This window comes from Streptomyces sp. NPDC058678 (assembly GCF_042714835.1).
Classification (GTDB): Bacteria; Actinomycetota; Actinomycetes; order Streptomycetales; family Streptomycetaceae; genus Streptomyces.
The window spans coordinates 17,663-131,267 of sequence record NZ_JBHXSG010000015.1 but is presented as its reverse complement, the minus strand read 5'-3'; the positions used below and the strand labels follow the sequence as shown (position 1 = coordinate 131,267).

98 protein-coding genes and 5 pseudogenes (1 of these 103 only partly in view) are annotated in these 113,605 nt (G+C 71.5%); 46 read left to right on the top strand and 57 right to left on the bottom strand.

Features of this window, described 5'->3' with window-relative positions; translation table 11 throughout:
• From ureG to ACFWWR_RS16615, 3 genes are all read left to right on the top strand, one after another.
• Positions 1–163, top strand: partial view of an urease accessory protein UreG gene (ureG, locus tag ACFWWR_RS16625; protein ID WP_217242033.1) — the 3' end only. Its footprint begins 515 nt before the window's first position; only the last 163 of its 678 coding nucleotides appear in the window; its start codon lies off the left edge, out of view; it ends in the stop codon at positions 161–163.
• The gene (locus ACFWWR_RS16620) at positions 160–924 is read left to right on the top strand and encodes an urease accessory protein UreD (protein ID WP_383867052.1); all 765 of its coding nucleotides are present in this window, start codon (positions 160–162) and stop codon (positions 922–924) included. Before ureG ends, ACFWWR_RS16620 begins: the two co-directional genes overlap by 4 nt.
• A 140-nt stretch (positions 925–1,064) precedes the next feature.
• Positions 1,065–2,660 carry an alpha/beta hydrolase gene (locus ACFWWR_RS16615; protein ID WP_383867050.1) on the top strand — a complete coding sequence of 532 codons (1,596 nt, stop codon included), beginning with the start codon at positions 1,065–1,067 and terminating at the stop codon, positions 2,658–2,660.
• Positions 2,661–2,711: 51 nt separating this feature from the next.
• Here ACFWWR_RS16615 and ACFWWR_RS16610 read toward each other — a convergent pair whose 3' ends face one another.
• The 7 genes from ACFWWR_RS16610 to ACFWWR_RS16580 form a co-directional block, all read right to left on the bottom strand.
• Positions 2,712–3,734: an NAD-dependent epimerase/dehydratase family protein gene (locus tag ACFWWR_RS16610; protein WP_384303904.1), complete on the bottom strand. Its 1,023-nt coding sequence runs from the start codon at positions 3,732–3,734 to the stop codon at positions 2,712–2,714.
• 70 nt (positions 3,735–3,804) lie between these two features.
• Entirely contained in the window at positions 3,805–4,530 is a 726-nt protein-coding gene (locus tag ACFWWR_RS16605) for a lysophospholipid acyltransferase family protein (RefSeq protein ID WP_383867048.1), read from the bottom strand.
• Between the two features lie 227 nt (positions 4,531–4,757).
• The gene (locus tag ACFWWR_RS16600; protein WP_383867046.1) at positions 4,758–5,987 is read right to left on the bottom strand and encodes a PP2C family protein-serine/threonine phosphatase; all 1,230 of its coding nucleotides are present in this window, start codon (positions 5,985–5,987) and stop codon (positions 4,758–4,760) included.
• Positions 5,988–6,065: 78 nt separating this feature from the next.
• Positions 6,066–8,531, bottom strand: coding sequence for a SpoIIE family protein phosphatase (locus ACFWWR_RS16595; RefSeq protein ID WP_384303860.1), 2,466 nt, complete (start codon positions 8,529–8,531; stop codon positions 6,066–6,068).
• Positions 8,532–8,678: 147 nt separating this feature from the next.
• Positions 8,679–9,914, bottom strand: coding sequence for an ornithine--oxo-acid transaminase (rocD, locus tag ACFWWR_RS16590; protein ID WP_383867043.1), 1,236 nt, complete (start codon positions 9,912–9,914; stop codon positions 8,679–8,681).
• Positions 9,911–10,732, bottom strand: a complete 822-nt coding sequence (ddaH, locus tag ACFWWR_RS16585; RefSeq protein ID WP_383867041.1) for a dimethylargininase — start codon at positions 10,730–10,732, stop codon at positions 9,911–9,913. Before ddaH ends, rocD begins: the two co-directional genes overlap by 4 nt.
• A 124-nt stretch (positions 10,733–10,856) precedes the next feature.
• Complete coding sequence (locus ACFWWR_RS16580; RefSeq protein WP_383867039.1) at positions 10,857–11,372, bottom strand: Lrp/AsnC family transcriptional regulator; 516 nt, start codon at positions 11,370–11,372, stop codon at positions 10,857–10,859.
• Between the two features lie 78 nt (positions 11,373–11,450).
• On the opposite strand from ACFWWR_RS16580, the gene ACFWWR_RS16575 reads away from it, so the two are divergent.
• The 4 genes from ACFWWR_RS16575 to ACFWWR_RS16560 are packed head-to-tail and all read left to right on the top strand — an operon-like array spanning position 11,451 to position 15,490.
• A complete protein-coding gene (locus ACFWWR_RS16575; protein ID WP_383867037.1) occupies positions 11,451–12,200 on the top strand; it encodes a LytR/AlgR family response regulator transcription factor in 750 nt (249 codons plus the stop codon).
• Position 12,201: 1 nt separating this feature from the next.
• Entirely contained in the window at positions 12,202–12,561 is a 360-nt protein-coding gene (locus ACFWWR_RS16570) for a hypothetical protein (RefSeq protein WP_383867035.1), read from the top strand.
• The gene (locus ACFWWR_RS16565; RefSeq protein ID WP_383867033.1) at positions 12,558–14,282 is read left to right on the top strand and encodes a cation acetate symporter; all 1,725 of its coding nucleotides are present in this window, start codon (positions 12,558–12,560) and stop codon (positions 14,280–14,282) included. The genes ACFWWR_RS16570 and ACFWWR_RS16565 overlap by 4 nt, the downstream gene beginning before the upstream one ends.
• Positions 14,279–15,490: a sensor histidine kinase gene (locus ACFWWR_RS16560; protein ID WP_383867031.1), complete on the top strand. Its 1,212-nt coding sequence runs from the start codon at positions 14,279–14,281 to the stop codon at positions 15,488–15,490. The genes ACFWWR_RS16565 and ACFWWR_RS16560 overlap by 4 nt, the downstream gene beginning before the upstream one ends.
• Positions 15,491–15,493: 3 nt before the next feature.
• Here the strand turns inward: ACFWWR_RS16560 and ACFWWR_RS16555 are convergent, their stop codons facing one another.
• From ACFWWR_RS16555 to ACFWWR_RS16525, 7 genes are all read right to left on the bottom strand, one after another.
• Positions 15,494–15,664 (bottom strand): membrane protein, encoded by a 171-nt coding sequence (locus ACFWWR_RS16555; protein WP_030041537.1) that lies wholly within the window; start codon positions 15,662–15,664, stop codon positions 15,494–15,496.
• 13 nt (positions 15,665–15,677) lie between these two features.
• Positions 15,678–17,723 carry a protein kinase gene (locus ACFWWR_RS16550; protein WP_384303857.1) on the bottom strand — a complete coding sequence of 682 codons (2,046 nt, stop codon included), beginning with the start codon at positions 17,721–17,723 and terminating at the stop codon, positions 15,678–15,680.
• A 23-nt stretch (positions 17,724–17,746) separates the two neighbouring features.
• Positions 17,747–19,204, bottom strand: a complete 1,458-nt coding sequence (locus ACFWWR_RS16545; protein ID WP_384303901.1) for a DUF6777 domain-containing protein — start codon at positions 19,202–19,204, stop codon at positions 17,747–17,749.
• A gap of 75 nt (positions 19,205–19,279) precedes the next feature.
• Positions 19,280–20,230 carry a cytochrome c oxidase assembly protein gene (locus tag ACFWWR_RS16540; RefSeq protein WP_383867026.1) on the bottom strand — a complete coding sequence of 317 codons (951 nt, stop codon included), beginning with the start codon at positions 20,228–20,230 and terminating at the stop codon, positions 19,280–19,282.
• Between the two features lie 103 nt (positions 20,231–20,333).
• Entirely contained in the window at positions 20,334–21,359 is a 1,026-nt protein-coding gene (locus ACFWWR_RS16535) for a 6-phosphofructokinase (RefSeq protein WP_383867024.1), read from the bottom strand.
• A 221-nt stretch (positions 21,360–21,580) separates the two neighbouring features.
• A complete protein-coding gene (locus tag ACFWWR_RS16530) occupies positions 21,581–22,309 on the bottom strand; it encodes a type 1 glutamine amidotransferase (RefSeq protein ID WP_383867022.1) in 729 nt (242 codons plus the stop codon).
• Between the two features lie 23 nt (positions 22,310–22,332).
• Positions 22,333–23,571, bottom strand: coding sequence for a MurT ligase domain-containing protein (locus ACFWWR_RS16525; RefSeq protein ID WP_383867020.1), 1,239 nt, complete (start codon positions 23,569–23,571; stop codon positions 22,333–22,335).
• 146 nt (positions 23,572–23,717) lie between these two features.
• Between ACFWWR_RS16525 and def the strand changes: the two genes are divergently transcribed.
• The gene (gene def, locus ACFWWR_RS16520; RefSeq protein WP_383867018.1) at positions 23,718–24,257 is read left to right on the top strand and encodes a peptide deformylase; all 540 of its coding nucleotides are present in this window, start codon (positions 23,718–23,720) and stop codon (positions 24,255–24,257) included.
• Between the two features lie 54 nt (positions 24,258–24,311).
• On the opposite strand, the gene ACFWWR_RS16515 is transcribed toward def, so the two are convergent.
• A complete protein-coding gene (locus ACFWWR_RS16515) occupies positions 24,312–24,956 on the bottom strand; it encodes a TetR family transcriptional regulator (RefSeq protein ID WP_383867016.1) in 645 nt (214 codons plus the stop codon).
• Positions 24,957–25,128: 172 nt separating this feature from the next.
• Here ACFWWR_RS16515 and ACFWWR_RS16510 point away from each other — a divergent pair, with 172 nt between their 5' ends.
• Positions 25,129–26,355: an acyl-CoA dehydrogenase family protein gene (locus tag ACFWWR_RS16510; protein WP_384303854.1), complete on the top strand. Its 1,227-nt coding sequence runs from the start codon at positions 25,129–25,131 to the stop codon at positions 26,353–26,355.
• A 103-nt stretch (positions 26,356–26,458) separates the two neighbouring features.
• On the opposite strand, the gene ACFWWR_RS16505 is transcribed toward ACFWWR_RS16510, so the two are convergent.
• The 6 genes and pseudogenes from ACFWWR_RS16505 to ACFWWR_RS16480 all read right to left on the bottom strand — a co-directional run bounded on the left by ACFWWR_RS16505 (position 26,459) and on the right by ACFWWR_RS16480 (position 32,338).
• Entirely contained in the window at positions 26,459–27,673 is a 1,215-nt protein-coding gene (locus tag ACFWWR_RS16505) for a cytochrome P450 (RefSeq protein ID WP_384303851.1), read from the bottom strand.
• 129 nt (positions 27,674–27,802) lie between these two features.
• Entirely contained in the window at positions 27,803–28,039 is a 237-nt protein-coding gene (locus ACFWWR_RS16500; protein ID WP_053751099.1) for a DUF6213 family protein, read from the bottom strand.
• Between the two features lie 25 nt (positions 28,040–28,064).
• The gene (locus ACFWWR_RS16495; RefSeq protein ID WP_384303848.1) at positions 28,065–29,450 is read right to left on the bottom strand and encodes an NADP-dependent succinic semialdehyde dehydrogenase; all 1,386 of its coding nucleotides are present in this window, start codon (positions 29,448–29,450) and stop codon (positions 28,065–28,067) included.
• 77 nt (positions 29,451–29,527) lie between these two features.
• Positions 29,528–29,841 (bottom strand): annotated as a pseudogene (locus tag ACFWWR_RS16490) (hypothetical protein).
• Positions 29,838–31,376, bottom strand: a complete 1,539-nt coding sequence (locus tag ACFWWR_RS16485) for an ATP-dependent DNA ligase (RefSeq protein ID WP_384303845.1) — start codon at positions 31,374–31,376, stop codon at positions 29,838–29,840. The pseudogene ACFWWR_RS16490 and the gene ACFWWR_RS16485 overlap by 4 nt, the downstream one beginning before the upstream one ends.
• 29 nt (positions 31,377–31,405) lie before the next feature.
• Positions 31,406–32,338, bottom strand: a complete 933-nt coding sequence (locus ACFWWR_RS16480; protein ID WP_383867004.1) for an NAD(P)/FAD-dependent oxidoreductase — start codon at positions 32,336–32,338, stop codon at positions 31,406–31,408.
• 77 nt (positions 32,339–32,415) lie between these two features.
• On the opposite strand from ACFWWR_RS16480, the gene ACFWWR_RS16475 reads away from it, so the two are divergent.
• From ACFWWR_RS16475 to ACFWWR_RS16450, 6 genes are all read left to right on the top strand, one after another.
• The gene (locus ACFWWR_RS16475) at positions 32,416–32,997 is read left to right on the top strand and encodes a helix-turn-helix domain-containing protein (RefSeq protein WP_384303842.1); all 582 of its coding nucleotides are present in this window, start codon (positions 32,416–32,418) and stop codon (positions 32,995–32,997) included.
• A 216-nt stretch (positions 32,998–33,213) separates the two neighbouring features.
• The gene (locus ACFWWR_RS16470; protein ID WP_384303839.1) at positions 33,214–34,191 is read left to right on the top strand and encodes an NADPH:quinone oxidoreductase family protein; all 978 of its coding nucleotides are present in this window, start codon (positions 33,214–33,216) and stop codon (positions 34,189–34,191) included.
• Positions 34,188–35,369: an acyl-CoA dehydrogenase family protein gene (locus tag ACFWWR_RS16465; RefSeq protein WP_384303836.1), complete on the top strand. Its 1,182-nt coding sequence runs from the start codon at positions 34,188–34,190 to the stop codon at positions 35,367–35,369. Before ACFWWR_RS16470 ends, ACFWWR_RS16465 begins: the two co-directional genes overlap by 4 nt.
• Positions 35,366–36,448, top strand: coding sequence for an acyl-CoA dehydrogenase family protein (locus tag ACFWWR_RS16460; RefSeq protein WP_383866996.1), 1,083 nt, complete (start codon positions 35,366–35,368; stop codon positions 36,446–36,448). The genes ACFWWR_RS16465 and ACFWWR_RS16460 overlap by 4 nt, the downstream gene beginning before the upstream one ends.
• A gap of 183 nt (positions 36,449–36,631) precedes the next feature.
• Positions 36,632–37,489 carry a phosphatidylinositol-specific phospholipase C/glycerophosphodiester phosphodiesterase family protein gene (locus ACFWWR_RS16455; protein ID WP_383866994.1) on the top strand — a complete coding sequence of 286 codons (858 nt, stop codon included), beginning with the start codon at positions 36,632–36,634 and terminating at the stop codon, positions 37,487–37,489.
• Between the two features lie 109 nt (positions 37,490–37,598).
• Positions 37,599–37,793, top strand: a complete 195-nt coding sequence (locus ACFWWR_RS16450; protein ID WP_383866992.1) for a hypothetical protein — start codon at positions 37,599–37,601, stop codon at positions 37,791–37,793.
• Positions 37,794–37,812: 19 nt separating this feature from the next.
• On the opposite strand, the gene ACFWWR_RS16445 is transcribed toward ACFWWR_RS16450, so the two are convergent.
• From ACFWWR_RS16445 to ACFWWR_RS16375, 15 genes are all read right to left on the bottom strand, one after another.
• Entirely contained in the window at positions 37,813–39,051 is a 1,239-nt protein-coding gene (locus tag ACFWWR_RS16445; protein WP_384303833.1) for a phosphodiester glycosidase family protein, read from the bottom strand.
• Between the two features lie 75 nt (positions 39,052–39,126).
• Complete coding sequence (locus ACFWWR_RS16440) at positions 39,127–39,510, bottom strand: DUF779 domain-containing protein (protein WP_383866988.1); 384 nt, start codon at positions 39,508–39,510, stop codon at positions 39,127–39,129.
• A 44-nt stretch (positions 39,511–39,554) separates the two neighbouring features.
• On the bottom strand, positions 39,555–40,733 hold the full coding sequence (locus ACFWWR_RS16435) for an NUDIX domain-containing protein (protein WP_383866986.1): 1,179 nt from the start codon (positions 40,731–40,733) through the stop codon (positions 39,555–39,557).
• The gene (locus ACFWWR_RS16430; protein ID WP_384303830.1) at positions 40,730–41,548 is read right to left on the bottom strand and encodes a class I SAM-dependent methyltransferase; all 819 of its coding nucleotides are present in this window, start codon (positions 41,546–41,548) and stop codon (positions 40,730–40,732) included. The genes ACFWWR_RS16435 and ACFWWR_RS16430 overlap by 4 nt, the downstream gene beginning before the upstream one ends.
• Before the next feature lie 23 nt (positions 41,549–41,571).
• On the bottom strand, positions 41,572–46,788 hold the full coding sequence (locus tag ACFWWR_RS16425; protein ID WP_384303827.1) for a family 43 glycosylhydrolase: 5,217 nt from the start codon (positions 46,786–46,788) through the stop codon (positions 41,572–41,574).
• A 198-nt stretch (positions 46,789–46,986) separates the two neighbouring features.
• Positions 46,987–47,682, bottom strand: a complete 696-nt coding sequence (locus ACFWWR_RS16420; RefSeq protein WP_384303824.1) for a LuxR C-terminal-related transcriptional regulator — start codon at positions 47,680–47,682, stop codon at positions 46,987–46,989.
• A gap of 150 nt (positions 47,683–47,832) precedes the next feature.
• Positions 47,833–48,348 carry a DUF4396 domain-containing protein gene (locus ACFWWR_RS16415; protein ID WP_384303898.1) on the bottom strand — a complete coding sequence of 172 codons (516 nt, stop codon included), beginning with the start codon at positions 48,346–48,348 and terminating at the stop codon, positions 47,833–47,835.
• Positions 48,349–48,882: 534 nt separating this feature from the next.
• The gene (locus ACFWWR_RS16410; protein ID WP_384303821.1) at positions 48,883–49,533 is read right to left on the bottom strand and encodes a DUF305 domain-containing protein; all 651 of its coding nucleotides are present in this window, start codon (positions 49,531–49,533) and stop codon (positions 48,883–48,885) included.
• A gap of 95 nt (positions 49,534–49,628) precedes the next feature.
• Positions 49,629–50,084, bottom strand: coding sequence for a DUF6153 family protein (locus ACFWWR_RS16405; protein WP_384303818.1), 456 nt, complete (start codon positions 50,082–50,084; stop codon positions 49,629–49,631).
• Between the two features lie 123 nt (positions 50,085–50,207).
• Positions 50,208–52,010 (bottom strand): RICIN domain-containing protein, encoded by a 1,803-nt coding sequence (locus ACFWWR_RS16400; RefSeq protein ID WP_384303815.1) that lies wholly within the window; start codon positions 52,008–52,010, stop codon positions 50,208–50,210.
• 46 nt (positions 52,011–52,056) lie between these two features.
• Complete coding sequence (locus ACFWWR_RS16395) at positions 52,057–54,183, bottom strand: beta-galactosidase (protein WP_384303812.1); 2,127 nt, start codon at positions 54,181–54,183, stop codon at positions 52,057–52,059.
• A gap of 46 nt (positions 54,184–54,229) precedes the next feature.
• Complete coding sequence (locus ACFWWR_RS16390; protein ID WP_384303808.1) at positions 54,230–55,168, bottom strand: carbohydrate ABC transporter permease; 939 nt, start codon at positions 55,166–55,168, stop codon at positions 54,230–54,232.
• Positions 55,165–56,061: a carbohydrate ABC transporter permease gene (locus ACFWWR_RS16385; RefSeq protein ID WP_383876372.1), complete on the bottom strand. Its 897-nt coding sequence runs from the start codon at positions 56,059–56,061 to the stop codon at positions 55,165–55,167. Before ACFWWR_RS16385 ends, ACFWWR_RS16390 begins: the two co-directional genes overlap by 4 nt.
• A 1-nt stretch (position 56,062) precedes the next feature.
• Positions 56,063–57,448 carry an ABC transporter substrate-binding protein gene (locus ACFWWR_RS16380; RefSeq protein WP_384303804.1) on the bottom strand — a complete coding sequence of 462 codons (1,386 nt, stop codon included), beginning with the start codon at positions 57,446–57,448 and terminating at the stop codon, positions 56,063–56,065.
• A 373-nt stretch (positions 57,449–57,821) separates the two neighbouring features.
• Positions 57,822–58,970, bottom strand: coding sequence for a LacI family DNA-binding transcriptional regulator (locus ACFWWR_RS16375; RefSeq protein ID WP_383876366.1), 1,149 nt, complete (start codon positions 58,968–58,970; stop codon positions 57,822–57,824).
• Between the two features lie 287 nt (positions 58,971–59,257).
• On the opposite strand from ACFWWR_RS16375, the gene ACFWWR_RS16370 reads away from it, so the two are divergent.
• From ACFWWR_RS16370 to ACFWWR_RS16320, 11 genes and pseudogenes are all read left to right on the top strand, one after another.
• Positions 59,258–60,625: an amidohydrolase gene (locus ACFWWR_RS16370; RefSeq protein ID WP_383876365.1), complete on the top strand. Its 1,368-nt coding sequence runs from the start codon at positions 59,258–59,260 to the stop codon at positions 60,623–60,625.
• The gene (locus ACFWWR_RS16365) at positions 60,615–61,655 is read left to right on the top strand and encodes a LacI family DNA-binding transcriptional regulator (protein ID WP_383876362.1); all 1,041 of its coding nucleotides are present in this window, start codon (positions 60,615–60,617) and stop codon (positions 61,653–61,655) included. Before ACFWWR_RS16370 ends, ACFWWR_RS16365 begins: the two co-directional genes overlap by 11 nt.
• A 78-nt stretch (positions 61,656–61,733) precedes the next feature.
• Positions 61,734–62,483, top strand: coding sequence for a glutamine amidotransferase (locus ACFWWR_RS16360; RefSeq protein WP_384303801.1), 750 nt, complete (start codon positions 61,734–61,736; stop codon positions 62,481–62,483).
• Complete coding sequence (deoD, locus tag ACFWWR_RS16355; protein ID WP_383876358.1) at positions 62,480–63,232, top strand: purine-nucleoside phosphorylase; 753 nt, start codon at positions 62,480–62,482, stop codon at positions 63,230–63,232. The genes ACFWWR_RS16360 and deoD overlap by 4 nt, the downstream gene beginning before the upstream one ends.
• A gap of 112 nt (positions 63,233–63,344) precedes the next feature.
• Complete coding sequence (locus ACFWWR_RS16350) at positions 63,345–64,445, top strand: BMP family protein (protein ID WP_384303798.1); 1,101 nt, start codon at positions 63,345–63,347, stop codon at positions 64,443–64,445.
• A 13-nt stretch (positions 64,446–64,458) separates the two neighbouring features.
• Positions 64,459–66,048, top strand: a complete 1,590-nt coding sequence (locus ACFWWR_RS16345) for an ABC transporter ATP-binding protein (protein ID WP_384303795.1) — start codon at positions 64,459–64,461, stop codon at positions 66,046–66,048.
• Positions 66,045–67,166, top strand: a complete 1,122-nt coding sequence (locus ACFWWR_RS16340) for an ABC transporter permease (protein ID WP_384303792.1) — start codon at positions 66,045–66,047, stop codon at positions 67,164–67,166. The genes ACFWWR_RS16345 and ACFWWR_RS16340 overlap by 4 nt, the downstream gene beginning before the upstream one ends.
• Complete coding sequence (locus tag ACFWWR_RS16335) at positions 67,163–68,098, top strand: ABC transporter permease (protein WP_383876348.1); 936 nt, start codon at positions 67,163–67,165, stop codon at positions 68,096–68,098. The genes ACFWWR_RS16340 and ACFWWR_RS16335 overlap by 4 nt, the downstream gene beginning before the upstream one ends.
• Positions 68,099–68,215: 117 nt before the next feature.
• A complete protein-coding gene (locus ACFWWR_RS16330; protein ID WP_384303790.1) occupies positions 68,216–71,206 on the top strand; it encodes an esterase-like activity of phytase family protein in 2,991 nt (996 codons plus the stop codon).
• Positions 71,207–71,273: 67 nt separating this feature from the next.
• Positions 71,274–71,447: a hypothetical protein gene (locus ACFWWR_RS16325; protein WP_383876342.1), complete on the top strand. Its 174-nt coding sequence runs from the start codon at positions 71,274–71,276 to the stop codon at positions 71,445–71,447.
• Positions 71,448–71,616: 169 nt separating this feature from the next.
• A pseudogene (locus ACFWWR_RS16320) lies at positions 71,617–72,717 on the top strand (molybdopterin-dependent oxidoreductase); the annotation flags it as partial.
• A 213-nt stretch (positions 72,718–72,930) separates the two neighbouring features.
• Here the strand turns inward: ACFWWR_RS16320 and ACFWWR_RS16315 are convergent.
• Positions 72,931–73,080: a hypothetical protein gene (locus tag ACFWWR_RS16315; protein ID WP_383876335.1), complete on the bottom strand. Its 150-nt coding sequence runs from the start codon at positions 73,078–73,080 to the stop codon at positions 72,931–72,933.
• A complete protein-coding gene (locus ACFWWR_RS16310) occupies positions 73,077–73,634 on the bottom strand; it encodes a hypothetical protein (protein WP_384303787.1) in 558 nt (185 codons plus the stop codon). Before ACFWWR_RS16310 ends, ACFWWR_RS16315 begins: the two co-directional genes overlap by 4 nt.
• 157 nt (positions 73,635–73,791) lie before the next feature.
• Between ACFWWR_RS16310 and ACFWWR_RS16305 the strand changes: the two genes are divergently transcribed.
• Complete coding sequence (locus ACFWWR_RS16305; protein WP_384303784.1) at positions 73,792–74,016, top strand: hypothetical protein; 225 nt, start codon at positions 73,792–73,794, stop codon at positions 74,014–74,016.
• A 68-nt stretch (positions 74,017–74,084) separates the two neighbouring features.
• The gene (locus ACFWWR_RS16300; RefSeq protein WP_383876328.1) at positions 74,085–75,071 is read left to right on the top strand and encodes an SDR family oxidoreductase; all 987 of its coding nucleotides are present in this window, start codon (positions 74,085–74,087) and stop codon (positions 75,069–75,071) included.
• Positions 75,072–75,355: 284 nt separating this feature from the next.
• Here ACFWWR_RS16300 and ACFWWR_RS16295 read toward each other — a convergent pair whose 3' ends face one another.
• The 5 genes and pseudogenes from ACFWWR_RS16295 to ACFWWR_RS16275 form a co-directional block, all read right to left on the bottom strand.
• Entirely contained in the window at positions 75,356–75,601 is a 246-nt protein-coding gene (locus tag ACFWWR_RS16295; protein ID WP_384303781.1) for a hypothetical protein, read from the bottom strand.
• Positions 75,602–75,723: 122 nt separating this feature from the next.
• A pseudogene (locus ACFWWR_RS16290) lies at positions 75,724–76,047 on the bottom strand (cytochrome P450); the annotation flags it as partial.
• Positions 76,048–76,142: 95 nt separating this feature from the next.
• Positions 76,143–76,451, bottom strand: a complete 309-nt coding sequence (locus ACFWWR_RS16285) for a hypothetical protein (protein WP_384303778.1) — start codon at positions 76,449–76,451, stop codon at positions 76,143–76,145.
• Between the two features lie 58 nt (positions 76,452–76,509).
• Positions 76,510–77,163 carry a response regulator gene (locus tag ACFWWR_RS16280; protein ID WP_383875820.1) on the bottom strand — a complete coding sequence of 218 codons (654 nt, stop codon included), beginning with the start codon at positions 77,161–77,163 and terminating at the stop codon, positions 76,510–76,512.
• Complete coding sequence (locus ACFWWR_RS16275) at positions 77,151–78,338, bottom strand: histidine kinase (RefSeq protein WP_384303775.1); 1,188 nt, start codon at positions 78,336–78,338, stop codon at positions 77,151–77,153. The genes ACFWWR_RS16280 and ACFWWR_RS16275 overlap by 13 nt, the downstream gene beginning before the upstream one ends.
• A 136-nt stretch (positions 78,339–78,474) precedes the next feature.
• On the opposite strand from ACFWWR_RS16275, the gene ACFWWR_RS16270 reads away from it, so the two are divergent.
• The 3 genes from ACFWWR_RS16270 (at position 78,475) to ACFWWR_RS16260 (ending at position 82,170) form a co-directional block, all read left to right on the top strand.
• On the top strand, positions 78,475–80,022 hold the full coding sequence (locus tag ACFWWR_RS16270; RefSeq protein WP_384303772.1) for an alpha/beta hydrolase: 1,548 nt from the start codon (positions 78,475–78,477) through the stop codon (positions 80,020–80,022).
• 161 nt (positions 80,023–80,183) lie between these two features.
• Complete coding sequence (locus ACFWWR_RS16265) at positions 80,184–81,098, top strand: expansin EXLX1 family cellulose-binding protein (protein WP_384303769.1); 915 nt, start codon at positions 80,184–80,186, stop codon at positions 81,096–81,098.
• 322 nt (positions 81,099–81,420) lie between these two features.
• Positions 81,421–82,170 (top strand): SDR family oxidoreductase, encoded by a 750-nt coding sequence (locus tag ACFWWR_RS16260; protein ID WP_384303895.1) that lies wholly within the window; start codon positions 81,421–81,423, stop codon positions 82,168–82,170.
• Positions 82,171–82,394: 224 nt separating this feature from the next.
• Here ACFWWR_RS16260 and ACFWWR_RS16255 read toward each other — a convergent pair whose 3' ends face one another.
• The 3 genes and pseudogenes from ACFWWR_RS16255 to ACFWWR_RS16245 all read right to left on the bottom strand — a co-directional run bounded on the left by ACFWWR_RS16255 (position 82,395) and on the right by ACFWWR_RS16245 (position 84,772).
• On the bottom strand, positions 82,395–83,267 hold the full coding sequence (locus tag ACFWWR_RS16255; RefSeq protein WP_384303766.1) for a helix-turn-helix transcriptional regulator: 873 nt from the start codon (positions 83,265–83,267) through the stop codon (positions 82,395–82,397).
• A 76-nt stretch (positions 83,268–83,343) separates the two neighbouring features.
• A pseudogene (locus tag ACFWWR_RS16250) lies at positions 83,344–83,499 on the bottom strand (transcriptional regulator); the annotation flags it as partial.
• A 313-nt stretch (positions 83,500–83,812) separates the two neighbouring features.
• Positions 83,813–84,772 (bottom strand): helix-turn-helix domain-containing protein, encoded by a 960-nt coding sequence (locus tag ACFWWR_RS16245; RefSeq protein WP_384303763.1) that lies wholly within the window; start codon positions 84,770–84,772, stop codon positions 83,813–83,815.
• A 249-nt stretch (positions 84,773–85,021) separates the two neighbouring features.
• On the opposite strand from ACFWWR_RS16245, the gene ACFWWR_RS16240 reads away from it, so the two are divergent.
• From ACFWWR_RS16240 to ACFWWR_RS16225, 4 genes are all read left to right on the top strand, one after another.
• On the top strand, positions 85,022–85,867 hold the full coding sequence (locus ACFWWR_RS16240) for an SDR family oxidoreductase (protein WP_384303760.1): 846 nt from the start codon (positions 85,022–85,024) through the stop codon (positions 85,865–85,867).
• A 91-nt stretch (positions 85,868–85,958) separates the two neighbouring features.
• Positions 85,959–86,939, top strand: a complete 981-nt coding sequence (locus ACFWWR_RS16235) for an aldo/keto reductase (RefSeq protein WP_384303757.1) — start codon at positions 85,959–85,961, stop codon at positions 86,937–86,939.
• Between the two features lie 88 nt (positions 86,940–87,027).
• Positions 87,028–87,573 carry an NAD(P)H-dependent oxidoreductase gene (locus ACFWWR_RS16230; protein ID WP_383875803.1) on the top strand — a complete coding sequence of 182 codons (546 nt, stop codon included), beginning with the start codon at positions 87,028–87,030 and terminating at the stop codon, positions 87,571–87,573.
• A gap of 358 nt (positions 87,574–87,931) precedes the next feature.
• Entirely contained in the window at positions 87,932–88,807 is an 876-nt protein-coding gene (locus ACFWWR_RS16225) for a DUF3592 domain-containing protein (protein ID WP_384303754.1), read from the top strand.
• On the opposite strand, the pseudogene ACFWWR_RS16220 reads toward ACFWWR_RS16225, so the two are convergent.
• Both ACFWWR_RS16220 and ACFWWR_RS16215 read right to left on the bottom strand, forming a co-directional pair.
• Positions 88,800–89,734 (bottom strand): annotated as a pseudogene (locus ACFWWR_RS16220) (hypothetical protein); the annotation flags it as partial. The gene ACFWWR_RS16225 and the pseudogene ACFWWR_RS16220 sit on opposite strands and share 8 nt — an antisense overlap.
• Positions 89,735–90,532: a hypothetical protein gene (locus ACFWWR_RS16215; RefSeq protein WP_384303751.1), complete on the bottom strand. Its 798-nt coding sequence runs from the start codon at positions 90,530–90,532 to the stop codon at positions 89,735–89,737. It lies immediately after the preceding pseudogene.
• Positions 90,533–90,645: 113 nt separating this feature from the next.
• On the opposite strand from ACFWWR_RS16215, the gene ACFWWR_RS16210 reads away from it, so the two are divergent.
• The 3 genes from ACFWWR_RS16210 (at position 90,646) to ACFWWR_RS16200 (ending at position 91,828) form a co-directional block, all read left to right on the top strand.
• Positions 90,646–91,071 (top strand): hypothetical protein, encoded by a 426-nt coding sequence (locus ACFWWR_RS16210; RefSeq protein ID WP_383875799.1) that lies wholly within the window; start codon positions 90,646–90,648, stop codon positions 91,069–91,071.
• Positions 91,068–91,370, top strand: a complete 303-nt coding sequence (locus tag ACFWWR_RS16205; protein ID WP_384303748.1) for a hypothetical protein — start codon at positions 91,068–91,070, stop codon at positions 91,368–91,370. The genes ACFWWR_RS16210 and ACFWWR_RS16205 overlap by 4 nt, the downstream gene beginning before the upstream one ends.
• A gap of 80 nt (positions 91,371–91,450) precedes the next feature.
• Positions 91,451–91,828 (top strand): hypothetical protein, encoded by a 378-nt coding sequence (locus ACFWWR_RS16200; protein WP_384303745.1) that lies wholly within the window; start codon positions 91,451–91,453, stop codon positions 91,826–91,828.
• A 630-nt stretch (positions 91,829–92,458) separates the two neighbouring features.
• On the opposite strand, the gene ACFWWR_RS16195 is transcribed toward ACFWWR_RS16200, so the two are convergent.
• The 4 genes from ACFWWR_RS16195 to xylB all read right to left on the bottom strand — a co-directional run bounded on the left by ACFWWR_RS16195 (position 92,459) and on the right by xylB (position 98,407).
• The gene (locus ACFWWR_RS16195) at positions 92,459–93,982 is read right to left on the bottom strand and encodes an aldehyde dehydrogenase family protein (RefSeq protein ID WP_383875796.1); all 1,524 of its coding nucleotides are present in this window, start codon (positions 93,980–93,982) and stop codon (positions 92,459–92,461) included.
• 150 nt (positions 93,983–94,132) lie between these two features.
• On the bottom strand, positions 94,133–95,410 hold the full coding sequence (locus tag ACFWWR_RS16190; RefSeq protein ID WP_383875794.1) for a GAF domain-containing protein: 1,278 nt from the start codon (positions 95,408–95,410) through the stop codon (positions 94,133–94,135).
• Between the two features lie 246 nt (positions 95,411–95,656).
• The gene (locus tag ACFWWR_RS16185) at positions 95,657–96,865 is read right to left on the bottom strand and encodes an ROK family protein (RefSeq protein ID WP_383875793.1); all 1,209 of its coding nucleotides are present in this window, start codon (positions 96,863–96,865) and stop codon (positions 95,657–95,659) included.
• 96 nt (positions 96,866–96,961) lie between these two features.
• On the bottom strand, positions 96,962–98,407 hold the full coding sequence (xylB, locus tag ACFWWR_RS16180) for a xylulokinase (protein WP_383875791.1): 1,446 nt from the start codon (positions 98,405–98,407) through the stop codon (positions 96,962–96,964).
• A 117-nt stretch (positions 98,408–98,524) separates the two neighbouring features.
• On the opposite strand from xylB, the gene xylA reads away from it, so the two are divergent.
• Positions 98,525–99,691 (top strand): xylose isomerase, encoded by a 1,167-nt coding sequence (gene xylA, locus ACFWWR_RS16175; protein WP_383875790.1) that lies wholly within the window; start codon positions 98,525–98,527, stop codon positions 99,689–99,691.
• Positions 99,692–100,179: 488 nt separating this feature from the next.
• Positions 100,180–100,464, top strand: a complete 285-nt coding sequence (locus tag ACFWWR_RS16170) for a hypothetical protein (protein WP_383875788.1) — start codon at positions 100,180–100,182, stop codon at positions 100,462–100,464.
• 149 nt (positions 100,465–100,613) lie between these two features.
• Here the strand turns inward: ACFWWR_RS16170 and ACFWWR_RS16165 are convergent, their stop codons facing one another.
• Positions 100,614–101,882: an SWF or SNF family helicase gene (locus ACFWWR_RS16165; RefSeq protein WP_383875786.1), complete on the bottom strand. Its 1,269-nt coding sequence runs from the start codon at positions 101,880–101,882 to the stop codon at positions 100,614–100,616.
• Positions 101,879–104,734 (bottom strand): DEAD/DEAH box helicase, encoded by a 2,856-nt coding sequence (locus tag ACFWWR_RS16160; protein ID WP_384303892.1) that lies wholly within the window; start codon positions 104,732–104,734, stop codon positions 101,879–101,881. The genes ACFWWR_RS16165 and ACFWWR_RS16160 overlap by 4 nt, the downstream gene beginning before the upstream one ends.
• Before the next feature lie 249 nt (positions 104,735–104,983).
• Between ACFWWR_RS16160 and ACFWWR_RS16155 the strand changes: the two genes are divergently transcribed.
• Both ACFWWR_RS16155 and ACFWWR_RS16150 read left to right on the top strand, forming a co-directional pair.
• Positions 104,984–106,033: a fatty acid desaturase family protein gene (locus tag ACFWWR_RS16155; protein WP_384303742.1), complete on the top strand. Its 1,050-nt coding sequence runs from the start codon at positions 104,984–104,986 to the stop codon at positions 106,031–106,033.
• Between the two features lie 116 nt (positions 106,034–106,149).
• Positions 106,150–106,332, top strand: coding sequence for a hypothetical protein (locus tag ACFWWR_RS16150; protein ID WP_383875782.1), 183 nt, complete (start codon positions 106,150–106,152; stop codon positions 106,330–106,332).
• Positions 106,333–106,486: 154 nt separating this feature from the next.
• Here ACFWWR_RS16150 and ACFWWR_RS16145 read toward each other — a convergent pair whose 3' ends face one another.
• Both ACFWWR_RS16145 and ACFWWR_RS16140 read right to left on the bottom strand, forming a co-directional pair.
• On the bottom strand, positions 106,487–107,353 hold the full coding sequence (locus tag ACFWWR_RS16145; protein WP_384303739.1) for a hypothetical protein: 867 nt from the start codon (positions 107,351–107,353) through the stop codon (positions 106,487–106,489).
• Positions 107,354–107,486: 133 nt separating this feature from the next.
• Complete coding sequence (locus ACFWWR_RS16140) at positions 107,487–107,783, bottom strand: hypothetical protein (protein ID WP_383876607.1); 297 nt, start codon at positions 107,781–107,783, stop codon at positions 107,487–107,489.
• A 99-nt stretch (positions 107,784–107,882) separates the two neighbouring features.
• Between ACFWWR_RS16140 and ACFWWR_RS16135 the strand changes: the two genes are divergently transcribed.
• Together ACFWWR_RS16135 and ACFWWR_RS16130 are read left to right on the top strand one after the other, a co-directional pair.
• On the top strand, positions 107,883–108,788 hold the full coding sequence (locus ACFWWR_RS16135; protein ID WP_384303736.1) for an oxygenase MpaB family protein: 906 nt from the start codon (positions 107,883–107,885) through the stop codon (positions 108,786–108,788).
• 129 nt (positions 108,789–108,917) lie between these two features.
• Complete coding sequence (locus ACFWWR_RS16130; protein WP_383876613.1) at positions 108,918–109,673, top strand: alpha/beta fold hydrolase; 756 nt, start codon at positions 108,918–108,920, stop codon at positions 109,671–109,673.
• A gap of 5 nt (positions 109,674–109,678) precedes the next feature.
• On the opposite strand, the gene ACFWWR_RS16125 is transcribed toward ACFWWR_RS16130, so the two are convergent.
• Entirely contained in the window at positions 109,679–110,278 is a 600-nt protein-coding gene (locus ACFWWR_RS16125; RefSeq protein ID WP_383876615.1) for a class I SAM-dependent methyltransferase, read from the bottom strand.
• A gap of 152 nt (positions 110,279–110,430) precedes the next feature.
• Between ACFWWR_RS16125 and ACFWWR_RS16120 the strand changes: the two genes are divergently transcribed.
• Positions 110,431–111,204, top strand: a complete 774-nt coding sequence (locus ACFWWR_RS16120) for an MHYT domain-containing protein (RefSeq protein WP_383876616.1) — start codon at positions 110,431–110,433, stop codon at positions 111,202–111,204.
• Positions 111,205–111,264: 60 nt separating this feature from the next.
• A partial coding sequence (locus ACFWWR_RS16115; protein WP_384303733.1) for a nitrate- and nitrite sensing domain-containing protein occupies positions 111,265–113,605 on the top strand: 2,341 nt, incomplete at its 3' end.

The window sequence follows — 113,605 nt, the reverse complement described above, 5'->3', positions numbered from 1 at the left end:
CGACCTCGCCCCCTACGTCGGCTCCGACCTTGCCCGAATGGCGGCCGACGCCAAGGCGCAGCGGGCCGAACTGCCGGTCGTCTTCCAGTCGCTCAGGACCGAGGCCGGTGTGCGGGACGTCGCCGCCTGGGTGCGGGCGCAGCTCGCCGCGTGGACGGCATGACCGCGGCCGTGACAGGGGTGCGGGCCACCGCGCGGATGCTCGCGCGGGACGACGGCCGCGGCGGTACGTCCCTGCCCGTCCTGGAGGGCGAGGGGCCGCTGGCGCTGCGGCGGACCCGGGGGATCGGCAGTCAGGCGCACGTCATGATCGTCGGTGCGATGAGCGGGCCGCTCGGCGGCGACCACTTCACGGTGGAGGCCGGGGTGGAGGCCGGGGCCCGGCTGCGCGTCGGGTCGGCCGCCGCCACCATCGCGCTGCCGGGCCAGGCCAAGGGCGAGTCCCGCTACGACGTCCGGCTCACCGTCGCCGACGGCGGCGAACTGCACTGGTTGCCCGAGCAGTTGATCTCCGCATACGGCAGCGACCTGTACGTCACGACGCGCGTCGAACTCGGTGCGACGGCCCGGCTCGTGCTGCGCGAGGAGCAGGTGCTCGGGCGGGCCGGCGAGGAACCGGGGCGGCTCGGCAGCCGTCTGGTCGTCCGGGTCGCGGGGCGTACCGTGCTGGACCAGGAGCTGTCCTGCGGGCCCGGAGCACCGGGTGGCTGGGACGGGCCCGCCGTGCTCGCGGGGCATCGCGCTGTCGGCCAAGTCGTGGTCGTACGACCGGAGTTCGCGAACGAGCCGGTGGCGGCGCAGGTGCTGGGAGAGGGTGCCGCGATCGTACCGCTCGTGGGGCCCGCTGCCCTGGTGACCGCCGTGGCGCCGGACGCGCTGAAGCTTCGGCGGATCCTGGACGAGGCGCTGACGTCCCTCGGCTGAGGACGGGTTCAGGATCCGCCGAGCGAACGTCCCAGTCCGGTTATCGGATTGGCAAAGAAGGTCAACAACCCCTGTTCTCAGGGAGCTCACAGCCGCGAGGATCCCCGTACCACTCGCAACGACGTACGGGGAGGCTCCACTTGAGCGACAAGAGAGCGACCAGGCGGGCGACGGCGTTCGGTACGGCCGGAGTGCTCGTCACGGCGACCCTGATCGCCGGGGCGGTCACGGCCCCCACCGCCGGCGCGGCCACCCGCCACGGCCAGGACCGCGAGGCCCGCGGTGCCGCGATCGCCGCCGCCAAGGCCGCGAAGGCCGGTATCGACTGGCAGGACTGCCCGGCCGACTGGGGCCTGGAGAAGCCGATCCAGTGCGGCTATGTCACCGTGCCGCTCGACTACTCCAAGCCGTACGGCAAGCAGATCAAGCTCGCCGTCGACCGCATCGGCAACACCGGCACCAAGGCGGAGCGTCAGGGCGCCCTCATCTACAACCCCGGCGGACCGGGCGGCTCCGGCCTGCGCTTCCCGCGCCGGGTCACCACCAAGGCGCCGGTGTGGGCCAACACGGCCAAGGCGTACGACTTCGTGGGCTTCGACCCGCGCGGCGTCGGCAAGTCGGCGCCCATCTCCTGCGCCGACCCGCAGGAGTTCGTGAAGGCGCCCAAGATGGACCCGGTGCCGGACTCCGAGGCGGACAAGCTCGCCCAGCGCAAGCTCGCCCGCGAGTACGCCGAGGGCTGCTACGAGCGCAGCGGCGAGATGCTGCCGCACATGACCACGCCGAACACCGCGCGCGACCTGGACGTCATCCGTGCCGCGCTCGGCGAGAAGAAGCTCAACTTCCTCGGCGTCTCCTACGGCACCTACCTCGGCGCGGTCTACGGCACCCTGTTCCCGGGCCATGTCCGGCGCATGGTCGTCGACAGCGTGGTCAACCCGTCGCGGGAGAAGATCTGGTACGAGGCCAACCTCGACCAGGACATCGCCTTCGAGGGCCGCTGGAAGGACTGGCAGGACTGGGTCGCCGCCAACGACGCAGTCTTCCACCTCGGTGCCACGCGGGCCGAAGTCCAGGCGAAGTGGCTGGAGTTGCGTGCCGCCGCGAAGAAGAGCCCGATCGGCGGAGTCGTCGGCCCGGCCGAGCTGCTCAGCTTCTTCACCAGCGCCCCCTACTACGACTCGTCGTGGATTCCGGTCGCCACCGTGTTCAGCAAGTACTTCGCCGGTGACACCCAGGCGCTCGTCGACGCGGCCGCCCCCGACCTGTCGGACACCGCGGGCAACATCGCCTCGGAGAACGGCAACGCCGTCTACACGGCCGTGGAGTGCACCGACGCCAAGTGGCCCACCAGCTGGAAGAAGTGGGACCGGGACAACACGCGGCTGCACCAGAACCACCCGTTCCTGACCTGGTCCAACGCGTGGATGAACCTGCCGTGCGCGACCTGGCCGGTCAAGCAGCAGACGCCGGTGAACGTGAAGACCGGCAAGGGGTTGCCGGGCGTGCTGATCGTGCAGGCCGAGCGTGACGCCGCCACGCCGTACGGCGGCGCACTCGAACTGCACAAGCGCTTCAAGGGCTCCCGCCTGATCACCGAGAAGGACGCGGGCTCCCATGGCGTGACCAGCCTCGTCAACCCGTGCATCAACCAGCGGGTCGACGCCTACCTGCTCACCGGCAAGCTGGACGCCGCCGACGTGACGTGCGGACCGCACGCGACGCCGAAGCCGTAACCGGTACGCAGTGAGGGGGGCGGCCGTCGCCGACGGCCGCCCCCCTTTTTTTCACGCGTCCAGCGCGGCGAGAAACCCGTCCTCCGCCGCGTAGTCGAAGAGGTCGCCGTACGTCTGGAACATCTTCGGGTACGCCTCCCGCCAGTCCCGCCCCACGAGGTGCCTCTCGATCCACGCGATCGTGTCCGGCAGCGACTCGGCGTACCGCACGACCGGGCGGTACCCCAACTCCCGTTCCGCCGCGGACATGTCGCACACCACGGGCACCGGCACCGACCACGGCGTGTCACCCACCGTGGGCGCCGGCGGCGGCCCGTCCACGAGGACGCTCTCGCTCTCGACGCCCATGACGGCGTCGATCGCCCGCGCGATCTCCGCGACCGTCGGAGCGTCCGGGTCCACGGCGTTGAGGACCCGGGCGCCCGGCCGCGCGGCGGCCAGCCGGATCAGCTCCGCGATGGTGTGGACGCTCGCCGGATGGAACCGGCTCTCGCCGCCGTAGGAGAGGACGCGCCGGGGCCGGCCGTCCAGGTTGCGCTTGACGAAGTAGAGCTCGCGGGGCGTCCGGCAGTGCGGTCCGTGGATCGCCCCGGCGCGCAGCAGCGTGGTCGGCAACCGCGCGCCTGCCGAAAGGAGTTCGCGCTCCAGGCCCGCCTTGCGGGTGCTGTACGAGGTGTCGCCCGGTCGGACCGTCCGCTGGTCCTCCGTGATCGGCACCGGGTACTCGGGGAAGCCGTCCGGCTCCTGCTGGGTGTCGAAGTTCCGGCCCTTGTCGTCCTCGTACACCGACACACTGGAGATCACCACGGCCGAGCCCACGCGATCGCCCAGCGAGATCAACTGCCGTGCGTGGTCCGGCCCGTAGGCCACCATGTCGACCAGGACGTCACAGCCGTCGCCGACCGCCGCGGCCAGGGCCGCGTCGTCCTCACAGTCCGCCCGCACCGCACGCACGTCCTCGGGCCAGACCTCGTCCCGGCCGCCGCCGCGCGAGACGGCCGTCACCTCCCAGCCGTCCCGGGCCAGCACGCCCACGGCCGCCCGCCCGATCTGTCCCGTCGCTCCGACCACCACAGCACGTCTCATGCGGCGACCGTACGACCCGGCGCGCCACGGCTGCCAGGTGCTCTGCCAAGAGCAGAGCTCAACTCAGCGGCAGCCGGGGGAACCTGCGCTCCTTCTCCGAGCGCGCCGCGGCCTCCTCCGCCTTGGCGACGGCCGCGTACTGGTCGACGTACTCCTGCTCGGACAGCGTGAGGATCGCGTACATGATCTCGTCGGTGATCGCGCGCAGGATCGCCTTCTCGTTCTCCATGCCGGCGTACCGGGAGAAGTCGAGGGGCTCGCCGAAGCGGATCACCACCGGGTGGATGTTGGGGACGAGCTTGCCGGGGGGCTGGGCCTCGAAGGTGCCGATCATCGCGCAGGGGATGACGGGCACTTGGGCCCTGAGCGCCATCACGGCGACGCCGACCTTGCCCTTGTAGAGCCGGCCGTCGTGGGAGCGGGTGCCCTCCGGGTAGATGCCGAGCAGTTCGTCCTTGGTCAGGACGCCCAGCCCTTCGCGGATCGCGGCCTGGCCCGCCTCCTTGCCGGAGCGGTCCACCGGGATCTGACCGGCGCTGCGGAAGAAGGTCGCGACCAGCCGGCCCCTGATGCCCGGACCCGTGAAGTACTCGGCCTTCGCGAGGAAGGTGATGCGCCGCTTCAGCACTGCGGGCATGAGGAAGTGGTCCGAGAAAGAAAGGTGGTTACCCGCGATGATGGCCGCACCCGATGCCGGAACGTGTTCGAGACCCTCTATTCGAGGGCGGAAGACCAGTCTCAGCAACGGCCCCAGGAACACGTATTTGAGCAGGTAGTAGAACAAGGGGGGTCGCTCCTCACTCCGGCGGTCGGCTCAACCGCCGCGTTAAAGCAGGTCAACCGGCACGTAGCGGGGGTGCCAGTGTAGGCCCAGGCCGCGGCCGCCGGAACCGCAGCGGGCGGGCGGGGGCAGGGGTTTGGCCGATCACCGCCGGGTCGGCGGCGGTCGGGCCACCCTCGCACGCCCGGCCGCACTCACCGCCGTACGCACGGCCGCACCCATAGCCGTACTCACAGCCGGACGATGATCAGGGCCGTGTCGTCCGTGGCGCCGCCGGGTGGCAGCAGCTCCAGCAGAACGGCGTCGGCGAGGGTCTCGGGGTCTGCGGCCCGGTGGCGGCGCAGGGAGTCGGCCAGGCGGCCCAGACCGGTGTCGATGTCCTCGCGGCGCCGCTCCACCAGACCGTCGGTGTACAGGGCGAGGATGGCGCCGTCCGTGAAGCTGGTGCCTGCCTGGGGTCTGGTGATCGGGTCGGGGCGGGCGTCCAGCGGGGGATCGGTGGCCCGGTCGAGGAACTCCACCCGGCCGTCGGGATGAACCAGGACGGGCGGCGGGTGGCCGGCGCTGCTGTAGGTGATCGTGTGCCGGTCGAAGTCGATGAAGGTGGTGGCCACGGTGGCCGATTCGGCGCCGTCGACCACATGGGCGTACCGCCCGAGGACGTCCAGCGCTTGAGCGGGCCCTTCGGCGACCCGGGAGGTGGCGCTGAGCGCGCTGCGCAGCTGGCCCATGACCCCCGCCGCCGCCAGTCCGTGGCCGACGACGTCGCCCACGGACACGCCGAGGCGGTGGCCGCCCACCAGGTCGACCATGTCGTACCAGTCGCCGCACACGTTCAGGGCGCCGACCGCGGGCCGGTATCGGACGGCGGCCCGGTGGTCCCCCACCTGCCGACGGGCGGGCAGCATCGCCTCCTGCAGGGCCAGGGCCACTTCGCGCTCGCGGGCGTGGGCCCGCCGCAGCCGCTCGTTGAGGTCCTGCAGCTCGCGGGCGCGCGTGTACAGCTCGGCCTCCAGCACCCGGGACCGGCCGGTGCCCCGGTCGCCGCGGGCCCGGATCAGCTCGGTGACCTCCTCCACCCGGTGCACCAGCAGCACCACCTCCCCGCCCGGGCCGAACACCGGCGCGTTGCACGGGCTCCAGTACCGCTCCTGCCAGTGCCCGGGCCGCTCGGGATCCTCGACGTCGTACCGCTGCAACGCCATCGCGTCGCGTTCGCCGGTGGCCAGCACGCGCCGCAGCGAGGCCTCCAGGTTGCGCATGCCGGTCGCATCGGGGTCGTTGGGGTTGTCCGGGAAGACCTCGAACAGATGGCGCCCCACGATCTGCTCGCGCTTGCGGCCGGTGACCCGGAGGAACTCCTCGTTGACGTCCGCGTACACCAGTCCGGGCGTGAGCGCGGCCACCATTCCGGGCAGGGACTGGAACAGCGCCGCGTAGTCGATCGCCGAATCGTTCATTGTTCCCGCTCTCACCACCGGGATCATCCCACTTTTCCACGATATGCGCCGCCTCGGTCCCTGCCGGGCGATCCGTGGTCACGCCGGAGGATCCGTGAGCGACTGCTCCGCCCAGATGACCTTTCCCTCGGGAAGAAAACGGGTGCCCCATCGCTGGGTGAACTGGGAGACCAGCAGCAGTCCGCGCCCGCCCTCGTCCATGGTGCGGGGATGGCGCAGGTGGGGTGCCGTGGCACCGCCGTCGAAGGCCTCGCAGATCAACGTCCGGTCTTTGATCAACCTGAGCAGGATGGGACCCGAGGCGTGCCGGATGGCGTTGGTGACCAGTTCGCTGACGACGAGTTCCGTGGTGAAGGCCAGCTCGTCCAGGCCCCAGTCCGTCAGCCGGCGTGAGGCCGCCTTGCGGGCGTCGGCGACGACGGCCGGGTCGGCGGGCAGCTCCCAGGACGCGACCTGATCGGCGCCGAGACGCCTGGTACGGGCCATCAGCAGCGCCACGTCGTCGAGCGGGCGGGCCGGGACAAGGTCGTTCACGACGGCTCGGCAGCGCTGGTCGAGGGAGGACGCCGACCGTTCCAGCGCCCGCCGCAGCCGCTCCCGGTCCGTTTCCAGGGCCCACTCCTCGCCGCGGGCCAGCAGACCGTCGGTGTAGAGCGCGAGCGTGCTGCCCTCCGGCAGGGTCACCTCGACCGACTCGAACGGCCGGCCGCCCGCGCCCAGCGGCGGCCCCTGCGGCAGCTCGACGAACATGACCGTCCCGTCGGGCCGGACGACCGCGGGCGCGGGATGCCCGGCGGCGGCCATCGAACACCGCCCGTCCACCGGGTCGTGCACGACGTACAGACACCCGGAGCCCACCTCCTGGGTGCCGGCGCCCGGCGTCCCGCTCTCCTCCTGCGCCGTGCGCGCCACCAGGTCGTCGAGGTGGGCCAGCACCTCGTCCGGGGGCAGGTCCAGCGCCGCGAGGGTCCGTACGGCGGTCCGCAGCCGTCCCATGGCCGCCGCCGCCTCGATGCCGTGACCGGGCACCTCGCCCACGACGAGGGCCACCCGGGCGCCGGAGAGCGGGATCACGTCGTACCAGTCGCCGCCGAGGCCCGTCAGCTCGTTCGCCGGCCGGTAGCAGGCGGCCACCTCCACGGCGTCCTGGTCGGGCAGGCGGTGCGGGAGCAGGTTGCGCTGCAGCGCCAGTGCCGCGTCCCGCTCGCGGGTGTAGCGCCGCGCGTTGTCCACGCACACCGCGGCCCGCGAGACCAGGTCCTCGGCCAGGCTCAAGTCCTCCTCCTCGAAGGGTTCCTGCCGGTGACGCCGGAAGAACGTGGTGACTCCGAGCGTGACGCCCCGCGCCCGGACGGGCACGACCATCACGCTGTGCAGCCCGGGATCCGACGTGCCGCCAGGGTCGCCGGGGCTGTCCGCACCCCACTCCCGGGGGAGCGGTTCCCTGCGCTCCTCGCGCCGGGACAGGCCGGTGGCGAGGCACCGGATCTGGGGGGAGTCGGGCGGGTAGGCGGCGGGGTCGCCGATGCCGACGGCGGTGGCGCGCGCCGCACCCTCCTCGCCGTCCGCGCCCGCTTCGGCCGACGTCCGCCCCGCCCGCCGCAGCCGTACCGGTTCCGTCCCGTCCAGCGGACCGGGCGCCGGCTCGGCTCCCCGCAGCACCGACTCCAGCAGGTCCACGACGACCAGGTCGGCGAGCGCCGGTACGGCCACGTCGGCCAGCTCCTGTGCCGTCCGCACGAGGTCCAGGCCGCGGCCGATGTACTCGCCGGCCCGGTCGAGGAGGGCCAGTCGCTGCCGGGCGCGGTGGTGCGCGGTGATGTCGACGACGGTGTAGTACACGCCCATCGGATGGCCCCGCTCGTCGTCGAGCCGGGTGAACGACATGACGTGCGCGGTCTCCCGGTGCGGCGCGGAGCGCACGCTGCCGACGTGCTCGTATCCGATGACCGGCTCCCCGGTCGTCAGCGCGTGCCGCATCTGCGCCTCGATGGCGTCGGAGTCCAGTCCCGGCTGTATGTCCACCAGTCGCAGCCCGAGCCGCCGCTCGGGCGGTCCGCCGCCGAACTGCGCCAGGGCCGTGTTCGACCACACGTACCGCAGGTCGGTGTCGACGACGGCGATGCCGATGGGTGACCTGGCGACCATCTGCTCCAGCACGGTGCGCCGCATGTCCCAGCCGGGGGCCTCGGCCATCTCCGACATCAGCATCAGCCACCGTGAGGGTCCCCGGGACTCCTCGGCGGAGGCGATCCGGACCATGACCCTGACCGGCCGCCCGTCGCCGCGGCGCACCGACAGCAGCCCCGCCCAGCCGCCGTTCGTGCGCCACTGCTCGACCAGGTGCGGCACTCGCCCGGCGTCCTCGGCGGTCAGCAGGTCGGCCAGGCTCGTGCCGACCGCCTCGGCGGCCGGGTACGCCAGCAGCCGCTGCGCGTCGGCGCTCCAGCTCGTCACCACTCCCGCCGCGTCGAGCAGCAGTGGCGCCGCGTCCGCCACGTCGAACCGCCGGCGGGACACCTCGTACTCCTCAAATGTGCCCACTGCCGACCTCTCTGTCGCTGAGAGTGGTCTACCACCTCCTGACTCAATCTTGCCCCGCTACGACAGGACCGCACCGCGCCGCGGCCAGGAGTTGGATGGGTGCGGCGGCACTCCGCCTGTGAGGGCGGCCGCACCCACCCGCCCGGCTCAGTCCCGCCCGAGCACCCGGCGCAGCGCCCCGAGCGCCGACAACAGCTCCGCCTCCGTGATCGTCAGCGGCGGGGCCAGTCGGATCGTCGAGCCGTGCGTGTCCTTGGCCAGGACGCCCTCCCGCAGGAGTCCCTGGCCGATCTCGCGGCCGGTGCCGATGGCCGGGTCGATGTCGACGCCCGCCCACAGGCCGCGGGAGCGGAAGCCAACCACACCCTGGCCGACCAGATCGGCGAGGCCGTCGCGGAGCACCTCGCCCAGCTCGGCCGCCCGGCGCTGGAATTCACCCGTCTCCAGCAACTCCACCACCGCCGTGCCGACCGCGGCGGCGAGCGGGTTGCCGCCGAACGTCGAACCGTGCTCGCCCGGCCGGAGTACTCCGAGGACGTCCCGGCGGCCCACCACCGCCGACACCGGCACGATCCCGCCACCCAGCGCCTTGCCCAGCAGGAGCAGGTCCGGGACGACCCCCTCGTGATCGAGCGCGAGGGTGCGGCCCGTGCGACCGAGCCCCGACTGGATCTCGTCGGCGACGAAGAGGCAGCCCGTGCGACGGGTCAGTTCGCGTACGCCGGTCAGGTAGCCCTCGTCGGGGATGACGACTCCCGCCTCGCCCTGGATCGGCTCGATCAGCACCGCCGCCGTGGTCTCGTCGACGGCCGCCTCCAGCGCGGCCAGGTCGTTGTACGGGACGACACGGAAACCGGGTGTGAACGGGCCGAAGCCGGCCCTCGCGGTCTCGTCCGTGGAGAACGACACGATCGTCGTCGTACGGCCGTGGAAGTTGTCCGCGGCGACCACGATCGTCGCCTGATCGGCCGGGACGCCCTTCACCTCGTACGCCCACTTGCGGGCCACCTTGATGCCGCTCTCGACCGCCTCCGCGCCCGTGTTCATCGGCAGCACCATGTCCAGCCCCGTCAACTCCGCCAGCCGTTCGGCGAATTCGGCGAGCCGGTCGTTGTGGAAGGCGCGCGAGGTGAGGGTGAGGCGGTCGAGCTGGGCGTGGGCCGCCTCGACCAGCGCCGGGTGGCGGTGACCGAAGTTGAGGGCCGAGTAGCCGGCCAGCATGTCGAGGTAGCGGCGGCCCTCGACGTCCTCCACCCAGGTGCCCTCGGCGCGGGCGACGACCACGGGCAGCGGGTGGTAGTTGTGCGCGAGGACCGGCTCCTCGGCGCTGATCAGGTCGGCGGAGGTACGCGTACGGACAGGAACACGGGTGGGAGCTGTCATGAGCGGATCTCCTGGGTGCAGCACTTGATGCCGCCGCCGGCCTTCCGGAACTCGGAGAGGTCGACGGGGACGGGGACATAGCCGTGGTCGGAGAGGCGGGAGGCGAGCGCCTCGGCCCGGGGCGCGATGAAGACGTTCCGGCCGTCGGACACGGAGTTGAGGCCGAAGGCCATCGCGTCGTCACGGGTGGCGAGCACCGCGTCCGGATAGAGGCGGGCCAGCACCTCGCGGCTGCCCCGCGAGAACGCCTCCGGGTAGTACACGATGTTTTCTTCGTGCCCGCCGCCGAGGACGAACAACGCCGTGTCGAGGTGGTAGAAGTACGGGTCCACGAGCGTCAGGCTGACCACCGGATGGCCGAAGAACTCCTGCACCTCGCGGTGCGCCTCCCTCGTCGTCCGGAAGCCGGTGCCGGCCAGCATGTACCGGCCGGTCCACACCAGGTCGCCCTCGCCCTCGCACACGGACTGCGGGCGGTGGACGTCGTAGCCCGCCGTCTTGAACCACGTGTCGTAGTGCGTGGACTCGGGACGGCGTTCGGGGGCGTGGAAGAGGGAGCCGAAGACGCGGCCGTCGACGACGACCGCCGAGTTCGCGGCGAAGACCATGTCCGGGAGCCCGGGGACGGGTTCCAGGGTGTCGACGTCGTGGCCGTGTGTGCGGTAGGCGCTGATCAGCGCCTGCCACTGCTCGTGGGCCAGATCGACGTCGACCCGGGTGTCGGGATGCATCCAGGGGTTGATCGCGTACTGCACGGCGAAGTGTCTGGGTTCGCAGACGAGGAAGCGCCGCCGGCGCGGCACACGGGAATCGGTCACAGAGGGGTTCCTCCGCTTCCTGCGGTGTCGACTGAGGGTTGACACCACGGTAGGAAGTGACCTGGACGGCCGACAAGAAACGAGAATTGCGTGTCCGCGCAGGAATGCTGCGTCTTTGGCCCGCTCAACGCTCGTCTTGTGCGCGCTCCGGCGTATGCTCCGGCGCAGGCTGGCTTGCGCCCGCCTCCGGGCTCTCCGGCAGCAGGTGAGACAGCACCATCACGCTGATCGTCTTGCGGATGAACGGCTCGACGCGGATGCGCTCCAGCACCTCCTCGAAGTGCTCCACGTCCCGTGCCCGCACGTGCAGCAACGCGTCCGCCCCGCCGGTCACCGTCATCGCCGCGGTGATCTCCGGGTGGTTGCGCATCACCTCCGCGAGCCGCCGGGGCGGGGCCGCGCCCTCGCAGTACACCTCGACGTACGCCTCCGTACGCCAGCCCAGCGCCGACGGCTTCACCGTCGCCGTGAACCCGGTGATCACGCCGGTGTCCCGCATCCGGTCCACGCGCCGCTTGACCGCCGTCGCGGACAGCCCTACAGCCGCGCCGATCTCGGCGAAGCTGGTCCTGGCGTTCGCCATCAACGCGGTGACGATCTTCCGGTCGAGCTCGTCGAACGGCGCGGGCCTGCTGTTCATGCGGGCACTGTATCCAGCGGAAAGGTCCTGACCCCTCCACGTGTGCAGGCGTACGAATAACTCCTACACTCCGGGTTCATGCTGCGCGCCCTGGCTGTCGACGACGAACGCCCCTCGCTGGAGGAACTGCTCTACCTCCTGAACGCCGATCCCCGCATCGACAGCGCGGAGGGCGCCGGCGACGCGACCGAGGCGCTGCGCCGCATCAACCGCGCCCTGGAGTCCGGACCCGACGGGCCGGAGGCCATCGACGTCGTCTTCCTCGACATCAACATGCCCGGCCTCGACGGACTGGACCTCGCCCGGCTGCTCACCGGCTTCGCCAAGCCGCCGCTCGTCGTGTTCGTCACCGCCCACGAGGACTTCGCCGTGCAGGCCTTCGACCTCAAGGCCGTCGACTACGTGCTCAAGCCCGTCCGCAAGGAACGCCTCGCGGAGGCCGTCCGCCGCGCCGCCGAACGCAGCGACCTGAGCCCCCGCATCCCCGTGCACGAACCCGATCCCGACCACATACCCGTCGAACTCGGCGGCGTGACCCGCTTCGTCTCCGTCGACGACATCACGCACGTCGAGGCGCAGGGCGACTACGCCCGGCTGCACACCGACAAGGGCAGTCACCTCGTACGGATCCCGCTGTCCACCCTGGAGGACCGCTGGCGCTCCCGCGGCTTCGTCCGCATCCACCGCCGCCACCTGGTCGCCCTGCGCCACGTCGGTGAACTGCGGCTGGACGCGGGCACGGTGAGCGTCATGGTCGGGATCGAGGAACTCCAGGTCAGCCGCCGCCACGCCCGTGAGCTGCGGGACCTGCTGATGAGGAGGCCGTGACGTGCCCCAGGACCCCGCCGACCGCAGAGTCGTCGTCACCGGCCCGCCCCGGCGCACTCGCCGGGCCTCCGGCTATTACCGCCCGCGCACCGAGATCGACGAACAGACCACCCTCGGTCACACCTACGTCCGCTCCCTGATGCGCACCCAACTGCGCGCCGGACTCGCCGTGTTCGCGTTCCTCGGTCTGCTGATCGGCCCGCTGCCCCTGCTCTTCGCGGCGATGCCGGACGCCCGCCGCCTCGAATGGGCGGTCCTCGGATTCGGCCTCTACGTCCCCCTGGTCCTCCTCGCCCGCTGGTACGTGCGGCGCGCCGAGCGCAACGAACGGGACTTCGTGCGCCTCGTAGAAGACCGATGAACTCGAGCTACGCCGTTCCCGCGGTCGCCCTCGTCGTGGTGGCGACCGTCCTCGTCGGCGCCTTCGGCCTGCGCATATCCCGTACGACCTCGGACTTCTACGTCGCCTCCCGCACCGTCGGACCCCGCCTCAACGCGGCCGCCATCAGCGGCGAGTACCTCTCCGCCGCCTCCTTCCTCGGCATTGCCGGCCTGGTCCTGGTCCAGGGCCCGGACATGCTCTGGTACCCGGTCGGCTACACCGCCGGATACCTGGTCCTGCTCCTGTTCGTCGCCGCCCCGCTGCGCCGCTCCGGCGCCTACACACTCCCCGACTTCGCCGAGGCCCGGCTCGCCTCCCAGGCGGTACGGCGGCTCGCGGGCGCCTTCGTCGTGGGCGTCGGCTGGCTGTACCTGCTGCCCCAACTCCAAGGCGCGGGACTCACGTTGACCGTGCTGACGAGCGCGCCCGAGTGGCTCGGAGGAGTGATCGTCGCGGTCGTGGTCGTCGCCACCGTCGCCGCCGGCGGCATGCGCAGCATCACCTTCGTGCAGGCCTTCCAGTACTGGCTCAAACTCACCGCCCTGCTCGTCCCCGCCCTCTTCCTGGTCCTCGCCTGGCAGGGCGACGGATCCCCCCGGCGTGCCTTCGAGGAACCGGCCACCTTCCGCGAACAGCGGGTGGTCCGCGTCGACACGAGCCTCGATCTCAAGCTGGACGCCCCCCTGACGGTCACGGTGAGCGGCACGGTCGACGGCCGCCCCCACGACGACCAGCGGCTCCACCTGCCCGTCGGCACCCACCGCATCGAACAGGGCACCCGGCTGACCTTCGCCGAGGGCGCCACCGTCCCGGCCGCCGACCGCGGCAGCAACGGCGGCATGTCGACCTCCCTGGCCGCGAGCCGCGAGGAACGCCCGCTGTACGCGACGTACGGCCTGATCCTCGCCACCTTCCTCGGCACCATGGGCCTGCCGCACGTCGTCGTCCGCTTCTACACCAGCCCGCACGGAGTCGCCGCCCGCCGCACCACGGTCGCCGTGCTCGGCCTGATCGGCGCCTTCTACCTGCTGCCGCCCGTCTACGGCGCCCTCGGCCGCCTCTACGCCCCCGAACTCACCATCACCGGAGACGCGGACGCCGCCGTCCTGCTGTTGCCCGAACGGATGATCGGCGGCCTCGGCGGTGACCTGCTCGGCGCGCTGGTGGCGGGCGGGGCCTTCGCCGCGTTCCTGTCCACCGCCTCCGGACTGACCATGGCCGTGGCGGGCGTCCTCACCCAGGACGTCCTGCCCTCGCGCGGCGTACGGCACTTCAGACTCGGCACGGTCCTCGCCATGGCCGTGCCGCTCGCGGCGAGCATGCTGGTCGGCGGACTGCCGGTCGCCGACGCGGTGGGCCTGGCCTTCGCCGTCTCGGCGTCGTCCTTCTGCCCGCTGCTCGTCCTCGGCATCTGGTGGCGGCGGCTGACCCCGCCGGGCGCGGCCGCCGGGATGCTGGTGGGGGGCGGCTCCGCGTTCCTGGCCGTGGCCGCGACCATGGCGGGCTTCCCGGGCACCGGCCCGCTGCACGCCCTGCTCGCCTGGCCCGCCCTCTGGTCGGTGCCGCTGGGCTTCCTCACCATGGTGCTGATGTCCCTGGCCACGGCCGGGCGCGTACCGGCGGGGACGGCGGCGATCCTGGCCCGCTTCCATCTGCCGGAGGAACTGCGGGAGGAAATGCGTGAGGACGTGAAGGCATGAGCGGATTCCTCGCCGGGCTGTGCGTGGCGATCCTGCCTCTCCTGGCGGCCGGCTTCTGGCTCGGCAGGCGCACCGCACGCCCGCAGAACCTCGGCGGACTCGGCACTCCCGTCGAACACGCCACCTTCCAGACCCTGCACACCGCCTCCCTCGCCGCGCCCCCGCTGCGGGCCGGCCTCACGGAGGAGACCGCGCGCAAGTCGGCCCGCCGGCTGCGCACCCTGCTCGGCACGGACGCGCTGTGTCTCACGGACCAGGAGCAGGTCCTGGTCTGGGACGGTGTCGGCGACCACCATCGCACCGAGATCATGGAGCTCCTCGCCGGCCCCCTGGACACCGGCCGCGGCGAGGCCTTCCGCCTGAAGTGCGACGTCCCCGACTGCCCGGTCCGCTGGGCGGTCGTCGCCCCCCTCACCGTCGACGACCGGGTCCACGGAGCCCTCGTCGCCTGCGCGCCCCGCGAGTCCGCCGTCCTCGTCCGCGCGGCCGGAGAGGTCGCCCGCTGGGTCTCCGTACAACTCGAACTCGCCGATCTCGACCAGTCCCGCACCCGCCTCATCGAGGCCGAGATCAAGGCGCTGCGCGCCCAGATCTCCCCGCACTTCATCTTCAACTCGCTCGCGGTGATCGCTTCGTTCGTCCGCACCGACCCCGAGCGCGCCCGCGAACTGCTTCTGGAATTCGCCGACTTCACCCGCTACTCGTTCCGCAGGCACGGCGACTTCACCACCCTCGCCGACGAACTGCACGCCATCGACCACTACTTGGCACTCGTCCGCGCACGCTTCGGCGACCGCCTCTCCGTCACCCTGCAGATCGCCCCCGAGGTGCTGCCGGTCGCCCTGCCCTTCCTCTGCCTGCAGCCGCTCGTCGAGAACGCCGTCAAGCACGGCCTGGAGGGCAAGGCGGCTGCCGGCAAGAGCCACATCAGCATCACCGCGCAGGACACCGGCGCCGAGGCCCTGGTCGTCATCGAGGACGACGGCGCGGGCATGGACCCCGGCCTGCTGCGCCGCATCCTCGCGGGCGAGGTCAGCCCGTCGGGCGGCATCGGGCTGTCCAACGTCGACGACCGCCTCCGCCAGGTCTACGGAGACGACCACGGCCTCGTCATCGAGACCGCCGTCGGCGCGGGCATGAAAATCACCGCCCGGCTGCCGAAGTACCAGCCGGGGGTGCACTCGGCGGGCCGCCTCAGCGGCGGCTAGGAATCAGGTGCTGCGAGTGGCCACCATCCCGAGGGTGATCAGCCCCAGCACGACCCAGCCGAACCACAGCCAGCCGTTGCTCCCGAGCGCCACCGTGTAGGCGGTCACCGCGACGAGGCCGCCGACGGTGAGCACCCCCATCGTTCTGGTCGAGCCGTCCGTGGAACCGGGCATCGCAACACCCTCCTCATGATTCGTCCCCCTCCATGGTGCCCCCGTTCTGCCGCCGCACGGTGCATACGACGAAATGTGTGCCGTTCTTCCAGGGACCCTCGCTCGTCCAGGAGCCCGCCGTGTACACCGACGGATCGAAGCCGTAGTCGCCCGGCGGCACCGCACGCCCGCATGCCACGTCCGACTCGGTGCGCGCCTCGGGAAGCGTGACGTCCGCGTCCAACCGGGTGAACCCGAGCACCACCTCGTCGTGCGCCCCCTCGCAGGACACCAGCCGGGCGTCCCGGTTGGAGCGGACGTCGAGACAGTCCCGCTTCTGCATGGTCGCCGTGTCCGCGAAGGCCGAGCCCACCTCGCGGTGCCGGCCGATCGGCCCGTACACCGGCCCGTGCGCGCCCAGCACCAGACAGGCGGTGCGCCGCCCGGCGGCCTCGAAACCACCCGAGGTCGGCACGACGGCGAAGCTCCGCACGTCCGCGAGCCGGCCCCGGACCTCCCGCGTCCGCTCCTCGCACCGGGCTGGCCCCAGCCGCCGCGCCTCGTCCGCCGACGCGGCCGCGACGAACGCCAGCACCTGCCCGTCCGGTGCCGCCCCGCTCCCACAGCTCGGGTCCACGGCCAGTCGGGGCGTGCCCTGGAAGGGCTGCGCGCCCGCCCAGTCGGCGAGCACACAGTCACCGTCCCGCAGCGGCTTCGCCAGCCCGACGCGCTCCCCGTACGGCGCTCCGCTCCCGTCGCCGCCGGGGGTGGTGGTCCGGTCCGCCAGCGCGTACCAGACACCGCCCAGGGCGAGGACCATACCGAGCCCGCAGGCGAGGACGGCCCGCAGAGCGTGCGAGCGCTCCCGCCGCCGCCTGCCGGGCGCGGACGGCGGCGAGGGCGCGAAGGGCGGCCCGAACCCGTGCGGATCCGGGGAGAGTCCCGGCCCGTGCCCGTGCGGATCCAGGGTCGGCCCGTGCCCGTGAGGGTCCGGGGTCGGCCCGAACCCGCGCGGATCTGGAGAGAGACCCGGCCCGTGCGGATCCAGGGTCGGCCCGAGCCCGGGGGGATCAGCGGTCGGCGAGGCGAACCCTCGCGAGTCGGCCGCCGGCCCGAACCGCGGCCCGTGCGACTCCGTCGGTGGCGCGGGCACACCCGCCCAGGGCGGCTGCGACCCCAGGTCGGTCTGCGTCCGGGAGTACGCCTCGGCCTGCGGCGTGACGATCCGCGACAGCGCCGCCTCCGCCTCCGCCTCCGACAACCGCTGTCCCGGCTCCTTCACGAGCAGCGCGGCCAGGACGGGCCCCAGCGCCCCGGCGCGTACGGCCGGACGCGGTTCCTCCATGACCACCGCGGTCACCTCGGCGAGATGCGACTCCCGCTCGAAGGGCCCCCGGCCCTCGACGGCGTGGTAGAGCGTGCAGCCCAGCGAGAACAGGTCGGCGGCCGCCGTGGGCGCCCCGCCCGTGGCCCGCTCCGGCGCCAGGTACCCGGCGGTCCCCACGAGCACGGACGCCAGCGTGTACCGCGTCTCGCCGGCGTCCGGCTGCACGGAGATCCCGTAGTCGGTGAGCAGGACACGGCCGTACGGTGCCCCGGCGCGGTCCGGCGCGAGGAGGATGTTCGCCGGTTTCACGTCCCGGTGCATGACGCCCCGCCGATGCCCGGCGGTCAGTGCGTCGAGGACGGCAAGGCCCACCCGGGCGCACTCGGCCGGGGCGAGCGGTCCCCTCGTCCGGACCAGCTCACGCAGGTCGACCGCGCCCGCCACGTACTCCATGACGATCCACGGCAGCCCTTCGTGCTCCAGCACGTCGTGCACGGTCACCACGTGCGGATGGCCGCGCAACCCGGCCGCGTACCGTGCCTCGGCACGGGCCCGGGCGACCCGCGCCTCCCGCTCGTGACCGGCCTCGACCGGGTCGCGGAACACGATCTCCTTGAGCGCGACCTCGCAGGCGAGTCTCTGGTCGTGGGCGAGCCACACATGGCCCATGCCGCCGCTGCCGAGCTGGTTCAGCAGGAGATAGCGGCCGGCGATGACCCGGCCCACTCCCGATGTCGGTGATCCTGAAGGCATCCGGTGACTCCCGGGTTCTGCGGCTACGCGGTCGCACCGGCGGATCCGCTGCCCGCCGGGGCGCTGGTGACCGGTTCGCTGTTCGCCGGTTCGCTGGTGACGGGTGCGCTGCTCGGCGGTGGCGCGCTGCTGGTGACCGGGGCACTGGCCGGGGGTGAGCCGGTCACCTGCGGCGGTGAACTGGCCGGAGGTGCCGGGGGAGGCGGCGAGCTCGTCGAAGGCGGCGCGGAATTGGGCGGCCGGCTGGACGGGTTGGCCGTGTCCGGAGCCGAGCTGGTCGGCGGGCTCGACGAGGGCGGCGCGGAGCTCGACGGCGGGTTCGACGGCGGGCTCGACCCGGGCGACCCCGAGCCGGACGACGTACCGGACGACGGCGCCGAGGGCGACGCCCCGGTCCCGCTGCTCGACGGCGGCGGTGTGCTGGTCGACCCGGAGGACCCGGGCGGCGCCGGGGGAGTGGTCGACCCACCGGACGACCCACCGGACGACCCACCCGACGTGGCGTCGGACGTGCCCGCCGACGAGCCCCCGGGCCCGCCTCCGCCGGACGCGCCCCCGGCCACGCTCAGCGTCACGTATTCCCCGAACCGCAGCTCGGTCCCCGCCGGCGGATCGGACGCCGTGACCCTTGCACCGTTCGGCGGCAGACCCTTCCCGTCGTACCCGACCGCCAGGCCCGAGTCGGCCAGTCGCCGGCTCGCCTGCCCGAAAGTCGTCCCGGCGAGCTTCGGCACCGCGCGCCGCTCCCGTGTGTCGAACGTGGAGTCGTCCTCGCCTGTCGTGCCGACCGGCCGGGCGATGCCCCGCTCGGGTTCCTCGACGTCGACGAGGGCGATCCGCTGCAACGCCCGGGGCGCGGGCCGCACGGCCACCACCTGGGACCGCTCGTAGCCCTGCCACTTCCTGTTGCCGTCCTCGAACTCGACCGAGATCCGGCTCGTGTCACCGTCGAAAGGTCGCAGCGGATTTCCGCACGAGCACTTCACGGCCGGCTGTCCCTGCCGATCCACCAGAATCGCGATTCCCGCCTGGAGCAGCGAGTCGTAGGGGACGGCCTTTCCCTTTTTGTAGTCGTGGTTCTTCACGAGAGTGTCGTGACGCAAGAGAACAGGTGTGAGCCGTTCCAGATATCCCGGAATCCCGTTCTTCGAGATCTCCATGGCACGCGCCCACGCCTCGGCCTTCCGGTCGTTGGCGGGATCGGTCAGGAACTGTTCGAGCCGGTCGACGTCACAGATCGTCGGCTGCTTGGAACCCCCGTACAGACCGGGTGTGTCCCCCTGCTGCAATCCGCCGTGCGCCGCCTGCGACCGGACCTGGGCGTCCTTGCCCAGCCCGCTGTCCTCGTCGAAGAACGGCGCCAGTGAGGGCACGCCCGCGGCGACCGCCTTCACCACGGCCAAGGGCGTCTCTCTGTCGCAGCCGCTCAGTGTGAGAACGAAAACCAGGAAGCACGCAATCCTTTTCCCGGCCCCTTGCATAAATGCGCGAAGTGTCATCACCGCTCCCCCCGGCGGTTCCCCCATCGCGCTTCATGCTACTGAAGAAGAAGCCTTTCAACGCCCGCGTGCGTTCAATGAGGCCAAATAGGCGTTGTATGCCTCGAGTTCCTTGTCGCCGTCCCGGTCGGCGGCCCGGTCCGTTCGCCTGGCCTGTCGCTGTTCGGAGCGGTACCACTGGAACAGCAGCGCGACGAGCACCAGCACGGACGGAATCTCGCTGAAGGCCCACGCGATGCCGCCGGCGGCGTTCTGGTCGGAGAGCGCGTCGATGCCGAGCGAGGCGGGCGGGTTCTTGAACGTCTCGACCATGGGCTCGGACGCCATCATCAGCGCGATGCCGAAGAACGCGTGGAACGGCATGCCCGCGAACAGCTCCAGCATCCGCATCAGGTAGCCCGGCCGGTTGGGGCCCGGGTCCACGCCCATGATCGGCCAGAAGAACACGAAGCCGACGGCGAGGAAGTGCACCATCATCGCGATGTGCCCCGTCTTGGAGCCCATCAGGAAGTCGAAGATCGGCGTGAAGTACAGCGCGTACAGGCTCGCGATGAACAACGGGATGGTGAACGCCGGGTGCGTGATGATCCGCATGTACCGGCTGTGCAGGAACATCAGCAGCAGCTCGCGCGGCCCCTTGCGGCCCCTCGCCGCGGGCGGCAGCGCACGCAGCGCCAACGTGACGGGGGCACCGAGAAGCAACAGGATCGGCGACAGCATGCTGATCACCATGTGCTGCACCATGTGCACGCTGAACATGACCATCCCGTAGTCGTTCAGCCGGGTGCACATCACGAGCCCGATGGACAGCACACCCACGACATAGGCGATCGTCCGCCCCACCGGCCAGGCGTCCCCACGCCGCCGCAGCCGCACGACCCCCCAGCCGTACAGGGCGAGCCCCGCCAGGCAGGCCACCAGGAAGAACGGGTCCGCCGACCACTGAAGACCCCGGCCCAGCGTGAACGGCGGCAGATCCATGGTCATGCCGTGCCCGCTGTGATCCATCCAACGGCTCCTGATTCGTGGGGGTTGTGCATGTCTGTCCGCAGACAGACTAGAACTGCCCCCGGCGACCACTGTCACCGGGGGCAGTGCGGTCACCCGCTGATCAGAGAACGCACTCGGCCTCGTCGTAGCGCTCCACCGGGACCGTCTTCAGCGTCTCCACGGCCTCCGCCAGCGACACCATCACGATGTCGGTCCCACGAAGAGCCGTCATCTTCCCGAACTCACCCCGGTGCACGGCCTCCACCGCATGCCACCCGAACCGGGTGGCCAGCACCCGGTCGTACGCGGTGGGCGTCCCGCCCCGCTGCACGTGCCCGAGTATCACCGGCCGCGCTTCCTTCCCCAGCCGCTGCTCCAACTCGATCGACAGCTGCCGCGCGATCCCGGCGAACCGCTCGTGTCCGTAGACGTCCTTGACGCCCTCGTCGAAGCTCATGCTGCCGGGCCGCGGCTTGGCCCCCTCCGCGGCGACGACGATCGCGAACCGCTTGCCCGCCTCGAACCGCTCGCCGACCTTCGCGGCCAACTCCTCGATGTCGAAGGGCCGTTCCGGTACGACGATGGCGTGCGCGCCGGCCGCCATGCCGGAGTGCAGAGCTATCCACCCGGTGTGCCGGCCCATGACCTCGACGACGAGTACCCGCTGGTGGGACTCGGCGGTGGTCTTCAGCCGGTCCAGCGCCTCCGTGGCGACGCCGACGGCCGTGTCGAAGCCGAACGTGACGTCCGTGACGGCGATGTCGTTGTCGATGGTCTTCGGCACGCCCACGATGGGCAGACCGTTGTCCGACATCAGCCGGGCCGCCTTGAGCGTGCCCTCGCCGCCGATCGGGATGATGGCGTCGAGGCCGAGTTCCTCGACGTGGCCCCGGGCCCGTTCCACGCCGTCCCGCAGGTGGGAGGGCTGGACCCGGGAGGAACCGAGGATCGTGCCGCCGCGCGCCAGGATGCCGCTCACCGAGTCGAGGTCGAGCTTGAGGTAGTCGCACTCCAGGAGGCCCTTCCAGCCGTCCCGGAAACCGATGACCTCGTCGCCGTGGTCGGCGACGGCGCGGTGCACGACGGACCGGATGACGGCGTTCAGGCCGGGGCAGTCGCCGCCGGAGGTGAGGACACCAATGCGCATAGCCCGAAACCTTCTCGACTGGGGCCGGATCCGGACCACGTTGTCCGGCTCGATCCCCGCCACCCTAACGGGAGGAGGGGGCGGGGCCGTACCGTACGTCCGCCTACTGGACGACCCCGCTCACCTGTGCGGACCCATGGTCAGACGGGCTGTTTAAGGGCGGCTTAAGAGAAGGTGTACTCGCAGGTCAAGCGGTCACGCTGATCATGTGGGCAGGCAGGTCACGCCGGCTGCTGCGCGGCCGCGATGCGCTCGTTGCGGAGCGCCTCGTACCACCGGTCGTCGGTCGGCGGCAGCGCGTTGACGTCGAGCGCCAGCTTCAGCAGCAGGTCCGCGATCAGCGGGTTCCGCGCGAGCACGGGTCCGTGCATGTACGTACCGAAGACCGTGTCGTTGTACGCCCCTTCCGTGCCGTCACCCGTGCCGTTGCCGTTGCCGAGGCGGACCTGGGCGAACGGGCGGGCGGTGGGGCCGAGGTGGGTGACGCCCTGGTGGTTCTCGAAGCCGGTCAGCGGGGGCATGCCGAGGCGCGGGTCGATGTCGGCGAGCACGTCGCCGACGCACCGGTCGCCCTCGCCGCGGGTGGAGACCACGTCGAGCAGGCCGAGGCCGGGCTCGCGCTGGCCGAGGTCGTTGATGAACTCGTGGCCGAGGATCTGGTAGCCGGCGCACACCGAGAAGACGATCGCGCCGTTCCCGACGGCCCGGTGCAGACCGCCGTCCCGGCGCAGCCGCTCGGCGGCGAGCCGCTGCGGCCGGTCCTCGCCGCCGCCGATCAGGTAGATGTCGCCGGAGGTCGGGATCGGCTGGTCGCTGCGCACGTCGAGCCGGGCCACGTCGAGGCCGCGCTGCCGGGCCCGGCGTTCCACGACGAGGACGTTGCCCTGGTCGCCGTACGTGCTGAGCAGGTCGGGATAGATCCAGACGATCCGCAGTTGGTTGTCGCTCACAAAAGTCCCCTGAAGTCCGTGGCTCAGTTGCCGACGCGGCGGCGCAGGTCCTGGAAGGCGGTGTAGTTGGCGATGACCTCGATACGACCGGGCGGGGACAGCTGCACCGCCTGGTCGAGGTTCTCGCACACCTGGAAGTGCTGGTTGGCCACCTCCAGGCGCACCGCGAGGTCCAGCTTGCGGTCACCGACCACGCAGATCGGGTGGCCGGTCAGACGCGTGTAGTCGACGTCCCACAGCCAGGAGGTGTCGGTGCCGTCGGCGCCGCGCGCGTTCACCGAGAGGATCACCGGGGTCGGCGGCGGATCGATCAGGCTGAACGTTTCGAGCCAGCCGGCGGGGTTCTTCGCGAGCAGCAGCCTGAGGTCGCGCTCCATGAACTGCACCACGTCGTACCGGCCGGCCACCGCCTGCACCTGGTACATGCGCTCCAGAGCGACCTGCGGCGGCACGCCGAAGACGGCGGCGACGGCGGCCGAGGAGGCTGCGTTCGCCTTGTTGGCGCGGCCCGGCAGCTGGAGGTGGATCGGCCAGGCGGAGCCGTGCGGGTCCAGGACGTGGTCACCGGAGAGTGCCCAGCTCGGCGTCGGCCGGCGGAAGCCGCACTCGCCGCAGAACCAGTCGTCGCCAGGGCGCTGCATCACGCCACCGCAGGACGGGCAGGACCAGGCGTCGTCCTTCCACATCTGCCCGGCGGCGACCCAGACCACGTTGGGGGAGGAGGATGCGGCCCACACGATCAGCGGGTCGTCCGCGTTGGCCACGATGACGGCCTTGGAACCGGCCAGCCCTTCCCGCCAGTTCTCGGCGAGCATCCGGGTCTCGGCGGCGCGGTCGAGCTGGTCGCGGGAGAGGTTGAGCAGGGCGATGCACTTGGGGTCGGTGTCCCTGGCGACGCCGGCGAGGTACTTCTCGTCGACCTCGATGACGCCGTACCGGGCCTCCGACCTGCCCGCCAGCGCCGAGGTGATGCCGGCCGGCATGTTGGCGCCGAGCGCGTTGGAGACGACCGGACCCGCGGCACGCAGCGCCTCGGCGATCAACCGCGTGGTCGTGGTCTTGCCGTTGGTCGCCGACACCAGGACGACGTCCAGGTTCTGGGCGAGCCTGGCGAGGAGGTCGGGGTCGAGTTTGAGTGCCACCCGGCCGCCGATCACCGAACCGCTGCCGCGCCCCGCGGCGCGCGATGCCGCCGCGACCGCCTTGCCCGCGGTCACGGCGATCTTGGCCCGCGGCGAGAGCGGGTCCGAGTTGCCTGCCATCAGTTCTCGATCCTCCTTGCGTACGCGCCGCGCCCCTGCCTTCGGCAACGTGGTGTGGGCCTCAGCCTATCGAGATCCATTCGCACTCCCGAATCGCGGCGCCCGCGCGACATGCGCGTGACAGGGAGGACCGTACCCTTGCGGCCATGCGACACGGCCCGATCCCGGGCGCCCACGGGCGCGTCCGGCCCCTCACGCTGCTCGGCGACGACGTTCTGCACGCCCCCTGCGAGGAGGTCACCGACTTCGGCCCCGAACTGGCGGGACTCGTGGAGGACTTGTTCGCGACCATGTACGCCGCTCAGGGCGTGGGCCTGGCGGCGAACCAGATCGGCCGGCCGCTACGGGTGTTCGTCTACGACTGCCCGGACGACGAAGAGGTGCGCCACCTGGGCCACGTGGTGAACCCCACGCTCGTCGAGAAGGACGGAGTCGTCCTGCGCGGCCCGGAGGGCTGCCTGTCCCTGCCGGGCCTGGAGGCGGGAACGGAACGCCACGACCACGCGGTGATCGAGGGGTACACGGTGACGGGCGAGCCGATCACCGTCCACGGCACGGGTTTCTTCGCGAGATGCCTGCAGCACGAGTACGACCACGTGGAAGGCAGGATCTACGCGGACCACGTGCAGGGCTGGCGCTACAGACGCCTGATGCGACAGGCGGCCCGGGCCTCCTGGCGCCGGTGAGTGGACGTCCCCAGGGGCGCGGGGTGCCCACTGCCCGTGGACGACGGGCGACCGTCAGAACCCGGGGCCCCCCACCTTGTCCCCCGCCGCAGCGAGCCGCCCCCACAGCAGGTCGGCCAGACTCCGCACCAACTCCGCCCGCGAGCAGGGCCGTTCCCCCAGCCACCAGTCGCCCGCCGCGTGCATCATCCCGACGATCCCGTGCCCCCAGACCCGGGCCAGCTGCTGGCTGCCCGGCCCCAGATCCACGCGCTCCTCGATGACCTGCGCCAACTCCTCGCCCATCCTGCGGAGCAGCGGCGCACTGTGCTTGTTGACGTCGAACCCCGGATCGCCGACCTGACCACCCTCGGCCGGATGCATCAGGAAGCGGTACACCTGAGGCCGCGCCTCGATCGCCGCCAGATACGTGTCCAGCGTCGCCTCCACCCGGTCCCGCCGGTCCGCAGGAGCGTCCACCGCCGCACGGAGGGAATCGAGCAGGGCGTCCGTGTGCCGCTTGGCCAAGGCCGCGTAAAGTCCGCCCTTGTCGCCGAAGTGGCGATAAAGGATCGGCTTGGTGATGCCTGCCTCCGCGGCGATGGCGTTCATGGAGGCCTGCGGGCCGTCGCGCAGCACCACTCTGTCCGCGGCCTCCAGCAGCTCACGCCGGCGGCGGTCGGCGGACCGTTGCTGATCGGTCCGCTGTGTGGTGTCCATGAGCTCTCCCCACCCGTGCTGATTAGGTAACGCCTGCGCAAACTAACACCCAGCATGCCTGGGGCATCGAACGGGCTGCCGAGCGGGCATCGGGAGTTGACTTTTCCTACCCGCGGGTAACAGACTCGGGTTACCGTAAGTAACACGCACATGCAAAGCCGCTGGAGGGGACATGGCCGAGTTCACCATGGAGCTCAACGACGAACAGAAGGAGGTGCGGGACTGGCTGCACGGCTTCGCCGCCGACGTCATCCGCCCCGCGGCCGCCGAATGGGACGAGCGTGAGGAGACTCCCTGGCCGGTCATCCAGGAGGCCGCCAAGGTCGGCATCTACTCCCTCGACTTCTACGCCCAGCAGTACTTCGACCCCACCGGCCTCGGCATACCGATGGCCATGGAGGAGCTCTTCTGGGGCGACGCGGGCATCGCCCTCTCCATCGTCGGCACCGGTCTCGCCGCCGTCGGCGTCCTCGCCAACGGCACCGAGGAGCAGATCGGCACCTGGATCCCCCAGATGTACGGCGACGCCAACGATGTCAAGGTCGCCGCGTTCTGCTCCTCCGAACCCGACGCCGGCTCCGACGTCGCCTCCATGCGCACCCGCGCGGTGTACGACGAGGCCAAGGACGAGTGGGTCCTCAACGGCACCAAGACCTGGGCGACCAACGGCGGCATCGCCAATGTCCACGTGGTCGTCGCCGTCGTCGACCCGGAGCTCGGCTCGAAGGGACACGCCTCCTTCATCGTCCCGCCGAACACCCCCGGCCTCTCCCAGGGCCAGAAGTTCAAGAAGCACGGCATCCGCGCCTCGCACACCGCCGAGGTCGTTCTGGAGGACGTCCGGCTGCCCGGCTCCTGCCTCCTCGGCGGCAAGCAGAAGCTGGACGAGCGGCTGGCCCGCGCCCGTGAGCGGGCCAAGGCGGGCGGGGAGCGGGTGAAGAACGCGGCGATGGCCACCTTCGAGGCCTCGCGGCCGGCCGTGGGTGCGATGGCCGTCGGTACGGCCCGCGCCGCGTACGAGGTCGCCCTCGACTACGCCAAGACGCGTGAGCAGTTCGGCCGCCCGATCATCGACAACCAGGGTGTGGCGTTCCAGCTCGCCGACATGCGGACGTCCATCGACGCGGCGCGGCTGCTGGTCTGGCGAGCGTCCTGGATGGCGATCAACGGCAAGCAGTTCACGGCGGCCGAGGGGTCGATGTCGAAGCTGTTCGCGAGCGAGACGGCGAAGACGGTGACGGCTCAGGCGGTTCAGATCCTTGGTGGGAACGGCTACACGCGGGAGTACCCGGTGGAGCGGATGCACCGGGACGCCGCGATCTACACGATCTTCGAGGGCACGAGCGAGATCCAGCGGTTGGTGATCGCCCGGACCTTGTCGGGGATGCCGATCCGGTAGCGCCCGAGGGTGTGGGTCCGTAGTGGTCTTCCGGCCGACTGTGGCTGGTCGCGCCCACGCGGCGGAGCCGCAGACTGATGCAGCCCCGCGCCCCTGAGGCCGCTCACCACGTGACGGGAAGCGCCTCGGGGCCGCGGATCAACGTGCCCTTCTTGAAGGGCACTTCGTTCGCCGGCACGGCCAGATTCAGCCCCGGCACGCGGTCCAGCAGCGCGTCGACCAGCAGCTCGGACTCCAGCCGGGCGAGCATGCCGCCGGGGCAGGAGTGCGGGCCGAAGCCGAAGGACACGTGCGGGTTCGGGCTGCGGGAGAAGTCGATCGTCTCCGGGTAGGGGAAGACGTCCGGATCCCGGTTCGCGGATAGGTACGACACGTAGATCGCGTCGCCCGCCCGGATCCGTACGCCCCTGATCCCCACGTCCTCCAGGGCGATCCGGGACAGCCCGACCGCGTTGCGGTGCGGGATGTAGCGCAGCAGCTCGTCGATGGCCTGCGGGCGGATCTCCGGCTCGCGGCGCAGCCTTTCGGCCAGGTCCGGACGGGTCAGCAGGATGTAGAACATCTGGCCGCTGTTGTCGGTGACCGCCTCGCCGCCGATCTGGAGCAGCACCGCGAGGCCCACGGCCTCCTCCAACGTCACCTCGCCTCGGCCCACGGCGGCGCCCAGCAGCGAGCTGACGTCCTCGCCGGAGCAGCCTTCCCGCAGCGCGATGAGGTCCGAGAAGTAGGCGCCCATCTCGTTCTTCGCCTTCTCGCCGACCTGGGTGGCGTGCGGGGAGGACAGGATCAGCCGGGTCCAGGTGTGCATGCTGTGCCGGTCGGCCGCCGGGACACCCAGCAACTCGCAGATCACGGCGGTGGGGAAGGGGGTGAGCACGGTCGCCGAGAGGTCGGTCGGCGGTCCGTCCTGGAGCAGTTCGTCGACCAGCTCCTCCAGCATCCGGCGGGACTTGTCGCGGATCCGCTCGACGCCCTTCGCCGTGAAGGCGGCGGCGACCGAGCGGCGCAGCCGGGTGTGGTCGGGCGGGTCCAGAAGACCGACCGTGGCACCGGCCGACACGAAGTGCGGGGCGAGCCGGGTGACGGGCCGTTCCATGACGGCCTCGCGGCTGAACCGGGGGTCGTCGGCCACCGTGCGTACGTCCTCGTAGCGGGTGACCAGCCAGGCCCAGCCCTCGCCGTCGGGCAGCTGGATGCGGGTGATCGGGCCCTCGCTCATCAGCTCGGTCAGCACGGGGTCGAAGTCCACGCCGGACAGGTCGAGCGCCGGCCAGTGCCGGATGGGGGGCAGGATCTCGGTGATCGTCTCTTCGGTCATCTCACGCCGTCTCGTCGGGGCGCTGCCAGCGGCCCAGTGTGGTCCCTGTCCACGATCTCCCGAGGGGATGACGATCTCGCGTGGAACTACTCCGTATCGGGGACATGAGGCGCTGCGGAAGTGCGATCGCTATCCGGTCTGCCCGCTGCTGTGCGCGATGCACGCCACGTCGATACGATCGGCCAGCTTGGCCAACTCGATGGTCAACGCCGCCACCGTGTCCTCGTCGAGTCCGTCCTCCCCGGCTTCGACGAGATGCAGCCACCGACCGCCCACCGTCCGCAACAACTTGCTGACGTCGGCGGCAGCCACCTGCAAGGTCCCGCGGTCGTCGACGATCAGAGGCAGAGTCACTTCGCGGTTCACAAAGGGGATCGTAGCTGCGGAAGCCTCACGCTCCGTGCCATACGGTCGTGATGTTGCAGAACTCCCGGATTCCGTGCCCGGACAGCTCACGCCCGTACCCGGACCGCTTGACCCCGCCGAACGGGAACGCCGGGTGGGACGCCGTCATTCCGTTGACATACACGCCGCCCGCCTCCAGATCCCGTACGAAACGGTCGACCTCGGTGTCGTCGCGCGTCCAGACGTTGGAACTCAGCCCGAACGGCGAGTCGTTCGCGATCAGCACGGCCTCGTCCAGGTCGGCGGCCCGGTACAGCGTGGCGACCGGCCCGAACGCCTCCTCGCGGTGGATGCGCATCTCGCGGGTGATGCCGGCCAGGACGGTCGGCGGGTAGTACCAGCCGGCCCCGTCGGGCCGCTCGCCCCCGCAGAGCACGCTCGCGCCACCGCGCCGGGCGTCGTCGACGAGTTCCTCCAGGTCGGCCCGGCCCTGTGCGCTCGCGAGCGGTCCGACCTCCGTCCCGTCCTCCAGGGGGTCGCCGATCTGCAGCGCCTTCATGCCCTCGACGAACCGCTCGGCGAACGCGTCGTACACGTCCGTGTGCACGATGAACCGCTTCGCGGCGATGCACGACTGCCCGTTGTTCTGCACCCGCGCGGTCACCGCGGTCTGGGCGGCGCGGTCGATGTCCGCGGACGGCATCACGACGTACGGGTCGCTGCCGCCCAGCTCCAGCACCGTCTTCTTGACCATGTCCCCGGCCGTGGAGGCGACCGCCCGGCCCGCGGGCTCGCTGCCCGTGAGGGTGGCCGCCTTGATCCGCTCGTCGCGCAGGATCTCGTCGACCGCCGCGGAGCCGATGAGGAGGGTCTGGAAACAGCCCTCGGGGAAGCCCGCCCGGTGGAACAGGTCCTCCAGGTACAGGGCGGTCTGCGGCACGTTCGAGGCGTGTTTGAGCAGGCCCACGTTGCCCGCCATCAGCGCGGGTGCCGCGAACCGGACCACCTGCCACAGCGGGAAGTTCCAGGGCATCACCGCGAGCACCGGGCCCATCGGCCGGTAGCGCACCAGGGCGCGGGAGGCGCCGGAGTCCTTGACGTCGGAGGCGGCCGGCTCCTCGTCGGCGAGCAGCTCCTGCGCGTGGTCGGCGTACCAGCGCATCGCTTTCGCACACTTCCCGGCCTCGGCGCGGGCCTGCTTGACCGGCTTGCCCATCTCGGTGGTCATCACACGGGCGATGTCCTGCTGATCCTCGTCGAGAAGATCGGCGGCCCGGTGCAGGAGACGGGCGCGCTCGGCGAAGGGCGTCGCCCGGTAGGTGCGGAAGGTGGCCTGCGCGAGCTGGAGCCGGCGCTCGATCTCCTCCTCGCCCATGGCTTCGTACGTCTTGAGTGTCTCGCCGTTCGCCGGGTTGACCGTTGCGATGGGCATGGCTGACCTTCCTGGGGACGAACTGTGTTTCCGACCTTCCCGCGCGGCGCTGGGGACCGCAACGCGTAGGCCTCCGCTCAGGCCGAGTGCTCCGCCAGGCGGTCGAGAAACGCGGTCTGCGCCTTGACGATCACGGCTCGCGCGCGGTCCAGGTCGAACCACGCCACGCGGTCCAGCTCCGGGAACTCCTGAATCTGCCCGGACCTCGGGGGCCACTCCATCCGGAAGGTGCCCGGGGTGACGGTCGCCGGATCGAGGTCCGCCTCGATCGCTTCCACGCCCCCGCCTCGCGCCGCGCGAAGAAGGGGCCGCCCATGTGCCCGAGCAACACCTGCCGGCCGTGGTCGGTGCGGCGGAACAGCAGCAGGCCCGCGCTGCGCTTCCCGGTCATGGTGTGACCTCCGGATGGGCTGCCAGCAGTGTCTCCACCGTGTCCGCCTCCGCCGGGCGCTTGTCCTCGCGGTAGCGGACCACGCGGGCGAAGCGGAGGGTAACGCCGGCCGGGTAGCGGGTGGACTTCTGCAGGCCGTCGTAGGCGATCTCGACGACGAGTTCGGGGCGTACGGTCACCACGTAGCCGTTGGTGTCCACGGCCAGCTCCTGCAGCCGCTCGGTCTGCCAGGTCAGCATCGCGTCGGTCATGCCCTTGAAGGTCTTGCCGAGCATCGCGAAGGAGCCGTCCGCCGTGCGGGCGCCGAGGTGGAGGTTGGAGAGTTTGCCGGTGCGGCGGCCGTGGCCCCACTCGGCGGCCAGGACGACCAGGTCGAGGGTGTGGACGGGCTTGACCTTCAGCCAGGACGCGCCACGCCGGCCCGCGCTGTAGGGCGCGTCGAGGGACTTCACGACGACGCCCTCGTGACCGCGCTGCAGTGTCCCGGCAAGGAACTCCTCGGCCGCGTGCACGTTTTGCGGCCCGGACACCAGCGTCCGGCGCACCCGCATCGGCTCGGGCACCAGCCGGGCCAGTTCCGCGTGCCGTTCGGCGAACGGCAGGTCGAGCAGGTCGCGGTCCTCGACGGACAGGGCGTCGAAGAAGACGGGCGAGACGGGGACCGCTTCGGCCGCCGTCGTCACGTCCACGCGGGAGCCGACACGGCCCGCGGTCTCCTGGAAGGAGCGGGGGCGGCCGTCCGCGTCGAAGGCGATGACCTCGCCGTCCAGGATGAAGCGCTCACCCCGCAGCTGAAGGGCGGCCGCCGTCAGTTCGGGCAGCCGGTCGGTGATGTCGTCCAGGGTGCGGGTGTACAGCCGTACGGTCTCTCCGTCGCGGTGGATCTGGACGCGGATGCCGTCGAGCTTCTCCTCGACCGCGCAGGAACCCAGCTTCTGGACCGCTTCGGCGACCGAGGAGGCGCTGTGCGCCAGCATCGGCAGGACCGGGCGGCCGACGGTCAGCCGGAAGCGGTCCAGGGCGGCGGAGCCGTCCGCGAGCAGGGCCTCGGCCACCGTCTGGAGCGAGCCCGCGAGCATCACGGCCCGCCGTACGTCCGCCGACGGTGCCTCGGTCGCCTGGGCCAGGCCCTCGATCGCGACCGCGTCCAGCGCGCCCTGCCGCACCTCGCCGCTGATCAGGCCGAGCAGGAACCGCTGTTCGCCCTCCGTGGCCGCGCCCATCAGCTCGCCGACCAGCCGGGCCCGCTCGGCCTGCGAACCGGCGCCCGAGACCTTGCCCAGCGCGCTCAGCAGGGCGTCCACCTCGCGCACGGTCAGCGTCGGCTCGACGGCCGGGGCGACCGGACGGCTCAATACCTTCCAGCCGACGCCGAGCCGGCCCTGCGGCAGGCGTCCCGCCAGATACGGGATGACGATCGGCACGTCCGCCGCCTCGGCGTCCCGGAAGAGCTCGGCGAGGAGCGCGATCTTCCGGGAGCGCGCCGAGGTCGCGGCGACCTCCTGGGACACCTGGGCCAGCCGGGTCAGCAGCATGCAGCCATGGTGCACCGGAGGCGGGCGGTCTACACCCGGACGTCCGCGACGGCCGCGTCCAGGTCCGTCATCAGCAGCTCGCCGTTGATCGTGGCGGCGGCCCGGTAGCCGCCGGCCGCCGCGTTCACGACCTGCTCCGCGAAGCCCGTCGCGTTGCCCGCGGACCACACACCGGGGACGGTCGTCAGACCCGTCTCGTCGACCACGGGGTACGCGCCGAACGGGGTCTCGCGCAGCTCCGCGCCGAGGCGGCGGAGCAGATCGGTCCGCGGCACGGCCCGGGGTGCCACGAACAGCACCTCGCGGTCGTGGGCGGTGCCGTCCGCGAGACGGACACCGGTGAGCCGGTCGTCGTCCACCCTCACCTCCGCGACCTCGCCAGGCACCACCTTCACCCCGGCCGCGGCGAGCCTGCGCAGGTCGTCGTCCGACAGCTCGTCCTCGGCGACCGTGTGCAGGAAGAAGGTCACGTCCTTCGACCACTGGGACACGATCAACGCCTGGTGCACGCTCATCGGGGTGGTGGCGAGCACGCCGAACGCCCGGTCGCGGACCTCCCAGCCGTGGCAGTACGGGCAGTGCAGCACATCGCGGCCGAAGCGCCCGGCGAGGCCGGCGACCTCGGGCAGCTCGTCCTCGAGGCCGGTCGCGATCACCAGGCGGCGGGCGTGCACCGTGCGCCCGCCGGCCAGGTCCACGGCGAAGCCCTTCCTGACGTCCACCACCCGGTCCCGGACCAGCTCGACGCCGTACCGCGCGATCTCCTCGCGGCCGACCGCCAGGAAGTCGGCGGGTGACATGCCGTCCCGGGACAGATAGCCCTGCATGTGCGCGGCGGGAGCGTTGCGCGGCTCGCCCGCGTCGACGACCAGCGTGTGGCGCCGGGCCCGGCCCAGGACCAGCGCGGCGGACAGCCCGGCCGCGCCGCCGCCGACGACGACCACTTCGTAGTTCTCGGTCATTGGTGACCACCTCCACAGCGACCGTCTCTCTTGGCTGCCGCATTGACAAACGCATTTGCCGAAACTGCAATGGGCTCATGAGTGACGACGACATGGACGAGGTCCTCGCCGAGGTCGGCCCGAGGCTGCGGCGGATCCGGAAGGAACGCGGGGCCACGCTGGCCGGGCTGTCCGAGGCGACCGGCATCTCGGTGAGCACGCTCTCCCGGCTGGAGTCGGGGCTGCGGAAGCCCAGCCTGGAGCTGCTGCTGCCGATCGCGCGGGCGCACGAGGTGGCGCTGGACGAACTGGTGGGAGCGCCCGCGGTGCGCGATCCCCGGGTGCGGGCCGAGCCGATCAGGCGGCACGGACGCACGTACTGGCCGCTCACCCGCCAGCCCGGCGGCCTGCAGGCCTTCAAGGTGCTGGTGCCGCAGCAGGAGAGCGAGCCCGAGCCACGGACCCATGAGGGCTACGAGTGGCTGTACGTGATGTCGGGGCGGCTGAGGATGGTGCTGGGCGATCACGACATCGTGCTGACCACGGGGGAGGCCGTCGAGTTCGACACCCGCGTGCCGCACTGGTTCGGGTCGACGGGGGAGGGGCCGGTCGAGTTCCTCAGCCTCTTCGGGCCGCAGGGCGAGCGGATGCACGTGCGGGCGCGGCCCAAGCGGTCGTGACGCGGTTTCGTGACGCATCCGACTGTTCCCTGATCGGCAAGCGACCGCTTAGTATGCGGGGGACCCCGGTCAGACGACACGTGAGCCGAAGGGGCGCGCCGGTGTGGGGAGGCCGAGCGCGCGGAGGCCCGAAGGGCTGAGCACGGTCGGTCTCCCGACACCGGCTGAGGCGCTCCTGAGGCGAACAAAACAAACACAGTCCCGTGGAGGCCCCGCATGCAGGCATGGCAAGTGCACGAGAACGGCGAGCCGGGCGAGGTGATGCGCCTCGCGGACGTGGCGCGGCCCACGCCAGGTGACGGCCAGGTCCTGCTGAAGGTGCGTGCCGCGAACATCAACTTCCCGGACGTGCTCATGGTCCGGGGCCACTACCAGGTCAGGCCGCCGCTGCCGTTCACCCCGGGTGTGGAGATCTGCGGCGAGACCGAGGACGGGCGGCGGGTCATCGCCAACCCCGCGCTGCCGTCCGGCGGTTTCGCCGAGTACGCCGTCGCGGACGCCGCCGCTCTGCTGGCCGCCCCCGACTCGCTGGACGACGCCGAGGCGGCCGCCCTGCACATCGGCTACCAGACGGGCTGGTTCGGTCTGCACCGGCGGGCACGGCTGGAAGCCGGCGAGACGCTGCTCGTCCACGCTGCCGCCGGAGGGGTCGGCAGCGCGGCCGTGCAGCTCGGGAAGGCGGCCGGCGCGACCGTGATCGGTGTCGTGGGAGGCGCCGACAAGGTCGCCGTCGCCCGGGAGCTGGGCTGTGACGTGGTGATCGACCGGCGGAGCGAGGACGTCATCGCCGCCGTGAAGGAGGCGACCGGAGGCCGGGGGGCCGACGTGATCTACGACCCCGTCGGCGGGGAGGCCTACACCCAGTCGGCCAAGGTCGTCGCCTTCGAGGGCCGGATCGTGGTCGTCGGCTTCGCGAGCGGGACGATCCCCAGCCCGTCGCTGAACCACGCCCTGGTGAAGAACTACTCGGTCCTCGGCCTGCACTGGGGCCTGTACAACACCAAGAACCCGAAGCTGGTCCAGCACTGCCACGAACGGCTCACCGAGCTGGCCGCCCGGGGCGCGATCAAGCCGCTGGTGAGCGAGCGCGTGCCGCTGGGCGGCGCCGCGGCCGCGGTCCAGCGGGTCGCCGACGGCGTCACCACCGGCCGGGTCGCCGTCGTCCCCGGCCGCACCGAAGGAGGCGCGGCATGACCGACGCAACCGAACTCAGGCGCCGCACCGCACAGTTGCTGGACGCGTACCCGCCCGCGACCACCGACCGGACGGACTTCCTGAGGGCCCGCTTCGACGCGGGGCTGGCGTGGGTGCACTACCCGGAGGGCCTCGGCGGCCTCGGTGCCCCGCGCTCCCTCCAGGCCGTCGTGGACACCGAGTTGGAGGCGGCGGGCGCCCCCGACAACGACCCGCGCCGGATCGGCATCGGCCTCGGGATGGCCGCGCCGACGATCCTCGGATTCGGCACGGAGGAGCAGAAGCAGCGGTACCTGCGGCCCCTGTGGGTGGGGGAGGAGGTCTGGTGCCAGCTGTTCAGCGAGCCCGGCGCCGGATCCGACCTCGCGGCGCTCGGGACCCGGGCCGTACGGGAGGGCGACGAATGGGTCGTCAACGGGCAGAAGGTGTGGACGTCCAGCGCCCACCTCGCCCGCTGGGCCATCCTCATCGCCCGTACCGACCCGGACGTGCCCAAGCACCGGGGCATCACGTACTTCATCTGCGACATGACCGACCCGGGTGTCGAGGTCCGGCCGTTGCGCCAGATCACCGGCGAGGCCGAGTTCAACGAGGTCTTCCTCACCGACGTCCGTATCCCCGACTCCCGCCGCCTCGGCGAGGTCGGCGACGGCTGGCGGGTCGCGCAGACCACGCTGAACAACGAACGGGTCGCCATCGGCGGCATGCGGCTGCCCCGCGAGGGCGGCATGATCGGCCCGATCACAGAGACCTGGCGCGAACGCCCCGGACTGCGCACCCACGACCTCCACCAGCGTCTGCTCAAGCTGTGGGTCGAGGCCGAGGTCGCCCGCCTCACCGGCGAGCGGCTGCGCCAGCAGATGGTCGTCGGCCAGCCCGGCCCCGAGGGCTCCGGCATGAAGCTCGCGTTCGCCCGCCTCAACCAGGAGATCAGCGGCCTGGAGGTCGAACTCCTCGGCGAGGAGGGCCTGTTGTACGAAGACTGGACCATGCGCCGACCGGAACTCGTCGACTTCACCGGCCGCGACGCCGGCTACCGCTACCTCCGTTCCAAGGGCAACAGCATCGAGGGCGGGACCACCGAGGTCCTGCTGAACATCGTCGCCGAGCGCGTCCTGGGCCTGCCCACCGAGCCGCGCACCGACAAGGACGTCGCCTGGAAGGACCTGTCCCGATGAGCGCACAGCCCGACCTGTTGTACTCGGAGGAGGAAGACGCGCTGCGCGCCGCCGTCCGCGACCTGCTCACGGACCACTGCGACGCGGCGGGTGTGATCGCGCGCACCGAGTCCGACGCGCCGCACGACCGCTCGCTGTGGAAGGCGCTCTCCGACGGCATGGGCCTCGCCGGGCTCCTGGTGCCCGAGGCCCAGGGCGGCCAGGGCGCCACGCATCGCGAAGTCGCCGTCGTCCTGGAGGAGTTGGGGCGCGCGGTCGCCCCCGTGCCTTACCTCACCAGTGCCGTCGTCGCCACCGAGGCGCTGCTGGCCTGCGAGGCCGGCGACCTGCTCGCCGACCTGGCGTCCGGGCGGCGGATCGGCGCCCTCGCCGTCGCCCTGAACGTCGCTCCCGGCGGCGCCTACAAGGCCGTACGCCTGGAAGACGGAACCCTGCACGGCGAGCTGACCGGCATCGCGGACGCGGCGGCGGCCGATGTGCTGCTCGTGCCGGCCGAGGACGGCGGGCTGTACGCGGTCGACGCGGACGCAGTGACCGTCACGCCGCAGGTCTCGCTGGACCTGACCCGGCCGCTCGCGACCGTCACCCTCGACGGTGCTTCCGCCCGTCGCGTCGGGGACGCCGAGCCGGCCGTACGGCGGGCTCTGCGGGCCGGAGCCGGACTGCTCGCCTCCGAGCAACTCGGCCTCGCCGACTGGTCGTTGACGGAGACCGTCCGGTACCTCAAGGAGCGCAAGCAGTTCAACCGGTCCGTCGGCGGGTTCCAGGCGCTCAAGCACCGCCTCGCCCAGCTGTGGCTGGAGGTCGTCAACCTGCGTGCCGCCGCCCGCAACGCGGCGGACGCGCTCGCGACCGGCGAGGACGCCGACGTGGCGGTCGCCGTCGCCCAGGCGTACGCGGGCTCCGTCGCCGTGCACGCGGCCGAGGAAGCCGTCCAGTTGCACGGCGGGATCGGCATGACCTGGGAGCACCCGGCCCACCTGTACCTGAAGCGGTCGAAGGCCGACTCGATCGCGTACGGGACGGCCGGCGCGCACCGGGAGGCGGTGGCCGAACTCGTCGGCCTCCAGGCTCCCTGACGTACACCGGCTGAAGCCGACGAGAAGCCCGCCCGAGCAGGGGCGGGCTTCTTCGTGCGCCCCGCTCCGACGAAGTGAACGGACAGCGGCAGTCCGGCCAACTCCTCTCACGGCACTGCTCCTTGGGCCCTTCCGGAACGCATACTCTCTGCGGTCCCGTAAGGCCTACCAGGGAGGCAGAGCATGGCCCTCACCACCCGTCGCAGAGCCCTCACCACCCTCGGCGCCGCCCTCGCCGGCACGGTCGCCCTGCCCGCCGCCAGTGCGCTGGCCGGCGAACAGAGGCACGGCCCGCGGCCGTTGTGGCGCGCCCACGCCCACAACGACTACGAGCACCCGCGCCCTCTCCTCGACGCCCTCGACCACCGGTTCGGCAGCGTCGAGGCCGACATCTACCTCGTCGACGACCAGCTCCTCGTCGCCCACGACCCGGTCGACCTCGACCCGGCCCGCACCCTCGAATCCCTCTACCTCGCCCCCCTCGCCGCCCGCGTCCGGGCCAACCACGGATCCGTGTACCGGGGTTACCGCAAGCCCCTGCAACTGCTCATCGACATCAAGACCGAGGGCTCGTCGACGTACCTCGCACTCGACCGGCATCTCAGGCGCTACAAGCACCTGTTCACGGCGTACGCCCACGGCCGCGTCCTGCCCGGCCCGGTCACCGCCGTGATCTCCGGAGACCGCGCCGCCCGTACGCCCATGGAGGCGCAGACCGTCCGGCGCGCCTTCTACGACGGCCGGCTCGCCGACCTCGGCACCTCGGCGCCCGCCTCATTCGTCCCGTTGATCAGCGACAACTGGACGCTCAACTTCACCTGGCTGGGAGTGGGAGCCTTCCCGGACGCCGAACGGCACAAGCTGCGGACCATCGTGCGGACAGCGCACGCCCGCGGGCAGAAGGTCCGGTTCTGGGCCACCCCGGACGTGGCAGGCCCCGCCCGGGACGCCCTGTGGGCCGAACTGCTCGCCGCCGACGTCGACTACCTCAACACCGACGACCTCGCCGGGCTGGAAGCCTTCCTGGACGCCCACCGGTAGGCACGGACATCACACGTTCGGAGGACAGGTCAGCTGCCCGGACGAAGCCTCCACTACGCCACACTTGCGGCCGAACGCCGCGAACCGGGCGTGGTGGAGGAGGTTGACGATGGCGATTTCCATCTCTGTGGTGGTGCTGCTGCTGATCCTGGCGGTGATCTTCCTGCGCAACGGCGGGCTGAAGGTCTCGCACGCGCTGGTGTGCCTGCTGCTCGGCTTCTGTCTGGCCGGCACGAGCATCGCGCCCACGATCAGCAGCGGCCTCACGGCGACGGCGGGCATCGTCAGCAGCCTGAGACCTTGAGGCCCTCAGTCCCTGGGGCCTACGGCTTGGAGAAGATGCCGATGCCGTTCGGGACGGGGCGTTCCGCACCGCCGGAGGGGTTGTTCCGTACGGCGACGGCGGTGGCGCCCGGCTTGCGGGTGACCAGGGTCGTCGAGCCGCCGCCGTCCAGGCTGAAAGCGTGCGCCGCACCCAACTCGCGCAGGAAATCTGCCACTTCGGCGATCGTCAGGCCGGAGCGGTACTCGGGCCTCCCGTCCAGCGCGAGCAGCAGGAGGCGCCGTCCGCCGTCCGCGACACCCACGGCCGTGCGTACGGCCGAGGTGGTGTCGTCGAGGCCCGGCAGCGGCCGGCCGTACCGGAGGACCGGGTAGCCGCCGAGCGCGAAGCGGTACGGAATCCGCGACGAGGACGCCACCAGCCGGTGCCGCACCGTCACCGCCTCGCCCGCGGACAGCTTCCGCAGCTGCTGCGCGCCCGCCTCGCGTCCGACGAGCACGGTGGTACCCGCGGCGATGGGCCCGCTGCCGGGGCGGGTCGCGGCCGACACGACCCGTCCGCCGCGGAGCGTCACCTCGTGGGTGTCCGTACTGCACGGGGCGGCTCGGTCCGTGTCCGTGCCGCAGGTCGCCCGGACCCGGGAGGCGCTGCCCCAGTCCGCGGTGAACGCCCCGACGGACCCGACCGGCAGCGCGTACTGGTTCAGCCCGCGGAGCGGCAGCCGTCCCTCCGCTGTGCGGACCGAGCCGTCGAGGGCCAGCGCGCCGATCCGGACCCGGCGGTCGATGCCGACGCCGATCACGTCCTCGGTGCTCGTACCGGGTGGCAGCGCCGGACCGAACCGCTGGCCGTCCGGGACCGCCGCCTTGAGGGTGTGGCCCCGGGCGATCGCCGGTCCCACGCTCGCGCCGGTGGCCTCGACGCCCGGGTGCTGGGTCTCGGTGATGTTGAAGAAGTCGCCGTTGACGCCCGCCACGGCGCCCCTCGCGTCGGCCAATCGGGAGACGGTGGCCCGCGCGGCCACCGCCCCCGGGTGCAGCAGGTCCACGCGCACGCGCGGGTTGCGCAGGTCGACGGTCAGCACATGGGCCTTCGCGAGCCCCTTGGCCGCTCGGATGTCGAACTGCTCGTACCCGACACCCGACGCGATCCGGGTGCGCGTCTGCCCGGCGTCGGCCGGCGCCGCCCCCACCAGGGCCGCACCGGCCAGCGTGCCGAGTGCCGTGAGCAATGTCAGTGCCGATCTGCCCGCGCCGAACCACCCTTGACGATGCGTCACAGTTCCCCCTGAGGTCTCGTCAACTGTCCCAGGACTCAGAGGAAGTGCACCAGACGGCGAGGGCCGTCCGGGTGGCTAGGCGCCGACGACCCGCGAACGGGTGAGAAAACGCACCCCCTCGGGGGCCTCCAGCGAGAACCCGCTGCCCCGGCCCGCGACGACGTCCACGATCAGCCGGGTGTGGCTCCACACCTCGTACTGGCTCCGTGACATCCAGAACGTCACCGGCTCCTCGACCCCGGCCACGTCCAGCTCCGCGAGCAGCACGTCCGAGCCGCCGGTGCGGAACTCGCCGGCCGGGTAGCACATGGGGGCGCTGCCGTCGCAGCAGCCGCCGGACTGATGGAACATCAGCGGACCGTGCGTCTCGCGCAGTCGGCGCAGCAGGTCGGCGGCCGCGGGGGTGAGCTGGACGCGGGGGGCGTCGTCGTGGACGGGGGGCGCGGATTCTTCGGGCATGGTCACCGAGTGCAGCACGGGAAAGGTTGCGAGCGGGTTGCGGGTCAGCCGCCGTACGGGGTGAAGTGGGCCGGCGTGTGGTCGATCGGCAGGTCCGGGCGCCAGGCGGTGAGGCCCTGGGCGCTGCACACGAACAGGTTCTCCGGCAGCCGGTCCAGGGGGAACCAGCGCCAGTCGCCGACGCGTTCGCCGGGCTGGTCGCCCGCCTCTCCGTGCCACGCCGTCACTCGGGTGGCCACGGTGAGCCGTACGACACCGTCGACGTGGTCGAGGAGTGTGCCGAGGAGCCGTACGTCGTCCGGGTGGGCGTCGATCCCGGTCTCCTCACGTAGCTCCCGCACGACCGTCTCCGGGAACGACTCGCCGGGTTCCACCGTGCCGCCGGGCAGCTCCCAGGTGCCCCTGTGGTGCCGGCCCAGCAGCAGCCCGCGAGGGCCGTGCAGGATGGCGCCCACACCGATCGCCGCGTGCGGGACCGGCGGCCGGGAGGTGCGTGGGCGCGACGAGACGCGGGCGGGGCGGGTCGCCCGGAAGACCCGGTAGGAGGCGTTGTTGCCCTCGTCCGGAGAGTCGAGCACATCGACCCGCTCGACCCGCAGTCCGTGCTCGGCGAGCAGGTCGGACCAGAGCTCGGGGGCGAGGACCCACATCCGCACGCTCGTCTCGCCGCCGCCGGCGAGCGGCAGGATCTCGGGCCGCGCCGTGACGACGGACGAGGGCCCGTCGCCCCGCGAGTTGGTGTGGAGCACGGTGAAACACAGCGTGCCGCCGGGCCTGAGTGCGTCGGCCAGGGCGGGCAGCAACCGACGGGGATCGATGTACGGCACGGCGTTGACGGAGTAGATGACGTCGTACGGCTCGGCCGCACGCAGGTGCTCGACGGCGTCGGCCTGGACGAGTCGCAGGCCGGGCAGCGAGCCGTAGCGGGCGCGGGCCCGTTCACATTGACTCGGTGAGGAGTCGACCGCGTCCACGCGGGCGCCGTGGGCGCGGACGAGGTGCGCGGCGTGCCGGGCGGGACCGCAGCCGAGGTCGAGGACCCGCCGGTCCGACAGCTCGCCCAGGATCTCGTCCCCCGGCCCGGTACTCCAAAAGCCCCAGTCGATCCGCTCCACCTCCGGCAACACGGTGCCGCGGCGCAGGTGATGGGTTCCGTACGCGTTCCACGCGTCGGCGTTGACCGACTCGGCCCCGTCCGGGTCGAAGGAGTGCGGGCCCGTCACGCGGCGGCCGTGGCGGTGAGGATGGGTACGTCCAGATCGGTCACGGAGGCGGCGGCGAGGCGGGCCGTGAACTCCGTGCGCAGCCTCTCGGCGGCGGCGGGGTCGAGGCCGTGCAGCAGGGCGCGGGTGCCGCTGCCCACGACCAGGTCCCACGCCGTGTCGGGTGTCAGGGGAACGGCGAGCCGCCGGCGTTCGACCCGCACGGCGGTGAGGCCGAGGCCCTGCAGCCAGGCGCCGAGGGTTTCGGGGGTGTCGATGCGGGCGTGCTGGGCCGTCTGTGGAGAGTCCGGCCAGGCCCGCTGGGTCTCCACCGCACCCCTGAGCGCCTGCCACCAGCCGGCGAGGGCCCCCTTCTCCCACACCGTCACGGCGAGTCGCCCGCCGGGACGCAGCAGACGGGTCAGGGCCGCGGTGTCCCGGTCCATGTCGGGGAAGAAGAACACCCCGAGCGCGCACTGCACCAGGTCGTAGCCGCCGTCGGGAGCGGGCCAGGTGGTGATGTCGTGCCGGTGGAAGCGGACGTTCCGCAGCCCTTCCCGCCGGGCCCGGTCGGTGCCGATGTCCAGCAGTGCGCCGGACAGGTCGACGCCGTCGACCGCTCCGGCCGGGCCGACGGCACGCGCGGCGGGCAGTGCCGACGCCCCGGCCCCGCAGCAGGCGTCCAGCACCCGCTCCCCGGGACCGGGCGCGGCCGTGGCGGCCGTCGCCTCCCCGACCGGATCCCACAGCAGCGGCGACCAGCGGTGGAACTCCTCGGACCCCGCGCTGAACACGTCTCCGATGGTCGTCCCGGTCTGCTGCTGCGGTCCGGTCATGAGGGCGTCCTCCCCTGGTCGGCTTACCGGCGGCGGCCTTCGACGGTGACGACGCCGATGGCCTTCGCCCCCGTGGTGTTGTCGTACACCACGGCACCGGTGGACTTCTTCCAGATCTCGATGCGGAAGGTGTCCGGGCCGTCCGTGGCGGTGACACGGAAACCGTAGCCAGCCGTGCCGCCCACCGTGCCGGATCCCTGGTAAACGGCTCGGGTTCCGGTGACCACCAGCCAGTCGGAGCCGGTGGAGCGGAACTTCAGCCGGGCCGCGCCGAAGTCGAAGGTCGCCGTCCCGGACGGGACGGTGGCGCCCTTCTTGTAGTCGGCGGCGAAGGAGAAGGCGGCAAGGCCGGTCAGAGCGGGTTCGGTGGGGTAGGCGCCCGCCGGCGAAGTGATGACACCGACTCCGGACGCGGGGCCGGCGCTCCGGTCGTAGACGACCAGCTCGGGCAGGGTCGTACGGTCCGAGCCGCCGTCGTCGTCGGTCACCGTGACCACGGGCCGGCGGATACCTGCCGAGGCGTAGGTGTGGGCGGCCGTGCAACCGGAGGCGGTGACGGTGCCTGCCGTCGGCTCGGTGCCGTCCTTCCAGTCGACCGTGCAGGTGTGGGTGTCACCCGTGCCGGGGTCTGCGAACGTGGTGGTGACGGCCGTACGGCTGCCCGCCGCGACGGGTGACTTCGGGCCCTCGGCGGAGGTGATCGCCGGAGCCGCGTTGGCGACGGCGACGGTGGTCTTGTCGCTGCTGCGGCCGCCGGTGAGGGTGACCTCGTAGCTGCCGTTGTCCGTGCAGGTGATCGTGGTCCGGGCCGCCGCGGCGTCCGCGAACGTGCAGGGCGCATCCTGTGCGACCGTCCACTTCGGGCCGCCGGCACCCGAGACGGTGCCGTCGATCCGGATCGCGTCACCCTCGGTGCCTTCGGCGTCGGGGCCCGCGTGGACGACGGTCACCGGGTCGATGCTCGTCAGGGTCGGGACGACCTTCTTGATCAGGCCGTCCGCGTCGAACTCCAGCTTGTCGACGGTGGTTTCGCGGTGGGTGCCGTCGCCGCCGGGGATCGCGAAGCGGTGGTAGGCGATGTACCAGTCGTCGGTGTTCGGGACGTCGACCACCGAGTGGTGGCCGGGCCCCTTGATGCCGAGCGAGAGGTCCTTCTCCAGGATGATGCCGCGCTTGGTCCACGGGCCGGTGGGGGACGAGCCGGTGGCGTAGGCGACGCGGTAGTTCTCGTCGCGGGTGTCGTTCTCCGACCACATGAAGTAGTAGGTGCCCTTGCGCTTGATGACGAAGGAGCCCTCGTTGTAGCCGCTCGGGGTGATGTCCTTGACCTTCGTGGCGTCGAAGGACGTCATGTCGTCGTTCAGCGGGACGACGTAGGCGCGGCCGTTGCCGAAGTAGAGGTACGACGTGCCGTCGTCGTCCGTGAAGACCGCCGGGTCGATCATCTGGCCGGTCAGCTGGCCCGCCTTGAGCAGCGGTCGGCCGAGAGGATCCTTGAACGGGCCGGTGGGCGAGTCGGAGACCGCGACGCCGATGTTGGCGTCGGCGCTGAAGTAGAAGTAGTACTTCCCGTTCTTCTCGGCGATCGTCGGCGCCCAGGCCCGGCTGTCGGCCCAGCTGACGTCCGGCCCCAGGTCGAGGATGACGCCGTGGTCCTTCCAGTGGACCAGGTCGGTGGAGGAGTACGCCTTGAACTGCGTGCCGCTCCAGCCCGGGAAGCCGTCGGTGGTCGGGTAGAGGTAGAAGGTGTCGCCGAACCTGACGATGTTCGGGTCGGCGTTGAGCCCCGGCAGGACCGGGCTCTTCATCTCCAGCGCCGTGACCGTCCAGGTGCGCTTGGCGCCGTCCGAGCCGGTCACCTCGTACGTCACCGGCTCGGTGAAGTCGTGCAGCGTGCCGGAGGCGGGGCTGATGGACGCGCCGTGGGCGAGGGCGAACTCCGGCGCCAGGGCCGTGAGATCGCTGCCCTCGGCCAGCGGGAGGGTGATCCGGCTGCCCGCGTCGTCGATGATCGCGTCGGTCTTCAGCGCGGGGTGGGTCGCCGCGGCGATGCCCGTGGTGTTGCCGCTGAGCTCCAGGACCTCGGTGGGCGACAGCGCCCGGTTGTAGATCCGGAAGTCGTCGACCTCGCCGCCGAAGTACGGGTCCGGGGAGTACAGGGACTTGCCGATGTAGCCGGAGTAGCCCTTGGAGGAGTCGTAGAGCTCGGACGGCTTGATGGTGACCCCGGTGGCCCGGGCCGCCTCGATGCCGTTGACGTAGAGGACCGCGGTCTCGGTCGCGCTGTCCACGGTGACGGTGACGTGCTGCCACTTGCCGGGGGTGAGCGGGGAGCCCGCCGTCATCTGCTTCTCACCCGACCAGGTGGCCTTCGTGATCGCGGAGAAGAGCTTGCCGCCGCCGTTGGAGGGAGAGGCGAAGAGGTACTTGTTGCTGTCGGGACCCAGGCCGAAGAGCCACTGGAAGTTGTCCCCGCCCTTCCACTTGACGTGGGTGGAGACGGTGACGCTGTCGGCGTTCTTCAGGACGCCGTTGGGGATTCTGACGTACGGCGAGGTGGTGGAGCTGCTCGTACCGCCGGACATCTTGAACGAACCGCCGTCCACGCCGGTCCCGAAGTCGGGCGTCCGCACATACGTGCCGTGGTAGCCGTGGCCGCTGGAGTCGCGGGCGATGTTGCCGCCGGTCTCGTCGAAGCCGTAGTCCAGGAGCAGGTCGGCGGGTACGTCGGGGCCTTCGGCGGAGACCGTGACCTCGGCGTTCAGGGTGGCCCCCTCGGGGAGGGTGCCCGTCACCGTGAAGGTGCCGGCCTGGGCGTACGCGGATTCCGGTACGTCCGCCCAGTCGACGGAGACGGGACGCTCGACGCCGTCGGCGTACTTCGCGATCACGGTGGCCGGCAGGACCGGGGCTTCGCCGGTCCGCGTCTTCACCGCGATGTCCTCGACGCTCTCGACGAGCTGGTCGGGCTGGTAGGCGCGCAGCAGGCGGTCGTACTCGGCCTGGGTGACCGGGAGGACGGTGCCGTGACGCGGCTTGGCGGGCAGGTCGTAGCCGGTGGAGGGGGTCCAGACGCCGGAGCCGAGGTCCGTCGTCTCGAAGGGCAGGTAGCCGCGGCCGCCGAACTCGTCGAGGAAGGCGTACCACTTCTCCTCGGTGTTGGACTTGAACACCAGCGGGCCCTCGGCGGCGTTCATCGCGCCCTTGCCGATGCCCTCCGCGACCGCGGTCCAGGACGTGTTCAGGAGCGAGTCGCTCTTCTCCTCGAAGATGAACTTGCTGTTGGGCGTCGAGGAGGTGTTGTTCCGCTCGTCCTTCGACAGACGGAAGTACGTTCCGTCGTGCTGGATCACCGTGGAGTCGATGACCGAGTAGCCGCGGTCGATCCACACCTTGGGCTCGCTGAAGGTGTGGAAGTCGCGGGTCGTCGCGTACATCATGCGGTTGTACGTGTCGCCGGAGTGCGCCTCGTTGTCGTACAGCTTCGAGGCCCAGAAGACGACGTACTCGCCGCGCTGCGCGTCGTAGAACGCCTCGGGCGCCCAGGTGTTGCCGGCGCTGTCGGGGGAGACCTTCACCAGGCGCTGGTCGGTCCAGTGCACGAGGTCGGTGGACTCCCAGACCATGATCGACTTGCTGCCGGTGCGCTGGGAGGCGTCCCAGTCGCCGTTGCCGTAGATCCTTAGGTCAGTGGCGATCTGGTAGAACTTGTCGCCCTCGGGAGAGCGGATGATGAACGGGTCGCGCAGGCCCTTCTCGCCGAGCGTGGAGGTCAGGACGGGCTTGCCGTCGTTCAACTCCCGCCACTTGAGCGGGTCGTTGCCCTTGCTGAGGGCGGCGTAGAGCTGCTCGCCGTCGGAGGTGCCCTCGCCGGTGAAGTAGCTGAACATGTAGCCCTTGAGGGCCTGCTTCGCGGGGAGTTCGGGGACCGTGGCGGTGAGGGTGCGGGTGGTCTTGGCCTCGCCCTTGGTGACGGTCGCGGTCAGGTCGACGGTGGTGGCGCCGTCGCCGTGCGCGGGGCGGTGGACCGTGCCGTCGGCGGCGACCACGTCCGGCTGCGCGGAGGCCCAGGTGACCTGGGTGCCGTAGATACCGTCCGCGGGGAGGGTGAGGTTGCCGCGTACGTCGTCGAGGTTGTGGACGGTCAGCGCCTCGGCGGCCTGCCGGGTGGCGGTCTCGTCGTCGAAGGCGGCGAGCACCGTGACGTCGAAGGACCTGGTGTCGGTGACGGTGCCCTTCTTGAGGGTCGCCGTGAGGGTGGCGTGGCCGTCCGGCTGCCCGGCGGCGGGGCGGGTCACCTTGCCGGTCTCGGACACCACGGCGGGGTTGTCGCTCGCCCAGCCGACCGCGGAGCCGCCGACGGGGCCGGTCTTCGGCAGGTCGAGGTCGGTGGTGACCGCGCTGGTGTCGCCGAGGGTCAGGGCGGCCTTGTCGTCGGCGACGCCCTGAGTGGCGACGGGGAGGGCGAGTTGCTCGACCTCGGTACCGGCGAGCGCCCGGTCGTACATCCGGAAGTCGCGGATCCGGCCCTTGAACAGCTTGTCGCCGGAGTACACGGACTTGCCGATGTAGTTGGTGGTGGTGCTGCCGGAGCCGATGGCGCCGGGGGTGATCGTGACCGAGGTGTTGCGGGCCACCTCGACGCCGTCCTCGTAGAGGACGCCGGTGCTGCCGGTCTGCGTGTAGGTGACGTGCTTCCACGCGGCGCGGGTCAGGTTGTGGGAGTCGGCGGGCCTGGTGGTCTGCTCGGTCGACCAGTTGCCGGTGGCGATGGAGGTGCGGAAGGAGTTGCCGGTGGTGAACAGGTAGCCGTTGCCGTTGCCACCGCTGGAGTTGCCGAAGCCGTAGAGGAAGTACGGGGTGCTCTGGGCGGAGTCGATCAGTACGTCCATCGAGACGGTGACCGCGTTCATGCCCTTCATGACGTCGTCCGGCACTTTGATGTAGGTGTCGGACCCGTTGAAGGCGAGCCCTTGACCGGAGGGCGACCAGCCGGCGGTGCCGTTGACCGTGCCCGTCCGGCCGTTGCCGGAGGCGTCGGTCGCGGTGGCGCCCGAGGCGGCGTCGAGGGGGTACCAGAGGGCGAGGCCGTCGGTGATCTCCGCGGTGTCCGCGGTCGGTTCCGCCTGGGCGGGGGCGGCGGGACCGGCGAGGCCCAGCAAGAGTGACGCGGCGGTGAGTCCGGCGAGAGGGCCCGCCCAGCGTCTCGCGCGGGCGCGCAGTCGTGCGATGTGCGTCATGTGGAGTTCCCCTGCTGAGACACGGTTGACGAAGGGGCCTCGGCCAGGGGCGCCCCGCTGTTTCGGCTGTGTGACGTCGTGTTGCGAGAGTGTCAATCGGGGTGTGGTGCAGCGTCAAGAGGTTTCGAACGATGTCCGACAGGTCGAACGTTGTGAGGGGGTGGACCGTGGGTGCTCTGGGCCGGAACCGGATCGGTGTCAGGCCGGCCGCACCAGGCCGGACTCGTAGGCGAACACCACGGCCTGGACCCGGGCGCGGACGCCGATCTTGCCGAGGATGTTGCTGACGTGGGACTTCACCGTGGTCGGGGCGATCGACAACCGCGTGGCGATCTCCGTGTTGGACCAGCCGGAGGCGACGGCGATCAGCACGTCGCGTTCGCGTCCGGTGAGGCGGTCGAGTCCGGCCTCCCGCTCGGTGGGACGGGAGGGGCGTTGTTGGCGTACGGCGTCGATGAGCGCGCGGGTCAGACCGGGGGTGATGACGGCGTCCCCGGTGGCGACGATGCGGACGGCCGCGGTCAGTTCGTCCGGGGTGGCGTCCTCGAGGAGGAACCCGCGGGCTCCGGCGCGCAGGGCGGCCTGGGTGTGCCCGTCGAGGCCCGCACTGGTCAGAGCCAGGACCTGAGGCGGGGTCCGCACGGCTCCGGCGGCACCGGAGGAGTGGGGGAGGGTGGAGGGTCGGGTGATGCGGCGGATGGCCTCGATGCCGCCGCTGTCGGGAACGCGGACGTCCATCAGGACGACGTCGGGACGCAGTTCGGCGCTCAAACGGACCGCCTCGAATCCGCCGGACGCCTCGCCGACGACCGTCAGGTCGGGCTGCGCCGCGAGGAGCATCCGGAAGCCGAGACGCTGCAGTGCCTGATCGTTGACCACGAGTACGGAAGTCATGCCGGGCATACCCCTCTCACCGCCTGAACGAAACTGTTTCGTTCACATGGGAAGGCTAGCCCCGACGGCTATCGAAACGGTGCCGTTTCTGTTGTGGTGTGGATCACATTCTGAGTGCTTCAGGCGCATGACGGGGCACTCCGGAAGGCGTCAGTGGTAGGCGTGGACGACCGCGTGGCCCTTGCCGCGGCCGATCATCCACTTGTTGACCGGTGTGGTGATCAGGAAGGCGACCGCGAAACCGCCGAGCAGGGCCGACCAGAACAGTCCGTCGGACAACTCGGCGTCCATCGCGCCGGGGGTCAGGGCGATGATGCCGTTGTCGACCAACTCCATCACGGCGATGGAGACGGTGTCGGCGGCGAGCGCGACCTTGATCGCCGTCTTGAGGTCCAGGCCGGCCCGGCGAACGGCGAACAGCGTGAAGGAGTAGCCGAAGAGGAACGCGAGCGTGATCGCCAGGACCATGGTGGGCGCGTTGCCCCACGCCAGGGCGGTGCCGATGGCCATGCCGAGGATCTCGCCGATGGCGCAGCCGGTCAGGCAGTGCAGCGTCGCCTTGACGGCCGTTCCCCAGGAGGCTCCGCCCGGTGTGCCGTGGTCGTGATGGCTCTCGTGGGCGGCGTGGTGGTGCGCGGTGCCGGTGTCGTGAGCGGTGTGGTCCATGTCCATGACCTTCATCCTCATTCCTGTCCGGTGCGGTCCTGTTGTCCGAGCTTCACGGTCACCAACCATATACCCCCCGGGGGTATTTCCTCAAGGGTGTGACGCCGGCTCGGTGGCTGATTCGGTGCACGTGCGGGCGCCGCTCGTCCGCCGCTCGCCGCCGCGACGGCACCGAGCGCGAAGGCGTGCCCAGCGCGATCGCCATGGCGGTGACGACGACCGCGCCGAGGACCAACTGGCGGTGGACCGGGCTGGGCAGTCGGCGGCCTTCTCGCGGTCGTCGTGCTGAAGGTCGCGCTCCTGGGCGGGGTCGCCATGCGTCACGGCCGAGCTCGAAAGGCCGCTGAACCGCCGGCCGTGGTGGCGAGGTCGGGGTCGGGGTCGGGGTTTGCGGGCTGACCGCGGCCGGGCGTGAAGTGGGGGACAAGCCGTCGTCCGGGGGGGCGCGCGGAGGGGGCGGGGGGCCCCCCCCCTCGCCCCCCCGCACGACCGGGGTGGCGGCGCGAGCCGGGAGCTCGGCTCGCGCGGCCGTGCTCAGAGCCGGTCGAGAATGCCCTGCAGCTGCTTGACCTCGGCGGACTGGCCCTTGACGATGTCGCCCGCCATCTTCACGGCGTCGGCGTTCTTGCCGTTCTTCTGCTCGTCCTCGGCCATGCTGATCGCACCGTCATGGTGCTCGATCATCATCTCGGCGAACATCTTGTCGAACTCGGCGCCCTTCATGGACTTGAGGTGCCCCATGTCCGCGTCGGACATCATGCCGTCGCCGCTGCCGTGGTCCATTTCCGGCACGGACCCCGCGGAGGTCGGCTTGTTCCACGACTCCAGCCAGCCCGTCATCGTCTTGATCTCCGGGTCCTGAGCCTTCTCGATCTTCGCTGCGACGTCCTTGAGCTCCGCGCCCAAGACTCGGCCGTCGGCGAGCCCGGCCATCTCCAGGGCCTGCTCGTGGTGCGGGATCATCATCTGCGCGAAGGTGACGTCCGCGGCGTTGAAGCTCGCGGAGCCGGCCTCGGTTGTCGCCGACGCGGACGCCGAGCTGTTGCCGCTGCCGTGGTCCATGCCGTTCATGTCGCCGCCGTCGTCGCTGCAGGCGGAGAGGAACAGCGCGCCGGCTGCGACGACGCCTACGGCGGCGGCGCGGCGGACCAACTTGCGGCGCGGGGCATGCGTGAAGGCAGTCATGGTCGATTCACCTCGTGTGGTCGGTTCTTCGGCTGATTCGGCGTACGCGAAGTCGCGGGCTCGCACCTGGTGCGCGCCCGCGAGAGCGGTTCGGCCTACAGCCGCAGAACTGACAAACGGGTGAGATCGGGTCCGCGTGGCGGGGGGTTGGGCCGCAGCATCGCGGTGATCTGGGAGAGATGCTCCACCGACCGGCCCTGGTGACGGGCGAACGCCGACCTGAGGAGCGCGATGAGCGCCCACGCGCCGAACAGGACCGCCACGCACAGTGAGCCCATGTCCATGGCCATGGCGGGTTCGTGCGAGGACGACGGGTCCGCCGTATTCGCGGCGTGACCGCCCGCGCCCCGGTCGGTGGGGGCGCTCAGCAGGCCGTGGCCCGAAGCGGCCGCATCCATCGCTGTCGAGTGGGACGTGCCGCTCATGGTGGAGTGGGCCGACTCGCCGGGGTGTCCCATGCTGTGCATCGCGAAGATGCCGAGGGCGAGCACGACGACGAGCAGGAGGTGCCCGAGGGCGCCTCCTGTGCGTACGTACCGGCTGACCTTCACACGGACTCCGTCACTGGCCGTTCTTGATCTGCTCCACCGACAGTACCCAAGGGATGCCGCTCGCGCTGTGGGAGGGTGCTCCACACGACGGGGCGGGCGCCGTACGGCGCCCGCCCCGGCCCGCTACTGGACGAGCTCCCAGTCCTGCGAGCTGTCCGCGACCGCGTTCTGCAAGGTCAGCGGCGCGCCATCGGACGCACCGGTCAGGTACAGGTTCGTGTTCTTGACTGCCTGCAACCTGTAGAACCCGTCAGCGGTTTTGACGAGGTTCCAGCTGCCGGTGGAGCTGTTGTCGACCCACTGGCCGATCCTCTGGCCGACCGTGGCGTTCCCCGTCCAGATGGCTGCCGCGCGGCCACCCGACTTGTTCAGCAGGGTCGTTCCGCCCTTCGGCTCGGTCACCAGGTGCCAGAACTGGGTGTCGGCGTCGGCCGCCGAGCCTGACTCCTCCAGGACGACGTCGGGTACGTCGGCGTTGCCGATGTTCGCGTCGTTGGTCTTGTTCCCGGTGCCGATCACCTGGTCGGTCTTGCGGTTGACCAGCTGGTAGTAGGCGCCGTCCGAGTGGCCGAGGTCGACCTCGGCGTAAGCGAGCGTCGAGGTGCCCTGGTTGTTGAGTATCGCGATGCGGCCGGTGCCCTCGACGTACTGCAGGTTGCGGCTGTAGCCGGCCGGCGAGGTCGTCTGGTACTCCTTCCACGCGCCGTCGCTGCGTCCGCTCTCGTTGACCCAGACGTTGCCGCTGCCGGCCGCGTTGTACACCAGCCGCCCACCGGGGAGCCTGATGATGACCGGACTGCCGCCTCTCGTGAGCGGACGGGAGCCGGCGTCGACCGGCAGAGAAGCGACGTCCGTGCCGGTGGCTGAGCCCCGGTAGAACTCCAACGGGTTGTCCGCGATCACGTACCTGGTGTTGGCTCCGCCGGCCCAGTACTCGAACGGGAGCATCCACTTGCCGTCCGTCGTCCGTACGACGTTCGTCATGCCCGGCCGACCGCCGCCGATCTCCGTCTTGCCGCCTCCCATGCTCTGGGTCAGCCCCGCGAGGTCGACGACGGGGGAGCTCCACTGGGCGCTGCGGCCGTCCCAGGTCTTGTGGACGAGGATCTGGCCGTGTGAGTCGGGGGCGGTGTCGTTCGCGGGGTCCGGCGTCGGGACTCCGGTGTTCGGATCGAAGCCGATGTAGTCGTTCTCGTCCGAGTAGTAGCAGACCAGCTTGCCCTTGTAGACCATCAGGTACGGCTCCCAGAGGGGATCCACCTGCTTGTTCGTGTTCGCAGCGGCTATGTTCTGCCCGACCGCACCCGCGCTGCCGCCCTGCCAGCCGCCGGTCGCGACGACGTTGACGACGTTCCACGTCACGCCTTCGTCGGTGCTGGAGTACAGGGCGATCGCCAGGTCCTTGCGGTCCCCGTCGTTGGACGGCGTCCAGTTGGGGTCGGCTGCCTTGTGCTCGCGGTAGTAGTAGTCGTCGCCCGAGACGACGCTCGCGAGGAGCAGCGTGCCCTGCTTCAGGTTCCCGATGTCCTGCGGAAGCGTGTAGAGGTACGGGTTCGTCCAGTTGCTCGTGTACTTCGCGTACTTGGGGTCGCTGGAGAGGTAGGCCGGAGCCTTGACCTGCGACAGGGCCTGCCATGTCGTTCCGTGGTCGTCGCTCTTGTAGACGGGGAGCGTCTGTTTGTCGGCGCTTCCCGTCTCCGGCACCACCGTGGACTTCTCGAACGACGCGACCAGCCGTCCGCTCGGCAGCTGCGCCGACTTCGGGTAGACCGCGCAGTTGGCCCGCCCCTTCAGACACGGCTCGTTTCCGAGCTGGTAGAGGATCCCGCCCGTCGGGTCGTACGCCTGCGCGGCCATGGGGATCGCCAGCATCGCCGATGTCGCGACGACGGTTCCCAGTGCTCGGCCAAGTCTTCTTCTCTGCATAGCCCCTCCTCGGGGGATGACCACGGTGATGCCCGCAGACGTGGGTTCAGGAGACGAGTACGCGTACGTCCCAGGCGCCGAGGTCCAACGCCGTGCCGGCGGGGACGGAGGTGCCGTTCAGGGCGTCGGAGAGGTCCACCGGGGCGGGGACGCTGACCGGCTCCCAGCTCCAGTTGTGGACGATGTGGACGCGGCGACCGTCGGGGGACGTGCCGGTCGTGGCCGTGACGGATGCCGGGAGGTCCCGCCACGCGCTGCGGGAGGCGGGTGCCATCCACGCGGCCAGGGCCCGGGCGAGGTCGCGTCCGGGGACGGTGCCGACGCAGGTGACGCGGCCCTCGCCGTGGCCGCGGGTGGTGACCGCGGGCCAGCGGCCGAAGTGCGGGTGGTCGTACGTGACGAGTACGTCGGCGTCCGTGACGGTCAGGCCGTCCGCCCAGCGCGTCGCCGTCGCGCCCGCGGGCAGGTCGAGCGGTCCGTCGGCCGCGTTCCGCACGGGGACCTCCCGCACGAGGTTGCTGAACTCGTCGTAGCTGACGCCCGCGGCGTCGGTGAGGCGGCCGGGAGCCGGTTCGTGCCGGGCGCGGGCCTCGTGGTCGGCGTAGCCGGTGCGCGGGCCGAGGACCAGGTGGCCGCCGGCCCGGGCGTAGGCGGACAGCCAGTCGAGGGTCGTGTCGGCGGCGAGGTACAACGCCGGGACGATCAGGACGGGGTGGCGGCTGACGGCCTCCTCGGGCGTCAGGCCCTCCCGTTCCCCGGTCGGGTCGTGCAACTGGCGGGCGTGGACGATGCGGACCTGGCGGCCGGCGTCGAAGGCGCCGCGGTAGAAGGGGTCGAAGATGCGGTGGTAGGACTCCGGGTCCGGCTCGCCGTCCGGCTTGGCCAGCGGCGGGTACTTCTGCATGAGCCACTTGCTCGGCGTCGAGTAGACCATCGTGATGTCGGCGTCCGGGTCCAGCCCGGCGACGAGCGGGCCCGCGGCGTCGAACTCCGTGCCCAGACGGGCGAGTTCGGCATAGGTGCGGCCGGGCTGTCCGGTGTGCGGCAGGATGCCGCCCCAGTAGGTCTCCGCGCCGAAGTGCAGCGTGTGCCAGTGCCAGTACTCGATCATCCGCGCCCCGCGCGCGACGAGCGCCCAGGCGGCCTGCCGCCACTGCCCGTCGAAAGCGGGCCGGTTGTCCCACGGCATGCCGATGGAGCCGGCGTTGGTCTCGGTGACGAGGAACGGCTCCTGGCGGGAGGAGAACATCCAGTCCGCGGTCTGGTACAGCGACCACACGCCGGTGGTCTTCCAGCCCTGCTCGTGGTCGTCGGGCGTCGGGTCGGGGAGCGCGAGGCCGTCCTGCATGTCGTAGTAGGCGTTGCCCGTGGCGATGTCGAGGCGGTCGGTCAGCTCGTCGTCCTCCACCGCGGGCCGCTTGTAGGAGATGCACGTGGTGACGAACTGCTCGGGGTCGGCGTACTCGCGCACGATGTCGGCCTGCCAGCCGATGAACTCGGTGACCTGGCGGGCCTGGAACGCCCGCCAGGCGACGTCGTACTGGGGTTGGGCGTTGCCGTCAGGGGTCCACAGGTCGGCCCAGGTGGAGAGGCGGTGCGACCAGTAGACGAGGCCCCACTCGCGGTTGAGGGTCTCGACGTCGCCGTACGTGTCGCGCAGGTGGTCGACGAAGCGCTGGAAGACGCCGTGGTTGTGGAAGAGCTGCAATCCCGGTTCGTTGTCGACCTGGAAGCCGATGACCGCCGGGTGGTCGGCGTAGCGGGCGATGACCTTGCGGATCACGCGCTCGGCGTGGAAGCGGAAGGCGGGGTGCGTGAAGTCGACCTCCTGGCGGGCGCCCCAGCCGATGCGCTCGCCGGTGCGCCGCTCGCCCGTGATCTCCGGGTACTGGCGGGCCAGCCACGGCGGTACGGCGTAGGTCGGGGTGCCGAGGACGACGGAGATGCCGCGTTCGTGGGCGCCGTCGAGGACGGGCTGGAGCCAGTCGAGGTCGAAGCGCCCGCTCGTAGGTTCCCAGGTCGACCAGACCGACTCGCCGACCCGGATGACGGACAGATGGGCGTCGGCCATCAGGTCGAGGTCGGTCTTGAGGCGTTCGTCGGGGCGTTCGTAAGGCTGGTACTCGTGGTAGTACGCGGCGCCGAAGAGGACGCGGGCAGGCAGGGCCGCCATGAAGGAAACCTCCGGGAAGGGGGAGTGACAACGAGGGCTGCGTGCCCTACTGCTTGACGCCGCCGGCGGCCAGGCCGCTCTGCCAGTACCGCTGGAGCAGGAGGAAGGCCGCGACGAGGGGCAGGATCGAGATCAGGGAGCCGGTCACGACGAGCGAGAGCATGTCGCTGCTGGAGCCCGCCCCGCCGTTCTGGGCCTGGGCGGCCCAGGAGGAGAGGCCGACCGTGATCGGGTACAGGTCCGGGTCGTTGAGCATGATCAGCGGCAGGAAGTAGTTGTTCCAGGTCGCCACGAGCGTGAACAGCAGGACCGTCACCAGGCCCGGTGCGAGCAGGCGCAGGGCGATCGTGAAGAAGATCCGGGCTTCCCCGGCGCCGTCGATGCGGGCGGCTTCCAAGATGCTGTCGGGTACGGCGTCCTGCGCGTAGACGCGCATGAGGTAGAGGCCGAACGGGTTGACCAGGGACGGCAGGATGATCGCCCAGGGGGTGTTGACCAGGCCCGCCTCGGCGAAGAGCAGGTAGGTCGGGATCGCCAGGGCGGTGGTCGGGACCATGACGGCGCCGAGGACGAGGTTGAAGCCGGCCCGGTCGCCGCGGAAGCGGAACTTGGCGAAGCCGTATCCGGCCGCGGCCGCGAGCAGGGCGGCACCGAGGGAGCTCACGACGGCGTACATCACCGTGTTGAGCAGCCAGCGCACGAAGACCCCGTCGTCCTGGGTGAAGGTCGACCTGATGTTCGCCAGCAACTGCGGGGCGTCGGAGAACCACAGGCCGAAGCTGTTGAACAGGTCCTGGGTGCTCTTGGTCGAGGCGATCAGCAGCCAGAACAACGGGAGGAGGAAGTAGGCCAGGGCGGCCAGCATGGCGATGGTCAGCGGGGTGCTGCGGCGCCCGTAGGAGGGCGCGCGCCGGACGCGGGTCGCGGGCTTGCGGCTCTTCGACGAACTGCTCGCGGTCGCCGGGGGCACGGCGGTGGTGGTCACGGGGTCCTCCTGCGGTTCGCGGTGAGCAGGATGGCGTAGGAGGCGATCACGATGACGAGGCCGAGGAGGAAGGACACCGTGGCCGCGTAGTTGACCTGCTGGCCGGTGAAGGCGAGGGAGTAGGCGTAGAGGTTGGCGGTGTAGGAACTGCTGATGACGTCCGGGGCGACCTTCATCAGCAGGTTCGGTTCGTTGAACAGCTGGAAACTGCCGATGACGGAGAACAGCAGGGTGAGCAGCAACGCCGGTTTGAGCGCCGGGAGTTTGACGGAATAGGCGATCCGCCAGGCGCCGGCCCCGTCCATCGCGGCCGCCTCGTACAGTTCCTGGGGGATCGTGCGCAGGGCGGCGTACAGGATGATCATGTTGTAGCCGACGAACTCCCAGGTCACGATGTTCGCCAGGCTGCCGAGCATCCAGCCCTCGCTGAGGAAGTCGGGGATGGGCAGGTCCAGATTCCGGCTCAGCTGGGCGAACGGGCCGAAGTCCGGGCCGTACAGATAGCCCCACATGAGCGCGGCGACCACGCTCGGGACGGCGTACGGCACGAAGATGCCCAGCCGGATCACCCGGGCGAGCCGCAGCAGACCGCTGTCGAGCGCGAGGGCGAACAGCAGCGCCAGCAGCAGCATCACCGGGACCTGGATCACGAAGAACAGCGCGACCCGTCCTACGCCGTGGATGAGCAGCGGGTCCTTGACGGCCTTGACGTAGTTGTCCAGCCCGACGAACGCCGTTCCGCCGATGAGGCGTTCCTGGAACAGGCTGAGGTACGCGGCGTAGCCGAGCGGGGCGAGGAAGAGCAGGAGGAACAGCACCATGAAGGGTGCGACGAACAGCGGCCCCGCCGCACGGCGCTTCCCCTTGGCGGAGGTCGGGGTGGCGACGGCCATCTCAGCCCCCCTTGACGGTGAAGCCCTGGCCCTTGGCGTACGTGGTCAGCCGCGACTGCCACGTGCCGAGCGCGCGGACGGTGTCGGTCTTGTCGGCGAGTGACTTGCCGACCGTCTCGGTCCAGTCCGTCGCCGCCTGGTCGAGGAACGGCGGCCACTGGAAGGAGGAGTTGACCGTGGAACTGATGTCGGCGAACAGCTCGTTGACCTTCTGGCCGCCGTAGAACGACGACTCCTGGCCCACGAACTCGGCGTCCGTCAGCAGGGCCTTGGTCGCCGGGAAGAAGAACTGCTCGGTGGCGAACATCCGCGCGCTGGCCGGGTCGGTGTTGAGGAACTGCGCGAACATCGCCGCCGCGATCGGGTTCTTGGTCGAGCGGATGACGGCGGTCGTCGAGCCGCCCCAGTTGCCCGAACTCGGCTTGGCCGCGTCCCACTGCGGGAGCGGGGCCGCCCGCCACTTGCCCGCGGTGGCCTTGGCCGAACCGGACAGGAAGACCGGCCCCCAGGCCGCGGTGAGCCAGGTGGCGTACTTGCCCTTGTTGAGCGCGGCGTACCAGGCGTCGGTGAAGTCCGGCTCGACGCCGATGACCCCCTCCTTCGCGAGCCCGCCCCAGTACTCGCCGAGCTTCCTGGAGACGGCGTCGTCGACGCTGATGCTGATGTCGCTGTCGCCGGAGGTCACATAGGGCTTGGCGCCCGCCTGCCACTGCAGGCCGTGCCAGGCGGCGGGCTGGTTCGCCGCGAGGTTGGTGAGGTACACGTCGGGGTCGGCCTTGTGGAGCTTGCGCGCCGCTGCGGCGAACTCGTCCCAGGTCCCGGGCACTTCGATGCCGTGCTTGTCGAAGATGTCCTGCCGGTACAGCATGCCCATCGGGCCGGTGTCCTGCGGGATCGCCCAGACCTCGCCGTCGCTGCCGCTGACCTGGCTCCAGGTCCAGTCGACGAACTGCTCCTTGAGCGCGGAGGCGCCGTACGGGCGCAGGTCCAGCAGGCTGTCGGTGATCGTGAAGGTCGGGATGGCCTGGTACTCGACCTGCACCATGTCAGGGGCGCCACTGCCAGCCTTCAGCGCAGTGCGCAGCTTGGTGTACTGCGGGGTGCCCTGGCCGGCGTTGACGATCTTTATCTTGACGGCCGGGTACTTCTTCTCGAAGAGGGCGACCTCCTGCGCGATGTTCGGGACCCAGGTCCAGAACGTCAGCTCGGTCGGTGTCTTCATCGCCTTGTCGATGTCGGCCTGGCCGACCGGCTTGGCGGAGGCGGTGGAACCACCGGAGTCACCGCCGCCGCAAGCGGTGAGCGCGGCGCCGAGCGACACGGCGCCCGTCGCGGTGAGGAAGAGCCGACGGCTCATCGGGGAAGGGCTGGACGTGGATGTGGACATGAATGAGGGCATGGTGGACTCCCGCCGTGGCGAAGGTGACACACGCCTGGCGAGGGCGTGCGGAGGCGTGGTGGACAAAGGCGCGGACGTGACGACCGGGGCTGGAGCGCCGATGCGGTCGCAGGTACGTCGTCGTGGCCGGGACCGGCCTGCGTTCCGGCAGTTGCGGAGGGCGAGGTCGAGGCCGAAGGGGAGGGACGGGGTGGAGCGGAGGCAGGTGCGGACACCTGGCTCATGGCCCGCTGGGTTCCGGGCCGGCTCTGCGGCGCCCGTGCCTGAAGGTTGTCCGGAGGGACGCGGGCGTGACCGGTGGTGCGGCTCTTCTCGGGATCACATGCCCAGGCCCGGTGGGTGCCGGCTGGGCTGAGGGGTCTCAGTCGCGGGTGGTCGGGCCTCCGTTCGGGAGCGGCGGACCGGGCGTACCCCCGCCCGAACGGGAGGCCGTACGCCGTCCGCGCGCCGGTGTCGTCCGGCTGGGGGGCGGCGCGGTCGAGGTGCGGATGATGAGGTCGACCGGTGGGTCGCTGGACGGCAGGGGGTCGGCGTCCGGGTTCTCGATGGAGTGCACCAGACGCTTGAGTCCTTCCTGCGCCACGGCGTCGAACGGCTGCCGCACCGTGGTGAGGGGTGGAGTCACGTAGGCGGCGACCGGGATGTCGTCGAAGCCGACGACGCTGACGTCCTCGGGCACTCGTCGCCCCGCCTCCGTCAGCGCACGGATCAGGCCGATGGCCATGTCGTCGTTGGCGGCGAACACCGCGGTGACGTCACCGTCCTCGGCCAGTTCGCGTCCCGCCCGGTACCCGGACGCGGCCGACCAGTCGCCCTCGACGACCGGAGGCACGTCCCTGCCGTGTGCGGTCAGCGTGGCTCGCCATCCCTCCAGGCGGTCCCGGGCGGCGAACCACCGCTGCGGGCCGGCCAGGTGATGGACCGTCGCATGGCCGAGGTCCAGCAGGTGCTCGGTGGCCGTACGGGCCATCAGGTCGGCACCGTCCCCCGCCGTGAGCACGGTCGTCGCGGTGCCTGTCGGTGGCGCACCGAGGACGAGGACCGGTACGTCCGCGCGCAGGGAGACGTCCTTGTCCGCTCCGCCTTCGTCTATGGGTTCGGAGATGACGATGCCGTCCACGCCCTGGTCGAGGAGCGAGTCCACGGCGCCGGCGATGCCCGCCGGATCACCTTCCATGGTGTTGACCACGCGGAGCGCGTAGCCGGTGTCCCGGACACTTCGCTCGACACCCATGAGCAGCGAGGCGGGCCCGTACAGGGCCGTGCCCAGCGTGATCACGCCGATCGAGCGGGTCCGCCCGGAAGCCAGCGCCCGGGCGGCGTTGTTGCGCCGGTAGCCGAGCTGTTCGGCGGCTTCGATCACGCGCCGGCGCACCTCGGCCGAGACGTACGGCTCGTCGTTGAAGACCCTCGACACGGTTTTCTGCGAGACCCCGGCCAGACGCGCCACGTCCACGCTCCGTGGCGTCGGCGCGGCGGCACTGCCGCCCCGCCCTGCTCCCCGCGTCATGGTGTCTCCCGGTGACCGCAGCTCGAACCCGAATGATGTCAGACGCCTGACTGACTGCGCAGTCATGTCTGCGCGGTCATGTCTACGCAGTCATAAGGCTGTCGTCAAGAGTTGGGAACGCATCCGTAACACGGCGGTGGGCGCCACGCGGCCGGACGGCGTGGGAGTGAGGGGCGAGGGGAGCGGGGCGGCGGATTGCGCGCCGAGTCGATGTCTTCCTGGGACCACCCGGGAGCAGCCCCCGCCCATGGTTGTGCAAAACGTTTTGGATATCTAGCTTGTGCGCCATGAGCCACAGAACGCCTCCGCCGACCGACCGCCTCCTGGTGAGCGGCTGCGATGTGCTGCGCGTCCCGCCGCAGGGCGAGTGCGAGGTTCTGCGGGCGCACGACATCGTTGTGGCGGACGGAATCATCGAGGACGTACGACCGACCGGCGGCCCCTCCGGTCCGGGCGCCGCGGCCGACGTGATCGACGGGCGCGGCCTGCTGGCCGTTCCCGGCCTGGTCAACGCGCACACGCACAGCCCCATGGTGCTGATGCGCGGCGCGGCCGAGGACGTGACGGTCGAGGGCTGGTTCAACGACCGCGTCTGGCCGATGGAGTCCAACCTCACCCCCGCCGACGTACGGGCCGGGGCCAGGCTCGCCTGCGCCGAGATGATCCGCTCCGGCGTCACCGCCTTCGCCGACCACTACTTCTTCCCCGAGCAGATCGCCGAGGCGGTCGCCGAGACCGGCCTGCGGGCCGACATCGCGCCGACGTACTTCAGCAGCCGGGGCGAGGCAGCCCTGGAGGCGACGGTGAGGTTCGCGGAGGCCTGGCACGGCCGTGCCGACGGCCGGGTCACCGTCTCGCTCGGGCCGCACGCCCCGTACACGGTCGACGACGGCGACCTGCGGACCCTCGCCGGGCACGCCCGGCGGCTCGGCCTGCGGATGCACATCCACGCCGCCGAGCACCTGGAGCAGACGCGGTCCAGCCTGGAGCGGCGCGGCATCACCCCGATCCGGGTGCTGCACGAGACCGGCGTACTGGAGGCCGGCGCCCTGATCGCGCACGGCTGCGGGATCGTCGAGGACGACGTGCCGCTGCTGGCCGAGTACGCCGGCACGACCGCCGTGGCCTGCTGCCCGAAGGTGTACCTCAAGCACGCCCTGTCCCCGCTCACCCCGGTACGCGACCTGCTCGCCGCCGGAGTCACGGTCGCCGTCGGCACGGACGGCGCCGCCGGTCACAACACGCTCGACGTGTGGGAAGCGCTGCGGCTGGTCGCCCTCACCCAGAAGCAGGCGGTGCGGGACGCCACCTGGATGACCGTCTCCGACACCCTGCGCATGGCCACGCGCGGAGGGGCCCGAGCCCTCGGCCTGCAGAACGAGATCGGGGCGCTGGAGCCGGGCATGCGCGCGGACATCGCCCTGACCGACCTGTCGGGGCTGCACTGCCGTCCGCTGCACGATCCGCGCGCAGCGCTGGTCTACAGCGCCCGCGCCAGCGACGTACGGACGGTCGTCGTGGACGGCCGGATCCTGATGCGCGACGGCCGGCTGCTCACCGTGGACGAGCCGGCGCTGCTGGCCGAGGCCGACGCCCGGGTGGCGCGGATCCTCGACACCTCCCACGGGAGGGCGGTGCAGCACTATGACCCCTGAGCCGTACCAGCGGGCGGCGGTCCGGCGCCCCGCCTCCATCAAGGACGTGGCCGCCGCGGCAGGCGTCAGCGCCACCACCGTCTCCCACGTCCTCAGCGGCAACCGGCCGGTCAACGAGCACACCGCCGCCCGCGTCCGCAGCGTCGTCAACCGGCTCGGCTACGTCCCGGCGTCCCTGGCCCGCAGCCTCCAGGCCGGTTCCACCTCGGTGATCGGTCTGCTGATCCCCGACATCAGCAACACCTTCTTCGCCGAACTCGCCAAGGGCGCCGAGGACGCCGCCCACGACCTCGGCTACGGCCTGATCCTGTGCAACACGGAGTTCGACGCCGACCGCGAGGACCGCTACCTCGGCATGATCCGCAGCCGGTTCATCGACGGCATGGTGTACGCCTCGGGGTCCGCGCCGTCCCGGCGGCGACTGGAGGCCCTCATGGGCAAGTTCCCCATCGCCCTCGCCGACGAGGAGGTCGAGGGCCTCGAAGGCGCCCTCATCGCCACCGCCGACCACGAGGCGGGCGGGCGGCTGGTGGGGGAGCACCTGCGGTCGCTCGGCCACCGCCGGGCCCTGATGCTGACCGGCCCGCGCGCCCTGAAGAGCAGCAACGCCCGCGCGAACGGTTTCGTACGGGCCTTCCGGGGCGAGGTCGTCGAACGCGTCGGCGACTTCAAGGAGACCTCCGGATACGGCCTCGTCGCCAAGCTCCTCCAGGAGGGCGGGCTTCCCGAGGACTGCACGGCCGTCTTCGCCGCCAACGACCTGATGGCCTTCGGTGCCCTCCTGGCGCTGAGGGAGGCGGGACTGTCGGTGCCGGAGGACGTCTCGGTGGTCGGCTTCGACGACATCCGGGCGGCCTCGCTGGCGCATCCGCCCCTGACCACCGTCCATCAGCCGGCCTACGACGTGGGCCGCACCGCCACCGCGCAACTCCTCCAGTACGTCACCCGGGGCGAGGTCCCGCCCGCCTCCCGGCACACCCTTCCCGTCGAACTCAAGGTCCGCGGCAGCACGGCACCCGCCGCCCGCTGATCCTCACCCGACTTCAACTGCCGTCGCTCCGCACGGAGTTCCCGTGCCGATGCCCCCTGCCCCGAAAGGCGGTTCGCCATGCCCAGAGTGCTCGTTGTCGGCGAGTCCTGGTTCACCTACACGGTCCACCAGAAAGGCTTCGACGCCTTCCACACCTCCGAGTACACCGAGGGCGGAGGCGCCTTCCTCGACGCGCTCCGCTCGCGCGGCCACGACGTCACCTACGTGCCCTCGCACGAGATCCCGACCCGGGTCCCGGCCACCGCCGACGGCTTCGACGCGTACGACGTCGTCGTCATCAGCGACGTGGGCGCCAACAGCTTCCAGCTCCCGCCCGAGACGTTCAACGACTCCGTCCCCGCGCCCGACCGCTCCGAGCTGGTGCGCGGCTTCGTGGAACGGGGCGGCGGAGTGCTGATGATCGGCGGCTATCTGACCTTCAGCGGCATCGACGCCCGCGCGCGCTGGGGACGCTCCCCGCTCGCCGCCGCCCTGCCGGTGACGATCCTGGACCGCGACGACCGGGTCGAGCTTCCGGCCGGTGCCGTCCCCGAGGTGGTGGGCGAGCACGCGGTCGTACGAGGGCTGGAGCGGTCCTGGCCCGCGCTGCTCGGCCTCAACGAGGTCACCGTACGGCCGGAGGCGTCGCTGCTGGCCGAGTGCGCCGGGCACCCCCTGCTCGTCGTCGCCGACCACGGCGCGGGCAGGTCAGCGGCGTTCACCTCCGACGTGGCACCGCACTGGGCACCGCCGCCGTTCCTGGCCTGGGACGGATACGCCGAGCTGTGGGACCGGCTGGTGCGCTGGCTCGCCGGGGCGGAACTGTGACTCCCGGACAGGCGAGTACGTCCGTCACCGGAACACCCCATATCGCGGCTCGGCCGGGTGACTTCGCGCCGCTGGTGCTCATGCCGGGGGATCCGCGCCGCGCCCGGCGCATCGCCGAGACCTTCCTTCAGGACGCGCGGCAGGTCACCGACGTACGCGGCATCCTCGGCTACACCGGCAGCCACCAGGGCGTACCGATGTCGGTGCTCGCCTCCGGCATGGGCATCCCGTCCGTGACGATCTACGCGACGGAGCTGTTCCGGCACTACGGCGTGCGCAGGATCGTCCGGGTCGGAACAGCCGGCGCCATCCCCGCCTCGGTGTCCCTGCGGGACGTGGTGATCGCTTCCGCCGCGCACACCGACTCCAGCCTCAGCCGCGTTCTGGTCGACGGCCTGACCCTCTCCCTCGCCCCCTCCTACCGACTGCTGCGCGCCGCCGCGGACGCCGCCGGGCGGGAGCTCTCCGGGGCCGAGGCCGTGCACATCGGACCGGTCTTCAGCAGCGACCACTTCTACCTCGACCGCCCCGCCCTCTTCGACGCCCTGGAGCGCCGGGCCACGCTCGCGGTCGAGATGGAGGCGGCGGGACTGTACGCCGTGGCCTGCGCGGAGGGCGGCGAGGCCCTCGCCGTGCTGACCGTGTCCGACCATCTCCGCACCGGTGAGGCCCTCACGGCCGAGGAACGCGAGACGGACTTCGACCGGACGCTGCGCATCGCCGCGACCGCGCTGCTCACCGATGACTGAAATTCCCACACCGGAAATGAAACAGAAACCGGGCAGCGTAGCCAAAACGTTTTGCACTTTCTACTGTCGACGCAGCCGCCCACTCAGCAACGAAATGATCAGGAGATCGATGATGAGATACGGAAGAAGCGCCGCCATCGTGGTGACGGTGACCGGGATGCTCGCACTGAGCGCCTGCGGAGGATCGGGCGACGGAGATGATTCCGGAGCGGCCTCGTCCGGCAAGCCGCGCATCAAATTGGTGATCAATGGCGGGCTGGGCGACAAGTCGTTCTTCGACTCCGCCTACGCGGGCCTGCAGCGGGCCTCGAAGGACCTCGGCTACCAGCTCAAGGTCGTGGAGCTCGGCTCCGACCGCACCAAGTGGGAGCCCGGCTTCGAGGACGCCGCCTCGGCCGACGACTACGACATCCTGGCCGCCGGCACCTTCGACGTCACCGACTACATCGGCAAACTCGCCCCGGAATTCCCGGACAAGAAGTTCTGGGTCTTCGACGCACCGGTCGACTACAGCGGCAAGAACGGCGCCTGTTCCAACAAGTGCGAGAACGTCTACTCCGTCACGTTCAAGCAGAACGAGGGCGCTTATCTCGCGGGATTCCTGGCCGAGAAGCTGGTGGCCGCGAAAGCCCTCAAGGGAACCGAATCGCAGAAGAAGGCCGGCGTCATGGGCGGCGTGAAGATCCCGTTGATCGAGGACTTCGTCGTCGGTTTCAAGGCGGGCTTCCAGGCCGCCGGCGGAAAGAACTCCGACGTCCTCGTCCAATACGTGGGCGGCGACAAGCCGTTCGGCGACCCGGCCAAGGGCAAGGAGATCAGCACCGCCATGTACGGCCAGGGCGCCGCGCTGGTGTGGCCGGTCGCCGGGCTCTCCGGGCTCGGCACCTTCGAGTCGGCCGTCAGCGCCAAGCGGTACGCGTTCGGCGTCGACTCCGACCAGTACCAGACCCTCGCCGACCAGGCGCAGAAGAACACCGTCGTCACCTCCATCCTCAAGAACGTCGGCAACGCCCTGTACAAGGCCGCGCAGGAGGACCAGAAGGACTCCCTGAAGTACGGCGCCGTCTCCACCGTCGGCCTCGCCGAGGACGCCGTCGGTTATGTGAACGACGCCCACTTCAAGGAGTTGGTGCCGGAGAAGATCCGCACCGAGGTCCAGGAAGCCGCCGACAAGGTCAAGTCCGGCTCCGTCACGGTGCCCAGCGCCCTCTAGTCGAACGGCCTTGATGATGAACGAGCCATGGGGCAAGGACGGACCGGCCGTCGCCGCCCGCCAGGTCACCAAGACCTACGCCAACGGGGTGCGCGCGGTCCGCGCCGTGGACCTGGAGGTCCCGCCGGGCGAGATCCGGGCCGTCGTCGGGGAGAACGGCGCGGGCAAGTCCACGCTGATGAAGCTGTTCTACGGCCTGGAACAGCCCAGTGCGGGCGAGATCCTGGTCGGCGGACGGCCCCGGCTGCTGCGGGGCCCGGCCTCGGCGATCGCGCTGGGCGTGGGCATGGTGCACCAGAACCTCATGCTGGTGCCGTCCTTCACCGTCGCCCAGAACGTCGTCCTCGGTGTGGAGCCGGGCCGTCGCGGTCTGGTCGACCCGAAGGCGGCCGTGGAGACGACCGCCCGGCTCGCCGAGGAGTCCGGACTCGTCGTCGACCCCAGGGCCCGTGTCGACGAGGTGTCGGTCGGCATGCGTCAGCGCACCGAGATCCTCAAGGCACTCCACCGGCAGGCCCGCGTACTGATCCTCGACGAGCCGACCGCCGTGCTCACCCCGCAGGAGACGGAGGACCTGTTCGCCGCCGTACGCAGGCTGCGCGACGGCGGGATGACCGTGCTGTTCATCTCGCACAAGCTGCGCGAGGTACGGGAGATCAGCGACCAGGTGAGCGTGATGCGCGCCGGCTCCCTGGTGGGCACGGTCGCCACCGCCGACGCCACCGAGCGCTCGCTCGCCTCCATGATGGTCGGCCGCGACATGTCCCTGGACGTGAACCGCACCCCTGCCCGTCCCACGGACACCACCCTGCGGGTACGGAGCCTCGGCTACGAGGCCGTGACCGGCCAGTCCCTGCACGGCCTCGACTTCGACGTCGCCGCCGGGGAGATCGTCGGCGTGGCCGGCATCGAGGGCAACGGCCAGAGCGAACTCGCCGAGATCCTCGCCGGGTTGCGCCGCCCCACCGCGGGCACGGTCCACATCGACGGCACCGACACGGCCGGTCTCGACGTGGCAGGCCATCGCAGGGCTGGCATCGGCTACGTACCGGAGGACCGGCTGCACAACGGTGCCGCCCTCGACGCGTCCATCGCCGACAACCTCGTCGTCGACCGCCACGACCGACCGCCCCTCGCCCGCCGAGGAGTTCTGCACCCGGGTGCCGTACGCGCCCACGCCGAGCAGCTGATCGAGCAGTACGCGATCCGCACCCCCGACCCGTCGGTCCCGGTGCGGGCGCTGTCCGGCGGCAACATGCAGAAGGTGATCGTCGCCCGCGAACTCTCCGCCGGACCACGCCTGTTGATCGCCTCCCAGGTCACCCGTGGAGTCGACATCGGCGCGATGCGGTTCATGTACGAGCGTCTCGTCGACGCGCGCGACACGGGCGCCGCCGTCCTGCTGATCTCCGCCGACCTCACCGAACTCCTCGCCCTCTCCGACCGGTTGCTCGTCCTCAAGGACGGCCGCCTGGTCGCCCGGTTCGACGACACGACCGGCCTCACCGAGAAGCGGGTCGGGCTCCACATGCTCGGCGTCGAGGAGCACGACCGCGGCCGGCTCACGGCCGGTCTGGACAACATGGGGGAGGAGGCCCCGTGACCGCCACCCCGATGACGGCGATCGAGACCGAGGACCGCCGCCAGTACCGGGCCACCCGGCGCCGCGACTTCGCCGTCGACCTCAGCATGGCCCTGGCCACCATCCTGGCCGCCCTGGCCATCGGCTTCCTCGTCATGCTCGCCACCGGCAACGACCCGGTACGGGCCTACGAGGTGATGCTCACCGGCCCGCTCGAACGCTCCTTCCGCGTCGGCCGCTGGCTGGAGGACGCCACCACGCTCACCCTGCTCGGGCTGTCGGTCGCGATCCCCTTCCGCGCCCGGCAGATCAGTCTCGGCGCCGAGAGCCAGGTGTACGCCGGTGCGCTGGCGGCCGCGACCGTAGCGATCTTCCTGCCGCTGCCGCCTGTCGTCGCCGTGATCGTGCCGATGGCCGCGGCCGCCGCCGCGGGCGCCGGAATGGGCCTGGTGCCGGGTGCGATGAAGGCACGGCTCGGCGCCAACGAGATCGTGGCGACGCTGATGCTCAACGCCATCGCCGTCCGCGTCTACGACTACCTGGTCAACGGCCCGCTGAAGGAGTCCGGCAGCAGCGCCGTGCACTCGAAGTCCATCCAGCAGGACTCCGCGTTCACCCCGCTGAGCGACTGGTTCGGCGTCCCACTGGGCCGGGCCAACATCGGCTTCGGAGTGATGCTGCTGACCGCCGTCGCCCTGTGGCTGCTCATCACCCGCACCCCGCTCGGGTACCGCATCCGGATGACCGGCGCCAACCCCGCCTTCGCGGCGTACGGCGGCATCCGCGTGCCCCGCGTCATCGAGTGGAGCTTCGTCATCGGCGGCGCCGTCGCCGGCCTCGCCGGAGCCCATCTCGTCCAGGGCGTCTACGGACGACTGGAACCCGGGCTCGCCGGAAGCCTCGCCTTCGAAGGGATCGTGGTCGCCCTGCTCGCCAGGAACAACCCACTGGTCGTCGTGATCGCCGGACTCTTCTACTCCTACCTGCGCGCCGGGGGCGACATCATGGAACAGCAGACCGACGTCGGCACCGAGATCGTGGTGGTCATCCAGGCGGTCATCGTGCTGCTGGTCACCGCCCAGGCGCTGCCCAACCTGCTCAAGCGGCGGATCGCGCGGAGGCAGGTGGGCGTCCGATGAGTTCCGTGCTCGACGTCGTCCTCAGCAGCGCCTTCCTGGCGGCCGCGCTGCGGATCGCCACGCCGTACCTGCTCGCCGCGTTCGGCGGACTGGTCGCCGAACGCGCCGGCATCAGCAACATCGCCCTGGAAGGCCAGATGCTGAGCGCGGCCTGCACCGGTGCGCTCGTCGCCGGATACAGCGGCTCCGTCGCCGTGGGCGCGCTGTGCGGAGTCGCGGTGGCGACACTCCTGGGCGTACTGCTCGCCGCCCTCCGCCTGGAACTGGGCGCCGACGCGATCATCGCGGGCATCGGCCTCAACCTCCTCGCCTCCGGCGGCACCGCCTACGCCGTCTACAGCCTCCTCGACGACAAGGGCGGCACCTCCGGCCTGAAGAGCGGCAGCCTGCCGACGGTCACCCTGCCGGGCGTCGAGAACGTGCCCGTGCTCGGCGATGTGCTGAGCGGCCAGAACCTGATCACCTGGCTGGCCTTCCTGGCCGCGCCGTTCGTCGCCTGGCTGTTCTACCGCACCCGCTTCGGCTTCCACCTGCGGGCGGTCGGCGAGATGCCGGACGCGGCGGCCTCGGTCGGCATCGCCGTCCGGCGCGTCCAGTACACCGGACTCGCCCTCAGCGGGGCCCTCGCCGGACTCGCCGGGGTCTTCCTCAGCATGGGCTATGTCTCCTTCTTCGTACGGGACATGACGGCCGGCCGCGGCTTCATCGCCCTCGCGGCCGTGTTCCTCGGCGGCCTGCGGCCCTGGGGTGTCTTCCTCGCCGCGCTCGGCTTCGGAGCGGCGGAGGCCCTGGCCGTGCAGCTCGGTTCGCTCGACGTACCGCCGCAGCTGGTGTCGACGATCCCGTACGCGATGACGCTGGTCGCCCTCGCCCTGTACGCGTGGCGCCGCAAACGCCGGGGCCGTGCCGTGCCGGCCGCCGCATCACTCTGACGCCTCGTCACCCCCCTCTCACCGGGCTTTCCCACCCGTCCGCACCTTGCCGAGCGTGCGGGTCGGCGAGCCATGCCCGCACGCCCACGTGATGCCCCCCTTTGGAAGGAATCACCCATGCGACACAGACCCCCCTCGCGCCGCCGCAGACGCGCCCTCCTCGCCTCCCTCGCCGCGGCCGGCCTCCTCGGCAGCCTGGCCCTCACGAACGGCTTCGCGGCGGAACCGGAGGCGGATGCCTCCAGGAAGACGCAGGACGTCCGGCTCCTCGACACCCTCACGGTGCCCGCCGGGACGACGGAGTTCGGCATGCCGTTCGGCGGCTTGTCCGGGATCGACTACGACCCGCGGTCCGGCGAGTACGTCGCCGTCAGCGACGACCGCTCGGAGAACGGCAAGGCCCGCTTCTACACCCTCCGACTGCCGCTCGACGGGGCGGCCTTCGCCGGTGACAAGCCCGCCCTCGACGGCCTCACCGTGCTCGTTGACACCACCGGAGAACCCTTCGCCCCCAAGGCGGTCGACCCCGAGGCGATCCGCTGGACGCCGGGCGGCAAGAGCCTGCTGTGGACCAGCGAGGGCGCTTCTTCCGCCGGGCAGCCCGCCTTCGTCCGCGAGGCGGCCACCTCCGGCGGGTACGTCCGCGAACTGCCACTGCCCCAGGCGTACGCCCCCGTCCGCTCGGCCTCGGGCACCCTCACCGCCGGGGTGCGCAACAACCAGGCGCTGGAAGGGCTCACCCTCTCCCCGGACGGGCGCAAGGTGGTCACCATCACTGAGAACGCCCTCGTGCAGGACGGCCCCGCGGCCGGGCTGACGGTCAGGAGCCCGTCCCGGCTGCTGCAGATGGACCGTCGGACGGGGAAGCCGGAGGCCGAGCACGTCTACGAGGTCGACCCGATCTCCGACGCGCCCACCGCGCCCCTGCCGGCCCCGGTCGGCACGTACTCGGCGGACCGGGGAGTCTCCGAGATCCTCGCGATCAACGACACCGACTACCTCACCGTCGAGCGGTCCTTCGCCTCCGGTGTCGGCTTCTCCATCCGCCTCTACTGGACCAGCACCATCGGCGCGACGGACGTGGGCGGCAAGGAAGCCCTGTCCGGCACCGAGAAGCCCATGCCGAAGAAGCTGCTGTACGACTTCACGACCTCCGGCACCGACGCCGACAACGTCGAGGGCATCACCTGGGGGCCGAAGCTGCCCGACGGCTCCCGCTCGCTCGTCCTCGTCGCCGACGACAACTTCGGCTTCAACGGCAGCGTCACCAAGTTCCACCTGCTGTCCGTCCGGCCGGATCTCCTCGCCACCCGCACCCCGGACGTCAACGGTGACGGCGACGTCAACGCCAAGGATCTGGCGGCCGTCCCGACCGCCGGCGCGGCCGGAGACCTCGACGGCAACGGCCGTACGGACGCCGCCGACGTCCGGCTGTGGCTCTCGTACACCCGCGCCTTCCCCACGACGCAGAAGCCGCCGTCCACCGTCGACGTCCAACTGCTGTCCTTCAACGATTTCCACGGCAACCTGGAGCCGCCCACCGGACGCGACGCCAACCTCGGCTCCAAGCTCGACCCCAAGTCCACGCCCGTCGGCGGGGCGGAGTACCTCGCGGCCCGGCTGGGCCAGCTCCGGCAGGGCACCGACACCTCGCTGACCGTCGCCGCGGGCGACATCATCGGCGCCAGCCCCTTCCTGTCCGGCCTCTTCCACGACGAACCCACCGTCGAATCCATGGAGAAGCTGCACCTGGACGTCACCAGCGTCGGCAACCACGAGTTCGACGAGGGCACCGAGGAACTGCTGCGCATGCAGAACGGAGGCTGCCACCCCGAGGACGGCTGTTTCATCAAGAACGAGCCGTACGACGGCGCCCAGTTCCCCTGGCTGGCCGCCAACGTCATCGACCGCGCCTCCGGCAAGCCCCTCCTGGCGCCCACCTGGGTGAAGAAGGCGGACGGGGTGAAGGTCGGCTTCATCGGCATGACCCTGGAGGGCACGCCCGAGGTCACCGGCCAGTCCGGCATCAGGTCCGTACGCTTCCTCGACGAGGCCGAGACCGCCAACGCCTCCGCACGCGCACTGCGCCGCCAGGGCGTGGAGGCGATCGTCGTCCTGCTGCACGAGGGCGGCGTGCAGGCCGGATCGTACGGTCAGTGCGACGGCATCTCCGGCCCGATCGTGGAGATCGCCAAGAACCTCGACCCGGCGATCGACACCGTGGTGACCGGCCACACCCACCAGCCCTACATCTGCTCCCTGCCCGACCCGGCCGGCAATCCCCGCATGGTCACCTCGGCCTCCTCGTTCGGCCGGGTGGTCACCGAGACCCGGCTGCCGGTGGACCGCCGTACCGGCGACGTCGTACGGGACCAGGTCGCCGCGATGAACCACCTCGTCACCCGCACCGGCGCCAAGGACGCCGACCAGAGTGCCGTCATCGACAAGTGGAAGGCCCTGTCGGCGCCGCTGGCCAACCGGGTCGTCGGCAGCGTCACCGCCGACATCACCCGCTCCGAGACCCGCGACGCCGAGTCCGACCTGGCGAACCTCGTCGCCGACGCCCAACTCGCCGCCACCTCGGCACCGGAGCGTGGCGGGGCCCAGATCGCTCTGATGAACCCGGGCGGGGTACGGGCGGACCTGGTGCACGCGTCGTCGACGGGCGGTGAGGCGCCCGGCGAGATCACCTACGCGGAGGCCTTCGCCGTACAGCCCTTCGCCGGGTCCCTGGTCTCCGTGAACCTGACGGGCGCGCAGATCGAGAAGATCCTGGAGGAGCAGTTCAACGACTCCGGCACCCGGGCGCCCACCCTCATGCTCGGCGTCTCCAAAGGCCTGAAGTACTCCTTCTCACGCGGCGCCCCGGTCGGCGACCGCATCGACCCGGCGTCGATCTCGCTCAACGGCGAACCACTGAAGCCGGACGCCACCTACCGGGTGACCGCGAACACCTTCCTCGCCGCGGGCGGCGACGGCTTCACCACCTTCGCCGAGGGCACCGACACCGTCGGCGGCGGGGACGACATCGCGGCCCTCACCGACCACCTCACCGCCCACAGCCCGGTCGCCCCGCCCGGCACCGACCGTGTGAACGAGTTGCCCTGACGACGGCCCCGGCCGGAGACGTGCAGCGGCTCGGCCGGGTGGTTCCGTTACGCTGACGGTTCGTCCAATGATTGGGGTCGTCATGTCGGAGCAGTCGACGCCGGGCCCGCTGGGTACGGCGATGCGCGCGGTGACGTTTCCGGACGGGTCCCGGGGAATCATCCTGGTCAGGGCTGGTACGCCACAGGCCGAAGCGGAACTGATGGCGGCACAGGTGTGGCGGGAGACGCCCGGCAAGTAGCCACCGGCGTGGGGAGATCCTGCCCGGCATGCGGGCCGGATCCTCCGCCGTTCCCGGCAGCGGCCGTTTCCGGCCGGGCCGGGCGCGCGACGGCGCGGGTGCGCGTGGTGCGGGATCATGAGTGCGGGGTTCTCAGTGGTCCAGCGGCTTGCCCGGTGGAGGTGTGATCGTGGTGGACGAGGCGGATCGCATAAAGAACCCGTGGGGCACGCGCACCCCCTACGGCCCGGGCGCTCCGTGGCCCACACGCACCGACGCCCATCTGGCGGCCGGCGTCGCCGAGGACGAGGTGGAGCGGTGGGTGCCGTCCGCCTCGTTGCTGCACTCCAACGGTGACGCCATGGACATCGCCGTGCGGCACGGGCGGATCGTGGGTGTGCGCGGCCGTGCCGGCGACCGGGTCAACCGCGGCCGGCTCGGCCCGAAAGACCTCTACGGATGGCAGGCGAACGCCTCACCGGACCGGCTGACCCGGCCGCTGGTGCGTGAAGGCGGCCGGCTGGTCGATTCCGACTGGGACACCGCGATGGGCCGGATCGTGGCCCGCTCGAAGGATCTGCTGGAAAGGCGCGGACCGGGCTCGATCGGCTTCTACACCACCGGGCAGCTGTTCCTGGAGGAGTACTACACCCTCGCGGTGCTCGCCCGGGCCGGCATCGGCACCAACCACCTGGACGGCAACACCCGCCTGTGCACGGCCACCGCCGCCGAAGCGCTCAAACAGACGTTCGGCTGTGACGGGCAGCCCGGCTCCTACGAGGACATCGACCACGCCGACGTGATCGCCCTGTTCGGGCACAACATGGCCGAGACCCAGACGGTGCTGTGGACCCGCGTCCTGGACCGGCTGGCGGGCACCGAGCCGCCCCGCCTGGTCTGCGTGGACCCGCGGTACACGCCCGTGGCCCGCAAGACGGCCGTCCACCTGGCCCCGCGGGCCGGGACGAACGTGGCCCTGCTCAACGCGCTGCTGCACGAGGTCATCCGCACCGACCGGATCGACCGCGACCACCTCGACACGCACACTGTCGGCTTCGCGGAACTGGCCGCCCAGGTCGAGCAGTGCACCCCGCGTTGGGCGGCCCGGATCTGCGACGTGCCCGCCGCGTCGATCGAGCACGCGGCCGAGATCATCGGCGGCGCCGAGCGGCTGCTGTCCACGGTGCTTCAGGGCGTCTACCAGTCCCACCAGGCCACCGCGGCCGCCGTTCAGGTCAACAACCTGCACCTCGTCCGGGGCATGCTGGGCCGCCCCGAGACCGGCCTGCTCCTCCTGTACGACCTGCGCGAACTGCACCTGGCCGCCACGCGGAACTCACTGCACTGGGAGATGCTCGCCCAGGTCGCACAGGCCACCTCGGACGACCGGCTCCTCGGACTGGCCGGCTCCTGCCACCCCCGCACGCTGCGTCAGATGCGCTGGACCAACACGATGATCAAGGAACTTTCACCGCAGCTGCTCGCCGGTGCGTGAGCGTGGGATTCAGGATCCGTCGCCGGTGTCTTCCGCGTCATCGCGGTCGCCCTCGGCCTGAGACGGCGTCGGGTGGTCCGGAGCCGGGCCGTCGGCCGTCCTCCGGGTGTCGGTCTCGTCGGGCTCGCCTTCGGCCTGGGAGGGGGTGTGGTCGTTCATGAGCGTGCCCCCTGGGGGACGGGGCGGACGCCGGACGGATCGTCGGCCTGCCGGAAGGTCGTCGTGACCTGTCGCAGGCGCAGCCGTTCCAGCGTGTCCAGCTGGCGCCGGGCGCGTTCGAGCAGGTCGTCGAGGTGCACGGGATCGAGGCGGTCGTCGGCGTCGGCCAGTCGGCGCAACGTCCGCCAGGCCGCGGCCTTCCCCTCCACGCCCAGGCGCAGCAGCTCCACCTCCACCATCGGGGTGAGCGGAGAACGCCGGACGAGCCGGCCGTTGGTCTTGAGCCGGCCCGCCCTCTCGGCCAGTCGGCCCGCGACGATCTTGTAGCGGCGTACGGGGACGTCGAGCCCTCGCATGATCTTCAGCAGGTCCGCCCGGTCCTCGGCGATCTCGTCGCGGATCGGCCGCACCGCGTGGGCGAGCTCGGGGTCCCGCTCGGACTCGGCGTCGGCCAGCAGTCGGGCCCGGTCCACGCCGAGGGTGGCTCCGGCGAGGTGATCGTTGAGGTAGATACCGAGCAGGTCCGTGTCGGTCAGGTTGGGGCGGTCGTCCATCAGGCCCCTCCCTTCGTGATCGGCGGCGCCTCGGCGACGTCGACGCGGTGCCGAGTACCCCGAGGGACCCGGGCACACGCCGTGCCCCGAGCGGACGGTGGGGCACCCCGCGGCGGTCCGGGAAGGTTCCCTGCGATGCCGGAGGTTGCTGGTGTGGGTGGGCAGCCAGGAGGAGACGGCCCGCTCCTATCGCGCGGGCCCGCTCTACCGGCTCACCCACCTGGCCGCCGGGCTGACCGAAGTCGTCGGAGTCCAGGACGTCATCGACCTGGTCGCCGACCAGATCACAGGTGCGTGCGACCGAGCAGCGCACCGACGACGTGGCACTCCTGGTGCTGCAGTACGGAACGGGCAGCTGACAGCCGAGATGACTCGGCGGTGACGGGTACCCGGTCCGCTGCGGAGGCGGACACGAGGCGTCCGGCTCGGGCAGATGTGAGGAGGTACGGGATGCGGTTGCGAAATCACGTGGTGGTGGTGACCGGAGCGTCCGGCGGGATCGGACAGGCCACGGCCGAGGCGTTCGCGCGCAGGGGATGCGCCGTGGTGCTGGCCGCGCGCCGCGAGGAGGCGCTGGAGGCGACCGCCCAGGAGTGCGCGAAGCATCGCGGGGCACGGACGCTGGTCGTGCCGACCGACACGACGGACGTCAAGGCCGTCGAGGACCTGGCACGGCGTGCCGTGGAGGAGTTCGGCCGGATCGACGTGTGGGTCAACAACGCGGCGGTCAACGCCTTCGGCCGTTTCGAGGACGTGCCGCTGGAGGACTTCCGCAAGGTCCTGGACGTCAATGTGATGGGCTACGTGCACGGGGCCCGAGCGGCTCTGCGGGTGATGCGGCAGCAGGGGACGGGCACGCTGATCAACATCTCGTCCATCGTGGGTGCCGTCGCACAGCCGTACAGCCACCCCTACAGCATGTCGAAGCACGCCGTCCAGGGGCTCGGATCGAGTCTTCGGCAGCAACTGCTGGTGGAGGGGGTGAAGGGCATCCACGTGTGCACGGTGATGCCCGCGACCATCGACACCCCGCACTTCGAGCAGGCCGCCAACTTCACCGGGCGCAAGGTGGTCGCCATGCCCCCGGTCTACACCCCCGAACGGGTCGCCCGAGCCGTCGTGGACCTTGTCCGGCACCCGCACCGCGAAGTGGTGGTCGGGCCCGCGGGCCGGGCTCTGGTGCGTCAGTCCCGGATGGCACCGGGACGCGCTGAGCGGGCCATGGCGCGGCAGACGGACAAGACCCATCTGTCCCGTGACGAGGAAGCTCCGGCCACGCACGGAGCGCTGCACGTACCGGCTCCCGGCGAGGGAGCCGTGCACGGCGGCTGGGGCGGGCGACGGCGCACCGCGATGCGCAGGACGGCCGTCGCCGCCGCGGTGGCGGGAGCGGCCGTGACCGCCGGCCGCCGGGTGAGTCGGAGCCATTCGGGCTGACCGGCACCCGGCCGTGAGCGGTTCGCCTCGGGCTGACCGGCACCCGGTCGCGGGGGGGGGGGGGCGCGGGGACGGCGCCACCCCCCCGGGGGGGGGGGGGCACCACCCCCCGCAGCCCACCCCACCACGCGGGGGGGGCCCGCCCCCCCCCCGGGCGGGGGGGCGGCCCCACCAATCGGTGCGCCCGCCCACCGGCCGTCGGCGGGTCCCCCGCGGGCGGCCCCCCCCCGGGGCGCGCTGGGTTCCCCGTCGCCCCGCGCCCAACCGCTCCGTGAGCGTCGTCCTCAGCCGCCCTGCTCCCTCACGGTCGCATCGAGGGCGGCCGCCAGCGCATCGGGGTCGTCGGCCGCCGACGGGTCGGCGCGCAGGCGTTCCCCGAGATCCCGGCCGGCCACCACCCGCATCGCGCCGCGACAGCGCTCCGAGTCCAGGTCCGGCGCCGGAACCACCTCGGGCCGGCCGCGGAGCAGCACCAGCACGGCGTCGTCCTCACGGTTCAGTAGCTCGCGGACATGCCCGCCGGTGATCATCCGATGGTTCCCTCCTCCTGGTTCAGCCCCCGGGTCCAGCTCCTGGTTCAGCCCGCCGCCCCCACGGCCAGGTGAGCGGGTGCCGGTACACGAACCGCCTCGTCGCGCCGGGGCGGCCGCTCGGTGACGTCCTCGACCAGGTCGGCGACCGCTTCCGGACCGGTGAGCAGGGACAGGAACATCTCCTTGCGCACGCGGTGGGCCCGCCCGTCCAGGGTGTGCACGGCTCCGTGGCCGAACAGTGTGCTCAGCACCGGACCGGGAAGCGCCGTCCGGCGCTCCACATGCCGCTCGTCGTAGAAGAACCGCACCGCTTCAGGCCCGTGCAGGGCCACGGCGTGCCGGCCCATCAGCCGGGTCCGCACGACGGGACCGGCGGCACGGCGCCGGCGATCGGGCAGCCAGGCGTACCCCTTGGCGAGGAGGGCGAGTGAGCTGTCGGCGATCGGGGGGCGACGACTTTGATCAATGGCTCGCCGAGTGCCCGTCGGCCTCGACCGGAAACGGGACCGGATCGCCGCCGGTCACGGCGGTGCCGCACTCACGGCCGGGGATCGGTGCGCTGCCACCGTGGGCGTGCGTCACCGCCTCGGCGTCCGGCGACGGAGGCGCAGCGCGGGCACTGGCGCCGTACCCGGTGCGCGGCTCCGCCGGATTCCGGGAAGGTGTCCAGCCAGACGACGTGCGGGAAGCGGATCAGCCGCGAGCGGCTGAGGGAGAGACGGCAGACGGTCTGGTTCATGCCCGGCTCCCAGGCGTGGACCTCACCCGCGGGCAACCGGCGTCGGCCCTCCTCCTCGTCGGTCCACTGTCCGGAGGCGGCCACGGCGTACTGCTTGACGCGTCCCATGGCGTGCGCGGGTACCCTGCGGCCCGATCCGTGAATCGGCAGCCCGCGCTCAGGCCGATCAGGGGTGGTGGCGGTGCTCGAGGTAGGCGAGTACCGCCTGGACCCGGCGGTGACCGCTGCCGGCGGCGGCCAGGCCGAGCTTCGCGAAGATGCGTCCGATGTGCTTGTGGACGGCGTTGTCCGTGACGGCCAGTCGGTCGGCGATGGCGGTGTTGTCGTGCCCTTCGGCCATGAGGGCGAGCACCTGGTGTTCACGCGGGGTCAGGTGGGACAGGGGGTCGTTGTCATGGCGGAGCAGGAGTTGGGAGATGACCTCGGGATCCATCGCGGTGCCGCCGGCGGCGACGCGGCGCAGCCCGTCGGTGAACTCCGCGACCCGGCTCACCCTGTCTTTCAGCAGGTAGCCGATGCCCCCTTGGCCGTCGGAGAGCAACTCCCGGGCGTACTCCCGCTCGACGTACTGCGACAGCACCAGCACCGGCAGGCCCTCGTGCACCCGGCGTACCCGCAGGGCGGCGTGGATCCCCTCGTCCTTGAACGAGGGCGGCAGCCGTACGTCGACGATCGTCACGTCGGGCCGGTGCTCGGCGACGGCGGCCAGGAAGGCGGGGCCGTCGCGGGCGACCGCGGCGACCTCGAAACCCTTGGCGGCCAGGAGCAGCTCCAGACCGCTGGACAGCAGCACGTTGTCCTCGGCGATCACGACCCGCACGGCACCTCCACGGCGATCCTGGTCGGGCCGCCCTGCGGGCTGGTGATCCGGACGGTGCCGTCGAGGGCCAGCACACGGCGACGGATCCCGGCGATGCCGGTGCCCAGCGTCTCGTCCGCGCCGCCGATCCCGTCGTCGCCGACCTCGATCGACAGCCAGGCGCCCGTACGTCGGACGTGTACCTCGGCGTGGGTGGCGCGGCCGTGCTTGGCCGTGTTGGTGAGCGCCTCGGCGACCACGAAGTAGGCCACGGACTCCGCCGCGGCCGGGACCGCGTCCAGCGTCCCGACGTGGAGCCGGGTCGGCACGACGGAGTCGGCGGCCAGCGCCGCCAGCGCTCCGCCCAGGCCGCGGTCGGCCAAAATCGGCGGATACGTGGTGCGGACCACGGTCCGCAGCTCCGTCATGGCCTCCTCGATTCCCTCGTGCGCCTCTCTGAGCAGCCTGGTCACGCTCTCGGGAGCGTCGGTGAGCGACTCGCGGGTCACCCCGAGCCGCACCGCGACCGCCACCAGCCGGGCCTGGACGCCGTCGTGCAGATCACGCTCGATCCTCCGCAGCTCGGCGGCGTGGGCGTCCAGGGCCCCTGCCCGCGTCCGGGTCAGTACCTCCACCCGCCGCGCGAGCCTTTCGGTGGCCGAGGGCAACAGCAGCGCCAGGCAGACCCGGGCGTGCGCACGCGCCAGCAGCGGGCCGCCCCACCAGGCCGTCGTGGCGAGAAAGCCGGCCTGCAACGGTGCCGCGGTCAGCGCGAGCGGCCAGCCGGTCACCGGCACGTCGCCGATCAGATGCGGCCCCGCACCGGCGGGAAACACCCACCACAGCGTCATGGCCACCACAGCCGTGAAAAGGTTGCCCACGCACAACAGGACGGCCAGGCCGAACGGCAGCCCCGTGATCACGTGCGCCACCGGCCACAGCAGACCTCGGCGCGCGCCCGGATCGGTGCGCATCCGACGCCACCAGACGCGGGGTCCCCCGGGCGGGGCCGCCGGCCGGGCCGGAACCGCGACGCCGAGCAGCCGCCCGGCGCGCCGCCGGTGCCAGTCCCCCCAGGCGCGCGCCGGAGCCGGCAGCAGGAGCAGCGGCAAGGCGACGACGGTGGCGAGGGAGGTCAGCAGACAACCGAACAGGTAGGCCGTGCCGTGCAACGGCTGTGCCCATCGTCTCGGCACGCCCGCCCCCTTCCGCCCGCCGGCCGAGTACTCAGTATCGGGGCACAGCACCGGTGAGGGGAGTACAGCTGCCTGTACCTTCGGTCGGCGGTCAGCTGCATTCTCCGGGCGCCGAGGCGGACCTAGCGTCGCGGTCATGACGAAGAAGACACGACTCGGCACCCTGGCGCGACGGTTGGGTGCACCCGGCGCCGCGCTGGCCCTGGCGGCCTCGGGCACCGCCGCGCTCGCCACGGACGCCCCGGCCTCGGAGCTCGCCGGTTTCCACCGGCAACAGGTCGGCTGGGCGGACTGCCGGCAGGGACGGGACGACGAACTGGGCACCGACCTGGACCGGGCCGGGGCCCGATGCGCCCGGATCACCGTGCCACTGGACTACACCCGCCCGAAGGGCCGGACGATCAAGATCGCCATATCGCGGCTGCCGGCGACCGATCAGGCCCATCGGATCGGCACCATGGTGCTCAATCACGGCGGCCCCGGCGAGCCGACCCTCGGCATGCCTTTGGAGACCCGCGCGCACCTGGGCAAGGTCGGCGCACGCTACGACCTGATCGGGATGGACCCGCGCTTCGTGGGCCGCAGCACCCCACTGGACTGCGGGTGGCCCGTCGGCCTGTGGATACGCTCGGCCGGATCCGACCGGGCGGGATTCGACCGGCAGATCGCCTTGCAGAAGGACCTCGCCGAACGATGCGAGCGTCGGCACGGCGACGTACTGCCGCACGTCAACACCCGTAACACCGCCCGGGACATGGACATCGTCCGCAGCGTGCTGGGGGAGCGCCGGATCTCCTACCTCGGCTATTCCTACGGCGCCTATCTCGGTGCCGTCCACGCGCAGATGTTCCCCGGCCGGACCGACCGGATGGTCCTCGACAGCGCCGGTGATCCACGCCGGTGGGGCCCCAGGCCGCTGATCGGCACGGAACCCTCCTCGGAACGGGCCCTGCGGGCCTGGGCCTCGTGGACCGCGGCACGGCACCACGACTACGGCCTGGGCCGTACCCAGCGCGCCGTGCTCGCCACCGTGGAGCGGATCGTCCGGGTGTCCTCGACGCGTCCGCTGCGCGTCGGCTCCTACACCGTCGACGAGCAATTGATCCCGTATCTGGTCTACGGCGGCGTCGGCAGCGACCACGACCGGGCGCGTGCCGGGTTCGCGTCCACCGTGCGCGTGCTGGACGAGGCGGCGAGCGGGGCCACCGTCGCCCCGAACCCCGAACTCGAGGGGGCTTTGCGGTTCACCCTGGACGCCGCGACCTCGCCCCTGGTGAGCCCGGCGGCCGCGATCATGTGCGGTGACGGCGCCGCCCCAGGTGACCCCGAGGTCTACTGGAACGACATCCAGCAAAGCCGGACCAGCCACCCCCTCTTCGGGCCGATCACCAACAACATCGCCCCGTGCGCCTTCTGGCCCGCACCACCACGCGAGCAACCGACCAGGATCGCCAACCGGGCCGCGGCACTGATCGTCTCCGCCACCGGCGACACCGCCACCACCTACCGGGGCGCCAAAGCCCTGCACCGACAGATGACCGGCTCCCGCCTGCTCACCCTGCGCGGAGCCATCGCCCACGGCATCTACGGCGAGTACGGCAACGACTGCGTCGACCGGAAGGTCAACGCCTACCTGGAGTCCGGAACGCTCCCCACCAAGGGCCTGACTTGCCTCAAGCCGTGAACGAAGCCGCGAGCGGCCCGCCGTCCCGATCGCGCGGCGCGCGGACCGTCCCCGGCCCCCAACTGCGCCCCGGAACCGGGCTTGTCGCCGTCTCCCGGGTCTGGCACGATCGCTGCGCCCGTCATTCACCATTCCGGGGTGGCGGCCGTCAAGGAGGTCCGGTGTACAGGCGCTGGCTGTTCCTCTCGGCTGCCGCGGCGCTCATAGTCGCCTCCTTGGTAGTGGTGCTCCTCCCCGACGACGGCGAGGACACCCGGCACGCCGCGCCCACGCCCGTTGCCGGCACCTCGGCGGATCTCCCGACCGCGACAGGGTCTCCGCGTCCCTCCGCCGCCGCGACCACCGCGTCGGCCAAGCCCTCGGCCAAGGCCACTTCACGGACGCCGTCCGCCGCCGCGACCACCGCGTCCGCGAAGCCGTCGCCCCCGGACGCCCCGCAAGCGGCGTCCGCCGGCGCACCGTTGGCGGGACGCATACGGCCCGACGTCACCTACGAGGGAGTCGCCACCTTCTACGACTCGGACGGCGGAGGCGCCTGCCTGTACGACCCGAGCGACGACGTCATGACCGGGGCGATGAACTCCACCGACTACGAGTCGGCCAAGGCCTGCGGCGCGTACGTGTCCGTACGCGCCGCCAACGGGACCTCCATCACGGTCCGCATCACCAACGAATGCCCGGGGGAGTGTGCACCGGGGCAGATCGACCTCAGTGCGGAGGCCTTCGCCGCACTCGCCGACCCGACGCTCGGCCGGATCGCGATCACGTGGAAGCTGGTGAGTCCCGGCAGCTCCGGCACGATGTCGATCCGATACAAGACCGGGTCCAGCCGCTACTGGTGTGGCGTCCAGGCCATAGGCCACCGGAATCCGGTGGCCCGTCTCGAGGTCCGCGCCGGCGGCGGCTGGCGTCAGCTGTCCCGTACCGACTACAACTACTTCATCTCCGAAGACGGCACCGGGTGCGGCGGCGCGATCAGGGTCACCGACATCTTCGGAGAACGACTCACAGTCGACGGGCTCGCGATCCGTCCGAACGTCGTACAGCCCACCAGGGTCCAGTTCGCCGCGCACTGACCCAGCCGCCCGGTCGTGCTCCCTTGTCACCTCGTGTCGTCGGGGCAGCCCGGGTCGCCGCCCTCCGCCCGTAAACGGTGAGGCGCCGCACGCAGTGCGTCCAGCCCTCCGAGTGCGCGACGCGGGCGCCTGCCCCCGGGCTCGGCCCTGCTCCACTGCGCGGCGGCCCGTCGGGGTGTGTGCGGCACTCCTAGGAGGATCCCGGCCTTCTCCCGCTGTCCAAAGCACGGCAAGTTCGCAGGTGAACGATCCGTTGGCGGGGCTTCTGCCCCGACTGAGCAAGGAGGACGCGGTGACCCGGACAACCTCGGAGATCACGGAGATCACGGAGATCACGGAGCAGGACAGCCGGAAGGTCGTACTCGTCACGGGTGCCACGAGTGGAATCGGCGAAGGCATCGCCAGGCGGCTTGCTGCGGAAGGGCACCACGTCGTCGCCGGCGGGCGTCGGGAGGATCGGCTGACCAGCCTGGCCAAGAGCGTCCGCGCTGACGGCGGCAGCATCGACGTACGACGTCTCGATGTCACCGACCGGGCCGACATGGCCAGGTTCGTCGACGAGACCGTCACCGCTCGGGGGCACATCGATGTGATGGTCAACAACGCCGGTGTCATGCCGCTGTCGCGGCTCGACTCACTGCTGGTGGACGAGTGGGACCGGATGGTGGATGTCAACGTCAAGGGGCTGCTGTACGGCATCGCTGCGGCCATGCCGCATTTCCAGCGCCGGAGCAGTGGGCACATCATCACCATCGCGTCTATCGGTGCCTACTCCGTGGTTCCCACGGCAGCCGTGTACTGCGCCACCAAGTACGCGGCCTGGGCGATCACCGAAGGCCTGCGGCAGGAGGCTGACCCCTTCATCCGGGTCACCACCGTCTCGCCGGGCGTCGTTGAGTCCGAACTGGCCGGAACCATCACCGAACCCGGCGCCGCGGCGGCGATGAAGGCTTACCGCTCGGCTGCCATCCCGCCCGATGCCATTGCGCGAGCTATCTCCTATGCGATCAGCCAGCCCGCCGATGTCGACGTCAACGAGTTGGTCATCCGGCCGGTGCGGCAGCGCCCGTAGCGTTCTCGGCCGCCCGGCCGCCCGGCCGCCCGGCCGCCCGGCCGCCCGGCCGCCCGGCCGCCCGGTCGCATGGCCTCCGGTGCGGGGTCGGGGGGCGTTCCTCTCGGACGGTGGTGCGGTCCTCGGGGTGATCGGCGCTGGGCGTGACATCGCGCCCCGCGGTGAAGTGGGCTCGCGGGTGTCGAGCGCGTGCGGTCTCCGGGGAGGGAACGGCCCGGAGAGATTCAGTCGCCGGTGGCGAGGTCCTGCTGCAAAGGATCCGAGGCTTGTGCCGTCTCGGTCGCGGTGAGGCTGCCGAGCAGTGACAGCGCGTGGGCGGAGGGGCTACCGGACTCGGCCTGGTAGACGACGAGTTGTTGACCGGGCGCGCTGTTGATGGTCAAGGACTCGTAGTGCAGGGTGAGTTCCCCGACGACCGGGTGCCGGAAGCGTTTGGTCTCATGCCTCTTCTGGCGGATGTCATGACGCGACCACAACGTGCGGAACGCTGCGCTCTTGAGCGACAACTCACCCACCAGCTCGATCATTTGCGGATCGTCGTAATCGGTTCCCGCTGCCTCGCGCAGACCGCCCACCGTGTTGGCGGCGACCCGGTCCCAGTCCGGGTAGAAGTCCCGGGCGTCGGGGTCGAGGAAGACGAGCCGCATCAGGTCCCCGCTGAAGGTGTGGCCGGCGAACAGGGCACCGCCGAGCGGGTTGTGCGCGAGCACGTCCATACAGCGCCCCAGAATCACGGCAGGCGTCCCGGTCCAGGTGTTCATCATCTGCAGCAGAACGGGACTCACCCGCTGACGCCGGACGTTCTTGCGGACACGTCCCGGGACGGGCCGGGCCAGTTGGTGCAGATGGGCCGTCGCGTCGTCGTCCAGCAACAGTGCCCGGGCCAGCGCGTCGACCACCTGTACCGAGGGGTTCCGCTCGCGGCCCTGCTCCAGGCGTATGTAGTAGTCGGTGCTCAGCCCGGCCAGCGCCGCCACTTCCTCCCGGCGCAGACCCGCCACACGGCGGTGGCCGGTCACGGGCACGCCCTGCTCCTCGGGCTGCACAAGACCGCGTCGGGCTCGCAGGAACTGTCCCAGCAGGTTGTCGCTGTCCATGCCGTCGACAGTAGCCCCGCACCCCGTCCCATGCGGCCGCGCGAGGGTGGCCGCGATACTCCTACGCTCGTCGGACTCAGGCCTGTGGCCGGCCGAGTTCGTTCGCGCCGGCGGTCATGTCCTGGGTGCCGATGACGGAGAGAAGTCGCAGCTGGGCGGCGCCTTCGGTGCCCGGTGGGGCGCTGAACCAGAGCAGGCGCCGGCGACCGTCCTCGCTGCACAGGCTGTCGCACCTGCGGCCGTCAGCCGACGCGCACAGGTGCCTGCAGGACCTGGTCGTGCCCGGTCCGGCGGATCGGGCCGGTCAGGTTGAGGGTGCCCGTGAGGCGGATGTCGGTGCGGGATGCGCCGAGTATGACGGTGCTGTCACCGGGTTCGACGATGTGGTGCGGTCGGGCCCTGTGCAGGCGAGGCGGTCGGCGCGCACGCGGAAGGTGACCTTGCGCTGTTCGCCGGCCGGACGCGGGCCTGTGCGGTCAACTGCACCGTGACGACAGGGGAGTTGGGGCGCCGGGTCCTCCCGCAGAGTCGCCGTGCTGCGTCGTTCAGTCGGGGGGCTCTGTGGAGTCGGCCGGTGCGGGGTCGTCGGCCGGTGCGGGTCGCTCGATGTCGTCGTTGGTGGCGGCCCAGCTGGCCAGCAGGTTCAGGGCGTCCTGTGAGGGTGAGGCGGGGTCGGGGGTGTAGGTGAGGAGGAACTGGCTGGGGTCGGTGCCGAGGGGGAAGGTTTCGAAGGGCAGGTCGAGGTCGCCGACGAGTGGGTGGTGCAGGCGTTTGACGCCGGTGGTGTGGATCCGGACGTTGTGGGCGGCCCAGCGGTGGCGGAAGTCGTCGCTGCGGGTGGACAGTTCGCCGATCAGGTCGGTCAGGCGCCGGTCGTAGAGATCGCGGCCGGCCTCGGCGCGCAGCATGGCGACGGTGTCGTTCGCGACCTGGTCCCAGTCACGGAAGAACTGGGGTGCGTGGGGGCTGAGGAAGATGAACCGGGCGTTGTTGGGTGGTCGCGCGGGGTCGGCGTAGACCGGGGAGAACAGGGCACGCCCCAGGGGGTTGGCGGCCAGGATGTCGCCGCGTCCGCTGAGGACGAAGGCGGGTGTGCCGGTCATGGAGTCCAGGACGCGTTGCACCGCGGGCCGTACGCGCTGCTGGGCGGGCCGGCGGCGTGGTGGGCGGGTGGTGCCGGCGCCGCGCAGGAGGTCGAGCAGGTGGATGCGTTCGGCTTCGTCGAGCTGGAGTGCTTGCGCGATGCTTTCGATGACGCTCTCGGAGACGCCGGTGGCGTTGCCGCGCTCCAGGCGGGTGTAGTACTCGCTGGAGATGCCGGCGAGGAGGGCGACCTCCTCGCGGCGCAGCCCGGTGACCCGTCGGCGTTCTCCGCCGTAGGCGGGCAGTCCGGCCTGCTCGGGGGTGACCCTGGCCCGTCGCGTGCCCAGGAATTCGCGGATCTCCGCGCGGAAGTCGTCACGGATGTCGCGGTTGATGCCATGTGGGTCGTTTCTGCCTGCCATGCGTTCCACTGTACGAGCGCTTCCCGCCGGGTTGGGGGTCCCTGTCAGTGACCCCCTCAGCAGGGACTCCCACACTGCCGCGACAACCGGTTCTGTTGGTGATGCACCGCCCCACGACGGTGTGACCGGCCCGGATACGGCGGCGCTCCAGCCGCCCGCCGCCAGCCACCTCCGCGGCACCCCCGGCGCCGCACGCATCATCACCGCACACACCGGGTGCCGGATCACGGCTCCTGAAAGGAAAGCCCCATGAGCAAGGTCATTCTCGTCACCGGTGCCGGCCGCGGTCTGGGCACGGACATCGCCCGCGAGGCCCTCGCCGCCGGCCACCAGGTCGTCGCGACGGGCCGCCGCCCCGACGAGGTCGAGAAGACCTTGGGCGGACCACAGGACAACCTGCTGGTCACTACCCTGGACGTGACCAGCATCGAGGACGCCGAGGCCGCCGCGCAGGCCGCCGTCGACCGCTTCGGCCGCATCGACGTCCTGATCAACAACGCAGGTAACCTGTTCACCGGCTACTTCGAGGAGATCTCGCCCGCGCAGATGCGCCGGCAGTTCGAGACCAACCTCTTCGGCCCGATGAACGTCACCCGCGCCGTCCTGCCGATCATGCGAGCGCAGCGCGCGGGCCACGTCATCACGATCTCCTCAGCCGCCGGCCTGGTCGGCATGGAGTTCACCTCCGCCTATGCCGCCTCCAAGTTCGCGGTGGAGGGCTGGATGGAGTCCCTGCGCTACGACGTCGAGCCGTACAACATCCACACCACCGTCGTGGAGCCCGGCTACTTCCGCACCGAACTCCTCGTGGACGGCTCCACCACCTGGCCCGAGCTGTCCATCGACGACTACGCCCCGCGCACCGCCCCGAGGGTCGAGGGCATGAAGAGCATGAACGGCAAGCAGCCCGGAGACCCCGCCAAGCTCGCCCGCGCCTTGCTGGCCGTCGCAGGCCAGGAGGAGCCGCTGCAGCGCTTCGTCGCCGGCGCGGACGCCATCGAGGTTGCCGAGGCCAAGGCCCAGGAACTGCTGGCCCAGGCCGAGGCCTCCCGCGAACTGGGCGGCAGCCTGACGTACGACGACGTCCCCGCCTGAGCAACGCGACACAGCCGGGTGCACCACGGCAGTTGACCCGCTACCCGGCAGACAAACCGCGCCTGACGGCCGCTACTACACGGAGTACCTGATGAAGCACGTATCCCTGGGCGGGCTCGATGTCTCCCGCATCGGCCTGGGAGCCATGACCATGGCCGGCGTCTACACCACCGGCGGGGGACTCGACGACGCCGAGTCGATCCGCACCATCCACCGGGCGCTCGACCTCGGGGTCACCCACATCGACACCGCCGAGATCTACGGCCCCTTCCACAGCGAGGAACTCGTCGGCAAGGCCGTCAAGGGCCGGCGCGACGACGTCGTCATCGCGACGAAGTTCGGACTTGTCTCCCACGCCGGCGACGGCCCCGGCGTCATCGACAGCAGCCCCGGCAACGTGAAGACCGCCGTCGAAGGCTCCCTCCTGCGGCTCGGCACCGACCACATCGACCTCTACTACCAGCACCGCGTCGACCCGAACACGCCCATCGAGGAGACCATCGGCGCGCTGGCCGAGCTGGTCACCGAGGGCAAGGTCCGCCACATCGGGCTCTCCGAAGCCGGCACGGACACGATCCGCCGGGCACACGCAGTGCATCCGGTGGCCGCGCTGCAGACCGAATACTCGCTGTGGACCCGCGACGTGGAGGCCGAAATCCTTCCGCTGCTGCGCGAGTTGGGCATCGGCTTCGTGCCCTACTCCCCGCTCGGCCACGGCCTGCTGACCGGGCAGATCCGCACCGTCGACGACTTCGCCGACGACGACTGGCGCAAGACCAACCCGCGCTTCACCGGCGAGAACTTCCAGCGCAACCTCCGCATCGTCGACGAGGTGCGGGCCATCGGCGCCGAGATCGGAGCCACCCCCGCACAGACCGCCCTGGCCTGGCTGCTCACCCGCGGCGACGACATCGCCCCCATCCCCGGAACCCGCCGCGTCACCCGCGTCGAAGAGAACACCGCCGCCGACAGCATCGAACTCAGCGCCGCCCAGCTCGACCGCCTCAACAACCTCACACCCGCCGCCGGCGAACGCCACGACGAGGCCAACATGGCCAGCATCGACAGCTGACCTGACACCCGGCGATTCCTCACCCGTCACACCCGACCAACCTGCGTCCACTCACCCACTTCACTGATCGCTGAAAAGGTTCCTCTCCATGTCCAAGGTTCTCCTTGTCGTAGGCCACCCCGACCTGTCCCAGTCGAAGGCCAACGCGGCACTCGTGGACGCCGTCCGCGATCTGCCCCATGTCACCGTGCACGACCTCTACGCCACCTACCCCGACTTCCGGATCGACGTCGCCGCGGAGCAGGCGCTGCTGGCCGAGCACGATGTGATCGTCTTCCAGCACCCGGTGTTCTGGTACAACACGACCCCGTTGTTCAAGCAGTGGCAGGACAAGGTCTTCACCCTTGGCTGGGCCTTCACCATGGACGGCTCCGCCTCGCGGCTGGCCGGCAAGAAGGCCGTCGTCGCCGTCACCACCGGTGTCCCCGCCGAGCACTACACCCCCGAAGGCTCGAACCAGGCCACCATCGAGACCCTCCTCAGCAACTGGCACGCGACCCTGCGGCTGTGCCAGTTCGACATCCAGCAGCCGATGGTCAAGGTGCACGGCACCGCCTTCGGCCTCTCCGACGAGGACCTGGCCACCTCCGCCAAGCAGTACAACGAACTGCTCGCCTCCTACGCCGCCGCCTGACCGCGCCCTCACGACCACCGCCCGGGAGGAGCCGTGAGCATCCCTACATCGGCTCCCCCGCCGGGTGACCCCTGCGCTGACGGTGGGACGCGTGGACGGTTGTCCTGGCCGCGGGTCCCCCTCACCCTCGGCCCTGTCTGACAATGCGGACGGCAGGGGGCCGACGGCACACCTACCGATCCCAGGTCGGGAAGACGTGGAGTTTCGCGATTGATGCGCCGGTTCGCATGCCCCGGGCCCAGAGCGGTCGGTGCTGTGATGATCTGTTGCCTCGCGTCGGCCGGCCGGATCGAAAGGGATGGCCGGCCCGACCCGAACCTGGGATCGGTAGGAGTCCCGGCAGCGACAGCCTCGCCGCATGGACCTGCAGAAGATGCTCGGGCTGTGGTGGACGGTGCCCGCGGGGCTGGCGTTGGTGGGTTATGCGTGTTCGCTTGCCGGGCTGACCCGGCCGCAGCAGGCGGTGTGGGTGACGGCTCGGGTCGTGGAGGTGGATCCGCCGGGACACGGTGGGTCGGGGAAGCACGGGATACCGGTGACGATCGTGTACCAGGACCCCGGCACCGGGCGGGAGTTCAGGCTGCGGCACGAGAACAAGCGTGGCGGCCGGGTGCAAGTGGCCTGGGTGGGGCAGGAGTTCCCGGTTCGGTTTCCGCGGCGGCGGCCGGAGCGGTTCTCTCTCTTGCTGGACAGCGAGGGGCGGACCTCCGGGGTCGGCGGGTCGAACTGCATGGTGATCCTGCTGGTGTTGGGACTGGTCGTCCAGTCGTTCTTCGCGTGGGGCTGGCAGTGGGGGCTGATCTGCGTCGGTGGCCTGCTGCTCCTCGTCGTCGCGCTGAGCCGGGACGGCGAGTACGCCCGCGCCCGCGCCGCTCAACTGGCCGAGGGCGTCACCGTCCAGGGCCGCGTGGTCGCCGTCACCAGGGACGTCCACTCCGACGCCGAAGGCGGCGAGAGCGTCAGCCACGCCTCCGTCGTCGCCTTCACCACCCACGAGGGCGTCGAGGTCACCGCGCTGTGCGCGCAGGGCATCCGGGACATCGCCAAGTCCCTCGGCCGTGACATCCCCCTCCGTTACGCGCCCGCCGACCCGTCCCTCCTCACCGCCGACCCCGACCACGAACGCCATGAGCGCACGTCGAACATCAGGTTCATCGCCACCCTGCTGGTCACCGGGATCGCCGCGATCGGGATGGGCGGTTACTGCCTCCACCACTCCTGGCCCTTCACCTGACGATGCAGGTCAGGGCCGCCCAGAGGAGGGGTGAGTGCTCGATCCGGCCGTCACCGCGCCACTGGTCGAGCTGCTGTCGCTGCCAGGCACCGAGATGGCGGACCGGGTCGTGGTCCTCGTGGGCCGCGTCCACGGCGACCACCGCCTCCGTGAGTGGCCGTACGGACTCCGGCAGACCGGCCAGGCGGTGGAAGGCGAAGCTGGTGGGGAGCACCCAGCGGGTGGCGGTGACCAGTTGGGCGCCGTTGTGGATCATCTCCGTCGCCAGGCCGAAGGACTCGGCGAAGCGGAGATCGCCCCCGCTCTCGCAGGCGATCAGCGCGACGCGCGGCGGTGCGGGCCAGAGTTGAGCACCCGGCACGCCGTCCGCGTGCAGCGGGAGCGTGCCCAGGAGAAGGTCCTTGGCGGACAACGGGCGGTGGGTGCGCACCGGTTCGGTCATCCCCGTGGTCTCCGGGCCGCAGCACAGGTGGAGGGTGACGTCCTCGCTCTGCCCGCCCTCGACGGGGGCGCCGCTGACGTGACCGACGTACATCAGGCGACTGGCACCCTTGCGCAGCGCCTCGCCCAGCCAGTCGCGGTCGAGGTCGGTGCGGCGGAAGGCCTCGGCGGGGGTGGCGACGGGGGCGCGGTACGGCCGCCCGTCTCCGCCGACATCACGATCTTCGGTGGCGGTGCGACCCGCAGGCCGACGGAGGCGGCGGCCTCGGCCGCGATGCCGCCCAGCGTCAGGGGAGCGTCGTCATAGGGGGCGTACGTCTTCATGGCGGCGTCCGGGAAGACCGCCGCCGCCTTGTCAGCGGTGGACGTACGACTCAGCGCCAGGGAGGCGCCCGCGCACCGGTGTTCCACCAGCTCGAAGATCAGCCCCTGGTCGTTGCTGCGGAGGGCCAGGCGGAAGACCAACTGCATTGCCTCGTCGGTCAGTTACTCTTCGAACGGCTCTTCACCGTGCTCCAGGCGCCGACCCACCGCGAGCAACTGCCGACCGTGCCGGAGCTCGTCCGGTGGGAGGTCGACCGCAGCTGCGCCCCGCTCGGCCTGTACGACGAGAGCCTGCGCGTCACCGTCGTGCTCGGCGGCCGACTCGCGGTGGGCCTCGATCCGCTGGGTGCCGGGACCTCCGTGGCGGGATCGACGGCGGCACACCGCATCGTCAACAGCCGCTGGCAGCGGGAGGCTTCGGTCCTCCGAGCCCGCAGGATGACCGTCTTCCCCCGCCCCGACCCGGACGGCGGTGTGCTGAACGCCCTCGCCCAGGACCTGCGCACCCCATGGGCCGCTTACATGCGGCGCCTTTGGGTACGGCTGCACGGGCGCGACGTGCCCGGACCATGGCGTCGAAGGCCGGCGAGTCAGCCCCCGCCGCAAGCACCGCTGGAAATACAGGTCCTGGGGGTTGCCCGCCACGATCCCCAGTGCCCGGCGGGTCTTCTTCAGCAGCGTGAACCACCGTGCCGTCCCTTCCAGAACCGCACCGGACTCCCGTATCAGCGCGTCGAGTTGCTCCGCCTCCCGCGCGTCGAGGAAGTCGGCGGCGAACTCAGGACGCAGCGCGGGCCGGACGATCAGTGGCAGCACGATCAGCTTGACCGTCCGGGTCAGCGGCGCGCCACCGGGCCCGCTCAGCGCCTGGGGACCCGGCCCGAGGCCGCGCCAAGCCCCGTCGATGACCATGGCGCGCGGACGGCGCTCGCCGGTCGACGGCTGGCTCGGGGACGGCATGGGCAGAGCGTACGTCCTGGGGGAACTGGCGGTCGAACCTGGGATCGGTAGGCGCTGCCCGCCTCCTAACGTCCACACCACCAGGCAGAACGGACCGGAAGGGCAGGCACAGCATGGGAATCTTCGGCAAGGGCAAGAGCCGCGAGGAGAAGGCAGCCAAGATCGCGGAGCAGGTGGCCGGCGGCAAGGGTTTCTACGGCCGTATGACGCGCGCGACGCTCGGCGGCGAGGACTACGCCAAGCTCCAGCAGTCGATCGGCGCGTACAACTCCGGTGCCACTGTGCGGCAGTTGCTCGCCATGGGCGTACCGACGATCCCCGCCGTCGTCGTGTCGATCACCGACACCGGCAAGCTGGTCAACTTCGACCCGGTCGTCGACCTGGTCCTCCAGCTGGCCGGGGTCACCGCCGACCCGTTCACGCTCCAGACCATCGTTTCGAAACTGCGCATCCCCCGCGCCGGTGATCAGGTACTACTGATCGCGGACCCCGCCAACCCCGGCGGTTACCTCTACGCGGGAGACGGAGCGAGGCCGTGACGACACCGCCGTACGAGGTGTTGGCGAACGACACCACCCTGCTCACCTTCGACGGCCGGGTGCTGGAGTTGTTCGGCTTTGGCGACGCGCACCGCCTGCACATCCGGCAGGAACCCCGGCTGGAGTTCGGCACCGGCCGCAAGCCCAGGTTGGAGACCGTCATCGGGCAGCCGGGAGTGCCCCGCCACTCCTTGCCCTACGACCCGGAGCGCCTCGACGCCCTGCGCGCCTGCGCGCCTGCGCGCCTTCGCGGCGCAGCCGGCGCGGGGCGTGGCCGAGAGACCGCGACTCTGAGGTGACCGACGGGGAGAACGGCCCCACGCCGACACAGGTGTCGAAGGTCGGTCCCTGGGCGGCCGCCTGGATATACCTCTTTCTCATGACACTTGGGCTGTTGGGACCGTTCCTGATGGTCCTCGGCGTCTTCGCCGGTCAGGGCCTGGTGATCACCGGCATGGTATGCACGGTGGTCCTCGTTCCCCTGGGCTTCGCGGTGGGGCTCACCGTCGCCGCCGAACGGAGGCACAACCGGCGGCTCGACGCCTTCGGGGTTCCGGCGACCGCGGAGATCACCGAGCTGACCGAATGGGACACCGGGGACGACGGCGGTGCCGTGGTCGTCCTGCGGGTCAGCGGGCTGGGCTTCCGGACGTTCGAGGCCACCTGGAAGCGCTCGCAGCATCCCGCCCTGCGTGTGGGGCTCCGCCTCGACGCCGTGGTCGACCCGTCCGGGAACCTGTTCCGTGTCGTGCTGTGACCAAGCCGACGGACACCACAAGGTGTCCCAACTCCTGTGGGAGGCCTACCGGATGGCCGATCTCCTCCAAGCCCCGTCACGGCTGGGGCGCTGTGTAGCACGTGGCCCCGTGGCCTGAGCCAGGTGTCACGCATGCCTTCATGTCGGGGCCCTGCCCGGGCACGGCGGCCAGGTCGGTGCAGATGAACGGGTCGGTGTTGTCGGGGTGCGCGACGGTGACGTGCTGGGTGGGCTGGCCCGGGACAGTGAAGGTGAGGGCGTCCCCGGGAGACGCGTTCTGTATCCGGGCTCCCCCTCCGCGCCTGATGTACGAGTAGCGCGGCTTGACCTCCCGACCGCACGGCACGTGCCGGCAGAGCCAAGGGGGTGTCGCCCCGGGATACGGCTCCAGCGGTTCCAGGCCTGCCGAGCGCATCAACGCCACCGCCTCCTCTGGAGGAATCGGCGCCGTGCCGGAGCAGTAGAGGCAGCCGCCCTGCCTGCCCGCAGCAATGTTGCCCAGCCGCGGTGTCACTTCTCTCCCACACGCTTCATGGCGGCAACGCCAGGGCTTATCACTTCCACATCGGGTGGCTATCGTGTCGGGTTGCCTGGAGCGCAACGATGCCTCCAGGCAACCGACTTCAGGCTCTAGAAGAACCCAAGTTTCTTCGGACTGTATGAAACAAGAACGTTCTTCGTCTGCTGGTAGTGATCCAGCATCATCTTGTGCGTCTCGCGTCCGATCCCGGACTGCTTGTAGCCGCCGAACGCGGCATGCGCCGGGTACGCGTGATAGCAGTTCGTCCAGACACGACCCGCCTGGATCGCCCGGCCGGCGCGGTACGCCGTGTTGATGTCCCGTGTCCATACGCCCGCACCGAGGCCGTACAGCGTGTCGTTGGCGATTTTCACCGCGTCGTCGAAGTCGTCGAAGGACGTCACCGAGGCCACCGGTCCGAAGATCTCCTCCTGGAAGATCCGCATGCGGTTGTCGCCCTCGAAGATCGTCGGCTGGACGTAGTAACCGCCCTTCAACTCGCCGTCGTACTCGACGCGTTCCCCACCCGTGAGGACCCTCGCACCCTCCTGCCGGCCGATGTCCAGATAGGAAAGGATCTTCTCCAGCTGGTCGTTGGACGCCTGGGCGCCGATCATCGTGTCCGTGTCGAGGGGATGGCCCGGCTTGATCAGCTCGGTGCGGGCGACGGCCGCCTCCAGGAACTCGGCGTAGTGGCCGCGCTGGACGAGGGCCCTTGACGGGCAGGTGCACACCTCGCCCTGGTTGAGGGCGAACATCGTGAAGCCTTCGAGCGCCTTGTCGCGGAAGTCGTCGTCCTTCGCCCAGACGTCGTCGAAGAAGATGTTGGGCGACTTGCCGCCGAGCTCCAGGGTGACCGGTTTGATGTTCTCCGAGGCGTACTGCATGATCAGCCGCCCCGTCGTGGTCTCGCCCGTGAACGCCACCTTCGCGACCCGCGGACTGGACGCGAGCGGCTTGCCCGCCTCGGCGCCGAAGCCGTTGACGATGTTCACCACGCCCGGCGGAAGAAGGTCGGCGATCAGGCTCATCCAGTAGTGGAGGGAGGCCGGGGTCTGCTCGGCGGGTTTGATGACGACCGCGTTGCCCGCCGCGAGGGCGGGCGCCAGCTTCCACGTCGCCATCAGGATGGGGAAGTTCCACGGGATGATCTGCGCGACGACGCCGAGCGGCTCATGGAAGTGGTACGCCACGGTGTCGTCGTCGAGCTCGCCCAGCGAACCCTCCTGGGCCCGGATCGCGCCCGCGAAGTAGCGGAAGTGGTCGATGGCGAGCGGGATGTCGGCCGCCAGCGTCTCCCGCACCGGCTTGCCGTTCTCCCAGCTCTCGGCGACGGCCAGGGGTTCGAGGTGGGCTTCCATTCGGTCGGCGATCTTCAGCAGGATGCCGGAACGCTCGGTCACCGAGGTGCGACCCCAGCCGGGCGCCGCCGCGTGCGCCGCGTCCAAGGCCCGTTCCACGTCCTCCGCCGTGCCGCGGGCGACCTCCGTGAACGGCTGCCCGTTCACCGGCGACGGGTTCTCGAAGTACTGTCCGCGGGCCGGCGGCACGTACTCGCCCCCGATGAAGTGGTCGTAGCGCGCCTGGTAGGAGACGATCGCGCCCTCGGTCCCGGGCGCCGCGTAACGGGTCATGCTGCCGGCCTCCTTCAGAAGCGCTGCCCGCCGTTGGGCAGCTCTCGGCGCGAGGCTAGGAAGCGGGAGGTTGCAGGTACGTTGCGTGAACCAGGGGCCGGGTACGCGGGGCACGGCCGGCCCCGGCACCGGCAGCCGAAGCACCCTCGGTCAACGCCCGGACGAACGTGCCCATCCCGTGGGCGCCGCCAGCTCCGACTCCAGCCCGATGAGGCGGGCCCGGATCGTCGCCGTCGGTCGTACCGCGGCGAGTGCCCGCCATACGTCGACGTCGTCCTCGCCCCAGGGCGCGTGCGCCCAGTCCGTCAGCAGGTCGGGATCGCGGCGGGCGACCAGCGCCGTACGCAGTCCGTCGGCGAGGCGGCGCCTGAGCCTGACCACCGACGGGGCCCGGGAGCCCGGCAGCAGCGGACCCGCGTACGCGGTCGCCGCCGCCGCGACGGCGCCGGTCTCCAACCGCCGCTCCACGGCCGCGACATCGGACTCGACCGGCACGGTGAGCCGGTACGGGCGTGACGCGAGCAGACCGGGGCCGAGCACCCGGCGCAGCCGCGCCAGCTCGGCGCGCAGCGTCACCGGTGTCACCGACTCGTCCTCGTACAGCGCGCACAGCAGCTCGTCGCCGGTCAGACCCTCCGGACGGCGGGCCAGCAGCACCACGATCTCGCTGTGCCGACGGCTGAGCCTGATCCGGCGGCCGGCGGTGAGCAACAGCGCCTCGTCGCGGCCCAGCGCGGTCAGCTCGGCCGTGCCGGTGGCGGGCCCCTCGGGTGCGAGCAGCGCCAGGTGGGACTCGGCGGCCCGCGCGACGGCCTGCACGAACCCCAGGCTGTGCGGATGCGCGAGCCCGTCCCCGCCCGTGATGTCCACCGCACCGAGCACCCGCCCGGAACGCGGATCGTGCACCGGTGCCGCCGCGCACGTCCAGGGCTGCACCCGACGGATGAAGTGCTCGGCCGCGAACACCTGCACCGGCCGGTCGAGGGCGACCGCCGTACCCGGCGCGTTCGTGCCGACCGCCGTCTCCGCCCACCGCGCACCCGGCACGAAGTTCATCCGCCCCGCCTGTGCGCGAGTGGCCGGATGACCCTCCACCCACAGCAGCCTGCCGTGCGCGTCGCACACCGCGAGCAGGTGCTCGCCGTCGGAGGCGAACGTGCCCAGCAACTCACGGAACAGCGGCATCACCCGCGCCAGCGGATGGTCCGCACGGTAGGCACCGAGGTCACCGTCCATCAATTCCACGCTCGCGGTGCCCTCGGGCCCGACGCCGGCCCGCGCGGAACGCCGCCACGAGTCGGCCACCACCGGTCGCACCGGCCGCGGCACCGTGCCGGCCTCGGTGAACGTCTCATGCGCGCGACGCAGCATCCGCACGCGCTCGGCGGGGTCGGCCCCCGGCTCGAGGGCCACCCAGGGATCGGACAACTCGGCCTCCCTGAAGGGCGATGCGCTCGGGGACATCGTCACTCCGGGTGCGCGCCCGGACAACCGTTTCGACCGTGCTTCCCCGAAAGGCAGCCCCGCCGCTCCCAGCAGGCGAAGTCGACCAGCCGTATGCGGCGCGTCCAGTCCGGGTCGGGCCCGGACCGGTGCAAGCGCACACCATGCCTCGGTGGACGAGGCCGCGACTGGGGAGAACTCGCTCACCCGCCGCCTGAAGTCGGCCCGGAATCAGGCCCGTTCGGCCACGGCCGCCGGGTCGTCGAGGACGCCCCGCACCACCGAGTGCGCGGCCCCCAGCAACGGTCCCTCGGAACCCAGCCGCGACACGGACACCGGACACGCCGGTCCCGCCGTGCGCCGGGCCAGCTCCTCCCGCAGGGACGGCAGCAGCCACGGCGCGAGGCCGGCCAGCGCACCGCCGAGCACGACACTCACCGGGTCCAGCAGGTTGACCGCCCCGGTCAGCGCGATACCGAGTGCCTCTCCCGCGTCCCGCAGCGCACGCCGTACGTTCTCGTCACCGTCCGCCGCGCGCCCCGCGAGCAGCCCGACGCGATCCTCGCCCGGCTCCAGACCGGCCGCCCGCAGGACCGCCTCCTCGCCGGCGTACTGCTCCAGACACCCTCGTCCGCCGCACGGACAGTCCGGGCCGTCCGGCCGGACCGGCACATGCCCGAGCTCGCCCGCGAAACCGCGCGTTCCGTGCAACAGCCGCCCGTCCACCACGACCGCCGCGCCGATACCGATCTCCGCCGACACGTGCAGGAAGTCGTGCGGAGTGCCGTCGCCGAGCCAGAGTTCGGCCAGCGCGCCGAAGTTGGCCTCATTGCCCACGGCCAGCGGGAACTCGGACGGCAGCAGGGCGCCGAGGTCCGTGTCGTGCCAGTCGAGGTTCGGGGCGCGTACGACGGTGCGGGCGTCGCGCGCCACCAGCCCGGGCACGGCCACGGCTAGCCCCGCGGGCCACAGACCCTCGCGCTCCGCCTCGCCGACCACCGCGCGGACCAGCCCGGCGAGCTCCTCGACCACCGGACCGGGGGCGCGGCCCCGGTTCGCGCCGTACCGCACGGCCCTGGACCGCACCTCCCCGCGCAGGTCGACCGCGCAGACCGCGAGGTGGTCGACGCCGATCTCGGCCCCGATCCCGGCGGGCCCGCGTCCGCTGACGGCGAGCGCCGATCCCGGTCGGCCCACCCGGCCGGGCCGCTCGGGGCCCAGTTCCTCCAGCAGTCCGGAGCGTATGAGCTCGTCGACGAGGGTCGACACCGCGGCGCGGGTCAGGCGGATGCGCGAGGCGACGCCGGCACGGGACAGGGGCCCCTCGGCACGGACGGTGTGCATCACCCGGGCGAGGTTGCGGCGGCGCATGCCCTGCTGGGTGTCGGGCAGGGCACGGCCGGGACCGGCCGGGTGGGCCTCGTGCGGCGGTGCGGTCATGCCTCCGTCCGTCCTTGGTCGGTGTCTTCGACGGTCACCCGCGGGTGGGGCGGCCGATGGCCACGAGAAGGGCGCCTGCCCGTCACAAGGGCGCCCTCAGTGGTCTCCCGTCCCCCGCTCCAGCAGCGGCGCCGCGTCGGAGAGTACCCCGGCGATCCTGGCCAGTGCCGCCTCGTCCCGCTCGACGGCGTCCAGCACCGGCCCGGCGGCCGTGTTCCAGCGCCGGGCGACCGCGGCCGGGTCCTCGCCGGTCAGCAGGCCGGCCGCCTGAGCCGCCGCGCCGAGCGCCACCAGCTCCTTGGCCTCGGGCACCTGCACCGGGCGCCCGGACAGTCGCCGTACGGTGTCCTGCCAGGCCTTGCCCCGGGCGCCGCCGCCGATCAGCAGCAGCGGGGCCGAGCGGTCCGCGTCCTCGTCGAGGACCAGGTCGAGTGCGCCGAGCAACGAGTGCACGGCACCGTCGTACGCGGCCTGCAGGAGCTGTCCGCCGGTCGTGTCGTGGCGCAGCCCGTGCAGCAGCCCCGAGGCGTTGGGCAAGGCGGGCGTGCGCTCGCCGTCCAGGTAGGGGAGGAGGGTGACGCCGGTGGTGGGTTCGACGGCCTCGCGGTCGAGGCCCAGCAGGGTCGCGACACGGTCCACGGCGAGGGTGCAGTTCAGGGTGCAGGCCAGCGGCAGCCAGTCCCCGTGGGCGTCGGCGAAGCCCGCCACGGTGCCGGTCGGGTCCGCGGGGCGGCGCTTCGACACGGCGTACACCGTGCCCGAGGTGCCGAGGCTCATCACCGGCGTACCGGGCCGCAGGCCCAGGCCCAGCGCGGCCGCCGCGTTGTCGCCGGTGCCGGGAGCAACCAGGGTGCCCTTGGAGAACGGCAGGTCGTGGCCGTCGCGCAGGGTGCCGGCCACCTCACCGGGCCGGACCACCCGGGGCAGCAGGGCGGCATCGAGCCCCACGTGGGCGAGGATCTCCTGGTCGTACGACTCCGTACCCGACGCCCACCAGCCGGTCCCGGAGGCGTCGCCGCGGTCGGTGGTGCCCTGCCCCGTGAGGCGCTCGGTGAGGTAGTCGTGGGGGAGACGTACGGCCTTGGTCGCCCGGACGGCCTCCGGCTCGTGCTCGGCCAGCCACGCCCACTTCGTCACCGTGAAGGAGGCGGCCGGCACGGACCCGGTGCGCTCGGCCCAGAACTTCGCGCCGCCCAGCTCCTCGGTCAGCCGCCGGGCCTGGGGCGCCGAGCGCACGTCGTTCCACAGCAGGGCCGGGCGGACCGGCTCGCCCCGCGCGTCCAGTGTGACGAGCCCGTGCTGCTGCCCGCCGATGGACACCGCGGCCGCCTCGCGGGCCGCGTCCCCGCACTGGCGCAGGGCCTCGCACAGGGCGTCCCACCACTGGCGCGGGTCGCTCTCGCGCCCCGCCCCGGAGGACACGGTGTGCGGTGCCTGGCCGCTCGCGACGACCTGGCCGGTCGCCGCGTCGACGACCAGCGCCTTCGTGGACTGCGTGGACGTGTCCACGCCGACGACGAGCGGACCCTCGGCTGCTGACATCGGGCTCTCCCTAAATTTTTCCGCGGCTCTGCGGGGTCTGTCTTCCCAGAGATGCGTTCGCATACTAATTTGTAAACGGCCATGACGAAATAGTCTCAGCACGCAAGGAGCCGCGGCATGAACTACCAGCCCACCCCCGAGGACAGGTTCACCTTCGGCCTGTGGACCGTCGGCTGGCAGGGAAGGGACCCGTTCGGCGACGCCACGCGGCGTGCCCTCGACCCGGTCGAGACGGTGCAGCGCCTGGCCGAGCTCGGCGCCCACGGCGTGACCTTCCACGACGACGACCTGATTCCCTTCGGGTCCTCGGACACCGAGCGCGAGGCGCACATCAAGCGCTTCCGGGAGGCCCTCGACGCGACCGGCATGAAGGTGCCGATGGCCACCACCAACCTCTTCACGCACCCCGTCTTCAAGGACGGCGCGTTCACCGCGAACGACCGCGACGTGCGCCGCTACGCCCTGCGCAAGACGATCCGCAACATCGACCTGGCGGCCGAGCTGGGCGCCAAGACCTACGTCGCCTGGGGCGGACGCGAGGGCGCCGAGTCCGGTGCCGCCAAGGACGTGCGCGTCGCTCTCGACCGCATGAAGGAGGGCTTCGACCTCCTCGGCGAGTACGTGACCGAGCAGGGGTACGACCTGCGCTTCGCCATCGAGCCCAAGCCGAACGAGCCGCGCGGCGACATCCTGCTGCCCACGGTCGGCCACGCGCTGGCGTTCATCGAGCGCCTGGAGCGCCCCGAGCTGTACGGCGTCAACCCGGAGGTGGGCCACGAGCAGATGGCCGGCCTGAACTTCCCGCACGGCATCGCGCAGGCCCTGTGGGCGGGCAAGCTCTTCCACATCGACCTCAACGGCCAGTCCGGCATCAAGTACGACCAGGACCTGCGCTTCGGCGGCGGCGACCTGCGCGCGGCCTTCTGGCTGGTCGACCTTCTGGAGAGCGCCGGTTACGACGGCCCCCTGCACTTCGACTTCAAGCCGCCGCGGACCGAGGACCTCGACGGCGTGTGGGCGTCGGCCGCGGGCTGCATGCGCAACTACCTCATCCTCAAGGAGCGCACGGCCGCCTTCCGCGCCGACCCGGAGGTCCAGGAGGCCCTGCGCGCCTCGCGTCTGGACGAGCTGGCACAGCCCACCGCGGCTGACGGCCTGAAGTCCCTCCTCGCCGACCGCGGCGCCTTCGAGGACTTCGACGTGGAGTCGGCCGCCGCGCGTGGGATGGGCTTCGAGCGGCTCGACCAGCTGGCGATGGACCACCTGCTGGGGGCACGTGGCTGAACGCACGCGCGCGTGCCGTCGGCTTCTGAGAGACCTCGGCTCCTGAGGGACTTCGGTCCCTGCGGACCTCGGATTCTGAGTGACCTCGGCTCCTGAGGGACCTCGGCTCCTGAGGGACCTCGGATTCTGAGGGACCTCGGATTCTGAGCGATCCCGCGCGGAATGTTCCGGAATCATGCGGTCCAAGGCATGAGGCCGTATCAACTTCCGTGCGGGGGTCGCGCCGTGACGGGTTCGAAGCGACTCTGGACGGTATGGCCATGCCGCCCGTACCGCCTCAGCCGCCCGGGCCGCCGGGTGACACGCCGCCCCCGGGCGACGGTTTCGGACCGCCTCCCGAAGGCTTCGGCCACCACGGACCGACCCCGTACGGTGGCTCGGCTTCCTATGAGGGCTCCTCACACGGTGGTTTCTCGTCGACCCAGCCGATGACTCCCACGGGCGAACCGGTGGGGCCGCCCGGTGGCCCGGCAAGGCGCCGAAACCCGTTGTTCGCCATTCTGGCCGTGATCGCGGTCGCGGTGGCCGTCGCCGCGGTGGTCCTCATGGCGTCGGGCAACGACGACTCGCCGGACGAGAAGGCGCCCCCCGGGAGCGGCGCGAGCACGAGCGGCTCCGCCTCGCCGTCCTTCAGCCTTCCGACCGAGCTGCCCAGCCGTCTGCCGACCGAGCTGCCGTCGCAGTTCCCCACCGAACTGCCGAGCGACTTCCCGAGCGACTTCCCCAGCGATCTCGAATCGCTGTTCCCGTCACTCGGCGACGTCCTCCGCTAGCCGCAGTCCGACGTCAGCCGCAGTCCGACGTCAGCCGCAGTCCGACGTCGGACGCCGTGTGGCGGCCGCACGTACGGCATCCGACCGGAGGGTGAGCTCGTCGTGGCCCACGCGCGCGGCGGCATCGAGGGACGGCGCCCTCCATCCCTTCAGGAGGTCTCCTCCTCGTGACCGGTCTCCGCCGAAGCCAGCGCGGTCGCGGGATCCTGGGCCGGCCCACCGGCGGGCACCCAGCGACCGCCCTCCTTCCGATACGGCCACCAACGGCCGTCCCGCCCCAGACGCACCTGGCTGGGCGCGTCGACGACCGTCCACCGGTTGGCCCTCGCCCGCAGCGTCGGCCGTTCGTCCTCGTCCCAGGCCGAGTCCAGGACGGCCCGCACGCGTGCGAGGGTTTCGCCTTCCACGGTCCACTCCTCCTCGCACACCGCCAGCGCGGCAGCGCCCCCGTGCCGCCAGGCCCGCACGGCCAGGGCCAGTTGCTCCCGGCCGCGCCCGGACCCGTCGGCGAGCCGGTCCAGAACGGCCTTCGCGGGGGTGCCCGCGGCCAGGCGGACCGCGTCCTGAGCCGCCGTCAGCGCCGCTTCCACGACAGGCGATCCGGGGCCGGTCCGAAGGGCCTCGCCGAGCAGGCGGTGGGCCTCCACCGCCGTCCGGGCGGCCAGGAACTCCAGGGCTGCCGGATCGATGCCGGGTGCGGGCGCGGCCTCGGTGTCCAGGGCCGACGGCACGCCTGCCTCCTCGGGCAGTTCGGGTGGAGCGGGCAGCGGGGGCAGGACGTCTCCGGCCGCGTACGCCTCCGCCGCGTCCACGCCCGCCGGTTCGGCGACCGTCGCGGTGGGCGTGGCGCTGCGTTGCTGCAGGTCGTCCAGCAGGGCGCGTTCGGCACGGCCCCGCATCAGGAGCAGCACGAAGGGGTCCTGGTCCAGCAGCCGCGCCACCTGGTGGCACAGAGCCGCGGTGTGTCCGCAGTGGTCCCAGGCGTCGCAGTCGCACTCCGGCTCCAGATCGCCGATGCCCGGCAGCAGTTCGATGCCGGCCGCGGCCGCGTCCTCGACCAGGTGTGGCGGCATGTCGCGGTCCAGCAGCGCCGCCACGTGCCCGGCACGCTCGACGGTCATGTCGAGGAAGCCGTCCCACTGCTCGTCCGACAGTTCCGCCAGCAGCACGTCGGCACGGTGGGCGGTACCGTCGCGGTCCTGCACGACCGCGGTGATGCGTCCCGGGCGCACCGACACCGCGCCGACGGCTCCCGCGCGCGCGAGTCTGCGCCCCGCCTTCACCTGCTGCGAGTCCAGTGCCGTGTCTTCCAGTGCCTTCAGCCAGGCCCGGCCCCACCACGTCTGCGCGAAGCCCCTCCCGTGCGCGGGAGGCAGCGCGGCGAACGTGCGCTCCGTGTCACCGTCGTACTCGCTCATCGTGCGTCCCCTCGCAGTCGGACCAGATCGGCCAGCTCCTTGTCCGTCAGTTCCGTGAGCGCCGCCTCGCCCGCGCCGAGTACCGCGTCGGCCAACTGGCGCTTGCGGTCGAGCATGTCGGCGATGCGGTCCTCGATGGTCCCCTCGGTGATCAGCCGGTGCACCTGCACGGGACGGGTCTGGCCGATGCGGTACGCGCGGTCGGTGGCCTGCGCCTCGACCGCGGGGTTCCACCAGCGGTCGTAGTGCACGACGTGCTCGGCCCGGGTGAGGTTCAGACCCGTGCCCGCAGCCTTCAACGACAGCAGGAAGACGGGGACCTCACCGTCCTGGAAGCGCCGCACCATCGTCTCCCGCTGGTGAACGGGTGTGCCGCCGTGCAGGAACTGGGACGGCGTGCCACGGGCCGCCAGGTGTCGCTCGACGATCCGCGCCATCTGCACGTACTGCGTGAAGACGAGGACACTCGCCCCTTCGGAGAGGATGGTGTCGAGGAGTTCGTCCAGCAGCTCCAGCTTCCCGGACCGCCCGGAGATCGTCGGCCGCTCCTCCTTGAGGAACTGCGCCGGGTGGTTGCAGATCTGCTTCAGGCTGGTCAGCAGCTTCACGATCAGCCCGCGCCGGGCCATGTCGTCGGCGCCGGCGATCTCCGCCAGGGTCTCGCGCACCACCGCCTCGTACAGGCCTGTCTGTTCCCGGGTGAGCGACACGGCACGGTCGGTCTCGGTCTTCGGAGGCAGCTCCGGGGCGATCCCCGGATCGGACTTGCGTCGACGCAGCAGGAAGGGGCGTACGAGCCGGGCGAGCCGCTCCGCGGCTGCCGGGTCCTGACGGCCCTCGACGGGCTGCGCGTATCGCGTGCGGAAGGTGCCGAGCCGGCCCAGCAGGCCCGGGGTCGTCCAGTCGAGGATCGCCCACAGCTCCGACAGGTTGTTCTCCACCGGCGTGCCGGTGAGCGCCACGCGTGCGCGTGCGCCGATCGAGCGCAGCTCCCGGGCGGTCGCCGAGTACGGGTTCTTCACGTGCTGGGCCTCGTCCGCCACGACCATGCCCCACGGCACCTCGCAGAGACGGTGGGCGTCCAGGCGCATCGTGCCGTACGTGGTGAGGACGAACTCCCCGTCGGCCAGATGGTCCAGGCTGCGGCGCGACCCGTGGAAACGGCGTACGGGGGTGCCGGGCGCGAACCTCTCGATCTCGCGCTGCCAGTTGCCCATCAGGGACGTCGGACACACCACGAGCGTGGGACCGGCGGAATCGGCGTCGGTCTGCCGGTGCAGATGCAGCGCGATCAGGGTGATGGTCTTGCCGAGTCCCATGTCGTCGGCCAGACAGCAGCCCAGCCCCAGGGAGGTCGTCCGGGCCAGCCAGCTCAGGCCCCGCCGCTGGTAGTCCCGCAGCGTGGCGGCGAGAGCGGCGGGCTGTGCGACCGGCTCCTGCGCCTCAGGGTCCGCGAGGCGCTCCCGCAGCGCCGCCAGCCAGCCCGTGGGGTGGACGTCGACCCGGCGGCCGTCGACCTCCGTGGAGCCCGTCAGGGCGGCGCTCAGGGCGTCGACGGGCGTCACCTTGCGGTCCTGCTGGGCGCGGGCGCGGCGCACCTCCTCGGGGTTCACCAGGACCCACTGGTCACGCAGGCGCACGACGGGACGGTCGGCCTCGGCGAGCCGGTCGAGTTCTTCCCGGGAGAGCCGCTGGTCGCCCAGCGCGAACCGCCAGTTGAAGGCGAGCAGCGCGTCCGCGGACAGGAACGAGGGAGTGTCCGCCGAGATCTTGACGGGCCCCGCCTCCTCGTCCGGCGGACCGACCACCGCGCGGGCCGTCAGCTTGCGGGCCAGTTCCTTCGGCCAGTGCACCTCGACTCCGGCGCCGAGGAGGCCGCGGGCTCCCTCTCCGAGGAGATCGGTGACCTCCTCTTCGGCGAGGTCGACGGCGTCGGGCACGGACGCCGAGAGCAGTGGCGCGAGCGGTGGCCAGGCGCGGGCAGCGCGGCGGAGCGCGAGCAGGGCGTCCATCCGCTCGTGCGCGCCGAACGCCTCGCCCGCCGTGCCGGTCCCCGTCCACACCTCGACGGCGTCCGCGACGAGCGTGGGGTCGCTCACGCTGTGCACCTGCAGCACGGCCCGGAACGGCAGCACCGCGTCGTCCTGAGCCTCGGACAGGCCGGGTACCTCGATCCGCAGCGAGAGCCGTACGCCCGCGTCGTGGCCCGCGGCGACATCGGCGGCCCACGGGCGCTGCTCGGGCAGGTGCTGCGGTTCCGGCGCCGCATAGGCGGGCCCGCCGGTCGCCAGAGGTGCCGCGGGGGAGCGGGGCAGTGTGTCGGCGACCGCGTCCAGGAAGGCGCGCAGCAGCCGCTCCGGGTCGGGCAGGCGCAGAGGCCCGGCGCCATCCAGGGGCACGGCGTGAGCCTCGGGCGGCATCGCGGCGGCGAGCCGGCGGATGAGCTCCACGTCCGCCGTCCTCAGGGGCCCTGTGCGCCAGGCGTCGTGGTCGCTCGGGGAGAGACCGGGCAACAGCAGTCCGCGTGCGGCGAGGTGCAGGGCCAGCACGGCCGCCGCGCCCCAGTACGCGGACGCGCGATGTGCGTGTTCGCAGGCACGCGCGCGCGTGAGTACCGGCAGTGCGGCGCGCACCGGCAGCAGGACGGCCGGCACGCTCACCCGTTCGACACCGTCGTCGCCGGGCAGGACGACGGCCAGGTCTTCGACGGTCCCCGCCGCCACGGCGGGAGGGGCGACGCCGTCGGTCCGCCAGAAGGCGACACGGCCGGTGCGAGCCGGGTCGCCGGGCACGAACAGGGCGCAGCAGCCAGCCAGTTCGGAGATCTGGGTCGGTGGTGCCGGTGAAATCATCTGCACGGAGATGCCGAATTCCTCAAATTTGACTACTGGGTCGGCCGCCGAGGATACAGCATTGCTGCCGCTCACTCGGCATGCTCGGAAGGTGATCTGAGTCACTTATCGCGGAGGTGTCGTCAACCCCACTGCCAGCGCGGTGCTGTCCCCCGGCCGTACACGGGGGGTTGCCTCATGGTCGCGGCGGGTCACCGATCCGTACGTTTCGTCAGGTCAGCCCATTCCTCAGAGCCCCGGAGTCCAGCCATGTCTCTGACCGCCGTCGAAGCCGACCCCCGGGAGGCCCTCCTTTCCTCCTCGGGCCGCAGCGAGTTCACGCCCCTCCTGCGCACGGTCAAGAGCCAGAACCTCCTGGAACGCCGGTACGGCTGGTACGCGCGGGTCATCGCCGTCAACGCGCTCGCCCTCGCCGGCGTACTCACGGGTGTCGTCCTGATCGGTGACTCCTGGTGGACGTTGCTTCTCGCGCCCCTGCTCGCCGTGTTCTCGGCACGTACGGCCTTCATCGGCCACGACGCCGGTCACTCACAGATCACCGGCCACAAGGCGGCCGCCCGGCTCATCGGCCTCGTCCACGGCAACCTGCTGCTGGGAATGAGCTACTCGTGGTGGAACCACAAGCACAACCGCCACCACGCCAACCCCAACCACATCGACAAGGACCCCGACGTCGCCGCCGACGTCCTCGTCTTCACCGGTGAGCAGGCGGCGGTCCGCACGGGCTTCAGCCGCTGGCTCACCCGCAACCAGGCATGGCTGTTCTTCCCGCTCACCCTCCTCGAAGGCGTGGCCCTGAAGGTCCAGGGCTTCAGGGACCTGCGCCGCCAGTCGCCCGCGGAGCGGTCCGTGGAGGCCGTGCTCCTGGTGAGCCATCTCCTCGGCTACGCGACGCTGCTGCTCACGTCCATGTCGCCCGGCAAGGCGCTCGCGTTCGCGGCCCTCCACCAGGCCCTCTTCGGCCTGCACCTGGGGCTGTCCTTCGCGCCCAACCACAAGGGCATGGAGATGCCGGACCCGAGCGGCGAACCGTGGGGCCACCTGCGCCGGCAGGTCCTCACCTCGCGCAACATCCGCGGCGGCGCGGTGACCGACTGGTTCCTCGGCGGCCTCAACTACCAGATCGAGCACCACCTCTTCCCCAGCATGTCCCGCCCCCATCTGCGGCTCGTCCGGCCCCTGGTGCGCGCACACTGCCGGGAGTTGGATATCCCTTACGCGGAGACCGGGCTCGTCGACTCCTACCGACAGGCTCTGCGCCACATGCACCGGGTGGGCGAGCCCCTGCGGACGGAGTAGGGGCGCGCGTCGGGGATGTCTCAGGGACGTCTCAGGGTCGCGGTTCGGAACCGCGGGAGGCGCGGACCCGTTTTTCTGGACAGAGAGCGGCACTGGCCGCGGAGGAGGCGAGGCACATGTCGAAGAAGGCGAAGATCGCCGCAGGAGGTGTGGCGGTCGGGCTCATCCTGCTGATCTGGCTGCCCTGGTGGGCCGCGCTCCTGATCGTCCTGGGAGTCCCGGCGGCCGCGTACCTCACGCTGGACCCCTCACAGCGGCGCAGGCTGCGCCGCGTCACGCGAAAGGAGCTGGGCCGCTGACGCACCACCGCGTCGGCTCCGGCCGAGCCGACCAGTGCGCGGGACCCCACCGTGGAGCCGCTCGCGGACCTGCCGACCGGCATGGTCCGCGAGCGGACGGACGTCCCCATGGCACCCGGGAGACCAGCGCGAACCCGTCGTCGCCCGGCCGGACTCAGATCGGGCGTACGGCCATCTTGTCGAGCGCCTCCAGGAGGCCCGGCAACTCCGGACCCCGGCCCACCGGCAGGACCTCGCCGGGCTCGTCGTCGAGCAGGACGAACGCGATGTCGTCGGTCCTGGCCACGAGTGACCAGCCGGGACCGTCGGCCCGCAGCGTCCGCGCGTCCCCGGGAGCGAAGGACGACCGGACGCGACCGAGGGGAGGAGGCGCGTCCACGTAGGCGCGGGCCTCCGCGAGGACACGCCGGATGCCGCCGTGCCCTGTGCGTACGTCCGTCTCGGCTTCCTGTGATCCACCGGTGTCTTCGGACGGCTCGTCGTCTGCGGTCCCGGAGCCCACGGCGTCGCGGCTCCCGAAGGTGGCGTCGTCGATCTGCTCACGCCAGATCGCCCACTGGAGCGCGATCTCGTCGGCGCCCAGTCGCCGCTGGGCCGACCCCCAGACGGTGGTGTCCGGAGGCGTCAGCGGCGGACCGTCCGCGACCTCGGGGTCGGGGTCGTGCGGCTCCGGCACGCCCGGAGCCGCGACGGCGACCGCGAGCGGCCAGCCCGGCAGGGCGGCGACGACCGTGCGATCGTCGGGCGACAGATCGTGCTCCATGCCGCAGTCCCAGGACGCGATGGCGACGGCGACCAGCGACACGTCGTCGACGACGACCGTCCACCGGGCGCCCCCGCCGTCCTGGCCGAGCACCAGGCCGTACCCGTCGGCCAGCGGCGCGAGACCGAGCGCCGCGCAGGCCTCCGGATAGTCGTCGCCCAGCACGCTCGGGAACTTCGCCGGCGTCAGCAGCACCGCCGTCAGCACATAGAGCGCGTCGTCCGCGGCGGCGACGGTGGTCTCGTCCGTCCCGGCCATCCCAGCCTCCCCATCGGTTCGTCCAACGGCGCGCACCCTAGTGCGCCCGGAAGGCGCTTGTCACGACTCCCCGGCACACCGGAGCTGCAGTTTTCCGGCCGGACGGGGCGAAACGACCACCGGCGCCCGCGCGTCAGGCCACCGGAAGCCCCAGAAGTGCGCGCGCCACCGTCCGCGGCGACTCGTCGCGCTCCCGGGCGAGCGCGATGACCGCCCGGCATGCCAACTCGTTCACCCCGAAGGACAGCGCCTCCGGCGACACCCAGCCGGCGGCCTCGTCGATCCGCTCCTGGTCGTCCTCCGCGCAGGCCGACACGTACGCGGCTGCGGCTTCGAAGAGGTTGTGCGAGCGGGTGTCCCGGCCGGTGTCCGGCTCGGCGCGCAGTGCGTGGACGAATCTGGCACCGGACTTGCGGACCCTGTCGAACATGCTGACCACCTTCCCCCTGTGAGGTTGCCATGGCTGATCGTTCATCTTCCGCTACCCAACGTAGAGTTGGAGCTCCGGCGGCAGAAGGGGGACGGCGCGGTGAAGCGCTTCGAGCGGCTCGCGCGGATACGGACGATGGACCCGGAGAGGGAAGCCACGGAGGTCTACCGGCTCTCCGTGGCGTACGAGTTTCCCTGGGACTTCACCCGCGCCCTGGAACTGGCCCTGTATCGAACGTACGCCGTGCCGAGCATCGGGCGACTGCTCGCGGAGACGGCGGAGCTCACGGACCGGACGCAGAAGCGGTACGACGACACCGCGCTGCTTCTCGACGCCGTGGTCGAGCACGGTTTCGTCAGCGATGAGGGCCGAACGGCGATCCGTCGCATCAACCAGATGCATCGCAGCTACGACATCAGCGACGACGACATGCGGTACGTGCTCTGTACATTCGTCGTGATGCCCAAGCGCTGGATCGACGCCTACGGCTGGCGTCGGCTGTCGCGTCACGAGATCGTCGCCTCCACCGTCCACCACCGCACACTGGGACGGCACATGGGCATCAAGGACGTACCGGAGACCTACGAGCAGTTCGAGGCGTGCCTCGACGCCTACGAAGAGACCCACTTCGCCTGGGACCCGCAGGCACGACGGGTCTCCGACGCCACGCTCGACCTGATGGCCTCCTGGTATCCGCGCCCCCTCGCGCCGCTCCTGCGCACCACGACGCTCGCCCTGCTCGACGACTCGCTCCTGAAGGCCTTCCGCTACCCGCCTCCCAGCGCCGCCACCCGCGCCGGCGTCCGCCGCGCGGTCCGGCTCCGCGGCCGTGCCGTCCGGCTGCTGCCGCCCCGGCGCGCACCACACCACGCGCGACACAACTGGGAGATCAAGGGATACCCGAACGGCTACCGGCTGGAGGACCTGGGCACCCGCCCGGTTCCGGGAGTGCGGGGCTGCCCGGTACGCCACACCGGCCCGTCAGCGATCATCTCAGGGGAGTGAGCCGAGCGTGCCGCGCCGCCCGGGACGTGGCACGGGCAATGGTCAGCAGACCGCGTCGGTAGGGATCTTCAGCCCTCGGGGAGGAAGGCGAGCCTGCGCCGCGGCGATGTCGAAGGAGAGAGCAGTCCTATGAGGCAGGCCGAGTTCGACGGCAAAGGGAACTGCGTCCGGTGGACGGAGACCCCGGGGGAGGGACCCGCGCGCGTGTACGTGCACGGGCTGGGGGCGGTCTCGGCCGTGTACCACGCGCACATCGCGGCCCGGCCCGAACTGGCGGGACGACGCAGCCTGTTCGTGGACCTGCCCGGGCACGGCATCAGCGACCGGCCCGACGACTTCGGATACACGCTGGAGGACCACGCCGACGCCCTGGCGGCGGCACTGGACGCGGCCGACGTGACAGGCGCCGAGCTCATCGGGCACAGCATGGGCGGCTCGATCGCCCTCGTGCTCGCCCATCGGCGGCCGGACCTCGTCTCGCGACTGGTCCTCACGGAGGCCAACCTGGACGCCTCCCCGCCGCCCGCGGCCGGGAGCAGCGATATCGCCTCCTACGAGGAGGACGCGTTCGTCGACGGCGGGTACGCGCGCGTGCTGGAGAAGGTCGGCCCCCTGTGGGCGGCGACCATGCGACTGGCCCACCCGCGCGCCCTGCACCGCAGCGCCGTCGGGCTGCGGCGCGGATCGGACCCCGTCATGCGCACGATCCTGGAAGCGCTGTCCGTCGACCGCGTGTACCTGCAGGGCGAGTTCAGCGGTGACCTCGACGGGAGGAAAGGCCTGGAGGCCGCGGGTGTGCGCGTGGTGACCGTACCCGGCGCCGGGCACAACGTCATGTTCGACAACCCCGACGCCTTCGTGGCGGCGGTCGCCGGGCAGGGCTGACGGCGTCAGCCCTCGCGGACGGCCAGGGCCAGGAACCGGTCGTCCCGGTCGACGTACGAGGTCAGGCGCCAACCGGCCCCGGCCAGCAGCGGACGGAGGACGGGCTCCGCACGCAGATCGTCCGGGGTGATCCGCCGGCCCTGGCGTGCCGCGAGCGCCGCCCTGCCGATCGGGTGGAACAGGGCCAGCGTGCCGCCGGGGCGCACCACGCGCGCCAACTCCCTCAGGTTCCCGGCCGGATCGGGCAGGTGCGAGATGAGGCCCGCTCCGAACACCGCGTCCAGTGACCGCGCACGCAGCGGCAGCGCGGTCACGTCGGCGAGCAGCAACCGCCCGTCCCGGTCCCGTCCGGCCCGTACGGCGGCCTGCAGCATGTCCGGGGTCAGATCGGCCCCGACGACCACTCCCGAGGGCCCCACGGCCGCGCGCAGCGGCGTCAGGGCCCGTCCCGTGCCGCAGCCCGCGTCGAGCACGCGATCGCCCTCACGCAGTCCGAGGTCCGCGACCGCGGCGGCATAGACGGGACCGTCGTCGGGGAACCGGCTGTCCCAGTCGGCGGCACGGGCGGCGAAGAACTCCTGGACGTGTGTGTGGTGGTCGCTCATGTCCCGCATGATCCCTCACCGACAGGGATGGCGCCCGGGCGCACACGTTCGAGCGTGACGCGATCGTTCAGGTACAACTCTGCGCCATATTGCAACACCTTTCGAAATGCGCCCTCTTTGTACGCCCCTGCCCCGACTAGCGTCCCGGAGTCATGGGACACCTGGACCACGCCGCCCTGGGGTGGCTGACCCCCGTGCTGTCGTACGCGATGGCCTGCACAGGCGCCGCACTCGGGCTGCGCTGCACCGTCCGCGCGCTCGGCGCCACCGGGCGCTCGCGCCGCAACTGGCTCGTCACCGCCGCCTCCGCGATCGGCACCGGCATCTGGACCATGCACTTCGTGGCCATGCTCGGCTTCAGCGTCGGCGGCACCGACATCCGCTACGACGTGCCGCTCACGATCGCGAGCCTCCTCGTCGCCATGATCGTCGTCTGTGCCGGCGTCTTCGCCGTCGGCTACAGCCGTGACCGCACCCGCGCGCTCTTCCTCGGCGGACTCACCACCGGGCTCGGCGTCGCGAGCATGCACTATCTGGGCATGGCCGCGGTACGGCTGCACGGCGCCGTCACCTACGATCCGGTGCTCGTCGGCCTCTCCGTCCTGATCGCCGTCGTCGCGGCGACAGCGGCCCTGTGGGCGGCCCTCAACATCAAGTCGCCCGTCGCCGTCACCCTCGCCTCGCTCATCATGGGGGCGGCCGTGAGCAGCATGCACTACACCGGGATGTTCGCGGTGAGCGTGCGCGTCGAGCCCTCCGGGGCGGCCCTGCCCGGAGCCACGGCGATGCAGTTCATCTTCCCCCTCGCCGTGGGCCTCGGGTCCTACCTCTTCCTGACCTCGGCCTTCGTCGCGCTGTCGCCGACGTCGGGGGAGCGCCAGGCCACCGCCTCCGCCCAGCGGCCGATCGAGGGCGCGGCCCACTAGCGGCCCCGGATCCCGCACTGTCCGGACGGCACGTCCGAACCACTCCCGAGCGAGGAGGCCATGCGTACACCGCGTAGGACCCCCACAGCCGGCGCCGAGACGCCGCTCCAGCCCCCCGCGCGCGGCCGCCGCGCGCACGCCGGACCCCCGGCCGACGAAGGCCCGGCCGAACCCGGGGGCGCGATACCCGCGATACCGGAGGACGCGCCCGCGCGCGCGGGACGCCGGCTGATGCGCCCGCGGACCGTTCGCGCCAAGATCGTCTGCCTGCTCATGGTGCCGGTGGTCTCCCTGCTCGCCCTGTGGGCGTACGCCACCGTCACCACCGCCCAGGACGTCGCCCGCCTACGGCAGTTGCAGCGCGTGGACTCCGGAATCCGGACCCCCGTCGCCGCGGCCGTGGCCGCGCTCCAGACCGAACGGGCGGCCGCCGTCCGCTACGCGACCGACCCCTCGGCCGGGCAGCACGGCGATCTCAAGAAGCTCGCGGAACGCACCGACCGCGCGGTGGCCGAACTGCGGCTCGGGGACGCCAACACCATCGCCGACAGCGAGGAACTGCCCGCCGGAGTGGCCCGGCGGCTCGAAGCGTTCGTCACCGGCGCCGAACAACTGAGTTCCCTGCGCACGGCCGTGCTAGACCGCCGCGCGGGCTGGGACGAGACCTACGGCCGGTACACGAAGACCATCGGGAGCGCCTTCGCGGTGGGCGGCGCCCTCACCGGCATCCAGGACGCCGAACTCGGATCCGACGCGCGCGTGCTGCTCGAATTCTCCCGCGCGGGCGAGGCGCTGGCCCAGGAGGACGTGGTCCTCGCCAGTGCGCGCCTGACCGGGGGCCTTACCGGTGAGCGGCTGCGGCTGTTCACCGGAGCCGTCGACACACGCCGCGCCCTCACCGAGTCCGCGGTCGCCGACCTGCGGGGCTCCGAGCGCGCCGCCTGGCACAGGCTCGCCGACGGCGGCGCGTACGCCACCGTGGGCGCCACCGAGGACAAGATCCTCGCCGTCGGCGCGGGCGCCCGCGCGATCGACGCGGCACCGGAAGCCGCCTGGAGCGGGGCACACGCGCGTGTGCAGGACGGCATGCGGACCATCGAGGAGGACGCGGGACGTGGTGTCGCCGACCGGGCCGACCCGTTCACCCGAGGCCTGCTCACTCCCGCCGGTGCCGCCGTGCTCCTCGGCCTCGTCGCCGTAGCCGCCTCCCTCGTCATCTCCGTACGCATCGGCCGCGGCCTCGTCGTCGAGCTGGTGAGCCTGCGCAACAGCGCCCTGGAGATCGCCCGCCGCAAACTCCCCGACGCCATGGGGAAGCTGCGCGCGGGCGAGGAGATCGACGTCCAGGCCGAGGCCCCGCCCGGACCGCCCGCGGAGGACGAGACCGGCCAGGTCGCCGAGGCCCTGAGCACCGTGCACCGCGCCGCGTTGCGGGCCGCCGTGGAACGCGCGGAGCTCGCCAGCGGCATCTCGGGAGTCTTCGTCAACCTCGCTCGCCGCAGCCAGGTCCTCGTCCACCGCCAGCTGAGCCTGCTCGACAGCATGGAACGCCGGTCCGACGACCCGAACGAGCTCAGCGACCTGTTCCGGCTCGACCACCTCACCACCCGCATGCGGCGCCACGCCGAGAGCCTGATCATCCTCTCCGGCGCGGCCCCCGGCCGTGCGTGGCGCATGCCGGTCTCCCTGACGAACGTGGTGCGCGCGGCCGTCTCCGAAGTCGAGGACTACGCGCGCGTGGAGGTACGTCAGCTGCCCGACGCGTCCGTGGTCGGCGCGGCCGTCGCCGACCTCACCCACCTCCTGGCCGAGATCATCGAGAACGCCGCCCAGTTCTCGCCACCCCACACGCGCGTGCGCGTCACCGGCGAGCCCGTCGGCAACGGCTACGCCGTCGAGGTCGAGGACCGAGGACTGGGCATGGGCAAGGACACCCTCGCCGAGGCCAACCGGCGCATTGAGCAGTCCGAGACACTCGACCTGTTCGACAGCGACCGGCTCGGCCTCTTCGTGGTCAGCAGACTCGCCGCCCGACACGGCATCAAGGTGCACCTGCGCACCTCGCCCTACGGAGGCACCACCGCGGTCGTCCTGCTGCCCACAGCCCTGCTCCACGCCGGTGCGGGAGAACGTTCCCCCCGTCGGATGGAGGACGCGGGCCGGCCCGCGGAACACGAGTTCGCGCGCGTGGCCGCCACCGCCCAGCACCAGGAATCCGTCCCGGCACCGGCGGACCGCCCCGCACTCGTCCCGCCGGCACAGGCACAGGCACAGGCACCGGCACCGGTCGTGGGCCGGGGCCCGGCCCGCACCCCCCCCCCCCCGGGCCCCCCCGGGGCGCCGCCCCCGCCGCCCCCCCCACCCCCCGCGGACGCGCGGCCCCCACCCCGCCCGGGGCGGC

What these genes read in the sequence shown, in the direction of transcription:
- ACFWWR_RS16550 (WP_384303857.1), bottom strand. Translation starts at nt 17,723, where the DNA reads ATGCCTTCAGGATCACCGACATCGGGAGTGGGCCGGGTCATCGCCGGC.
- ACFWWR_RS16620 (WP_383867052.1), top strand. Translation starts at nt 160, where the DNA reads ATGACCGCGGCCGTGACAGGGGTGCGGGCCACCGCGCGGATGCTCGCG.
- ACFWWR_RS16245 (WP_384303763.1), bottom strand. Translation starts at nt 84,772, where the DNA reads ATGGCAGGCAGAAACGACCCACATGGCATCAACCGCGACATCCGTGAC.
- ACFWWR_RS16215 (WP_384303751.1), bottom strand. Translation starts at nt 90,532, where the DNA reads ATGCCGTCCCCGAGCCAGCCGTCGACCGGCGAGCGCCGTCCGCGCGCC.
- ACFWWR_RS16465 (WP_384303836.1), top strand. Translation starts at nt 34,188, where the DNA reads ATGACCGACGCAACCGAACTCAGGCGCCGCACCGCACAGTTGCTGGAC.
- ACFWWR_RS16240 (WP_384303760.1), top strand. Translation starts at nt 85,022, where the DNA reads ATGAGCAAGGTCATTCTCGTCACCGGTGCCGGCCGCGGTCTGGGCACG.
- ACFWWR_RS16575 (WP_383867037.1), top strand. Translation starts at nt 11,451, where the DNA reads ATGCTGCGCGCCCTGGCTGTCGACGACGAACGCCCCTCGCTGGAGGAA.
- ACFWWR_RS16415 (WP_384303898.1), bottom strand. Translation starts at nt 48,348, where the DNA reads ATGGACCACACCGCTCACGACACCGGCACCGCGCACCACCACGCCGCC.
- ACFWWR_RS16440 (WP_383866988.1), bottom strand. Translation starts at nt 39,510, where the DNA reads ATGCCCGAAGAATCCGCGCCCCCCGTCCACGACGACGCCCCCCGCGTC.
- ACFWWR_RS16195 (WP_383875796.1), bottom strand. Translation starts at nt 93,982, where the DNA reads ATGACCCGTTACGCGGCGCCCGGGACCGAGGGCGCGATCGTCTCCTAC.
- ACFWWR_RS16165 (WP_383875786.1), bottom strand. Translation starts at nt 101,882, where the DNA reads ATGAGCGAGTACGACGGTGACACGGAGCGCACGTTCGCCGCGCTGCCT.
- ACFWWR_RS16545 (WP_384303901.1), bottom strand. Translation starts at nt 19,204, where the DNA reads ATGCAAGGGGCCGGGAAAAGGATTGCGTGCTTCCTGGTTTTCGTTCTC.
- ACFWWR_RS16555 (WP_030041537.1), bottom strand. Translation starts at nt 15,664, where the DNA reads ATGCCCGGTTCCACGGACGGCTCGACCAGAACGATGGGGGTGCTCACC.
- ACFWWR_RS16160 (WP_384303892.1), bottom strand. Translation starts at nt 104,734, where the DNA reads ATGATTTCACCGGCACCACCGACCCAGATCTCCGAACTGGCTGGCTGC.
- ACFWWR_RS16480 (WP_383867004.1), bottom strand. Translation starts at nt 32,338, where the DNA reads ATGACCGAGAACTACGAAGTGGTCGTCGTCGGCGGCGGCGCGGCCGGG.
- ACFWWR_RS16350 (WP_384303798.1), top strand. Translation starts at nt 63,345, where the DNA reads ATGAGATACGGAAGAAGCGCCGCCATCGTGGTGACGGTGACCGGGATG.
- ACFWWR_RS16210 (WP_383875799.1), top strand. Translation starts at nt 90,646, where the DNA reads ATGGGAATCTTCGGCAAGGGCAAGAGCCGCGAGGAGAAGGCAGCCAAG.
- ACFWWR_RS16360 (WP_384303801.1), top strand. Translation starts at nt 61,734, where the DNA reads ATGCCCAGAGTGCTCGTTGTCGGCGAGTCCTGGTTCACCTACACGGTC.
- ACFWWR_RS16515 (WP_383867016.1), bottom strand. Translation starts at nt 24,956, where the DNA reads ATGGACACCACACAGCGGACCGATCAGCAACGGTCCGCCGACCGCCGC.
- ACFWWR_RS16325 (WP_383876342.1), top strand. Translation starts at nt 71,274, where the DNA reads ATGATTGGGGTCGTCATGTCGGAGCAGTCGACGCCGGGCCCGCTGGGT.
- def (WP_383867018.1), top strand. Translation starts at nt 23,718, where the DNA reads ATGCGACACGGCCCGATCCCGGGCGCCCACGGGCGCGTCCGGCCCCTC.
- ACFWWR_RS16330 (WP_384303790.1), top strand. Translation starts at nt 68,216, where the DNA reads ATGCGACACAGACCCCCCTCGCGCCGCCGCAGACGCGCCCTCCTCGCC.
- ACFWWR_RS16155 (WP_384303742.1), top strand. Translation starts at nt 104,984, where the DNA reads ATGTCTCTGACCGCCGTCGAAGCCGACCCCCGGGAGGCCCTCCTTTCC.
- ACFWWR_RS16460 (WP_383866996.1), top strand. Translation starts at nt 35,366, where the DNA reads ATGAGCGCACAGCCCGACCTGTTGTACTCGGAGGAGGAAGACGCGCTG.
- ACFWWR_RS16270 (WP_384303772.1), top strand. Translation starts at nt 78,475, where the DNA reads ATGACGAAGAAGACACGACTCGGCACCCTGGCGCGACGGTTGGGTGCA.
- ACFWWR_RS16455 (WP_383866994.1), top strand. Translation starts at nt 36,632, where the DNA reads ATGGCCCTCACCACCCGTCGCAGAGCCCTCACCACCCTCGGCGCCGCC.
- ACFWWR_RS16125 (WP_383876615.1), bottom strand. Translation starts at nt 110,278, where the DNA reads ATGAGCGACCACCACACACACGTCCAGGAGTTCTTCGCCGCCCGTGCC.
- rocD (WP_383867043.1), bottom strand. Translation starts at nt 9,914, where the DNA reads ATGACAGCTCCCACCCGTGTTCCTGTCCGTACGCGTACCTCCGCCGAC.
- ACFWWR_RS16485 (WP_384303845.1), bottom strand. Translation starts at nt 31,376, where the DNA reads ATGCTGCTGACCCGGCTGGCCCAGGTGTCCCAGGAGGTCGCCGCGACC.
- xylB (WP_383875791.1), bottom strand. Translation starts at nt 98,407, where the DNA reads ATGTCAGCAGCCGAGGGTCCGCTCGTCGTCGGCGTGGACACGTCCACG.
- ACFWWR_RS16535 (WP_383867024.1), bottom strand. Translation starts at nt 21,359, where the DNA reads ATGCGCATTGGTGTCCTCACCTCCGGCGGCGACTGCCCCGGCCTGAAC.
- ACFWWR_RS16385 (WP_383876372.1), bottom strand. Translation starts at nt 56,061, where the DNA reads ATGGCCGTCGCCACCCCGACCTCCGCCAAGGGGAAGCGCCGTGCGGCG.
- ACFWWR_RS16140 (WP_383876607.1), bottom strand. Translation starts at nt 107,783, where the DNA reads ATGTTCGACAGGGTCCGCAAGTCCGGTGCCAGATTCGTCCACGCACTG.
- ACFWWR_RS16510 (WP_384303854.1), top strand. Translation starts at nt 25,129, where the DNA reads ATGGCCGAGTTCACCATGGAGCTCAACGACGAACAGAAGGAGGTGCGG.
- ACFWWR_RS16565 (WP_383867033.1), top strand. Translation starts at nt 12,558, where the DNA reads ATGAACTCGAGCTACGCCGTTCCCGCGGTCGCCCTCGTCGTGGTGGCG.
- ACFWWR_RS16230 (WP_383875803.1), top strand. Translation starts at nt 87,028, where the DNA reads ATGTCCAAGGTTCTCCTTGTCGTAGGCCACCCCGACCTGTCCCAGTCG.
- xylA (WP_383875790.1), top strand. Translation starts at nt 98,525, where the DNA reads ATGAACTACCAGCCCACCCCCGAGGACAGGTTCACCTTCGGCCTGTGG.
- ACFWWR_RS16120 (WP_383876616.1), top strand. Translation starts at nt 110,431, where the DNA reads ATGGGACACCTGGACCACGCCGCCCTGGGGTGGCTGACCCCCGTGCTG.
- ACFWWR_RS16540 (WP_383867026.1), bottom strand. Translation starts at nt 20,230, where the DNA reads ATGGATCACAGCGGGCACGGCATGACCATGGATCTGCCGCCGTTCACG.
- ACFWWR_RS16365 (WP_383876362.1), top strand. Translation starts at nt 60,615, where the DNA reads ATGACCCCTGAGCCGTACCAGCGGGCGGCGGTCCGGCGCCCCGCCTCC.
- ACFWWR_RS16420 (WP_384303824.1), bottom strand. Translation starts at nt 47,682, where the DNA reads ATGACTTCCGTACTCGTGGTCAACGATCAGGCACTGCAGCGTCTCGGC.
- ACFWWR_RS16375 (WP_383876366.1), bottom strand. Translation starts at nt 58,970, where the DNA reads ATGACGCGGGGAGCAGGGCGGGGCGGCAGTGCCGCCGCGCCGACGCCA.
- ACFWWR_RS16185 (WP_383875793.1), bottom strand. Translation starts at nt 96,865, where the DNA reads ATGACCGCACCGCCGCACGAGGCCCACCCGGCCGGTCCCGGCCGTGCC.
- ACFWWR_RS16525 (WP_383867020.1), bottom strand. Translation starts at nt 23,571, where the DNA reads ATGGCAGGCAACTCGGACCCGCTCTCGCCGCGGGCCAAGATCGCCGTG.
- ACFWWR_RS16395 (WP_384303812.1), bottom strand. Translation starts at nt 54,183, where the DNA reads ATGGCGGCCCTGCCTGCCCGCGTCCTCTTCGGCGCCGCGTACTACCAC.
- ACFWWR_RS16310 (WP_384303787.1), bottom strand. Translation starts at nt 73,634, where the DNA reads ATGGACGACCGCCCCAACCTGACCGACACGGACCTGCTCGGTATCTAC.
- ACFWWR_RS16315 (WP_383876335.1), bottom strand. Translation starts at nt 73,080, where the DNA reads ATGAACGACCACACCCCCTCCCAGGCCGAAGGCGAGCCCGACGAGACC.
- ACFWWR_RS16425 (WP_384303827.1), bottom strand. Translation starts at nt 46,788, where the DNA reads ATGACGCACATCGCACGACTGCGCGCCCGCGCGAGACGCTGGGCGGGC.
- ACFWWR_RS16370 (WP_383876365.1), top strand. Translation starts at nt 59,258, where the DNA reads ATGAGCCACAGAACGCCTCCGCCGACCGACCGCCTCCTGGTGAGCGGC.
- ACFWWR_RS16380 (WP_384303804.1), bottom strand. Translation starts at nt 57,448, where the DNA reads ATGTCCACATCCACGTCCAGCCCTTCCCCGATGAGCCGTCGGCTCTTC.
- ACFWWR_RS16400 (WP_384303815.1), bottom strand. Translation starts at nt 52,010, where the DNA reads ATGCAGAGAAGAAGACTTGGCCGAGCACTGGGAACCGTCGTCGCGACA.
- ACFWWR_RS16225 (WP_384303754.1), top strand. Translation starts at nt 87,932, where the DNA reads ATGGACCTGCAGAAGATGCTCGGGCTGTGGTGGACGGTGCCCGCGGGG.
- ACFWWR_RS16255 (WP_384303766.1), bottom strand. Translation starts at nt 83,267, where the DNA reads ATGGACAGCGACAACCTGCTGGGACAGTTCCTGCGAGCCCGACGCGGT.
- ACFWWR_RS16505 (WP_384303851.1), bottom strand. Translation starts at nt 27,673, where the DNA reads ATGACCGAAGAGACGATCACCGAGATCCTGCCCCCCATCCGGCACTGG.
- ACFWWR_RS16430 (WP_384303830.1), bottom strand. Translation starts at nt 41,548, where the DNA reads ATGACCGGACCGCAGCAGCAGACCGGGACGACCATCGGAGACGTGTTC.
- ACFWWR_RS16130 (WP_383876613.1), top strand. Translation starts at nt 108,918, where the DNA reads ATGAGGCAGGCCGAGTTCGACGGCAAAGGGAACTGCGTCCGGTGGACG.
- ACFWWR_RS16560 (WP_383867031.1), top strand. Translation starts at nt 14,279, where the DNA reads ATGAGCGGATTCCTCGCCGGGCTGTGCGTGGCGATCCTGCCTCTCCTG.
- ACFWWR_RS16345 (WP_384303795.1), top strand. Translation starts at nt 64,459, where the DNA reads ATGATGAACGAGCCATGGGGCAAGGACGGACCGGCCGTCGCCGCCCGC.
- ACFWWR_RS16295 (WP_384303781.1), bottom strand. Translation starts at nt 75,601, where the DNA reads ATGATCACCGGCGGGCATGTCCGCGAGCTACTGAACCGTGAGGACGAC.
- ACFWWR_RS16470 (WP_384303839.1), top strand. Translation starts at nt 33,214, where the DNA reads ATGCAGGCATGGCAAGTGCACGAGAACGGCGAGCCGGGCGAGGTGATG.
- ACFWWR_RS16300 (WP_383876328.1), top strand. Translation starts at nt 74,085, where the DNA reads ATGCGGTTGCGAAATCACGTGGTGGTGGTGACCGGAGCGTCCGGCGGG.
- ACFWWR_RS16410 (WP_384303821.1), bottom strand. Translation starts at nt 49,533, where the DNA reads ATGACTGCCTTCACGCATGCCCCGCGCCGCAAGTTGGTCCGCCGCGCC.
- ACFWWR_RS16495 (WP_384303848.1), bottom strand. Translation starts at nt 29,450, where the DNA reads ATGCCCATCGCAACGGTCAACCCGGCGAACGGCGAGACACTCAAGACG.
- ACFWWR_RS16475 (WP_384303842.1), top strand. Translation starts at nt 32,416, where the DNA reads ATGAGTGACGACGACATGGACGAGGTCCTCGCCGAGGTCGGCCCGAGG.
- ACFWWR_RS16335 (WP_383876348.1), top strand. Translation starts at nt 67,163, where the DNA reads ATGAGTTCCGTGCTCGACGTCGTCCTCAGCAGCGCCTTCCTGGCGGCC.
- ACFWWR_RS16150 (WP_383875782.1), top strand. Translation starts at nt 106,150, where the DNA reads ATGTCGAAGAAGGCGAAGATCGCCGCAGGAGGTGTGGCGGTCGGGCTC.
- ACFWWR_RS16600 (WP_383867046.1), bottom strand. Translation starts at nt 5,987, where the DNA reads ATGAACGATTCGGCGATCGACTACGCGGCGCTGTTCCAGTCCCTGCCC.
- ACFWWR_RS16285 (WP_384303778.1), bottom strand. Translation starts at nt 76,451, where the DNA reads ATGGGACGCGTCAAGCAGTACGCCGTGGCCGCCTCCGGACAGTGGACC.
- ACFWWR_RS16235 (WP_384303757.1), top strand. Translation starts at nt 85,959, where the DNA reads ATGAAGCACGTATCCCTGGGCGGGCTCGATGTCTCCCGCATCGGCCTG.
- ACFWWR_RS16580 (WP_383867039.1), bottom strand. Translation starts at nt 11,372, where the DNA reads ATGAACAGCAGGCCCGCGCCGTTCGACGAGCTCGACCGGAAGATCGTC.
- ACFWWR_RS16450 (WP_383866992.1), top strand. Translation starts at nt 37,599, where the DNA reads ATGGCGATTTCCATCTCTGTGGTGGTGCTGCTGCTGATCCTGGCGGTG.
- ACFWWR_RS16145 (WP_384303739.1), bottom strand. Translation starts at nt 107,353, where the DNA reads ATGGCCGGGACGGACGAGACCACCGTCGCCGCCGCGGACGACGCGCTC.
- ACFWWR_RS16200 (WP_384303745.1), top strand. Translation starts at nt 91,451, where the DNA reads ATGACACTTGGGCTGTTGGGACCGTTCCTGATGGTCCTCGGCGTCTTC.